Genomic DNA, 103,907 nt, shown 5'->3' with positions numbered 1-103,907 from the left:
CACGAAGGCTTGCCGGGTGTACGTGTAGCTTCCGGATCTTTAGGTCAGGGACTCTCTGTTGCCATTGGTGCTGCTCTTACCAAGAAACTTAACGGCGACAACTCACTTGTCTTTACCCTTCACGGGGATGGCGAGCTGCAGGAAGGCCAGATCTGGGAGGCAGCCATGTTTGCTCCTCACAATAAAGTAGACAACCTGATTGCCACCGTCGACTACAACGGTCAGCAGATTGACGGACCTACCGAGAAAGTCCTTTCTTTAGGAAACCTTCATGCTAAATGGGAAGCTTTTGGATGGGATGTAATGGAGATGAACGGCAACGATATGGAAGAAGTGGTTCGGGTTCTTGGAGAGGCTAAAGCCAGAGCGTTCAACGGAAAGCCGATCTGCATCCTGATGAAAACCAACATGGGACACGGAGTGGATTTCATGATGGGATCCCACAAATGGCATGGAGTGGCTCCTAACGACGAACAGCTACAACAGGCGCTGGACCAGTTGCACACAGAATTACAAGACTATTAGGCCGAACACAAATGAAAAAATATACTTTCACTGAAAAAAAAGATACCCGTTCTGGTTTTGGTGCCGGCCTGCTCGAAGCTGGTAAAAAGAACCCGAACGTGGTGGCACTATGTGCTGACCTGGTAGGTTCCCTGAAAATGGAAGCCTTCATCAAAGAATTCCCTGAGCGCTTTTTCCAGATCGGTATTGCCGAGGCAAACATGATGGGAATTGCTGCCGGTATGACCATTGGTGGTAAAGTTCCTTTCACCGGAACTTTTGCCAACTTCTCTACCGGAAGGGTATATGATCAGATCCGCCAGTCGATTGCCTACTCTGATAAAAACGTAAAGATCTGTGCTTCTCACGCAGGATTAACCCTGGGAGAAGATGGTGCTACTCACCAGATCCTGGAGGATATTGGTATGATGAAAATGCTTCCGGGAATGACCGTGATTAACCCTTGCGACTACAACCAGACCAAGGCTGCTACCATGGCTATTGCCGAGCATCATGGTCCGGTGTACCTGCGTTTTGGTCGTCCGGTAGTGCCTATCTTCACTGATCCTGATCAGAAGTTCGAGATCGGTAAAGCCTGGATGGTGAACGAAGGGAAAGATGTCAGCATCTTCGCTACCGGTCACCTGGTATGGGAAGCTATCCTTGCCGGAGAAAAACTGGCTGAGATGGGTATCGATGCCGAGATCATCAACATCCACACCATTAAGCCGCTGGATGAAGAAGCAGTATTGAAATCAGTAGCTAAAACAGGCTGTGTGGTAACTGCTGAAGAGCACAATCGTTTAGGCGGACTGGGTGACAGCATCGCCCAGCTACTTGCTCAACACAACCCTACTCCTCAAGAGTATATTGCTGTAAACGATTCATTTGGCGAAAGCGGTAAACCTGCCGAGCTGATGACTAAATACGGACTGGACAGCGAGAACATCATCAAAGCTGTGCAAAAAGTAATAGCAAGAAAGAAATAAAGAGGTTCAAAAAGTTTATAGGCTAAAGGCATCTGCAGGAATATGCAGATGCCTTTTTTCGTTAACGAGCCTCCCCTAAAGGTGATTTGAAAAACTGAAGTTCTAAGCTAAACCTGATGGAAGCGGCAGCTTTTTGCCCGACAAGGACCCGCGCAAAGCCAGGGCAAAAACTACAGCGGACAGCAGGACCACAGGTATTTGAAATACAAAAGCTGGTTTCCCTAAAAACGAAAAACCGCGCTCTTTGGGAAAGAGGCGGCTTTTCACTTATATAACCAATTTATGAGGAAGGCTATTATGAGCGAATGTTAGCTCAAGTGCTGCATTCGCGAAATTTATTTTTTTACCCGTGTCTCAGGTGGGCCCAAATACGAAGGTTTAAGACCGCCAGCATCTATTACGATCTTTTGCAACACTACAGCCTGGTCAACACGCCAAAATTTCACCACGTGTTTTCCTGCTGATTTTATTGTATGCTTCGTTGTTAGCATCTTAATATTATCCGCCACCGACTTTTCCCAGGCTCTTTCAGAGTTATCGGCATGAAGGTTAACCAACTGCGGCTTCTCGTCATCTACAGACACAGCATAACGAAGGCCGCCGGAGTTAGCAAAATCGATAGTGGGCGAGATGTACGCATGCAACTTTATTTCCCCGGGTTCTTGTAGGTACACATCGTACTGAAGGTGAGCTGAACCTTCATTCGGAAGCTGTGCAGGGGCCGTCACAGGGAAGGTGGTTACGGCAGAAGCAACGCGGCCATAGTCAGGAAGCACTACCCAGCTGATAGAATCTTTATTCACCGCTCTTGAATAATTGGCCGGTTCAATGGATACATATCCGTCCACTTCTGCAAATCCAGAGAGTTTTGCAGGCCGAGGACTTGCCGGATTATTGATACTGGCGTAGGCAATGATATTGGAGTTTCCTGATGTTACCGTAACAGGGATCTTATGCATTCCTGTGGGTGCTTTTTTCCAGTCGACACTTACCCAAATGCGTTGTTGATCAGCTACTGTTCCTCCCCTGGAAGAAAGCGTTAACCAGGGAGCACCGCTTTGTACCGTAAATTGGGTTGCTGTGGTACCGCGACTAAAAATCTCAATGTAATGTTGTTGCGGGAGATAAGGGCTAAACTCTGGCAGCACAGCTTCTTGCTTGGCCAGCGGCCACCAATCATCCGAACCCTCGGTTGCAAGGCCGATACCAGCAGTTGGAGGAAGCGTTACTTCTTTGACTTCAGGCATCACATCTTTTTCGGGCTGTTGCCAGTAGGTGTACCCAATGTGGGTCTGGTCCATCATGTGATTCCACTTCCCACCAGCGATCACCTTGTTGTAATGGTTGGAAATCTCTTTGTCTCGCGCAAACAGCTCCCTTGCTTTTGCGGCCATGGTATTTGTAAGAACACGTCCCTGCTTTGCATAAAGACGGTTTAAAGCAACCGTGTAATAAAGTTCATTTAGATTAGCACTCGCCTTTACAGGATGCAGCACCAGTTGGAAGTAGGCGTCGCGGTACTGTGCAGGAAGCTGACTGTTAACTTTCTCAGCCCTGACCAACAGGTCATTAAAATCTTGAACGACCCTTTCGAACTCCCTATAATTTGAAAGACTATAGGTATCAGCGTCAAGCAGTTCAGGCTTTCTCCTGCCGTTGTACTTGGTGTATTTTGAAATAAGATCTGCTATTTCCATTGCATACTTCCCGGGGAACTGCTTAGCGGCCCAAAGCTCGGTATACTCCTGCAAACGATCCGCAGTCCACTTTTCAGGATTCCAGGCATAGTCGAGGAAAAATTCGGTCGGGAACTCCATTGGCTTGATATCGCCTACGTTTACCAGCCACAGTCTGTCTGCTCCGTATCGCCGCGCAAGGTGCATCTGCTCCCACACTTTTGTTATGGGATTGGTATTGATCCATTTATAGTTCCTGGGCCCACCTACATAGTCGAAGTGGTAATAAATCCCATAGCCGCCGCTTCTGGGCTTTTCATCCAGTTTAGGCAGTTTGCGGATATTTCCCCAGTTGTCGTCGGCCAAAAGCAAAGTAACGTCGTCAGGAACCCGCATGCCTTTATCATAGTAATCCTGTACTTCTTTGTACAAGGCCCAGATTTGCGGAGTTTCGGAGGCCGGTTTGCCTGTCACTTCCGCAATAATTTCCCGCTGGTCTTTCACGATCTTTTCGAGAAGGGCGATGTTACTTCCTTCCGACATTGGTTCGTCACCGTCACCACGCATTCCGATGGTTACGATGCTTTCGTTGTTACCCATCCTTTTAATACTTTCGCGCCAAAAGTCTCTAAGGACCTCGTCGTTAGTATTGTAGTTCCATGCACCCTTTCCGAAGCGTCGCCACTCGTCGTGAGCCCTCATCAAAGGTTCGTGATGCGATGTACCTATAACTACCCCCATTTGATTTGCCAGAACGGGATTTTTTGGATCGTCGTCGTAAAAGGCGCTTCCCCACATAGCCGGCCACAGGTAGTTGCCTTTAAGACGCAGGATTAGTTCAAAAACATGCTCGTAAAACTTGCTGTTAAAGCCTCCGAATTTCTCACGTGACCAGCCCGATAAAGCAGGAGCTTCATCGTTGATAAAAATCCCCCTATATTTTACAGCTGGAGCTCGGGTAATTACTCCTGCGTGTACGTATAAGTTCTTTTGTTCCTTCACGGGCACATCCGCCCACCAGTACCATGGAGAAACTCCTATCTGAGCAGAAAGGTCATAAATCCCGTAGATAGTACCGCGGCGGTCGCTACCTACGATGATGAGGGCCTTATCCACTCCGGGCATCGGCTTATCTACTACCTGCGTAAGAGAGGCTTCCCATTTGCCGCGGATAGCCGAAACATCTATTTTACTTTGCCTTATTAGTTGATCGATGAGCGGATTTTTGCCTATTGTCCCGATAAGGACAATTTCTTTTTCTGAAACTGGCTTGTCTATTCCTACAGTGGGCTTTGCCTTTGTTACCCTTTGAAGATCTGATTGAAGATCACTTACGGCCCGTATAACACCTGGATCTTCTGAGCTTCCGCGAACAATTGGAGCGGGTTTTCCATTTGTGGCAAGACTAAAGGCGCCCTTTAATTTCTTTGTTGAAATATAGGTTTGATCATCATTGGCGGAAGCAGTAGTAGCAGTCAGTATCAATAAACCTATGCATGCAATGAAAGATCTAAAATTGTAGTTCATAGTGCTATTTCTTAAAATTTACCACCTCCCAATATGCTTTTTTACGCTCAAGCTTGGTATCGAACAGCAAAGGGTAGTTTTTGCGCCCGGAGACGGGGTAGGTATCCAGCCAGGTATATCGGTCGGATACATTCCAGAAAGTGACACTGGTAATATGCTTCCGGTATTCACGGAAGATGTCAAACACCATTTTGTACTGAGCAATTTGCTTTTGCTCAAGCTCTGGAGTGAGTTGATCGTTCTCACCTGATCTCTTCGCCCTGCGCTCTTTTTCCCATGGATAAACAGACATATCCACTTCTGTGAAATGAATTTGAAGTCCCAGAGACGAATATTTCTCAATCGCCTCTCTCAACTCTTTCTCTGTCGGTTCGAAGATGGACCAATGCGCTTGCAATCCAACTCCGTGGATCGGCACTTTCGCATCCACCAACTGTTTCAACAGCGTATAGATTCGGTCCCTTTTTTCAGGCCTTTCAGTATTGTAGTCATTATAAAAAAGCAGGGCATCAGGATCGGCTTCGTGGGCGAATTGAAAGGCTTTGGCGATAAAGTCTTCGCCGATAATTTCGAGCCACTTTGTTTTTCTCAGAAAATCATCCGGATTATCATCGATCGCTTCATTTACAACATCCCATGCGTAAATTTTCCCTTTATAGCGTTTTACTACGGTGTAAATATGGTCTTTAAGACGTGCTAAGAGTACATCCCGACTTACCTGATTTCCCTGGCTGTCTTTAAACATCCATTCTGGGGCTTGCTCATGCCATAGGAGGTTGTGTCCCCGCACCCTTAAGCCGTGCTTTTGAGCAAAATTCACAATAGAGTCGGCATCTCTCCAGAAGTACTCGTTTTCCCTGGGATGGATAGGGCCCATCTTCATGGCATTTTCAGCAGTGATGCTATTGAATTCTCTAAGTAAAAGTTCCGCTTCGTCGCCCTTTAAAGTTTGAGGGCCTACTGCTACCCCGATAGGAAAGTAATCTTTGTAGTAGTCTTTCAGGCCTTTGGTTATTAACCTATCTGCCTGGTATTGCTGTTTGACCGAGCAACCCGCCAGTGCAGCAATAAGAAGAAAATTAGCAATTAATAGGATAGAACTTCTTTTCATGTGTGTTTTCTTATGTTCTTATGATTGAGGCTGGCTTAGTGCATTTCGGATATTTTGAGTTTAGAGTAGATGGTTTAGTGTTAATTGCATCTCGCTCTTCGAACTTATGCAGGTCTATTGTGTAATAATCTACTGGCTGCCCAACGATTGGACAGCCAGTAGATTATTATTTTCCAGAATGGCTTATTGATAGCCTGGATTTTGGTAAGCAGCTTTTTCTTCTGGAGTTGCCTGCATGGCATCTATCTGTCCCCTAGGAATAGGACGAAGATAGTGCTGTGGCTGGATGGTACGTGTTACAGTTTGAGGCGTATGGTCCTGGAAATTCACCCCACCGATCCGGTAAGTTGAAGCAAATTCGTTCCACTTTTGGGTGCGGATCAAGTCCAGCCAACGGTAACCTTCACCAAAGTATTCCCGTGAGCGTTCCTGTAAGATATAGTCCACGGTTATAATTGCTGGAGTTGCAGCCATCATAGCAACGCTATTGTCTTCAACTTTTGTAGTGTTTTGAGCATTACTCCAACGCCATTTTCCTGCCCTGCCACGAATAACGTTGATTAAATCTCTTGCACTTTTTCCAGATTTAACAGTTGCACCTTTCACAGCTGCTTCTGCCGCTATAAAGTAAAATTCGGAGAATTTGGCAATATAGAAAGGACGAGTGCTTCCTGCGTTAGGGTTTCCGAAACCTGTTCCGTTATCTGTACGATATGGACCTAACTTCCACAAACCTGGATACATCCGACGATTAATACCGAGAGGCGAGACTACATAATCAGCGCGACCAGGTAATTCTCCTGCACCTACGTTGCTTCTGCCTGCACCATTAGGGTAAGTGATAGGCGTCGCAGGTTCTGAATTCAGGAAAGTAAGTATCGGTTCTCCTGGACTTACTGGTAAAAGATTTGCGTTGTAAACAACAGTTGTAGAGGCATTATTAGGATTCTTATTCCAGTTACCACGATACACTGTGGTAAACGTTCCGTCGTAACGAGAATCAAGGGTTTTATCGGCGAACGTATTTACAAATATGTCTATTGGGGGAGTCATTCGGAACCATGGACGACCTAGAGGTTGTACTGCTTCACGCTGGACGGTGTTAATTTGCGTAGCAGTTGCTGACGCAGCAGTGTTGCTTCTAAGCTCCGTATAATTCCAGGTATAAAACCAACCTGCAAAGTTGTCCGGAGCGGATCCACTAGCAAAGCCATTAATATCGCCACCGTTATATAAAGAGCTCTTTTCTGTATGGTCTGCATAGAGAAGATGTTCTTTGTTCCGATCGTTTGTAGCACGGTTCACGTCGTAATAGGTTTCAACCAACCCATAAGGGCCAGGATTGTCAATTGCAGTGGTCGCAACGTCATACGCTTGCTGAAAATAATACTGCGCCGTTTGTCCGTTAGGATCAGTTCTGTTAGCCTGTGGGTAAGTTGGAATATTGTTCGGGTTTTGCAACCACCATCCGTACGTGAGATAAGCTTTCGATAAAAACAGCCTTGCAACTGTTTTGGTAACTGCACCTGTTAAACGTGGGGCATCGGGCAGCTCGTTAACAGCTTGCAGAAGATCAGGAAAAACAGCTTTAGTATATACTTCAGGCACTGTGTTTCTAGCAGAAGTTCGCTTCGGGTTAGTATTGAACTTCAGTTCTCCAGATCCTAAGTCTAATGGAACGCCTCCAAAAGTCTGAACCAGCTGAAAATAATAAAATGCGCGAAAAAACCTTGCTTCTGCAATAAGGGCAGTTGAAGCTCCAGCCCCGGCTCCATTTTCTATGATTCCACTAGCTGTATTAATGGCCGGAAAAGCCTCGTTCCAAAGCACATCAGAACGGCTTGAAGTAGAGTTAAGTTCACCCTGATTTGAATAATCGAGTACTTTAAAGTTAGCATCTGCTCCTTGTCCCCAGGTAGCTTCATCTGTACCTGTTTGAACCGCGTTCAGGTAGTAACCATTTCCATATATATTTCTTAAACTGGAATAAAGCGCTGATATTCCTCCTTGAACGCCCGTTGGAGTGGAGAAAAAACTAGGTTCATGAAGACTGCGAGGTTGTTCTTCCAGTATATCAGAGCACCCTACAGACAACACCGAAAGTAGCGCTGCTCCTACAACAGTTTTAATATTTATACTTTTCATGTTTATCGTCGTTAAAATGTGAGATTAAGACCTAATAAATAGGTGCGGGTAGATGGCGAGTTGGTACCAATGGTTAACAGACGTGACGGACCTACGTTATTTGTTGCAACATTCTCATTTGCGTACGAGTTCGTTTCAGGGTCCATACCTGACTCTTTGTAGTAAGGAGAGAACAACACAAACGGATTTTGAGCTGTAACATAAACGCGCAATCTGTCAATACCCGCTCTTTTCACCCACCCAGCATTTTGCAGGTTATAACCAAGAGAAAGTGTACGAATCTTTAAGTATGAGGCATCAAAATAACCCAGCGTACTACCGTAGTTTGGATTGTCTGAGCTAATTAAACTACCTGGTCTTGGATATTTAGCATCTCTGTTTTCAGGTGTCCAATAGTCTACTTTCACGTTATTCCTACGTCCGGTATTCATATTCAAGTAACCAGCAGATGAATAAAGTGTACTTACGAGGATACCACCGCTTCTAAATGCACCAACAGCTGATAAATCGAATCCTTTGTAAGATATCCTGGTATTCAAACCTCCCTGAAAATCAGGATCAGCGTCAATAATTTGCCTATCTGCCGGACCTATTGCCCTTACAGGAACACCATTAGCATCATAGTCTCCAGTATACTTTACTTTTATAGAACCTAGAACCTGTGCTGGATTGCCTGGTTGTAAAATGCTCATATGAGGATCGCCTTCCTGCCAGAGACCGATTTTCTCATAGTCATAAATCACATTTAGCGGATGACCTACAAACCACCAATTAGCCTCATCCCTGGTAGAGCCGGAAGTAAGTGACAGAATTCTATTTTCGTTAGTATAGAAGTTCACCCCAGCTTCCCATCTCCATCCTTTTGCATTTTCCAGAATCACACCGTTCAGAGAAAGTTCAAAACCTTTATTAGAGGTTGAAGCTACGTTCCTTGTAATACCCGACGTTACACCTGAAGTACGAGGAAGAGGCTCTCCCAATAAGATATCTTCAGTTTTCGTGGTATAGTACTCAATTGTACCACTTAGGCGGTTGTTAATGATTCCGAAATCCAACCCATAATTCCAGGTTTTGGAAAACTCCCAGCCCAAGCTCGGATTAGGTAGATTTTCTACATAATAACCAGTAGAGAAGGTATCGCCAAAGTTATAATTCCTAGGTCTTAAGAGCCCTAGTGTAGAGTAAGGCGCAACTGCTTGGTTGGATGTCTGACCGAATCCAACGCGGAGTTTGAGATTATCTACAAAAGTGACGTTTTTCATAAAGGCCTCCCGCCCGATGCTCCATCCTGCCGATATTGCTGGATAGGTGTGCCACTTATGTCCTGGCGCTAGTCTCGAAGATCCGTCAGAACGCAAGGTAGCCGAGAGCATATAGCGATTGTCGTATGAATACATTACACGACCCATCCACGAAAGAAGGCCCGACTCATTATAAATTTGGTCATTATTTGGAAAGGTAACCTCGCCTAAAGCTGACCCAAAGTTGTAATATTGAAAAGCTTCGTTAGGAAGATTTTGAGCGGTGGCGCGGTTTTGTGTGTACCGGTTTTCAGCGGCAGAATATAGGGCGATCGCGTTTACTTCATGTTTTTCTGCAAAAGTCCGGTCGTAAGAAAGGATATTTTCGATCGTCCAATCAAGAGTGTTAGCGCTACGTACGCTAGCATTTGAAACAGCAGTGGGGTTAACATTATTAATTCCCTGTCCTGTGAAAGTACCACCGTTACTAGACCGGTAGTTAAGACCAAGATTAGCGCGATACTTCAAACCATCTACACCCGGAATTTTAACTTCTCCGTAGAGCGTATTATAAGTTCCGAACGCTCTGGTCTCATCCAACCATTTATCACTTAGGTCTTCTACCACATCTTTAGTATAAATCCAGTATTCGTCTCCACCAGCCCTAAATGTTCTTTTTAAAGTTCCATCGGAATTGTAAGGATTTGCAATAGGAGAAGCTGCAAGAATATTATAAAGGCCGACGTTGTTTCCCTGCGATGTGTTGAAGTTGTTATTCGTCACAAAGCCCAGTCGTATGTGCTTGCCCACGCCCTGGTCAAGTGAACCGCGAACGGAGTACCTGTTATATTGCTGGGTAGGGATGACTCCTTCATCCTCAAAATAACCCATACTGAAGTTATAACTTCCTTGCTCAGTTCCTCCTGAAACACCAACGTCATGACTTTGAGTCATACCGGTCTGGTAAAGCATGTCTTGCCAGTCCGTGTTTACGTCATCTGCTTCGTCCAGCGAATTAGTGAACATATTTGCCGCTTTACGGAAAGCGACGAATTCTGGACCGTTCATCATCGGATATTTCGAGAAGATAGTTTTAGGACCTACAAAGCTATTGTAGCTCACCTGTGCCTTTTGACCTACCTGACCTCTATTTGTAGTTACTAAAATAACCCCATTAGCCCCTCGCGAACCATAGATTGCAGTGGCTGAGGCATCTTTCAAGATATCGATGCTCCTGATATCGTTAGGGTTGATATCACCAATATTACCGGCGAACGGAATACCATCCAGCACCACAAGCGGGTCATTTTGACCGGCACCGGGACCAGCTGTGATAGAACGAGTTCCACGAATACGAATTTGCATCGCTGCTCCCGGACGGCTTGAACTTTGAGACATCTCCACCCCAGGTAAGCGTCCCTGCAAAGCTTGGGAGATATTAGCGGAAGGTACTTCCCGGAGCGCTTCTCCACGAATGGAGGCAACTGAACCTGTCACCGCTTCTGCGCGCTGGGTTCCGTACCCGATCACCACGACCTCGTTCAGGCTTTGAGACTCAGGACTTAAACTGATGGTGATATTTGTTTTATTACCCGCGATCGAAACCCGCTTCTGCTGGTAGCCAATGAAGGTGGCTACTACCGCAGTCTCACTTGCCGGCACCGACAAGCGAAAAGCACCACTAACGTCGGTGGAAGTGCTTACGTTAGATGCTACCCCCTTCACACTGCTTCCAGGAAGTGGCTCTCCCTTCTCATCCACTACCCTACCTGTAACAACTACGTTCTGCGCAAACGTAAGTAAGGGAAGAACAAGCAAGAGCAGCATCCCTCCCGTTAATTTCAATAGTCTAATTCTTTTCATAATGAGTTAAAGGTTTGTAATCTGTTTAGTTAGTAGGTTTAATTTTCATGCAACATTCGATTAGGACTCGAGGACTTAACCGGTACTGAAAGAGATTTTGCATATGATTTCTGTTTTATTGGTTTTGATAGCTGTTCCCTTTTTATGCCAACGTTTGCATTGCTAAGCGGTGACTGAAAGAGGTTCTCTTTTTACTGATTGTTAGTTAGCTTGTATTGGTTAATTAGTTGGTTAAAGCAAAAATAGTAATTCCCTAAAAAATTGCAACCGATTGCATAACTTTTTTCTGAAAAATTTATTTTTACGGTTTAGTGTATAAAATACACTAAAAAAATGATGCGATCGATTGTGATCTTTCGTGTAATATTTGTACAATGTGAAGGTGTCTAGGTAGCGGCATCGAAGAACCTCTATTACTTAATCGATAACAATAGTTTATGAAAATGGAAGAAACAATGAGATGGTACGGGCCAAACGACCCTGTAAGTCTTTCTGATATTAAACAGGCTGGATGTACTGGGGTGGTAACAGCCTTACACCAGATTCCGGTAGGCGAAGTATGGCCTGTTGAAGAAATACAAAAGCGCAAGGAAATTATCGAAGCTGCGGGACTGAGCTGGACAGTTATAGAGAGTCTTCCTGTGCATGAAGATATCAAAAAGCAAAAAGGGGACTATAAAAAATTCATTGAAAACTACAAAATTAGTTTGAGGAACGTAGCGAAGTGCGGACTGAAGGTAGTCACGTACAATTTTATGCCAATCCTCGATTGGATGCGCACTGATCTTTCTTATACTATGCCCGATGGTAGTAAAGCACTCCGATTTGAGAAAGCGGCATTTATTGCTTTTGACCTGTTCCTTCTTCAGCGGCCCAACGCGGAAAAGGACTATACAAAAGAAGAAGTGGCAAAGGCAAAACAGCGCTTTGAAGCCATGTCAGCCGAAGATAAAGAGAGCCTTTACCAAACCTGCCTGCAAGGCTTGCCGGGAAGCGATGAACGTTTCACCGAGCAGGAAGTGCACGCAGCCTTAAAGACCTATGAAGACATAGATCGTGGGAAACTAAAAAACCACCTGTTCTATTTCTTGCAACAAATAGTGCCGGTTGCTGAAGAAGAGGGAATAAAACTGGCTATACATCCGGACGACCCTCCCTACCCTATTCTAGGCTTGCCCAGGATTGTAAGCACCGAGCAGGACGCAAAGGAACTTTTGGAAGCGGCTCCCTCTCCAGCTAATGGACTTTGTTTTTGCACAGGTTCCTATGGAGCGCGACCTGATAACGATTTACCAGGAATGGTCCGCAGATTAGGCGACCACATCCATTTCCTTCACTTAAGAAGCACACAGCGTGATGAGGAAGGGAACTTCTTTGAGGCAAACCATCTGGAGGGGAATGCGGATATGTACCAGGTAGTAAAAGAAGTTGTTTTATTGATGCGAAGAAAAAATCAAGGAATCCCGATGCGGCCGGATCACGGACATCAAATGCTGGACGACCTTCAAAAAACAACTTATCCTGGCTACTCCGCCATTGGAAGATTGCGGGGACTCGCCGAGCTACGAGGGTTGGAGCTAGGTATCGCTAGGTCTATATAATACTTAAAAAGAAGAGGCGCTTTTGAAGCGCCTCTTTTCGATTCAATAAATCTACTGAATAATGATAGTTTTCGAACTGCTAAAAGAATTCAGGTTCACCCTTACGTAATACACCCCTGCAGGAAGTCCTTGCATCTGCAAATCTTTAACAAATGCCCCCTCTTTTTTATCACTTACAGACTTCACCAAAACTCCGCTGGCATTGAAAACCGAAATATTAACATTTCCATTTTCGGAACTTCCAAGCTGAACCTTGAAGTTACCGGCTGAGGGGTTTGGATAGATCATTACATCCTCTAGGGCGCGATTAACAAAAAAGTCAGATGCTGAACTTGCAGTCATCCATTTTTCACCTGCTTTTCCGTTGCCTACCTGAACTGCATTGCTACTAATCGACAAGTTGCCGGCTTCATCCATTGCCTTAATTGTGAACTCATAAACATTCCTGCCAATAGGTCTTTCAGCTAAGTAGCTCGTTCCTGTTACGGGAGAGGAACTGAGTTGCTCGCCGTTCCGATAAACAATGTAACTGGATACTCCTACATTATCCGTTGCCGCAATCCAGTTCAACTCCACTTTGTGCTTATTTGTCTTATTTTCCGTCAGCATCGAAGGAGCAGTAGGTGCCTGGGTATCGGGGGTGGTAATTGATAAAATAGCTGCTTCCGATACATTTCCTGCCTTATCAAAAGCACTTACCCTGAATTCGTACCTCTGAGAAGCACTCAGACCAGCAATTTTCAGGGAGTTGCTGGATTCTGGTAAAACATACGCTTCTGTGCCGTCTTGCAATATTTTGTAACCCAGGACTTTTATATTATCGTTAGATGCACTCCAGGTTAAAGTAACTGTAGAATCTGTTGCTATTCCAGCCAGATTTGTTGGAACCGAAGGTGGAATGGTATCAGCAACTACAACAAGAATATGACTAACAGAAGGAGCAGCACCGTATACATCATTCCCCGGTTGGCTAGCTGTAATTGTAGTAACACCCTTTTTCAGCAACTGAACCAGACCATTGGTCACAGTCGCTACGGTTGAATCAGAACTATGAAACACTACAGGAAGCCCAGAGCTTGCTGTTGCTGAAATTTGGAAATCCGGCTCTCCTAAAGTTTTTTCACCAATACTGCTAAAGGTGATCGTCTGATTCTTCTTCTCTACGATCAAGGTCTGGCTTACCGGCTTAGCAGCATGGTAAGAACCGTCACCTGCTTGAGAGGCTGTGATAACCGAGGTGCCAGCAGCAATAATCCGGATCTTATCCCCGGCGATGGTGGCCACAGTTGTATCCGAGCTAGTGTAAGTTACCGGAAGACCGGAACTCGCTGTAGCACCAGGAGCGAAGTCAGCATCATCGACCTGCTTGGCCGGTAAAGAAGCGAAGTTGATCGTTTGCGTATTTTTCACTGAGGCCAGTGCCGTGATCTCTGCAGCAGACAGCACTTTGTTATAAATTCTTATCTCATCGAGCATACCCTTATAGGGAGCAGGCTTGTTGGTTGTTGCGAGGAATTCAAGCTCACCAATGTTCCCAAGAATTAAGGCACTTGCCTCTCCAATACCCGCATTTGATCTTGTTATATTACTGGTGGCATATAAAGCACCATTCATATAAATCCTTAGTCTTTTCGCTTCTACATCCCGAATTGCCACTACGTGCACCCAGTTCCCTGTAAAAAAGGGAGCACCGTTCGCTTGTAGTTCGTCTTTACCTCCACCATTGGCATCGTTATCGTCGTCGAGGGCAAAGCGGATCTGCTTATTTTTAAATTCGATATCAAAGCGCTTCCCGGTAGCTCCAGTGTTAGCGTTTCGCGTAATGGATCCTTTGCACAGCAGGTACGAACTGGAATTGTTATCTGGCGGCAGTAAAGAAGGATTTGCTTTCATCCAGAACGATAAAGAGAATGAGTTTTTATCCAGGTGAAGCTGATCCTCGTTAGGGATTTTCACCACATACATATCCGTACTTGCAGTGGCGAAATCAAGGCCATTCTTCAGCTTACCTTTAATCCGGATACCCTCATCGTCGGCATCTAAGCCAAGAATACCGTGATTTTCATAAAGGCTTGAGTCAATAACGGCCGTTTCATTTTCGATAGACTCGTCGAAAGCCCAATGTCCTACCAAACCGACTGGAATAACCGGAGAAGTCCTGAATGTCCAAACAGGCCCGGTTGCAATTCCCTTATTGTTCAAAGCGTCCACTCTCCAAAAATACCGGGTACTATCATTGACCGCGAGCTGGAAAGAAGGACTAGCAGTGTATGCCACATCCGCCTGCTTCACCATGTTAGCAGTGTCAGTACCTGCATAAACAGTGTAGGTGATAGTGTTTGTACTTCCAGACCATCTCAAAGTTACCTTCCCTGCAGTTGGGGTGGCGTATTGCTCGCCATTTGCAGGAGTCGGTTTCGAAGCCGGCGCCGGAGCTGTTGGTATGGGAGGAGTTGTTATTGAAACCGCAGCACTATAAGCGGAAGAATTAGTCCCATTTATAGACTTTAATCGATAGTAATACATCCTGTTCGGTTGCAGGCTAACGCTATCTGTGTACGAAGTTGCATTGGCTGCAGGATGAGCGATATCTGTATAAGTTGTTCCGTCGGCGGATCTTTCTAGAATAAAATACTCCTCGTCTGCTGAATTATCCTTCCAGCTTATAACCACCTTGCTTGCAGGTGAAGGCAACTCTCGAGAGCTTGCAGCTAAGGTGACATTTGATGGAGGCTTGATAAATGCAGGAGGCGGAGTATCAATCAAAGAATTAATATAGACTTCTATATTGAGATAGTCAGGACTAACAGCACTGAAAGCAGTAGCGTCGGCTTTATCATTCTTATTTAAGCCATTGGCGTCTTCCCATGCATCCGGCATTCCGTCTTTATCTGTATCCAGCGGTGCCGGGCCTCCAAAAACATCGCCTAAACCTCCATTAGAGAGTGGTAAATCAGTTTCCCGATATACATAATGTCCTTTTGTCCCCCTCGATTCTACTTCATCCACTAAAAAGGCATCCACCTGATCCCGCCGGGGGTAATTTGCGCCGACGTGGTTAATTACGTATTGATAGGCCTGAGCAGCTGACATACCCGGATTTGCAGCTGGATATGCAAAAGGTTGATTTTTGAAGGCGCTGCCTGAAATGCCCGGATATCCTATAGAGTCAAAAGGAACCTCCGCACCGTCCAGTACTCCATTTTTATTATTATCATAGAAATTACCCGAGCCGTGGATGTTGAAAGTTCCCGTTCCACGTGAGAAAGGTGTGGTTTTATTTGGAGGCGTAAGTGGTCCGCCAACAAAATAGTTGTTTATGACATTTACCTCTGAAACCCCTGAAGAGCCTCCCATAATATAGGCGTCGCCCTGCCATCCATAATTGAGGTTATCGCCTAATCGGTTACCGTTACCCCAGTTGTAAACGACGTTGTTCACAAACTCGTTAACTCCTTTCACCTTAGGGTTACGAGTTTTGTTACTGATATATAAGTTTTGCAATAAACTTACTTTACCACCATCAGGAGTTTGAATCAGACCACCCGCAGAGTGGTTCTCCCGATGGAGCCCCTGCCCGATGATAGAATTCTGGATAGTGATATTATCAGGAGAGGTGCCTTTGCTATCCCAGTTAATAGAGAATACTTCATCCATCGCCCAGGTAAAAGACATATGGTCAAAAATCATATTTGCACCATTAGCGAGGCCAGAGGCGTCCTTCCCGGAGTTATTTGTGGCGCCCAGCCGAATGCGGAGATAACGACAAATGACATCATTAGCACCAGTGAACGTAACTCTTTTATTGAAAAAGACGATTCCGTCGCCGGGTGCTGTTTGCCCTGCAATAGTCACGTTTGGAGAAACAACAACATCTGAAGAAAGATTTACAATTCCGCCAACAGCGAAAACTACAAATCTTCCCGGCTTGCTTACCGCATCGCGGAAAGATCCTGTACCGCTATCATTCAAATTCGTCACAATATAGACTTCCCTCGTTGTTGCCCCCCGGGCGCCTTTTGCATAGCGACCGAAGCCTTGTGCTCCTGGAAATGCCAAGGTTTGACTGCTGGTTTTTTCTAGAGACAAACCTAGTAAGGCGACAAGGCAGAGCCACAGTTTTGGTTTAAAGATGGACGTAGAAACTTTCATATGTCTAGATTTGGTTAATCAAGGATTTCAGGTGCCTTGCGGGCAATAGGTATAATTGGTAATTACGAACCTAGCTTTTCGCTTTTAAATCAGCAACCTGCACCGTCCTACTAACAGCAACAAATATTGCCTTGTCACTAGATTATTACAGAATCAAAGCGAGGAGGCTTATAAAGCTTTGCGCTTTGGTTTGGTATGTTTAGGGCGATCACATAGCAGATACAAAAAAAGCCCCCATACGGAGGCTTCTGGTTTTAAAAAAACTTGAAGTATTTAAAAGATAAATTTAGTACTCAGGAAGTTGGAATCTTGGTTAGCAACAATCTCGTTAAGCAAGTTCTTGTTATTCTCATTAAGCTTTGTAGCCACAAGCGACCTGATGGAAAAGGAACGTAAAGCATCCACTACAGAAAGCGTTCCTTCTGCGCTGTCTTTTCTTCCCGTAAAAGGAAAAGTATCGGGACCACGCTGACATTGGCAGTTTATGTTTACCCGACTCACCTGGTTAACCAGGGGATCGATCAACGACGCGAGTTCATCCGGGTCATTGCTGAAAATGCTTACCTGTTGTCCATGGGTCGACTCAATCAAATACTCAATAGGCTCTTCCAAGTCTGAGAAAGGAACTACCGGAATTACAGGCCCAAACTGCTCCTCCCTATAGATCTTCATCTTTTCATTTACCGGATAAAGCACGGCAGGATAAACAAATGACTCGAAAGATTGCCCCCCGTTTTCGTTTACAACTTTTGCTCCGTGAGCAATAGCATCATCGATCACCTCTTTTAGGTAGGCTGGCTTGTGAGGCTCAGGCAGGGGGGTTAATGCAACTCCTTTCTCCCAGGGCATCCCGTATTTTAACTTCGCTACTTCCTCAGAAAGGAGCTGCAGGAATTGATCAACGACGTTCCTGTGAACGAAGATAATTTTCAAGGCGGTACAACGCTGACCGTTAAAGGAAAGCGAGCCAAGTACAGTCTCGCTTACCGCTAATTTTAAATCAGCCTTGTCTGATATAATAGCAGCATTTTTAGCGTCAAGACCTAAAATTGCCCTAAGCCGGTTTACTTTCGGATGTAGCTTTTTAAGCTGATCGGCTACCTTACTTGAGCCAATCAGAGTGAGTACATTGATCTTACCAGACTGCATCAATGCCGGAACTATATTATGTCCCCGGCCATAAATCGTATTCACTACACCGGCAGGAAAGCATTCTCTAAATGCGCTCAATAAAGGATAGTGCAATAAAGTGCCATGCTTAGGCGGTTTAAATAACAGAGTATTGCCCATTATTAGCGCAGGAATCAGGGTAGTGAAGGTTTCATTCAAGGGGTAATTGAAAGGTCCCATACAAAGCACTACTCCCAGGGGCGAACGGCGGATTTGAGCTACGATACCTTGCTCTATCTCGAAGCGCGACGACTGCCGGTCTACATCTTTTAACGCGTCAATTGTTGCGTAAATATATTCTACAGTCCTGTCAAACTCTTTTACTGAATCGGCATACGACTTACCAATTTCCCACATGATCAGCTTCACCACGATGTCTTTTTGCTCAAGCATCTTTTTAGTGAAGGCCTCCACACAGCTAATCCTATCTTGCACACTCATCGTAGGCCATTTACCCCGACCGTTGTCATAGGCAGTAACCGCAGCATCTAAAGCTTCCATAGCCTCCGCTTGGGTACAGATAGGATAGGTTCCTATTAGCTTCCGTTTATATCCATCAGCAGTTTTTACACATACCGGCGAGTAAACAGGATGGGTCTCACCATCCCACTTTTTCATTTCACCATTGCTTAGATACTCTTTCTGGTGAACTTCCTCAAGGAGAAATTCTGTGGGAATCTGACTTTCTTCTACGAAAATCGATTGCAGGTCTAGCATTGTTTCCAATTCAAAAAATTTAGTGTTAGGTAATGCGTCAACAAAGTGCTCCATAACATCTTTGTGACATTAATACTTCACAAACTTACACTTTTGAGCCAAAGGCAAAAGTTGTTTCGATCATGTGAGCGTCAATTATTAAGCCCGGTTCTAATGAAAAAAGGGACGGTTACCCGTCCCTTTTTTCAAATCTTAATCTTGCAATTAGAGCTCGATCGGTTCATATTTCGGAACCAGTGATTTCATCACAAACCATGCAATCAAATAGGCGACAGCACAGATGGAGAAAACGATAAAGTAACCTGCTTCTTTACCCTGGAAACCCATAAACTGCATTTGTGTAACATCAGCATGGGTGAACAGCACGCCAGAACCTTTATTGATAAGGAACGATCCTACACCACCTGCCATACCGCCAATACCGGTTACGGTTGCGATGGCTTGCTTAGGAAACATATCACCTACCGTGGAGAAAATATTAGCTGACCATGATTGGTGAGCTGCACCAGCAATACCGATGATAAGTACTGGCAGCCAGAAGGTTGTTTGCCCCAAAGGCTGAGCCAATAGCGCAAGCAAAGGAAAAAATGCGAAAATCAACATCGCCCGCATCCGGCCGGCATACGGATTCATGTTCTTCTTATCTACGAAATATGTTGGCAGCCAACCTCCAATAATCGACAGCAGGGTGATCATGTACAACACAAATAGAGGCAAAGCACTTTCTGTAGAGTCCATGTCGTAAATATCTGCAAGGTAGGCAGGCGTCCAGAACAGGAAGAACCACCACACGCCATCGGTCATAAACTTACCAAAAGCGAAAGCCCAGGTTTGTTTGTACTTCAAGCAATCGGCAAAGGATAATTTTCTACCAGGTGTTGCAGCAGTTACAGGCTCAGAGATTTGTCCGTGTACAGCGACGTCCTGCTGAATGTAAGCCAGCTCTGCCTTGTTAACTTTCGGATGTACTTCTGGCTTGTTATAAACAAAGATCCAGAATCCCATCCACACAAAACCAAGGGCCCCGATGATAATAAAAGCCATCTCCCAACCATACGCAGCTGCAATGAATGGAATGGTAACGGGTGCTGCAAGCGCTCCTACTGTTGCACCAGCATTAAAGATACTGGTTGCCAAAGCACGGTCTTTCTTTGGAAAGTACTCTGCAGTTGCTTTAATAGCAGCCGGGAAGTTTCCAGCCTCCCCAAGTGCAAGAACAAAACGGGCAATTATAAAGAGTGTAACACTTGTGGAAAGAACCATACCCACGTTATCGACTGTTTCCAGTGATTCTTTTGCGCCTTCAAAGCCTACAAGCCAGTTTCCCGTAAGAATTCCGGATGTAGCAATACCGCAATAAGCATGCATACAGGCACCCAGAGACCAGACACCTATCGCCCACAAGAACCCTTTCTTCGTGTCCAGCCAGTCTACGAACCTACCGGCAATCAGCATCGATCCTGCATAGAAAATCGAAAACAGCGCGGTAATCGTTCCATAGTCACTGTCTGTCCAGTGGAACTCGGGAACGAGGTAGTCCTTCCACGTCAGTGAAAGCACCTGTCTGTCCAGGTAATTAATAGTAGTAGCAAAAAACAATAGACCGCAGATGGTCCACCTGTAATTGCTTGGTTTGTTTGTTTCCATTTCGATTAATTATAGGTTTATAATCCTGTTATTTACAGGATTTGATTACTTCCATAACTTTTACAGTATTCTCTGTTAGTAAATCATACTGCTTGTTTTCCATTATGTCTTTAGTAACCAGGTTGCTTCCCATTCCAACGGCGCAAACACCAGCCTTGAACCAGCCTGAAATATTTTCTTTAGTTGTATCTACACCGCCAGTAGGCATGAAAAGAAGGTTCGGGAACAGCGCCTTGATTCCTGACAGGAAGCTTGGACCTAAAATGTTTCCAGGGAAAAGTTTAACGAATTTTGCTCCCAGCTTCTCAGCTTTAATAATCTCTGAAGGAGTCATACAGCCAGGAACCCAAAGGATTTCTCTTGCTTCAGCCCATTCTGCAACATCCTCTACCAGTCCGGGACTGATAATATAATCTGCACCAGCGTTAACAAAAGCTTCAGCAGAAGCAGCGTCTTTGATTGTACCAACACCAAGATACATACCTGGCATTTCTGCATCGATCACTTCACGCATTTTAGCAAAGTTTGCCAGAGCAGCCTCCCCACGATTCGTATATTCTACACTTCTGATACCAGCTTTGTACAGAGCCTTTAACAAATCCACACTTGTTTGGGCATCTTTATTGAAGTACAATGGAAGTATTCCCTGTTCAGTAATAACTTTTAAAACTTCTGCTTTTTTGCTCATACTATTTTTAATGAAAATTTTAGATGATTTACAATTTGGGACTAATGTAGAAATTTTATGATAAAATCACCGCGCTTTCCCCTTAAACGTAATCACAATCACCTTAGAAGTATTAAAAAATTTACGCAAACGTTCCCGGTATTTTTTTTATTTGAGATACACTATCTCTCTAACTTTAATGTACTTTTGCCCAGTTCTTATAATAGAATTTTTAATTAAACCTCTTTTAAAATTAAATAAGTCTATAAACAATGTCTAAAAAAGTAGTAACCCTTGGAGAAATCATGTTGAGATTATCAACTCCAGGATTCGAGCGTTTTGTACAGGCCGATAGTTTTGATGTAACTTACGGTGGTGGAGAAGCAAACGTAGCTGCCGCTGTAACCAATTATGGTTTACAGGGTGTATTCGTTTCTAAAGTTCCTGATAATGCAATTGGACAATCAGCTATCAACCACCTTCGTCGCTATGGAGTAGATACTCAGTATGTGGCAAGAGGCGGAAAAAGATTAGGTATATACTTCCTTGAAACTGGTGCGTCTGCAAGAGCTTCTCAGGTTATTTATGACCGTGCTGATGCTGCTATCGCTGAAGTTGATGCTTCTGAATTTAACTGGGATGCTATTTTCGAGGGTGCTGATTGGTTCCATACAACTGGTATCACTCCTGCTCTTAGCGACAAGGCTGCTGCTCTTACATTAGAAGCGTTAAAAGCTGCTAAAGCAAAAGGCATTACTACTAGTATCGACTTGAACTACCGCAAAAAGCTTTGGAGCAAAGAAAAAGCGCGTCAGGTAATGACAGAACTTTGCCAGTATGTTGACGTGTGTATCGGTAACGAAGAAGACGCTGAAACTACTTTAGGTTTCAAGAGTGAAGGTACTGATATCACTAAAGGCGAATTGAACCTTGATGGATACAAATCAGTATTCAAACAAATGAAAGAGAAATTTGGATTCAAATACATCGCTTCTACATTGCGCGAGAGCCACAGTGCATCTGATAACGGATGGTCTGCATTGGTATACGATGGAAATGAGTTCTACCACACTAAGCAGTACGAAGTTCGTATCGTTGATCGTGTAGGTTCTGGTGACTCATTCGCTTCTGGTTTCATCTATGGATTAGCAACCAACATGTCAATGGGTGATGCTGCTGAATTTGGTGTTGCTGCTTCTGCATTGAAACACACCATCCCAGGTGACTTAAATCATGCAACTAAAGCCGAAGTTGAAACTTTGATGAAAGGTGATGCTTCAGGTCGTGTACAACGCTAATTAACCGAACCTCGGATGTCCGAATTCGGAAAAATATAAACAGGAATCCGTTCCGGGAATAATCCCGGAACGGATTTTTTCATTATAAACCTCTTAAACTTAAAATAATGATTATTGATTCCTTAGAGAATGCTGAGAAATACTACGGCGTTCACCCGCTGTTCAAGCAAGCCTTTGAGTGGTTAAAAAGCCAGGACTTGTCGACGATAGAAGTTGGGAAATACGAAATAGCAGAAGGTCTCAAAGCTGCTGTTTCAGAGAAAGAAGGATACACCGCTGAAGCTGCGAAGTTCGAGTGCCATAACGAATGGATGGATATTCAAGTAGCTTTGTCCCCAAGAGAAACAATGGGCTGGTCATCCCGCAAAAATGTAACAAGCCCTGTTGCAGAATATAACGCTGAAAAAGATGTTATTTTCTGGAATGACAAACCAGGTATGTACTTCGACCTTCAATTCGGCGAATTTGCAGTCTACTTCCCTGAAGACGTTCACGCGCCACAAATAGGTGAGGGAATGATCAAGAAATTGGTAGTAAAAATTAAGAAATAGTGTTAACAGACCTATAGAGCACTATTTCTATAGGTCTTGCATTTGCATTATCGAACAGGGTAGGGTCTGACTATTGTAGTTCTCCTTTTAGCGTCCCCCTCTCTTGTCTTCTTCTTACCCGCTTATAGTCTTCTTTAAACTGAAGGTCGTCTACCAGGCCCTTTACTAAATCATCCAATATTTCAACACTCTCTCTACACAGCCCGAAAACACTTTGAAGATAAACTGGCGCAAGTGGCGTTTGAGTACTGCTCTGTTCATGCTGCGCATTTCGCTCTAAAATCTGTAAAGCTGTTTTAAATTCAGTGTAAGATTCTTGTACAGGTTCCAGATGTCTCCAACTTGACTCCGAACTATTGAATACACTAGCGATAGCCCGGAACATCTTTAGGTGGTTTTGCTGCCGTTTGTTCATATTGCTTAAAGGTTTCAGTAAGGTTATTAGAGTAAAAATAACAATCGTTTGAAGTTAAACGAAAAATATTTTCACGATTCCTACAGTTTGAACTTCAATCCTAAGGGCAATCCTGTAAAAACGTTCACGGACTTCTTCTCCTCATTATTAACCAACCCAAAATACGCCCTGTTGGTGACTAAAAGTGGCGAAAATCGCAAGTACAGCCTATCACCCATTCGTACATCCAGAGAAATACTAACATTTAAGGCAGCCCCAAAGTAGTTGTTGTGATTATCCCAATAGGCATGTACGGCACCAGCACCTATTCCAGTCTCCAACTGTAGTTGCTGCTTTACCAGAGGTTTAACGAAATAGTAATTGAAGCTGAGCATGCTGAGATTGGTAGGAATATCAACTTCGCGGTGTAAGCCCCAAGCGCCTAAATGACGTGAGTGATCATAGGAGATGCCGAACCGCCGCTTAGCGGAGCTATTTTTTTGATACTCAAAAAAGGTACGTACACCAATCGAATTGTAACTGTCGGCCAAGAAGCCGGTCTCAAACTGAATGTACCGGTCCTTTTCTGCGTTAACTTCCGTGGACTGACAAAAAGCCGCAAAAGACATACTAACACAAATAAGAACAGTCGTTGAAATAGAAAGAAAGGTAAGACTTTTCATATATAGTGATAAGGATTTGAAATAAAAGCACGAATTGCAGACAATCTACGAACCTAGGCTCGTTGTATTTTCCCTGTCCGTCCAATCACAAAATACAGCAGCGCTCCCAGCACGGGCATTAGCAATACAATCAAGGCCCAAACAACCTTCGTTGCCGAGTCCTTAAAGCTCGAACGCACAATATCTACGAAGGCTATCACCATGAGCGTTAAAGGTAGAACTCCCAGGAAAAGGATCAACACGAGCTCTGGAGTTCCAAGGTTCAGGAAAAGGAGTGATTTCATTCTGGATAATTTCTTAAAAATACACTTTCTGGGAGAAAAACCAGCAAGCCAAAAAACAAAAAAGGAGCATCATTGCTGATACTCCTCCATTATTATGAACTTAAAAAAATTACAGGGTTACGCCAGTTTTGAAGATAGCAATCTCGCGGAAGCCGTTCTTCTCGTGATGTGCTTTCTCACCATTGGCAATGCTGATAATCTTATTGGCAAACTCTTTCAACGCTTCGTCAAAAGTCTTATCCTCAGCAAGAGGTCCAGCATTATAGTCGATCCAGTGAGGCTTCTTAGTAGCCAACTCATTGTTCGTTGATATTTTCAGGGTTGGGATAAAGCTTCCGAATGGAGTACCACGCCCTGTAGTAAACAATACCAAATGACAGCCAGAAGCGCCTAGAGCTGTAGTAGCAACTAAGTCGTTACCGGGTGCTGAAAGTAAGTTTAAACCTTTCGTTTTCACCCGCTCGCCATACTTAAGAACGTCCACTACGTTTGCAATACCACCTTTTTGGGTACAGCCCAGCGACTTATCCTCAAGGGTAGTAATACCACCCGCTTTATTACCCGGGGAAGGGTTTTCGTAAATAGGCTGTTTCTGATCAATGAAGTACTGTTTAAAGTCGTTGATCAGGTGAACCGTCTTGTCAAAAACTTCTTCGTTCACACAGCGGCTCATTAAGATAGTCTCTGCTCCAAACATCTCCGGAACCTCAGTCAGGATGGTAGTTCCTCCCTGGCTAATCAACCAGTCGGAGAAATAACCTAACAGCGGATTCGCGGTAATACCAGACAAACCATCAGAACCACCACACTTTAAACCAACTTTAAGTTCGGCAACAGGAATCGGTTCACGTTTGTCCTGACGAACTACTTCGTAAATCTCTTTTAGCAATGCTTTCGCATCTTCTACCTCATCTGAGGTACTCTGACTTGATAAGAACTTGATACGGCTTCTATCGTAGTTACCTAAAGAGGCTTCAAACTCGTCAATTTTGTTATTCTCGCAACCTAGGCCAAGGATTAAAACACCTCCGGCATTTGGATGCAGTGCAATATCTCCCAGAATCTGACGAGTGTTCTCGTGGTCATCTCCCAACTGAGAGCAACCATAGCTGTGCTTAAACACCTCGATTCCTTCGATATCAGTTGGGTTTTCTTCAGCTTTAAACTCACGGATGATTTGTTCAGCGATACCATTCACACAACCTACTGTAGGAACAATCCAAATCTCGTTGCGGATACCTACTTCTCCGTTCGCACGGCGGTAGCCATTGAACGTGCGGTTTTCGAATGCGTGAGGAAGTTCGCTAAGTAATTGAGGTTCGTAAGAGTAATCAAAAACATCTTTCAAATTAGTCTTAACGTTCTGAACGTGTACGTGCTCTCCCATCTTGATGTCTGCAATAGCATGACCGATAGGGTAACCATACTTAATAATATCCGATCCGCTGGCAATATCCTCAGTAGCAATCTTGTGTCCGCGTTCAACGTCGCTAATAACGATAATGCGTTTCCCTTCAACTTCAATCACATCGCCTACACTGAAGCTTTTCAGTGCAATAATTACATTATCCTTCGAATGTATTTTAATAAACTCTTTCATGTATATCTCAATTCCTTCAACAGAAAACCTGTACCTCTAACGTACAAATTTACCTAAAAGATACAGGTCTTCTGTCTGTATAGTGTTAATAATTAAACAGTTTCGATTGCTTTCTGCATTCCATTGTTTACAATGCTTGCAAGATGCTTTGTTACTGCAGCAGACAAACCTTCTACTTTAGTAAGGTCCATCTTCCAATTTTTCTCAAACGACAGAACGGTAGATACAACTGATTCCAGCGACTCATCTGTACCGTCGTATTGTGCCCAGGCTGTTTTCAAAAGCTCTAACAATGGAGCATCGTCATTTAAAGCAATAGCTTCCTCGCCACGTTTACCTCTGTAGAAAGCAATAGTCGCAGCTAATGAGAAGCTTAATTTTTGTGGAACGCTGCCTTTTCTCTTGATGTACTCAGTAATCGAAGGCAATACGCGGGTTTCGAACTTAGACCATGAGTTCAGAGAAATGCTCATCAGCAAGTGCTTAATATAAGGGTTACGGAACCGCTCGATCACATCGTTCGCAAACTGCTCCAGCTCCTCTTTTGGTAAGTCTAAAGTCGGGATGATCTCTTCGAAGATGGCGTCTTTGATGAACTTACCAACCACCGGATGCTCTACCGATTCTCTCACTGTATCCAATCCATACAAATAAGCGACCGGAACCAGTGTAGTGTGAGCACCGTTCAGAATTCTAACCTTCCGCGTACGGTAAGGGCTCATATCCGGAACGTATTTCACGTCCAAGCCCAGAGAAGGGAAAGGTAGCTCCTGTTGTAACGACTCAGAGGCCTCAATTACCCACAGGTGGAAAGGCTCTGCCTCAACTACTTGTTTATCCTCATAGCCCAGCTCTTCAGTAATTTCAGCGATACGCTCACGTGGATAACCAGGAACGATACGGTCAACCAGCGTATTACTGAAGGTACAAGCCGTATTCAACCAGTTTACAAAGCCTTCCTCCAACTGCCATTTCTCTGCCAGTTGAAGCAAAATCCTTTTCAGGTTATCTGCATTTTTATCAATCAGCTCACAAGGGATAATATGAACTCCCTTTGCCGCATCTCCACTGAAAGTTTTGTACCGGTGATTCAACCAAACTGCAAGTTTCGCAGGATATGAGTTCGGAGGAGTCATAGTCGGTTCATCGTTCTCATCATACGCAATACCAGCTTCGGTAGTATTCGAAATTACGTAACGCATCTCCGGATTTTCAGCTGTCTCCAAATAGGCAGCAAAATCAGTGTATGGGTTGATACCACGGCTGATTACGTCCATCGTTTCATGCGTACTTTCCGCCTTTCCATCCTTCAATCCGCGCAGGTAAAGGGTATAAAGACCATCCTGATCGTTCAGCATGTTCACCATACCGTTTGCAATTGGCTGTACAGCCACTACCGATCCGTCAAACTTTCCGCTTTTATTCAGCTCCTGGAAAAACCAGTCTACAAATGCACGGAGGAAGTTTCCTTCGCCAAACTGAAGGATTTTTTCAGGACGGTTTTTGTATCCTGTGTAGGTTGTTTTATTTAATAGCATCGTATTTTATGTAAAAAGTTAATACTCAATATTTTTATTTGGGCGTGCCCCTCCTTAGGTCGGGTCGGGCTTTTCGCTGCAAGTCCTCGCCGGATCGTTCCTCCCGGCTGTGGGCTTTCCGCTTCAATCCCTCACGCAAGCACTAATCACCGGTACTGCATCCCCCTACACATTATCCGACCGCAACTTTGTAACGGTAAACACATCCTGATCGGTGGCGTCGCCCTGCTCCTGTAGCTTCCCAAAAGCAGCCGCTGTAGCATAATCAACTACATCCTGTGGATTATGCTTGTTATAAAATCCGTAGATCAAGCCTGCCATAAAGCAATCACCACTACCCGAGCGATCAATCACTCCGGTAGTTCTGAACTCTTTCGAATTGTACTGTTCTCCGCCGGTGAATAAGCTGGTATAATACAACAAATTCTGACTATCACTATCAAACCTGAAGGTATTGGCCACCGACTTGCACCTAGGGAACTTGTCCACGATCTCCAGCGATGTCGCTCTAGCATGCTCCAGATAAGCCTCCCTGGTTCCCGTCTCGTGAATCTTTTCATCAACAGAAGTACCTAAAAGACTGTTCGCCGACCAGATATTTCCCATTACCAAATCGCAATGCTGCACCAAAGACGGCATCACTTCTATCGGTTCTTTTCCGTACTTCCACAAACGGGAGCGGTAGTTCAAATCGATGGAAGTAGTAATATTTTTCCTGCTTGCTGCTTCCAGAGCTTCCAGGCAAACGTCGGCTACATTGGCATTTAACGCAGGACTTATCGCCGTAAGGTTAAACCAGGAAACATCGCGAAAGACCTTATCCCAATCGATCATCCCTCTTTTTAATTCTGAAAAAGAAGAACGGTCGCGGTCGTAGATCACACTGCTTTTCAAGTCTGCGCCACGATCGAGGTAATACACGCCGACACGGTCTCCTGAAAGAAGTATAGAAGACGTGTAAATTCCTCTATACTCCAGGTAATCAATGATATATTCAGACATGAAGTTATCAGGTAGAACGCTGCAATACTTTACAGGAACGTTCCATCCTGCCAAAGCGGTAGCCGTATTAGCCTCCGCCCCTCCCATGTATAGCAGGAACGGATTTTTCTCGGATACCTCAATGGGTGCAGGAGAAACACGCAGAAGCAGCTCTCCGAAGCACAAAACTTTACTTATCACTGTCCGATATAATTTTTAGCGTTATAGTAACAAATATCCTTCACCACTTTTCCTACCCACTCGATATCGTTAGGAATTTCTCCGTTCTCGATATCGTCTCCAAACAGATTACAAAGGATCCGTCTGAAGTACTCGTGACGAGGATAAGACAAGAAGCTTCTTGAATCGGTAAGCATACCAATAAAGCGACTTAAAAGTCCCATGTTCGAAAGGGCATTCATTTGTTTGATCATGCCGTCTTTTTGATCAAGGAACCACCATCCTGAACCAAACTGAACTTTGCCAGCAACTGAACCATCATTGAAGTTACCGACCATGGTAGCCATCAACTCATTATCTGCCGGGTTCAGGTTGTAAAGGATTGTCTTCGCCAATTTATCTTCTGTATCCAGCTTATTCAGGAACTTAGAGATCTGACGAGCCTGGCTAAAGTCACCTATAGAATCCCAACCTGTATCAGGACCCAGGATAGTAAGCATCCGAGTATTGTTGTTGCGCAAAGCCCCAAGGTGAAACTGCTGCACCCATCCTTTTTCATGATCCCAAACAGCAAAGTAAATTAACATTGCTGATTTGAATTTCAATACTTCTTCTTGAGTTAAAGCCTGATTAGCACGGATCTTTCCGAAGATCGCTTTGATTTCTGCATCCGTATAATCTTCTGCATATATCTGCTCCAATCCATGGTCAGAGATTCTCGCTCCGTTTTCATGGAAGAAATCATGGCGTTGCTTTAATGCCGACAGGTACGTATCAAAATCAGAAATGCTAAGATTAGTTACAGATTCTAATTTATCAATGTACGCATTTAAACCTGCTACATCCTCCGCTGCCATCGCTTTATCAGGACGGAAAGTTGGACGAGCTGTAATACCAAAGTTATCGTTATTAATAACCTTATGCCATTCTAATGAATCAGTCGGATCATCTGTGGTTCCTACCAATTCAACTTTCTGCATCTTCAGTAAGTTCCTAACCGAATACTCCTTTGTTTGAAGCTTTGAAGTACATTCATCATAGATCTTTCTTGCCGACTTACCGTCAAGGATATCGGTAACCCCAAAATAGCGCTGAAGCTCCAGATGCGTCCAGTGGTAAAGCGGGTTGCGAAGGGTGTAAGGCACCGTCTCAGCCCACTTTTCAAATTTTTCAAAATCACTTTTGTTGCCGGTGATGTAACTCTCATCCACACCGTTGGTGCGCATTGCACGCCATTTATAGTGGTCGCCGTAAAGCCACACTTGCGTTAAGTTTTCAAACGTTATGTCTTTTGCAATTTGCTCCGGAATCAAATGGTTATGGTAGTCAATAATCGGCATGTCCTTCGCAAACTCGTGATAAAGCTGCTGGGCCGTTTTGGTATTTAATAAGAAATTCTCGTCTAAAAACTTTTTCATTTCCCTCGTTAAATATTTGTCTGTTTATAAATCTTCCTATAATGAAACCCCACGTTTCCAGGGGATAAAATCATCCTGCTCTAACCGAACTGCGTTCACTTCCACTTCGCCGCTTGCCACCCTGATCACGTAATCAAGAATACGCTCTCCAGCCTGTTCAATCGTTTCCTCACCCTCGATAATCGTTCCTGTGTTCAGATCGATGATATCATGCATCCGCTGATACAGGGTAGTGTTACTTGCGACCTTGACTACCGGAGCAATTGGGTTACCGGTTGGCGTTCCCAGACCTGTGGTAAACAGCACCACTGTCGCTCCCGCCGCTACTTCCGCTGTAGTAGATTCAACGTCGTTTCCGGGAGTGCACAACAGATTTAAACCGGGTTTAGTCACCTTATCGGGATAACCAAGCACATCCATAACCGGAGAAGTGCCGCCTTTTTTAGCCGCGCCAGCTGATTTTATTGCGTCTGTAATCAACCCATCTTTAATGTTTCCGGGAGAAGGATTCATATCAAATCCAGAACCTACTGCCTCCGCTTGCTCACTATACACTTTCATAAGATAAGAAAAGCGTTCGGCTGTGGCAGTATCAATACATCGATCGCTGATATTTTGTTCTACTCCGCACAACTCAGGAAATTCGGCAAGGATTACCGATCCGCCCAGCGCTACTAACAAATCAGAAGTATAACCAATTGCCGGGTTAGCAGAGATTCCAGAGAAGCCGTCAGATCCTCCACACTCCAGTCCGATGCAAAGCTTACTTAATGGAGCCGGTTCACGCTTGCATTGATCAGCCTGAATAAGGCCAGCAAAGGTTTGTTTTATTGCGAGCGAGATCAGTTCAGGCTCGGTCCCAATCTTCTGTTGCTCCAGCACATAAAGCGGCTTATCAAAATGAGGACTGCGTTTTCGGATCTCCTCTTCCAGAATACGCACTTGCGCATGCTGACAGCCGAGGCTTAAAACGGTAGCGCCGGCAACATTCGGATGCGTGATGTAACCTGCAAGAAGAGCGCATAAAGCGATGGCATCCTGCTGAGTTCCACCGCAGCCCCCACTGTGCGTTAGAAATTTAACACCGTCGACGTTCTTGAATAAACGCTTACTCTCCTGCTGGATTTCAGCAATGGAAAGGTCTGCACTTAGAATCGTATTAACATCTGCTCCAGACCTGTACAGATCAATAAGTTGCTTTGCCTGCTTGGCGTAGCCTTTTTCTTTCCGATAACCCAGTTGGTCAACCAGGGCATCTTCCAGAACTTCCAGGTTGCGGTTTTCGCAAAAAACCATCGGGATCACTAACCAATAATTGGCAGTACCAACGCTTCCATCAGACCGGTGGTAACCATAAAAAACTTTAGACTCGAATTTGCTGACATCAGGCGGAGTCCAGGAGGTTTTTCTCTCACCAATAGTGAAACTGCTTGCAGCGTGCTTCAAATTAGCCGTAGAGAGCCATGCACCTTTTGCAACATCGCTTTGTGTTTTTCCAACTAATACCCCATACATAATCACCTCAGAGCCCTGCGGCAGATCAACCTGTGCGAACTTATGCTTGGCCGGGATGTTTTCCTTCAGCTCGTATTGCTCCCCGTTAAATGCCACAAGTTCCCCCTGTTGCAGATCTGTTAAAGCAACTAAGACGTTATCATCCGGGTGAACCTTTAATACTTTTTGCTTCATTTAATGGAGTAGAATTGACTGTTTAGGATAAATAACTGCTATCTAACCTTGCAAACTTATATAATCTCTTAATAAAAACACTGCGCTAACTATCATGCAGTGTTATGTTTAATATTACCTGGCAGGAACCTGATTTACCAGCCAGTAAACCAAGTCTGTCGCTGCCTTGAAATTCTCGTACTGCGCCGGCAACTTCCGTCCGTCTACATACTCATTGTAAAACCATGGATCTCCCACTGCGAAAACAGTCCCTTTGCCCACTTGTGCACTGGCCATGATTACGTTTTTACCTGAAGTAAAAGCTGGTTTAGCTGGTGAAGAAAGGTTTAAAGTGCTTATTTCTTTGATATACACTTTCTTTGCTGTCTGGAAAATCGGGTGCTTTTTGGGGATTGCGAATGCGCCGGTTTCATACTGATCGTTCTTCACGGCGTTAACCATATCCTCATTAAACCGAATACCAAAACGCTCTGACAAAGTATTAAACTTCTTCAGCTCGGCGTTGGTATGATCATTGGTCATCAGGACTAAAACACCTCCATTGTGCACCCATTTATACAGCTCATCAGCAGACTGAGCAGTCATGAAATTTGGAGCTGCTGTTTCTTTTTCTGTATCCGGATCAACAATGATATAGATATCCGAATTCTGAAGATTCGCAGCGGTTGGAGCTGCAGTCAAGCTGTTCAAGCTGGCACCAGCATTCTTAAAGATATTACCTAGTAAGGAAAACCCGCTGTTTGCATTGTCTTCCCATGTATAGTGATAGCGCGAGATAATTCCCGTTGGGTCCTTTTTGTATTCGTTGTTGAAGTAATAATCCAATGTGATGGTTTTCCCCAGACCTGGTTTTGGCATCGCTCTAAGGTCCATTTCATTAGCTGCCAGGATAAACGCACCTACGCCTTTTGGATCGTTGGTGATCACTTTCTCGCTTAAATAGTACTCATAGCTGCCGTCGCGATACGGACTTCCTCCAAGACCAGAAACGCTTACGGTTTTAGTCAGGTTCACCCTATCCGCATTCACCACCTCGATGAACTCTTTCTGCAAACCCTGATAGCCTTTTTCAACAACCGGAAGATAACTTTGAGGAAGATAACCTAAACGGATTCCTTTGGCGAGAGCATACACAAACATGCTGGAAGCAGAGGACTCCAGGTAATTTCCTTTACCAGTAGGCCTGTCAAGAATATCGTACCAAACTCCAGACTTAGCATCCTGCACTTTTTGTACTGCTGTTGCAAAACGGTTCAAAATAGCAATTACAGAATCCCTTTTAGGATGATTAGCAGGGAAATACTCAAGGGCATCTACCAATCCCATTCCGTACCAGCCCATCGCCCGTCCCCAGAAATGAGGAGAACGACCTGTTTCCTTATCTGCCCATTTTTGCTGTCTAGACTCATCGTAACCATGATACAATAATCCTGTTGCCGGATGAACGGAATGCTTTTCCATAAGGATAAACTGACGTGCAATGTCGTTGAAGGCTTCATGGTCATTCGTCATAGCAGCGTACTCTGCATAAAAGGGCTGACCCATGTATAGTCCGTCCAACCACATTTGGTAAGGATATACTTTCTTGTGCCAGAAGCCGCCTTCATTGGTACGTGGATGCGTGCTCAACTGCTGACGTAGCAACTGTGCTGCTTTTAGATACTTTTCCTGCCCCGTTACTTTGTACAGAACAAGAAGTGCACGACCGTTTTTAACGTTATCAATATTGTAGTCTGCAAGCTTATAAGTGCGGATACTTCCATCTGGCTGAATGAAAAGATCCATTCCTCTTTTAATGAAATCGAAGTACTTTCCATCTCCGGTTCTCTTCCATACAGCAGCAATTCCTTCCATCACCGTCCCCTGATCGTACGTCCATTTTGCCGGGCGTCCTGTCCACATGGAATCTCTCCAACGCTCCATGGCAGTAGCAGCCAGCCTTTCAGATACAGGCTTGGTAGTTTTTCCCTGGGCAGAAACGAATAAACCCTGGCAACTAAATGCCAGGATTAGAACAGCTATAACAGAAATTTTTTTCATGAATGGTAAATAGGTTATTTACTGATTTTTAGTGCTTTCTTTTTATTGACATCAGTGCCAAATTCAGCGGGCGTCTTTGCATCGGCAGTTTTGGTGTTAACAACGTTTATATTCGAAGAAGTTTCGCCTGTGATATTAAAGAGCACCTCTGCGCCTTGATTATACTTTAACCCGTCGAAGGTCAACGCTGAACTTCTTGCGATATTCACAACCGGTCTCGTGTCCTCGGCGATCACATGAATATTTTTAAAGTATAAATTTTTAGCCTCTTCGATCTCTACACCTTTTTTTGCTCTCAAGGTCATATTCTCAAGGAAAAGGCTGTGGATGTTCATTTCAGGAAGACCCCTCACAAAGATTGCTTTCTCTGCGCCATCTGCAACAACATTACTGATATAGATATTTTTGAATTGGGGTGTTTCTTCTGTTACCGGAAGTAAAACCACCTTCGGTGCATCACGTTTTTCTCCGGCTAAGGCAACCGGATCAATCGCTGCATAGTACATGTCGAAAAGAATTGCTTCACCTGGAATATCCTTCATATTGATGTTTTTGATGAAGATGTTTTCAACTACTCCACCGCGGCCGCGGGTTGTTTTGAAACGCAGGCCGATATCAGTTCCAATGAAGGTACAATCGGAAACATAAATATTTCTTGCTCCGCCAGACATTTCGCTACCAATAACGAAACCACCATGGGCTGAATACACGACGCAATTTCTGACGATCACGTTCTCGGTAGGCATCGCCCGTTTTCTTCCCTGCTCATCGCGACCTGACTTGATACAAATACCATCATCACCAACATCAAAAGAGCTGTTCTCCACCAGTACATTTTTACACGACTCCAGGTCGAGCCCATCTCCGTTTTGCCCATACCAGGGGTTGCGAACAGTTAAGTTTCTGATGGTGATATTTTGCGACATCAATGGGTGAAGATTCCAGGCCGGAGAGTTTTGGAACGTTACCCCTTCCAACAAAATCTTGTCACATTTTGTCAAGACTAACAGATTGGGACGCAAGAAATCCTTAATCTCTTCATAATCTTTCAGCGTTTTTCCTGGAGCGATTACACCTGCATTTTTAATCTTAGAAGCTTTTAACGCCGCTTCGCTTGGGTACCAGGATTTTTTATCCTCACTCACCACGCCGCCTGAAGCAAGTAGCTTCTTCCACTGGCTATCTGTTTGCTTGTCCCTTTTCACCATTCTCCAAGCTTGTCCGTTACCATCAATTATACCCTTTCCGGTGATAGCAACGTTAACCAAATTGGTTCCCGAAATGGGAGATTGATTTCTGACAGCGGCTAAACCTTCCCAGTTAGTTTCCACCAGCTTGTACTGACTTTTGTCGGCAGTAAAAGTTAAAAGGGCATCAGATTTCAGGTGCAAGTTCACATTGCTCTTTAGCTCGATTGGACCTGTCAACCAGGTACCACGAGGAATCACCACAACGCCGCCACCCTTGTTACTGCATTCTTCAATTGCTTTATTAATACTGTTGGTGTTCAGAGTAATTCCATCGCTTATGGCTCCAAACTGAACGATGCTTATGGTATCTTTCTCAAATACCGGAACTTCAACTGTTGGTAAGGTAGTAGGCCAGGGTTGCGGCTTAAGCTGCTGGGCAAACGCATCCCCCATCATTACCTGTGCCACTGTTGCCAGGAATGCAGTTACTTTAAGTGTGTGTGTCATTTCGTTTATTAGATTTCGTTTAAAAACGGTTTTTCCCCGCAATATTAATATGCTCGCTGTCGTAGTAACAGGGCATCACTCATTTGTTACAATCTCATTTCCTGCAAATTAATATCGGGAAAATTGACAAAGAGATTAGTTCGAAGCAATTGTAATGAGTTTTGTGAAGAATACGAACACTTTACACGAGAATATTTGTGCAATCGTTTCCGGGAACGATCTCATGAAAGGTCTTCGCTGTGTCAGATTTGAGCACCAGATCACAACACATCAATTCTATCGGCCATTTTCCTATATTTGCACTTCATTTAGGGGTGCCTAAGTTGTCCTCGACAACATCATTTCAGGCTGAGAATATACCCATGGAGAGATCTTACAAAAAGATCTTTTCCGGAACCTGATCCGGGTAATGCCGGCGTAGGGAGGTAAGTTAAATGCATAAGCCCCTGTTATGCATCAGTTTTAACTAAAAAAACAAGAAAGTTGAAAAAGATTTACGTGCTGGCCTTCATGGCTCTGCTAATGCCTTTCATTGCTTTAGCTCAAATTTCCATCAGCGGTACTGTTACCGACAAAACAAACAACCAACCCTTGCCTGGTGCAACTGTTCGTGTAGGCGACAGGTCTGCACAGACGAACGAACAAGGAAGTTTTACCCTAACTAACCTCAACAGAGGAGCCCACACCCTAGTGGTGACATATCTGGGTTATGGCGCCTATTCCAGACCGGTTCAGCTTGATGGGCCACAGAACATTCGAATAGGACTGACGCCTACCAGCCTCCTGGCAGACCAGGTTATTGTAACTGCAACGAGAGCTGGCGAAAAGACTCCTACGACGTTTAGGAATGTAAGCAGAGAAGAACTTGAGAGGAACAATTTAGGTCAGGACTTGCCCTACTTACTAAATCAAACCCCATCTGTAGTAGTTAGCTCGGACGCCGGAGCGGGAATTGGTTATACCGGCATTCGAATCCGCGGAAGCGACCCAACCCGGGTAAATGTTACGATCAACGGTATCCCTTACAATGACCCGGAAAGCCAGGGAACCTTTTGGGTGAACCTGCCCGACTTTGCCTCGTCTGTAGAAAATATCCAGATTCAGCGCGGCGTGGGAACTTCAACGAATGGAGCGGGTGCTTTCGGTGGAAGCTTGAACATCCAGACAACTACCAGAAAGGATTCTGCTTACGCCGAGTTGAATAATTCAATAGGGTCATTTGAAACGATTAAAAATACTGTTTTAGTGGGAACAGGCCTTATCGATAATAAATTCACTTTTGACGGAAGGTTATCCAGGATTAAATCGGACGGCTACATTCAACCCGGCTTTTCGAATCTGAAGTCCTATTTCTTGAGTGGTGCATATTACGGAAAGAAAGACGTTTTGCGTGCTAACGTTTTCTCAGGAAATGAAAGAACTTACCAAGCCTGGAACGGCGTACCAGAAGCGATGCTTCCCTCAAACAGGCGATACAACGGCTTCAACTATGAAGACCAGACCGACAACTATACACAGGACCACTACCAACTTCTGTATACGCATACCTTTTCACCGCGGTTAAATTCGAATGTCGGGCTACATTACACCTACGGTCGCGGTTACTATGAGGAATTTAAAGAAGATCAAGAACTGGCAGACTATGGCTTGGATCCGGTAACAGTAGGCAGCGAGCTGATTGAAAATACAAATCTAGTTCGGCGCAGATGGTTGGATAATGATTTCTACGGAGTCACCTATTCATTGAATTACAAACCTTCCGACTTGTTTGACTTAACCCTCGGCGGGGGATACAACGAATACGATGGCGGTCATTTTGGAGAAGTTATCTGGGCACAATTTGCGTCGAACAGCAGAAACCAAGACCGGTACTATCAGGGCTACGGCTTCAAAACGGATTTTAACATCTATGGAAGAGCCAACTACCAGATCAATAACTTCAACCTCTTCGGTGATCTGCAATACCGCGGTGTCAACTACGACATTAGCGGCCTGGATAAAAACCGGGCAGCAATAGATCAAAACGACCGCCTGCATTTTTTCAATCCTAAAATTGGATTAAGCTATTTGTTAGGTAAGAGTACGTTCTACGGTTCGTTTGCAATAGCTAACAAGGAGCCCAACCGCGACGACTATGTCAATTCAACTCCAGCTACCCGTCCTTCTCATGAAAATCTTAAAAATGTGGAGTTAGGATTTCGCACGTCTCGGGCAGGATTTGCAGCTGGTATCAATGGATATGGAATGTTTTATAAGAATCAATTGGTGTTGACCGGAAGGGTAAACGAAAGTGGGGAGTATATCCGTGAAAACGTCCGCGATAGCTATCGGATAGGTTTAGAAGGAGATATGCGTCTGCGGGTGAACAACAGTCTAAATTGGAATGCCACTGCAAGCATTTCACAAAACAAGGTAGACAGATATGTGGAGTTTGTAGACGACTACGATAATGAGACTCAACAGCAGTATACGCATTACGACACGGATATCGCCTTTTCTCCACGCTTTATCGCTTCTAATGAATTTGCCTATCGTCCGTTCCGAAAAACGGAGATTGCTCTTCTTTCTAAATACGTGAGCAAGCAGTACCTGGACAATACATCCAATGAGGATAGAAAGATATCCGGTTTTTTTGTCAACGATTTGCGCTTGAGTTACAACACGCCCCTCAAGCAGATTAAAAACTTAGGCGTAACGCTTCTTATCAATAACTTGTTTAATGAGTTATACGAATCTAACGGTTATACCTTCAGTTACTTTTCTGGCGGTTTCACCACAGAAAACTATTACTATCCCCAGGCTGAACGCAACTTCCTTCTGCAATTAAGCTTGAAATTTTAATAAAAAAGGCCGGAGCAAAACGCCCCGGCCTCTACTTTACTCCCCTCAAAATAAGCCTTACTTCAAACACCCCTGCAGCGTAACATTTACGCCGTTAGCAATCACAAAAAATTCTGTTCTTCGATTAAGTCGTTGTATATCTTCGGCACTTTCATCTCCCTCTACTGCCAACCGGCTTTTGCCGTAATACTCCGCTTTAATCCGCTTTGCCTCAATTCCGTGCGCTATGAGATAATCTCTCACCGCATTCGACCTTCTTAAAGATAACTTGATATTGTACTCCTCATTAGCACGGCTGTCACAATGACTTGCTGCAACCACTGAGATACCGGGATTCTCTTTTAAAAGCCTTACTACGTGATCCAGGGCTGGAACCGCATCCGGGCGGATTAAAGACTTGTCTACGTCGTAATAAATATTGTGTACTTCGAAAGCCTTGCGAATGGAGTCACAATTAACAATCACCTGCTTCCGCACGGGAGGAACAAGATCAAGGTTGTAGCTTACGCGGATTACCGAATCTTTGCGTATCCCCTTAGTTGTTAATTTTGATTGTGCACTCAAGTAACCTTCCTTTTTCACGTCTGCCTGGTAATCAACTTCTTTATCAAGAGTGATACTGAATTGGCCGTTCCCATCCGTTGACACACTATCCTTTAAATTGAACCCGCTCAAAATGACCCTGCTGTTGGCGATTGCCTTACCGGTCTTTGAATCGCTTACCTTACCCTTTAAAGTTATTGAAAAAGGATTCGATGAGAAACTGTAAATGTCGTCATTCCCTCTGCGGTTGGAGCTAAAATATCCGGTACGACCGTCTTCATTGATGATTGCTGCAAAATCATCTACGGACGAATTCACTGGTGAGCCGAAGTTAACCGGCACTCCTTTGGGCTTAATCCCATCAAGGTTGATATAAAAAAGATCCAAGCCACCAAGTCCAAAGTGGCCGGTGGAGGAAAAGATTAACCCTCCTTTGTTGTCGATAAATGGAAATAGTTCGTTACCCTCGGTGTTAATGATCCCGCCCATGTTAATAGGCTTACTCCAGCTGTTGTCCACTGATTGACGTGTGCAGTAGTAGAGGTCTGATCCTCCGTAGCCCGCTGGCATGTCCGAAGCAAAAATCAGAATCTTTCCATCTTTACTGATGGCAGGGTGTCCTACAGAATATTCGTCGCTATTGAATTCAAAAGGCAGCACCTCGTCAAAATTTTCGCCCGAAGCCGTGAATATCTTAAGCTTGTTGATCCCCTCCTTACTCGAGCCTGCCTTCCGTTTATAGTAGTTGTTCCTTGTAAAAAACAGACTTCCGTTACTGTAGACCGCTGCCGCCTCATGGTACTCTGAATTTACTTTAGATGGCAGCATTTCTACTTTTACCTGTTCGGCTAATACTTTACCAAGCGTATCCTTCACCACCATTGCCGCAAAATGCCCCAGCGTTCTACTGTCGTTACTTGTGGCTTCTGTATCGTCGTCATTAAATTTGTACAACTGCTTCTTATAAGCTTCAGGCCTCTTCTTAACGTCCTGCAGCACGCTATCGGGATTAATCCCTTTTAGCGATTTTATATCGCTCACGGTAAAAAGGTTACTGTAAGGCGTCCCATCCCAGGCGAATACTTTCCGTTTAATTCCCTTGGTTTCACGGTTACTGCTGAAGATCAACCCGCCTTTATAGAATGTTGGAGCGTATTCTGCGGCCGCTGTATTGATGTTAAGATAGGATACGGTATAGCCGTTTGTATTTTTTTTAAGCTGGCCAAGGCTGGGGAAGGCTTTTACAAAGTTGTTAGCCGCAGATTTGTTGTACGTGGACTGCTGATATTTTCTATACCACTGTTCTGCCTTTTCGTATTGCTCCTTCGTCAAAAGCGCTTCAGCATAATTCAAAAGTAGCTGAGGCTTCAACCCCGACTCCTGGCTCAATCGCTCGTACCAATACAAGGCTTGGTCATAATTTTTCAGGTTGCGATAACTGTTCGCCAGCATCTCCTTGGCCTCTTTGTTTTGAGGCTCTGCTTTAACCACTTTCCTCAGCAACGGAACTGCCGCCACATATCTCATTGCATTATACTCTTTCGCAGCTTTTTTAAATACTGCCGATTTACTGCTCTGTGCCTGAGGAAACAGCTCCGCAGAAGCAGTCAACAACACAAATAGTATTAAAAATATCTTTCTCAAAATCGTAAACCTAAACATTAGAAATACCTTGGTGATAGCACTTTTCCTTTTTCAAACCCAAACTCGTAGCGAAGCATAATTTCGTGACTTCCTCCGCTATAACTCTTCAGACTGGTAGTAGTATAATCGTACGCGTACCCCAGTCGCACTTGCGGCGTCACTTGCAGCTCCAGCAGGCCTGCAAACGCTGCGTTCGTTCTATATTGAGCACCGAAAGCGATTGTATTCCTGATCCACAACGTACCATTAAAATCGGCGGCCAATGGCGCACCGCGGACCCCCTTCAAAAGGAAAGAGGGCTTAAAGCTAAAATCCTCTCCTAGCGGCATCACGTATCCCGAAGCAAGGAAAAAGTGAGCCTGTTTCCCTGCGAAAGAATTATCGCCCTCCACCTTCAAGCCCGAAAATTTATTATTCAGCAATTGAGGGGCAGAAAGGCCTATATAAAACCTGTCAGAATTGTAATAGACACCGGTACCAAAATTGGGCATTAGCTTGTTCGTATTTTCCTGAAAAGCCGCGTCATTAGAGCCCCCTTCGTAGTTAAGAGAAACAGATGAGAAATCAGCCCTATACTGGCTCACTCCCGCTTGCAAGCCGAAAGACAAGGACGCCTTGTCCATTCTGATCCGGTAGGCATAACTTGCAAAAGCGCCCGTAGTGCTGGTAATCCCGATTTTATCACTAAATATCTGCACTCCAACCCCCATCCGTTTGTCTTCAATGGGAGCATCGATTGTGAAAGTAGTTGTCCTGGGCGCTCCATCGATACCCGTCCACTGACTACGCAATAAGCCAGTTGCTGAAATCAAATTGCGGCTTCCCGCGTAGGCGGGATTAACAGCCAGGGTATTAAACATGTACTGCGAGTACATCGCTTCTTGCTGCGCCTGGGTAGTGTTCCCTAATCCCGTTAAGAAGACTATGGTTAAAATAAATAGCTTTCTCATCTTATCTTTTTATAGTGATGTATCCCACTTGTTTTCCTACAGTTTCTATGTTCACAATGTAATAGTAGGTGCCGTCAGGAACATATTCTCCCAGTCGAACCCCTTCCGTACACCTTCCGTCCCAGTCGTTTTTATAATCGCTGCTTCTGTATACCCGGTTACCCCAACGGTTAAATATCTCAAGTGAAATCCGATTATTGCCGGTGTTTTCAATCACGAAATTGTCATTAGTTCCGTCACCGTTTGGAGAGAAGCCAGCTGGAATAAACTGTTTCGGTTTCTCAACTACAATCTCTGTTGATATAGCTGAAGTTACGTCTCCTGGCGAAGTGACATCCGGTTTAGTTCCATCTGTTGATTGGTCTTTGGTAATGATACCATTTCTAGACGACTGACCAGTGGCGAAAGCACTATTTTGGAAAGTTGCCTTCTCCTCGTTCTCCATCTTAATATTCACTACCAACTCTACAGTTGCGGTACTATTTCCCGCCAAGGTACTGGTCGGGTTGAGCATTTCGATCGTAGTTTTTCCATCGTAGTTCGTGTTTGCTACCAGTCCGCCCGAAGTAGTCACACTCTTTACAGCAAAGGTTGAACCTGCCAGTGCGCTTGCCAGATCATCGGTTAAACTTACCTTTTCAAGTTGATCAGAACCGAAATTCACAAGTGTAAACAAGAATTTCGCATCGTAGCTGCCATTAACCGCTTTGTTTAAAGACGCTAACTTTTTCGCTAATCCCAATTTTGTAGGAGGGTGAACGGTGATATCAGCACGTGCCTCGTTGGAAGCAGCTACATCCAGGTCCTTCACCGTATATCGGAAAAAGTCGGGGCCATGATATCCGGCATTAGGGGTGTAGTACACACTTCCATCAGGATCGACTCTTAAAGTTCCATGCAGCGGCTGGGTAATAACTATCACACTTGTTAATTCAAGAGGTCCCTCCTTGTCAGTATCATTATCAAGAATACGGATAGTTACCGGCCGGTTAAACTCAGTACTAATAAGATCATTATTAGCAATAGGAAGCGCATTTACCCTTAGCGTAACAGTCGATATATTTGATTCTGCCCCGTCAGCATCCTTTATAGTATACGAAAATGTTTCTGAACCTGAAAAGCCCGGATCAGGAGTGAACCTTACTTTGCCATTATTTACGACTACAGTTCCGTTAGCCGGCTTTACAGGAAATATGGAAGCTCCTGTTAAGGTAGCAGCATCAGAATCAAAGTCGTTCTGTAAAACATCTATGTCGATTGCAGAACCGGCATTCAGCCTAATTAGGCCGTCATCTTTAGTAACCGGAGGGCCGTTAACACGAATGCTAACAGTAGCCACATTCGACTCTGCCCCGTCATTATCTTTCACGCTGTACTTTAGCGTGGCATTGCCATACCATCCTGGTTGAGGCCTATATGTTACCGCCCCTGTGGTTGGATTCACCCCAACAAAAGAAGCATTGGTAGCATCCTTTACAGCTACTGATCCACGGTTAATTCCACTGTTGTCTAAATCCCTTGTAAAAGGAATTACATCGATCACCACCTCAGAACCTGAGTTTACCTTTATAGAGGTAATGTCATCGGCAATAGGAGGAGCATTGATGGTAATATGTACAGTAGCTGGAATGGACTCATAGCCATACGTATCTTTAATTGTGTAGGTAAATCTGTCCGGTCCGGAATAACCGGGGGTTGGAGTGAAGCGAACTTTGCCACTGGTATTGTCAATTAAGACAGCATTACCGTGTGCTGGTGGCGTTTTTATAGTGATGGTTGCAAGGTCGATTGTTCCGTCTACAGCAAAGTCGTTTGCCTTAACAAAAATCTCTGTCGACGCTCCTGGATTTACTTTATTGTTGAAGTCGTCAACTGCAATAGGTGCAGGAACAACCTTAACTTTTACCGTAGCGACGTTTGAACGTGCCCCTTCCTGATCTTTCACAGTATAGGTAAAAGTATCATTTCCGAATTGACCAGGATAAGGCTGATACTTAACAGTTCCATCGGGATTAACGCTCGTGGTTCCGATAGTACCGTTAGTCGCCTGGATTGTTGTACGATCCAGGGCATGGTTATCAGTATCGTTATCCAAAACTGGAATGGTAATCTCTGTATCTCTCTTCAAGAAATACCCTTCATCATTTCTGGCGACAGGGGCAGGATTGAAAGTAAGATTTACAGTTGCAACGTTCGATACTGCACCTTCGTTATCCTTAACAGTATAGGTAAAACTATCAGGGCCCTGATAGCCTGACTTAGGAGTGTATCGTACGCTGCCATCAGTATTTAGAGTTAAAGTACCATTTGCAGGTGTACTAAATGTGACACTGGCTACGTCAAGGCGGCCGGTTAAAGTTGGATCATTATCATTATTTAAAATAAAAAGCTCATTAGGACCTGCTGCCGTATATTTAAATGCGTCGTCTCTTGCTACTGGTAAAGCATTTATCAGGATAGTTACTATTCCAGAATTTGATTCAAAACCCTCCGCATCCTTAATGGTATAAGTAAACGTTTCTTCCCCGTGATAGCCATGTTTAGGTTTGTATTCTACGGTTCCGTCTGCTTTTACACCAACTTCTCCCAGGTTTGAAATGTTACTTACCACAATACTTGCAAGGTTCAATGCATTTTCCGGATCGCTGTCATTGGCGGCCAGGTTGATGATCACCGGAGCGGAATTTTCATTAACATTCTTGTAATCTCTGGCAGCAAACGGCCTGCCGTTCACCGTGATACTGACACGGGCTGAATTAGAAAGAATGCCGTCATTATCTTTGATAGAATAATTAAATCCATCAAGTCCGAAGTATCCGGTGTTGGGCTGATACTTGAAAGTGCCATCACCATTGGAGGTAAGGGTGCCATGCGTCAAACCTGTGGTAACTATACTACTTAAATCGGGGGTACCATCAATGTCGGCAAAGGTGGAAATTAAATTAATTGTAAGCGCTGTATTCTCATTCGTCTTCAAATTCTGATTAGCTACCGTTGGAGCATCATTTGCCGGAGTAACCGTCACTGTGATATTTTCAATGTTACTCACCGCACCCTCGTTATCCTTGACGGTGTATTTAACCGGTCCGACTGTCCCTGTGAAATTCAACACAGGAGTAAACGTGATTTTACCGTCAGGTTTCGCTTCAAAGGTACCTTTCCCTGCTACCGTGAAAGTTTTTTCTTCCGCTACTGTTGAGGGATCGAGATCGATAGTACTTAGATTAACGGTTCCATCCGCATCAAGTGCTAAAGGTAAGCCAAAGGTTACGGGGGTGTCTTCAGCAGTAGTCTCGTTAATGAAGGTAATTACCGGCGCATCATTTACCGAATTTACCGTTACATTAATTGCTGTTGGCTTACTAACCACACCAGTATTGTCTTTTACCGTATAATTGGTCGTATTTACAATCCCCTTGAAGTTAGTTAAAGGAGTGAAGGTGACATTCCCCAGGTTATCAACTGTATAAGTTCCTTCATTAACCACATAAAAAGTCTTCTCTTCTTCAGGTGTAGCTGGATTCAAATCCACCGTGGACGGCACTATAGTTCCGTCTCCATTGGTATCATTTGCAAGAATGTTAAAAGTAACTGGAGTGTCCTCATCCGTACTTTTACTGTCGGGGGCTGTTACCGGGGGCTGGTATAGTGCTGTAACTTTCGTAGTGATAGTTGCTGCATTACTCACCGCACCGAAAGCATCTTTAATGGTATAAGTTATCGGAGTAGCATTTCCGTAAAAACCAGCGAGCGGAGTAAATGTAACCGTCCCGTCATTGTTAGCCTGATAAGTTCCTTCGTTCGCTACTACTTTTGTTTTATCCTCTGCAAGAGTTGACGGATCAAGATCAATACTGGCAGGGTTTATTGCATCTGATTCCGGATCCGTGTCGTTTGCCGTTACACTGAATGTACTAGACGTCCCCTGCAGGAAAGCTGCTACATTATCGTCAACAGCCGTTGGACTTCGATTTATTAAAACAGTAATCGAAGCTTGCGTTGGTGACGTTTGGCTGTACAGGTCGTTGATAGAATATTTAACAGAAACAGACCCTGTGACAGTAGCATCGACCGGTATAAAGGTTACGTTCCCTTCTGAATCGGCTTTAAATGTTCCCCTTCCTGGCACCAAGAGACTTGATTGAATACCTGGCGTGGTAGCATCAAAGTCTATACTCGCTTTATCAATTGCTCCACTTGGATCACCAGGTTCGTCATTAGCTGTAGCAGCAAGCTTGACCGTTCCGGATAGATCTCCCTGACCTACAGTGAAACTATCGTCCTTCGGCGTAGGCGGAGGCACGTTAGCGTCACCGGGAAGGTTAATGGAGAGATTTCGTATCTCGTGGTAATTATTGGTACCTCCGGTAGAGGAGCCAAAACCAAATTTCAGGAATGGAGGAGCCGGAGTAGTGTACTCAAAATTGTCGATAACGGTAGCAGTGTTGATTACTCCTCCGCTGTTGTAACGAATTTTAACGGTTACAAAATAACCGCCGCCCGGTCTGGGTTGGAGTTCGAAAATTGCTTTACGGTATCCGTTGATGTTTTCATTAACAGCCTCCCGGTTAGCTCCATTAAGATGGAAAGGCGTAGGGAGGTCGACTGTTTTCCGGGAAGTCAGATAAGGATAATTGTTAACCGTGTCCTTTCCGTCTCCTGCTCCGCGAATCACTACCTGGTGTTCCGTCTTATACGATAAGCCTCCAACTTTTCCCTCAAAAGCTTTTGCATAGTTACCCCATTCGTCCAAACCTACACCTATGTACCCTTTACTTACACCGGGAAGATGTACAACCGGCTTGCCAGGTTCTGCCAGATAACGCTGAGCGTACCCTAAAGCGCCTCCAAATGCACCAATATTAAAGGGATTCGCCGTAGCATCAAACATAAAAAAGCAGATACCGTCTGCACCCGGGTAATAAATATCGTTGTTTCCGTGCGTGAAATACTCAAATTCTACACTAAAACCTTTGGTAGACGGAAAGACGGCGTTACACACCACATAACCCGTTTGATTATTGTCTTTGTTAGTGAGCCGTAAATAGCCCTGTCCGTCGGGATCATTGATTCCGGAAGTCAGGTAAGCTGTCGGCTCGCCACCAAAAACCAAATTCTTGGCCGTTGGCCCCATGAAGGATTCATAAAACGGAAACTGCGCGAGCAAATCGCCGGCGTATATAAAAAAAGCGAAAAATAGTACTGCGCGTAAATATTTTGCCATAAGCCTGAAGTAATAAATCTAATCAAGACAGCCTAGAGAGCGTAGCTGCCAACTCATCTTCTACAAAAGTACCCCCCGCTTTACGTTTTTTTTGTAGTAATAGTTCGACAAGCGAAAAGATTTTTCGCGGCAAAAAATATGATAGCGTGGAATCAACTGAAAGTCTTCAGTCAGGAAAAAAGATAGGATTATAGGGATTTATACAGTTTGAACTTCTCGATCAAGTCCGCTAGGTTACTGATTCGTAATTTTTCGAAAACCCTGTTTTTGTAGGTACTCACGGTAGATGTTTGGAGGTTGAGCGATTTTGATATCTCTATAACTCCCAAACCTTGTACAAGCAGCATGGCCACTTCAAGCTCTCTATTGGATAAAAGACTGAGGAGGTTGCCATTCTCGCCACCTACAGAACTACTTTTCACCTCTTCACTGATGTATGTCCGGCCGCTAAGTACCGTGCGGATCGCGTTTTTGATATCAGAAGGGGAAGCATTTTTACTAAGATAACCACTTGCCCCTAGTGCGATGCAGCGCTCACTGTACAGCAGTTCATCATATCCTGAAAACATGAGCACTTTGGTGGACGGAAATACCGTCTTGACATGCTCAATCATTTCTACGTTATTGCCGCCCGGTATATTAATATCAAGGATCAATAGATCAACAGCGTTTGCCGTTAACGCCCTAACCGCGGCGGTAAAGCTGTCCGCTTCGTACACCATCGCTTGCGGAAGAATGTCCTTTACAACTAATGTAATCCCATGCCTGACAATGGCATGATCGTCTGCAATCAAAATCGTCATCGATTGAAAAGCCGTACTGATTAAAACAATAACTGTATAAATTACGTCAATTTAGCTAACAAATGGAACACGAGCATCAAATTTAACACAAGTTTTAAATTACAATCCTGAACTTTGCGCCATTGCTTTAGATTCCTAATGAGACTTTTTAACACATCAATCATCATTTCTTTGTTTTTTACTTCTGCTGTCATTGCGCAGCAAAAGCCTCAGTCTACCCTTCCCAGACCCAAGCTTGTGGTAGGTATTGTGGTAGATCAGATGCGCTGGGATTTTTTATACCGCTACAATGATCGCTATGGCGATGGCGGTTTCAAACGCCTGTTAAAACAGGGCTTTACCTGCGAAAACGCGAACATACCCTATATCCCAACTTTCACCGCCTGCGGCCATGCAAGCATTTATACGGGAAGCGTTCCGGCGATAAACGGCATTGCTGGTAACGACTGGTACAATCAGGAAACGGGAAAGCGGGTGTATTGCACGGAAGATTATCTGTCACGAACAGTTGGAAGCACTTCAACTGCGGGTGAAATGTCGCCAAGAAACCTGCTTTCAAGTACGGTTGGTGATGAATTGAAACTTGCAACTAACTTCAAATCGAAGGTATTGGGAATTGCGCTAAAAGACCGGGGAGGAATTCTTCCTGCAGGACATTCGGCGGATGCAGCCTACTGGTTTGACGACGCTACGGGAGGCTGGATCAGCAGTACCTACTATATGAATCAACTGCCACAATGGGTACAGCAGTTCAACAACCAGAAGCAGGTAGAAAAGTATATCCGCCAAGGCTGGAACACACTCTATCCGGTCACAACGTATGTGCAAAGCACCGCAGACAATAATCACTACGAGGGGAAATTTCAAGGAGAAACAAGCACTTCGTTTCCACATACGCTGACGGGCGGGAAAGGCCTCGGAGTAATCCGCTATACCCCTTTCGCCAATACGTTGACCGTGGATTTTGCAAAAGCCGCCATCCGCAGCGAGGCTTTAGGAAAAGATGAGGCGACCGATTTGCTTGCAGTCAGCTTCTCTTCTACCGACTACATCGGACACCAGTTCGGGCCAAATTCCATCGAAGTGGAAGATACCTATTTACGTTTGGACAAGGACCTGGAGGGCTTCTTCAATTACCTGGATACTGAAGTGGGTAAAGGGCAGTATGTGGTTTTCCTTTCGGCAGATCATGGGGCAGCTCATAACCCCACCTATTTGAAGGATCGCAAAATGCCAGCAGGCTACTGGGACGGCGATCAGGTAAAAAAGGACCTCAATTCGAAGCTGAAAGACAAGTTTGGTGCGGCTGATCTGGTGCTTGCCAATTTCAACTACCAGATACATTTCAACAACCGTCTGATTGAACACAATAAGTTAAATAAGGATGAGATCATTAAGGAGAGCACCAATTTCCTCTCCAAACTAGATGCCGTAGCTTTCGCTATACCAATGAAAGAACTTTCAGCAAGCACTTTACCTGAAATTCTGAAAGAACGGATCGGAAGCGGCTACAATCCTAAAAGAAGCGGTGATATTCAAATAATGCTAAACCCCGCCTGGTTCCAGGGCTACGGCACTACGGGTACCACACATGGAACCTGGAATCCCTACGATGCTCACATTCCACTTGTTTTTATGGGCTGGGGAATTAAACCCGGCAGTACTAACAGACCGGTTAAAATGTCCGACATCGCTTCTACTCTTTCTGCCCTGCTTCACATTCAGGAGCCAAACGGCAACATTGGACAACCTATAACAGAAGTTCTTGAGTAACGTGAAAAAATATATATCCCGCTTTCATTACCTCACGCAGGATCTACCCCAGAGAACCCATATCGAACAGGTTCAGATAGCCTGCGAGGCTGGGGCTAACTGGGTTCAGTACAGATGCCTTACAAAATCTGATGAGGAACTTCTAGCCGACCTGCATGCTATAGCAGCAATCTGTGACGATTGGGGAGCGACACTTATCGTAACTGATCATGTTCATCTGTTGGACAAGGCGGATATCCAGGGGGTACACATTGAAGATATGCAGGCTGACTTTAAGGCGGTGAGGGCCACAATTGGCCCCGACAAAACCCTTGGAGCTTCTGCTAACACCTTCGAAGACATACAACGAATTGCAGAAAGCCAGGCGGTAGATTATATTGGTTGTGGTCCCTTGGCCACTACTCAGACCAAGCCCAACAACTATCCTTTATTAGGAATAGAGGGTTATCGTAATATCGCCTTGAGGATGGCTGAGGAGAAAATTGAGATTCCGTTGCTTGCCGTAGGCGGCGTTACTGCTGATGTAATGGACGAATTGATAGCAGCCGGAGTCTACGGTGTAGCCGTTTCGGCTGCAGTAAACGGAGCGGACCATCCGACCAGGGCTTTAAAGGAGCTATACCACAAGACTGTCGAGCTTCGCTAATAACGAGTTTCTCAACTGTCCGCAAGAAGTGTTAAACTTGTTCGTTAAAGTTACGTTGTTTTAACACTTAAATTTGTCGTATGTCGTCTCATCATATAGTTCGCGAAAAACAGGAACCGGCACTTCTGATCATGGATCTTGAGGGATTCAACTATGAAAATCTGGGACAGTTGCTCGAGTGGAGCCCCACCGTGGTCGTCGACGAAAAAGTGTACGAAAACGTAGACTCCTTGGGCATAAAAGTAGATGCTATCATTAGCAAAGAACTAAGCCCGGATCTACAGGACAATACCCTGGTAATCCATACCGTAGACGCTCCCTTACAGGATGCGCTGAAATTTTTAGTAGGTGAGCAGTATCCAGCTGTAAACATCATTACTTCTGAATTCACACCGAAAGATTATCTATTGTTTGTAGGTCGGATTAATCTCGTTGTCCTAACGCCAGAGAAAAAAGTTTTCCCGGTGGCCTCTGGTTTTAGCAAATGGCAAGCGGCAGCAGAACGGCTGGAAGTCCTTCGGGAGGCGCAAAACTTGCAAACAACAGGGTTAAGAAAAATTAGCGATGGCGTCTTTGAGACTGAAAAAGACGGCTTTTATACGCTTACTTTCGATAATGAATTCACATTTATCTCAGAGAGTTTATAAATGCTAATTCGTCTCGCTTCCATAGGTGATATTCCCTCAATCCATCATCTTGCACACCAGATATGGTGGGCGACATATGCGGAAATTTTGTCGGCCGAGCAGATTGAATTCATGCTCCACGACATGTATTCATCTGAAGCACTGCAAAATCAAATGACAGGTGGGATTCAGTTTATTGTTGCAGAAAAAACTGAGCCGCTTGGCTTTGCTGGATACAGCCCTGCAACTGAAGGATCGGCCACTAAAATTCATAAACTTTATATTTCTCCTGCCCAGCAGGGAAAAGGCGTGGGGTCAGCGCTCATCAGATATATTCTGGAAGAAACTAAGAAAATTGAAGGATCTTCTCTTGAGCTGAATGTTAACCGCAACAATCCGGCTCTTCAATTTTACCTAAAAAAGGGATTTCAAATAAAAGAAGAAGTAGACATCCCCTACTACCAATTTACCCTCAACGACTATGTCCTGGAATACACAATTCCTCCAAGCGGATCTAGTTTTTAACAGGAGGTATTCGGGTGGGTGTATCGCTGCCATTCACTATCGTTCTTGCACTTAGTGCGATGGCTTTGATGGTTGCCTGAATATTGCTAATGTCGAGAGTTGAAAGCTCATCATCAACCGTGTGGTAATATTCATCCTTATCGATCTGAACGGTGGAGATAGTGTGTGCCGGCACTCCTAAAGACGCCAGGGTTGCATTATCGCTTCGATAAAACAACTGTTGCTGCGGGTAAGGATCCGGGTGGAATTTAAAGTCTGTAGCTTCCAGGTTCTTTTGCAGGATTTTGCCAAAGTCCGAACGTTCAAACCCGGTAATAAAAGCAGTATTTTTACCAAACATAGATTGCTTCCCGATCATTTCAATATTGAACATAGCCGCCACGTCTTCCGGCGTAAGTTTCTCCGAAAAATATTTTGAACCCACTAATCCAACTTCCTCAGCCGTAAAAGCGACAAAAACAAGCGTCCGCTCCTGATCGTCCTGTTGTTTAAAATGCTTTGCCAGGGAAATTACTGCGGTCACTCCAGAGGCGTCATCATCTGCACCATTGGCAATTGAATCACCAGCTACTGGATCAATCACACCGATGTGATCATAATGCCCGGAAAAAATTACCATTTCCTTTTCTCTTGATTTCCCCGGAAGGACTCCGACGATATTGGACATCGAAGAGGACTCGATCTGATTTCGAAAACTAACGCTAAAGGTTGCCGGAGAATCGTTATCTGTTAAAATATAAACAGTAGACGGCCGTTGATCAGAAGGATCAAATACACGGTCTCGCATGTGGTGATCTCGCAGCCGTTTGAATGCGTCAAAAAAGGACTCATCAACAAAAACTACCGCCGGTTTATTCAATGCAGTGATAGCCCGATAGCGGCTCGCGAACGACTCCCCTGCTTTAACGTAATGAACGGGAATATTGTCTTTCTCAGACCAGTTCACTGAACTTTCGTCACTTATCACGAGGGCATGCTGGGCTGAAATAACTTCACCAGCAACAGTTACATCGGTTGCCAAGGGCCTCGCTGTTCGCACTATGATTTCCTGACGGTAGCTCTTCAATCCGGGCAGCGGCTGCAATCCGATCGATTTAAACTCCGACTCTATAAATTGAGCTGCTTTTTCAATGCCTGGACTGAAAACTTCCCGTCCCTGCATTTCATCTGATGATAATGTTCGAATGAGCCGTTCAACATCATCTTGCCGGACGAACACCTGTTCTGATTTTTTGATTGCACATGAACCGAGCAGCGTTGCCACCACAAGGGTAAAAAAAGCGTTTCTCATTAATTGCCAGTGATTATTCCCATGAATAATTTTCAAGCTCACGTGCCGACCGCCCCTTTATTATTCGTTTTTGTTTATCAATTTCTGTTTCAATTCTCGTATCCTGAACCCCGTCAGTAACTGCTATGTCGTAGTCTTTATGCTTGTATGACCCGTAAACGGCCGATTCTTCTACATTTTGAAGTGCATAATCGTACGGTCCCTTCGGGCTCATAAGTTTGACAAACACGGGCAAACACTCAAACAGGATAAAAAGCAGGCCTATAAAAGTTATTGCCAAATAAGTTCCCAGGTCGCGGCTGCCATCAGCATTGAAACTTAGCTGGCCTAATGCCCAGTTGCGGTCTGCGAATCCCGCCACGTTCGCCAAACTGTCCAACTGCTGGCTGTTAAACATCCGCTCGCTCGCTAAACCGTCCAGATCTTTACGCCGGTTCAGGAAATCTTCCATCTTTGCCATCTCACCGCGAACCGCCTCCAGACGCTCAACCTTTTGATTCAAAACAGCCTCCTTCTGCTTAGCGTAAGTCCCATATCCCACCTGGCCAGAAGTCTGATTCGTCTTATCGCCAAAAATCTCCTGATTCAGCAAATACCTTGATCGGTTAATATCCTGTTGCAGCGAATCCCGTTCTGCTTTTAGGTCCTCTATCTTAGCTAATTCAGCGCCGTATTTACTGGCAAAAGTGCGGTTCAGGGTATCAATTTTTGAGCGCTGGCCGTTCAGATAGCTTGTCTTGAGCTTTTGCCGTATCTCTTTATCGAAAATCTTTAACTCTAGTGGTCTTGAAATTACAATTCCTATCATTATCGCTAGCAAAATCCGCGGAGTTGCCTGTAATATCTGCCGGTTGGAAGAACCGCTTTTGCTAATGCTGGCTACAATATAACGATCCATATTGAAAATCGCGAGGCCCCAAAGCAGACCGAAAATAAAAGCCCAAATAATTGCAGCCGGACTTCCGGAGAACACGAAATACATTGCATAACCGCCGGAAAGTGCTGCAAACAAGGCGGTAAAAAATATGGTGGCTCCTATACCAACGTATTTATTATGCTCTGTGGGAAAACGTTTTAATGTGTCAACATGGGCTCCTGAACAAAACCAGAAGAAATTTGTAATTTTTTTCATTAATTCCCTAGCGAATAATAATTTATAAAACGGCCAGGAGGCCTTGTTGTTACAGCTTAAAGTAAAATATTTTTTTGCTGAGACAACGCTGCTTTGGCATATTGTATTAACACTATCTTTGAGATATCAAATTCATCAGAAATGAAAGAAATAACAGTTGAAGAATTGAAGCAAAAAATAGATAACGGTGAAGAATTTCAATTAATTGACGTTCGTGAGCCGTTTGAGTATGAAGTATCCAATCTTGGTGGTGAAAATATCCCTTTGGCAGGAGTGTTAATTGAGTCGGATAAGATCGCTACTGACAAGCCTGTAATTGTACAATGCCGTAGTGGGAAGCGAAGCGCAGCTGCCATTATGCAACTGGAGCAGCAGCTAGGTTACGACAACCTGTATAATCTGGAAGGTGGCATTTTAGCCTGGAAAGAGAAGTTCGATCCATCTATGCCGGTTTATTAGACATGATAAAGAATGTTCTGCTAAATGTATTATACAACATTGGCATCCTGATCCTCGGACTGGCTGTATTTTACGGGTTTAAGGGAGAACAGTATCCGCTGGCGATAGCGAGCCTGTTCGGCCTGGCCCTGGTAGTGTATTTAAAATACCGGCTTATAAAAGAAGTTAGAACAACAGCAAAAAAGCGTCCCTAGAGGCGCTTTTTCATTTCAAGGGCATCTTCAATTTAAAAGTAGAGCCTTTACCAATTTCGCTTTCGACCCAAATCTTTCCGTTATGCCTTTGTACAATCTCAGAAGATATGTACAAACCAATCCCCAGCCCTGAATAGGTAGGTGCAAGCCCTTCTACCCGATAGAAACGGGAGAAAATCTGAGCAGTCTGATCTGCGGGAATTCCGATTCCAAAATCCTGAATACTTACACACATCTCGTGTTCGTCCATTTCGGTACTTACGATCACCTGTTTTCCGTGTGGGGAATATTTAATAGCATTAGTAAGCAAATTGACAATCACCTGCTCAATGCGCTGACGGTCGGCTAATACCGCACCTGTAATTTTGCTTTCGTACTGAATTGTATGCGTTGTTGTCGGCTGTATGCTCTCCACACATTCCTCTACCAACTCAGCGAGGTCGAAATAGGTCTTATTCAACTGCAGCTTACCCTCTTGTATTCTTGTTACGTCCAATAACTCAGAAACAAGAGCCGTCAGCTTATTTACATGCCTAAGAGTTTTAGTTACAAAGCCTTTGAATGCACTTTCCTGTAGTTTTCGCTGAAGCAGTTGAAGATTTGCATTAATACTGGTTAATGGGGTTTTAAGCTCGTGACTTGCCATCCCAATAAATTCATCTTTATAGTGATTCAGTTTCTCGAGTCTTTTAGTATACAGTTCCCTATCTTCTCTCACCTTAACCTGCTCAGATATATCCCGGGCAATTTTAGAAGCACCAATAATCTCACCCGATCTGTTTTTGACAGGAGAAACCGTTATAGAAAGGGAAAGTTCTCTACCGTCTTTTGCCACCCGTACAGTTTCGAAGTGATCAACTTTTTCGCCCTTTTTTATTTTATTAATAATTCCTTGTTCTTCATGGTGGCGATTTCTAGGGATAATGGTGTAAATCGATTTCCCTATGATTTCTGATTCGTGGTAACCAAAAAGTCTTTCAGCTCCAAAGTTCCAACTGGTGATGATTCCTTCGAGCGTCTTACTTACAATAGCATCATCAGAGGAGCTAACGATGGCGGCCAGAATTCCCTGTTTTTCTTCTGCCAGGCGGTGCTGACTAACATCGCGTGCTATTTTCGATGCACCAATAATTTCACCGGCCCGGTTTTTTATCGGCGAAACGGTAACGGAGAGTTGCAGCAGTTTTCCACTTTTGGCCACTCGAAGGGTTTTAAAATGTTCTACTTTCTCACCTCTCTTTATTCTCGAGATGATCATTGCTTCTTCTTCCCAAAGTTTTTCGGGAATAAGCGTATGAACATGCCGGCCAATAATCTCGTGAGCAGAATATTCAAACAGTCTCTCGGCGCTTCTATTCCAGCTGGTAATTATCCCGAAGAGGTTTTTGCTTACAATAGCGTCATCAGATGAATCGATAATGGCAGCTAACATCCCCTGCTTTTCTTCTGCGATCCGTTGTATGTCCCGACCAATTGCCGATAATCCTACGATCTCACCCAGCTGATTGGTTACAGGTGAAAAACCAATTGCCACGTGTATCAACTTTCCTGCCTTAGTGGCACGAAAAGTCTCAAACTGGCCAATTTTTTCACCCTGCTTCACCCGTTCCAAAAGTTCGTTTTCTTCCCCACGCAAATGTTCCGGAACTATCAGACTGGCGCTCTTTCCCAACACATCATCTTCACTATAACCAAAAGCTAAACTCGCGGCCCGATTCCAAGATATTATACACCCATCAAGATCTTGAACGATGATAATATCTTCTGATGCGTTAATAATACCCGCGAGTATGCCTTGCTGAATATTCAATTTACTTTCCAATAATCGTCTGTCAAATAAAGTTATTCCGAAATTCCCCTTTTCCTATACAGATTGTAACAGAAGTTACTATTAAACGAAAATATAAAGATAATGTTTCCGGGTCAGATGCTACCCATTGCCATCATCTGCTCGAGGGTGGGGGCTATACTTCCCCCGCGAGGCTCTAAAGTCACGGCAAAAGCCTGAGCTTCGTTAACAGCCTTCATCCTAATCATTCCGGTAGTATCTGTTTTCGTGTCAAATACTCCAAGATCCACTGGTTTTCCATCTACCAGAGCCCATAACTGATACTGGTGCTGTTGGTCTGTAGCAGGCATTTTAAGTGAGGCCAGATCAATCATCACCTCCTTTTCAGCAGGATTAAACGCAACCACCATGCTGGCCTCCGGCGCTTTAGGAGTGCCTACCAACCGTACTTTCTTAAAAGCCGGGTTCTGATAAATTTCCAGAGCTTCCGTCACTGAGCTTAACGAGTTCTCGATGTGATTAACTCTGCTTGAAAACTTCTGGTTAGAAAGCTCGAGAGAGGCAATACGCTGATTGGACTCCTGGAGCTGGCTCCTCAGGTTGATTATCACTATAATGCTGAGCAGCAATAGCGCCACTGATGCTGCAAAACCGTACTTATAGAAGTTGGATTGCTTGATAACCGGCTCCCTTGTTTCCTCCTCGAAAACACGCGGTTCATCAGCCAATACAAGCGAATCTATAACGCGGTCCCTCAATTTTTCAGCAGGGGCTATGGCATGTTTTTCCGCGTACAGGTCTAAGGCTTTCTCAATCTCAGTTAATTCAGCTTTCAACTCAGGATGTCTGGCAAGCATCAATTCCACCTCCTGCCTTTCGCTTTGCGTGAGATCACCCAAAACATAGAGCTCTAACACTCCACTTTCGATATATGCCTTTAAATCTTTCAATTAAATAACTTTCTAAGCGTACTGATAGCGATTCTGATACGAGTTTTCACTGTTCCCAAAGGCAACCCCAGCTCTTCAGCGGCCTCTACATGCGTATACCCTTTAAAATATACAAGATCTAGCACAGCTTTAGATTCGGGCTTCAGATTTTCAACCATGTCCTTTACTCCAAGTGTCTCGGGGTTCAAAGTGGTATTTCTTTCCGCATCAACTAAATTTACGGAATTTTCTATGTCCTGGTTCCGGGCTGTGTTACGATAATCTTTCGAACGAGTTTTATCAATAGCAACATTACGTGCGATATTTATCATCCATGTGAACAGCCTCCCCTTTGTCTCATCAAACTGACTGAACGAATTCCAAATCTTAACGAAAGTTTCCTGCAATAAGTCTTCAGCTAACTCTTCGTCCTGGATGGTACGATAAATAACTCCGTAAAGAGAAGAAGAGTACATATCGTACAACGCCTCGGCCCCCAATTTTTCACGGTCTCGGATTGCCTTGATGAGTTCCGGCTCGGCTAGTGATATTTTATTTCTTCTGCTCAAAAGTTAAAACCTGCCCAACGAATGTCGGATTAATTTTTCAGGAAATTAAACGAGATTTTTATGTCTTGCCGAAATCCGCCCTTTCTGTTTGCCCGTAAGTTGAAGAAACGAAACCCTTTAATTCAACTTGTATGGAAAATTTCAAACATCAAGAAGGCCTGATTTCATTGGAAGGATCAGATCGACTACTAACCAAAAAGGTAGAGCGCCGTTCGTTCTTAAAGTATGCAGGCGCCAGTGCTGCTGGTATTGCGCTATTAGCCGCGGGCTGTAAAAAAGATAATAACGGCAACGACGACTTTATCTCTCTCGGCGAGGGAGACGTCAAAGTTTTAAACTTCGCTTATGCATTGGAGCAGCTCGAAGCAGCCTTTTACACCAAAGTAATTGAGACACCGAATAATGGACTGTCTGCTGCTGAAGCAAGTTTACTAACCGACATCAGAGATCATGAAATAGCTCATCGCGAGTTCTTCAAAACGGTGTTGAGCGGGATGGGAATGGCTATCAAAGATCTTGAAGTAGACTTCAGCTCGATCAACTTTACCAGTCGCGATAGCATACTGGGGACAGCAAAAGCATTTGAAGACCTTGGCGTTTCAGCGTATAACGGAGCAGGGCAATTGCTCGAAAATCCTACCTACTTGCTACTTGCGGGTAAAATCGTATCCGTCGAAGCTAGACATGCTGCGCTTATCCGTGACTTGATTTCAAATGGCTCCTTCGCCGACAGCTCGGTTGTTGATGCACAAGGTCTTGATATTTCGCGCACTCCGCAAGAGGTGCTTGCCATTGCCCAACCTTACCTGAAAACTCAAATTGTTCTATAACCACTCTTAAATCTAATAATATGAACTTCTATAATATTCTTAACGAGATTGAAAAAATAGATGGCGATGTTTACGAACGTTTAAGCCCCCGACGAAGAGCAATCAAAGCACTTACTGGCTTTGGAGGAAAAGTTGCACTTTCTGCTCTTCCCTTCGCCTTAGGAACGATGTTTAAAAAGGCCTACGGACAGACGAACGCTAATGCTCAGATCATCGATGTGTTGAACTTCGCTTTAACCCTGGAATATCTCGAAGCCGAATTCTATACGACAGGACTAAGCAGAGCCACACTAGTGATTCCTTCTACAGAAGCGCGAAACGCACTGACTACCATCAGGGACCATGAAACTGCACACGTTAATTTTCTAAAAACTGCTATCCAATCGATGAACGGAACCCCTGTGAACAAACCAAATTTCGACTTCACTGCCAAAGGAAACTTTCCGACCGTCTTCACTAACTACGATACGTTCCTCGCTGTTTCGCAAGCGTTTGAAGATACCGGGGTACGTGCGTACAAAGGGCAGGCTGGCAACTTGATGCCGTCCGATGCGGTGCTTACTGCTGCTCTAAAAATCCATTCTGTGGAAGCAAGACACGCGGCGCATGTGAGAAGAATGCGGGCTGCAAGGGGTGCGCAGGTGAAACCATGGATCACATTGAACCAAAGCGGTATTGCTTCAAATGCTGTTCAGCCAATTTACAACGGAGAAGAGGTTGTAACGCAGGCAAATGTGGCAATCACCGGTATCAATGGCACCAGCGTATCTGCAAATGCTGCTTCTGAGGCATTTGACGAGCCACTAACTAAAGAGCAAGTATTAGCCATCGTGACACCTTTTTTAGCATAAAATTATCTTATAGCCGCTCACACTCAAGGCAATCAGAAATTCTGGTTGCCTTTTTGTTTAATCTTACCGACTTAAATATTCTGTTTGAATAAATCCTATCTTTGCGCATGATCAAATCCATGACAGGTTTCGGCTTGGCAACAACAGATTACGCCAACGCCAAATACACCGTAGAGATCAAATCCCTCAACAGCAAGTTCCTCGAGCTTTCGCTGAAACTGCCTAAAGCCTTTTCCGATAAGGAATTAATTATCCGCAACGAGTGCAGCAAGCAAATAGAGCGCGGAAAAGTAAACATTTCGTTCACTATAGAATATCCCGAGCAGGAGCGAAAAGGAGCATCTGTAAATACTGCCCTTTTAAAGTCTTATTACAAGCAGTTACAGGCTGCTGCCGAGGAACTGAATGACACCAGTTCTAATCTACTTCAAATGGCACTTACCTTTCCAGAGGTGGTTCAGTACGAAGAAGATGTGGTGTCAGACGAAGAGTGGAAACAACTGCAGGTTACATTCAATGAAGCACTGCTGAACTTTCAGGGCTTCCGAAATGATGAGGGTTCGATTCTACAGCAGGACCTGTCGATGAGGATCAACAAAATCTTGGAGCTTCAGAAACAAGTAGAAGAGCTCGAACCCCGGAGAATTCCTGGTATCCGCGAAAGAATTTCCCAACTGCTTAACGAGTACGTAGGAAAGGAAAATGTAGATGAGAACAGGTTTGAGCAGGAGCTGATATTTTACATCGATAAACTGGATATCACTGAGGAAAAGATCAGGTTGAAGAGTCACTGTGATTACTTTCTGGAAACCCTTAAATCCCCGGACGCAAACGGAAAAAAGCTAGGCTTCATCTCCCAGGAAATCGGTCGCGAAATCAATACTATGGGCTCGAAAGCGAATGATGCAGGGATTCAGCAGCTGGTAGTCGGCATGAAAGAAGAGCTGGAGAAAATCAAAGAACAATTATTAAACGTATTATAAAAAGTCGCAGTAGAGCAGCTGTGCTTGTCCCGACTTCATCATTACAAAATGACGCAAGGTAAACTCGTAATATTTTCAGCTCCATCGGGAGCAGGTAAAACCACCATCGTTCACTACTTACTGTCCAGGATTCCCGAACTGGAGTTTTCGATCTCCGCGACGACCCGGGAGTGCCGTGGAAATGAAGTGAACAATAAAGATTACTACTTCATCACCAAAGAGGAGTTTTTACATAAGGTGGCTAAGCACGAGTTTGTGGAATTTGAAGAAGTGTATTCGGGCACGTTTTACGGCACGCTGAAAAGTGAGATTCAGCGGATTTGGAATGAAGGGAAGCACGTTGTTTTTGATATTGATGTAGAAGGAGGTCTTCGGCTTAAAAAGAAATACGGGGAAAACGCGCTGGCTATTTTTGTGCAACCCCCATCACTGGAAGTTCTTATTGAGCGTCTTTCGGGCAGGGGTACCGACAGTCCTGAGAAATTGAAGGAGCGCATTCAGAAAGCGGGGAAAGAACTTTCCTATGCTGATAAGTTCGACATCATCCTTCCCAATAACGACCTTAAAACAGCTTGCGAGGAAGCAGAGCAACTGGTAAGACATTTTTTATTCGGAGAGGCATAGTAAGTACACTTCAAAAGAAGCGATGAAAATAGGTCTTTTTTTCGGCTCCTTTAATCCGATCCATATCGGCCATTTGATCATTGCCAATTACATGGCTGAGTTCACGGACTTAGATCGTGTTTGGTTTGTGGTATCCCCGCATAACCCACTGAAAAATAAAAGTAGCCTTGTGAATATGTACGACAGGCTGGAGATGACCCGACTGGCTATTGAAAATTCAGAGAAGCTTGAAGCAAGCGACATTGAGTTCCGCCTTCCACAGCCATCCTATACCATCGACTCGCTTACCTTTTTGCGCGAGCGCTATCCTCAGCATCAGTTCACACTCATCATGGGGGCCGACAATCTTGCATCGTTGAAAAAATGGAAAAACTACGAGCTGATTCTCAGAGACTATAAGATTGCTGTTTATCCCCGGCCAGGTTTTGAGAATATCCAATTGGCGTCTCATCCTTCCGTCACCTTAACCGACACCCCGTTAATGGAAATCTCTTCTACCTTTATCCGAAAGAGTTTAAAAGAAGGAAAAAACGTTCAGTTCTTTGTACCCGATCCCGTCTTGAAATTCATAGATGCTAAAAACCTGTACAGCTAAGCAGAAAGCCTTACCTTTGTACCGTGAGCACAGAAAAAACCATTCTTAAACTGAAACTTCCTACAGACCCACGCTGGGTAAAGAATGTAGTGGAAAGCAATATCGAGGAAATTCTAACAGATCACGCCTTTTGTGAGCAGAAAGCTGCAAGTAACGCCATCACGCTGATCGTTCAAAATCCTAATCTTTCTGATCTGGTGCAGGAAATGGCCTTACTTGTACAGGAAGAAATGGACCATTTTAAACGGGTCCACGACATCATCCTGGAAAGAGGCTTTATACTGGGTCGGGAGCGCAAGGATGATTACGTGAACGAATTGGCTAAATTCATGATCAAAGGGGGAACAAGACAACAACAACTTATTGATCGCCTACTGTTTTCCGCAATGATTGAGGCCCGTAGCTGTGAGCGCTTTAAGGTACTGAACGAGAATATAAATGACGAACAGCTCGCGGCGTTTTACTATGAGCTGATGGTGAGTGAAGCTACCCATTACACGACATTCATTAAGCTGGCGAAAAAATATGGCGAAGGAATTGATGTGGATAAACGCTGGGAAGAGTTTCTCGAGTACGAAGCTAAGGTAATCCAGAACTACGGCAAAAAAGAGACCATTCACGGATAGATCGATAAACGGGAATTCCGTTGAACGATCCTCGCTAACTTTTCCAGCCTACGGTATCTTTCAGGTAAGTCTCGATTAGCTCTATTACTACCGCATCGTTTATGTATCCGATATACAGGTCAGGGCGAACAATCACCGCTTTTTTCTGCCTTTCTCCTACTTCGAACAAGTCAAATACATGTTGGTTTTTTTCTGAATGTGGCAGGTAGTAGAAGTTTAAATTGAAAGGGAAAGTCTGCGTGATCCACTTTGCTAGTAACATCAAATCCCTGGAATTTAACCATCCTATAACCAGGAGTGTGAAGCCTGGCTTTGCGCACCATTGGTGCAGGTCAGTCTCTCGCTTTAGCTTTTCGTCAAAAAGTTTAATATAAGGAAGTCGGTCTCCCGCCTGAACCCTCCTGCTCTGGCTATGATGGACGGAGATAGGGCCGGTACGATATTGGACACCGGTTTGAGAGATAAGAGGGAAAAAACTTTTTGCAAAGTTGTCCCGTCGGTCAGAAAAGCGCAATAAACGGGGAAGGACAAATTTTCGCAGCTTCCGCACCAGCCAGTTTTGAGAGACTCCAATACTGAAAATCCGATCGGTAGTAGCAAGTAGTTTTTTAGCCACTTCCATTCGTTCCTCTGCGTACGTTTCCAGAATTTGCTCATCAAAACTTCCTTTTATTACGCCCGAGAGCTTCCAAGCCAGGTTGTAAGCGTCTTGCAAGCCGGTATTCATCCCCTGTCCCCCGGCGGGGGAATGTACATGAGCAGCATCTCCAATTAGAAAACACCGTTGAACTTTGAACTTCTCTGCCACCCGCTGATGCAGTTTATAGACCGAGAACCAACGACACCGGCTGTCCGGAATTGCTGAACCGAGTGTATAGGTAAGATAGGGCTTCAAATCGCTAAAGGCAATATCGGGCCTTCCTTTTAGCGTTTGCGGCAAGTTCCCGATAAACCGTACAGTTTCACCCTGCATAGGGAAATACCCCGCAAACCCTTCATCCTTCACAAATATCCCTATTGCCTCTTCCGCTCTGCTTTCCCGCATATCGACGTCGGCGAGGTAGAACTGGTCCTCATAGGTTTTCCCCCGGAAGGGAATATTTAGCAGTTGCCTTACCTTACTTGACGCCCCGTCTGCAGCTACCACCCAGTCGCAGTAGATCTCATGCACTTGCCCCTCTCTATCTACCGTTGCTTTTACACCTTCATCGCTACTGCTAATGGCTGTCAGGCTGCTATTCCAATAAAGGGAACAAGCATTGTTAGTGAGATAATCCAGCAAGAGCCTTTCTGTCTTACTCTGTTCCAGGATAAGAACAAAAGGGAATTCCGTCTCGTCTTTCCCCAGGGATGTCAAGTCGAATTTACTGACCTCGCCCCGGTGCCCCTGGATTTCAAAATTCCTAACAATATTCCCATGCTGCAAAAATAGATCGTGTAGGCCCATCTGACGAATAATTTCGAGCGAGCGCGATTGGATAGCGAGTGCTTTAGAATGCGGAGTCAGGGAAGTTTTGCTGTCGATAATAACCGGATGAATACCATTTCTCAGTAATTGTGCAGCCATCATCAAACCTGAGGGTCCTGCTCCAACAATCAACACGGAGGTATGGGAAGGGAAGGTGGTCATTTAAATAATAGAAAAATTGCGGGCTTTTTGTGAAAATCAACCTTCAATTTCCTCCATTGTTCAACAGGCTGTGAGATGATTTGTTCGTCTTCACCAGTTAAATTAACAGCTACACAAAGCTTTGTCCTGCTACTGCAAGTGCGCAGTAATTCCTCCAGCATTTGGTTGTTCCGAAACGGTGTTTCAATAAATATCTGCGTTTGCTTCTGCCGTTCGGATTGCGCCTCTAACTCTTTAATTCGCTTACTGCGCTGCCCCTTGTCGATCGGCAGGTAGCCATGAAAGGTAAAGCTTTGCCCATTGAACCCAGAGCCCATAAGTGCAAGCAAGATGGAGCTGGGACCTACATTTGGCACCACTTTTATCCCCCGGCGATGGGCTTCGGCAACGACATCAGAACCGGGATCAGCAACGGCGGGACAACCAGCTTCGCTCATTAAACCTACGTCCTGACCAGCCTCAAGTTCCTTAAAATAGGAAGCTATGTCGACTTTTTCAGAATGCTTACCGTACACGTGAATATTCAGCTCGCTCTGCGGAACCTGCAACTTCATGTTTTTAAGCCAGTAACGCGCAGTTTTTTCGTTCTCAACGATGTAGGTACGGATGTTGTTTATCAATTCTTGCTGGTAGATGGTCAGCACCTTTTCAGCTGAATTTTCAGCTAACGGCACTGGAATTAGAAAAAGTGTCCCTTTAGGCATTGTGCAAATTTATCATTAAATTAGGATTACCAGGGCTGGCGCCGTCTTGGCCTGCAGTAATTAATATTAGAATTGGAGGAACAATTATGAAGTCATTAAGTGTAAACTGGTTTATTGAAGGATCTGTAGATTTTGAACATAAAAAGTATCAGCTTTTGGCCTACCTCCAGCAGATAAATCAGCACTTTCATAAAACAAAGCTTTATCCCGACCTGAACGATCTTATTTTTCATTATAACAATCTGATGCGCTTCAAGGAGAACAAGTCCGCCTTGCAAAGAGCTTTCCCTGAGCGCCTCACCAGGGCAGATATAGAAGCGGTGGAACTGACTTATGAAAAGATGGTAAAAGATGATTCGCTGATGCTTGAGATTGAAAACATCATCAGCTACTCGCTAAGAAAGATCGATCCAGCTATTAAGGAAGGCAAAGAAATCTATGAGTTTGTAGAAAGCCGCCTTCGCATAGAGCCGGTGGGAGTAATTCCTTTGTACCCCTATCACGGCTATCTCCTACTTAGGAATGGAGACGAGAAAGCAACGAATGTTTATGAATATCAGGTAACGATCTTTGAAAGCCACGAGGAAAAATATCGCGGGATAAACACCTCGTACGTGGCAAGTTTTGAGCGTAATTTTATCTACACTCCTGAAGGTATCCGTAAGGAATTAATTCATCAACGCCGGGAAGTTCCCAATCCGGCCGTTTATCATGTAGAGACGGATATCACCTTCCCTCTGGAACAGACACTTCTGCCACTGGCTAAGAGGAGTTTGGTTAAACATATCTCAACCGCAGCATAAAAAAGGGGCGATTCGCATCGCCCCTTGGTATTTTATTTCGATAAGTACATCGATTTCTCTTTGTATAACTTCACGAAGTATGGATCGTGCAGATCTTTGATGAATCTGATGGCTTCGCCTGTTGATTTCATCTCCGGACCTAATTGCTTATCAACTTCGGGGAATTTATCGAACGAGAACACCGGTTCTTTAATTGCATACCCCTGTAGCTTTCTTTCAATTGTGAAGTCTTTCAGCTTGTTCACCTCCAGCATCACTTTTGCAGCGATATTGATATAAGGAACATCATAGGCTTTCGCGATGAATGGTACAGTCCGGGAAGCACGTGGGTTCGCCTCGATCACGTATACCTTTTCATCTTTGATAGCAAACTGGATGTTCAGAAGTCCCCGTACATTCAATGCTTTAGCCAGCTTCACAGTGTACTCTTCCATCTGACGAATTACATTCTCAGAAAGATTGAACGGAGGAAGGACAGCACTTGAATCACCAGAGTGAATACCGGCAGGCTCAATGTGCTCCATCAAACCAACGATGTGAACGTCTTCTCCGTCGCAGATTGAATCTGATTCAGCTTCTTCTGCGCGGTCAAGGAAATGATCGATCAACACTCTGTTGCCTGGAAGATCACCAAGAAGCTTAACTACAGCTTTTTCCAGATCTTCATCGTTGATGACAATGCTCATTCCTTGTCCACCTAATACGTAGCTAGGACGAACAAGAACCGGGTAACCTACATGATGAGCTACCTCGAGAGCCTCCTCAGCACTTTCAGCCACTCCGTATTTCGGATACGGGATTCCTAAATCTTTAAGAAGATCCGAGAAGCGACCGCGGTCTTCAGCAATGTCCATATTATCGAAAGAGGTTCCGATAATTTTGATACCGTGCTGATGCAGCTTTTCTGCCATTTTAAGAGCAGTTTGACCACCCAGCTGAACGATTACGCCCTCTGGTTTTTCCAGATCAATAATTTCACGCACATGCTCCCAGAACACCGGCTCGAAGTACAGCTTATCCGCCATGTTGAAGTCGGTAGAAACAGTCTCAGGGTTGCAGTTAATCATAATCGACTCGAAGCCCGCCTCTTTGGCTGCTAGTAAACCGTGAACGCAAGAGTAATCAAACTCGATACCCTGACCAATTCGGTTTGGACCAGAACCTAATACGATGATTTTCCTCCTATCCGTTACTACAGATTCGTTCTCATCCTCGAAGGTAGAGTAGTAGTAAGGCGTTTGTGCAGGGAATTCAGCCGCACAAGTATCTACCATCTTGTAAACCCGCCTAATACCCAGCTCTTTCCGGCGATTGTAGACGTCATCCTCTGTAACGTTTCCTAACAACCATGCGATCTGAACATCAGAGAAGCCTTTTTGCTTCAAGGTGTAGAAAAAGTCTTTCGGAATGTTATTTAGTGAGTAACGTTTTAGTTCCTGCTCAAGCGATACAAGCTCCTGAATTTGCACAAGGAACCATTTGTCAATTTTCGTTGCTTTGCGGATCGACTCAATTGGCACACCCATATTCATCGCATCTTTTATTAAGAAAATGCGATTCCAGCTTGGATGCTCCAGTCCGTGCATGATCTCTTCAAGAACACGGTTTTGGCGACCATCAGCACCTAAACCAGCACGGCCGATTTCAAGCGATTGACAGGCCTTTTGAAGTGCCTCAATAAAGGTACGGCCGATGCCCATTACTTCACCTACCGCTTTCATCTGAAGTCCCAATTCCGGGTTAGCTCCCTTGAACTTGTCGAAGTTCCAGCGAGGGATCTTAACGATTACGTAGTCAAGGGTAGGCTCAAAATATGCTGATGTTGTTTTGGTAATTTGATTTTCAATCTCATCAAGATTGTACCCGATAGCTAACTTAGCAGCAATCTTCGCAATTGGATAACCTGTTGCTTTAGATGCCAGTGCTGATGAACGGGACACACGAGGGTTAATCTCGATGGCGATAATATTTTCAGTGGCCGGGTCTACAGAGAACTGAACGTTACACCCTCCGGCGAAATTACCGATGGCACGCATCATCTTAATAGCCTGATTCCGCATCTCCTGGTAACAACGATCACTTAGCGTCATTGCTGGAGCAACGGTGATCGAGTCGCCGGTGTGAATACCCATCGGGTCGAAGTTCTCGATAGAACAGATGATGATAACGTTATCCTTACTATCGCGAAGAAGCTCCAACTCGTATTCTTTCCAGCCTAAAACCGCTTTTTCTACAAGTACTTCGTGCGTAGGCGAGGCCTGCAATCCACGACTTAAAGCTGCGTCGAATTCTTCTTTTTTGTGAACAAAACCACCTCCCGTTCCACCGAGCGTATAAGAAGGTCGGATTACCAGCGGAAAGCCAATTTGCTGAGCTGCCTCTTTTCCTTCAAGGAACGAATTAGCGATTTTAGAAGGAGCAACACCTACCCCGATATCTACCATCAGTTGGCGGAACTCTTCACGGTTTTCCGTTTTCTCAATGGCTGCAACATCTACTCCAATAATACGGACACCGTATTTTCCCCAGATGCCGCGTTCTTCGGCTTCTTTACACAGGTTAAGCGCCGTTTGACCTCCCATGGTAGGCAATACAGCGTCAATCTTACGCTCCTGTAAAATTTGCTCGATACTCTCGCAGGTAAGCGGCCACAGATAAACATGGTCGCCAATCACCTTATCCGTCATGATGGTTGCCGGATTAGAATTGATGATGGATACTTCGATCCCTTCATCTTTCAGCGATAAAGCAGCTTGTGAACCTGAATAATCGAACTCAACGGCCTGACCGATGATGATGGGTCCTGAACCGATAATCAGGACTGATTTAATAGAGGTGTCTCTTGGCATTAGGGCTAAATAATTTTAAAATTTTTAGTCGTATGACTTGATAATCAAGAGGGAACTCTCTCTTTTTTTGGAAGGAATCCCGACTTGATTGTCGGGATGCAAAGGTAATAAAATCTTGAGCTTTTTATAGTTAGAAATGTAAAAACTTAACGGCTTAAATTCAGCCTGATGGGGAGTGTATATTGAACCCGGACCGGAACCCCATGCTGTTTTCCCGGAATCCAGGAGGGCGAGTTTTTTACTACCCGAAGAGCTTCCTCCCCTGTTCCCATACCCAGGTCTCGCAAAGTTTTAAGATCGGTTAGACTCCCATCTTTTTCGACCACGAAAGAAACAATGACCGTACCTGAAACTCCTTTTTTGCGAGCTTCTGCCGGGTACTTGTAGTTTCTTCCGATATATTGATAGAATTGCATGATCCCCCCAGGGTACTCCGGCTGGATCTCCTGCTGGTTGTAAACAAATTTCTGTCCATCCGAAACTGACTCACCCGAAACAAACTTACCCTTATCAAATTTTTCAATGTAAGAAAAATCGGATTTTGAACTCACTCCTGTCCATATGCTATCCTTAACTCCATCTGAATACCTGCCTTTTTCTGTGAAAGCATCGGTTTTCACTATTGCAAACCCATTGCCGTCTTTAACTTGCTGATTCCCGAGAGAGTCGAAATAAGCCACCATTTTCACATGTACCTCAGATGATCCATGAGGATTCATAGGATTAGGCGCGTGATAGTGCTCAACCACCTCCCGCAACTGTCCATTCTTGTAGTAGAACTTCGCCTCTCCCTCGTACTTGTTATCCTTGTAATTTATCTCGCTAGCAAGGCCTCCTTTTTTATCAAATCTTCGAACAAGGTCTTCGAAGTGCAACCTGGGTTTATACTCGCTCACTGTGCCTTCCAGCTGAAGTAGTCCCTGGTGATTATATTCCCTTACCTGGTAGAGTTCGGTTGATCCCGGAACTGGAGTTATTTTTTGAATTATATCTGCACTACCTACCTCCTCAACCTGTCTCCCATTTTTATCCCAGTAAAAGACAAGGGTATCTTGGGCGGCGGAGATCCCGGGCAAAAAGGATAGAATAACGATAAGGCTGAAAAAGGTCTTCATATCTTCATTGACTAGAATGGGTACGAACTAATCTGTCCCAAATAAAACAAAAACTGTTTAAATATTCTCCCTGTTATGAGCGAAACTTCAGGTACTTATTAAAAGTTCTTGTACTACCCCCTTTCCAGATTCAAGGCAATGGGAAGCGTGTACTTCACCCTGACAGGGATCCCTCTAATTCTACCCGCTGTCCACTTCGGCGACTTTCTCAACAATGCGAAGCCGGCCTGTCCTGTCCCCATACCCGGGTCGCTCAGTAGCGTTATATTACTAAGGCTGCCATCCGGCTCTATCCAAAACTCGTATAGTAATCTACCAGACACACCTTGCTGCAGTGCTTCACGGGGATACCTGAAATTACGACCCACCCATTGATAGAAATTCTCCATGCCTCCGTTGAAACTGGGTTGCTGTTGCAACTTTATATATTCATGCACCTGCCCCATACTATCTTTTGAAGTTCCTGAAATCAGCACACCCTTATCATACTTCTCTTCAAACTCGAAACGCGGCTTCTCGCTCTTTCCCTTCCAGGTCCCGTTTTTCATCCCGTCAAGGTATTCGCCCTCTTCCCAAACTTCAACGTCCTCATCAAAGTCGGTTATGCGGCCACTTCCGTTCACTACTAACATGTGCCCTGTGGAATCTGCATAGCTCAGCAATCTTTTAATAGTGCTTTTCTTCTTTTTTAAACTATCCTCGACCAGTACGTTCATCACGAGTTTTTGTAAAGCACCACTTCGATAATAAAATTTTGACACGCCGGAAGGAAAGCCTTTCAGAAAAACTTCCGTACTTCTTAATTCCCCTGTTTGAAAATATGTCTTGACCTCTCCTGTGTAGGTCAGCGGCTCATAGCGGGAAGCTTCCCCAACTCTTCGCACTTGCCCGGTTTTGTAAAATTCCCGAATGGAATACACTTTTTTGGACTTAGCAGAATCGGTGATCTCGCGGATGTATTCGGCCTCCTCTTTTGTTTTAACCCGCATCCCACTTTTATCTACAAAATGAGTGAAGGTTCGTTGGGCAAAAGAAAGGTTTACTGATAGTAAAATAAGAAGTAAGGTACAGGTGAATTGTAACATCGGCTTAGCTTGTTTCGGACTAAGTTAAGGAAAAACCTTTCCCTTCAAAAAATGTTACAGAAGGAAATTTGCACACATGAAAAAGCTACTTATCGGATTTATTGCAGTTGCAACCCTGGCAGCATGCAGCACTATCCAGTCTATAATTCGATCTACACTGCCGTATACAGCTACTTTAATTATTCCAGCCTCTACTAATACCGGCAGGACGCATTCTGCTGTTAGTCAGGCCAGCTCAGTAGATCAACTATTCGGAAACCGGACAAACGCAAACATAAAAGAAGTACGGATATCTTCGGCCAGGCTAGAAGCAAGTAATCCCAACAACCAGAACCTCGGGGTCTTCAGCAGCATCCGCCTCTACCTGGCCAAAAGTGATGGCTCTGGTGAATTACTTGTTGCTTCAAGAGGTGATATTGGCACTTCTGTAGGAAGCAGCGTCGTGCTGGATATCGATAATTCAAAATTTTTGGATGAAATCGTGAGAAGTAATTCTGCAAGGGTACGAATGGAATATGTGCTTCGAGAGCAGTTACCAGTAGACGTAAGCGTCAGGGCAACGCTTAACTTTACCTCGACACCTGCCACTGCCCAATAATCATTTTCATCATAATTAGTGGTCAATAATGAAGGCTACCTCAAAAGGGTGGCCTCTTTTTATTTTGAAAAACAGTAGTTTTTTGTCAAGGCATAGAAACAAAGGGCTCAACAGCGGTAGTTTTTAAGCCTAGGATCCAGATCAGATGTTCCTTCTTCCTCTGAATATGGACGAGCTAAATTGCCGAGAACCATACGGTAGGGATTGTGAGCAAAGTGATTAATAAGATCGACATCAAGCCGATCAACCGTAAGTATGAAAGAGGTGTGCTCAAGCAATTATCGGCCTTTCCTAAAAGACCAAACGAGAAGCTGAACTACGCAAAAAAGAACCTGTCGGCTAACCTGGATCCTACCGTCAAAAACAGCCATGCGAAAAGGTTGATTTAGGAGCTTAAGTCAAGAAGAAGAGCAGCAAGGAAGCCCCAACCACCTATATTGATCTGAGTGTAAGAATAGCGACAAGGCAGCGAATAGAAAATAAGTGCAGGTTTTTCCAGCAAAACCTGCATTTAAGGTGCATTCAACCTGCACTCACCGTGCACTCAAAAGCAATGAAAAGAGCACAAAAGCAGTGCTAATACATTAGATCAGCACTGCTGCTTCTTCTAATTTTTGTACCATTCTTCACCGTACTAACAGACCGGAGAACCCTTCAGCAACCATAATTAGGAACCTTCCTTCTTTAGAAAAAACAGGCCATTACTAACAAGCAAGCTGGGGCAAGCCAAAAACTTGTTAATGTTGAACCCGTCTTCGGAAATATCAAAAGCAATCACAGCCTAATGTGCTCTGCTGCACAGGACAACTAAGCCCAAGGTCGAGATTGGCTGACTTTCGATCGTCCACAACATAAGAAAATGGAAGGCTAAGCCTTTCCGTCGTAGTGGCTGTTAAAGGTAATATCCTATTCAAAAAGCCTTCTCCTGAAAACAAAAGTCCCTTTGCCTTCAAATGATCTCAAGCTCCGCAACGAGCAGAAAAAAGAGAAATCAGCTCACAATTCGCTTTTTAGACGACCTCTTTTTGTTTTGCTACCTTCAAAACCGCGATTCCTTTTCATTCTCATGTTACCATTTACACAATTACCCCTATTTTTGAACGTGATATTGTGTCAAACATCTTTCTGGGCTCTTTTCCTTGAGCAGCTTAAAAACACATCCGCGCTTGAGTGGACAGGAACAGTAACAGGTTTTCTTTGTGTTTATCTCGCAGCCAGGCAACATATTCTAAACTGGCCGGTATCCATTATTAGCGTTATTTCCTATCTAGTCCTCTTTTACAACTATAAACTTTATGGCGATGCCGCGCTTCAACTTTACTTTCTGGGCACGGCCGGGTATGGCTGGTATTATTGGTTAAAACGGAAAGAAGAGCATAAAAAGCCGATCGTTTCGCTAAGTAGCAGGGAGTATGTTCTTGTAATTGCAGCTATCGCCGCCTTCTCTATTGGCCTCGGCGCCTTTTTAGACAACTTTACGGATACCGATGTCCCCTATATTGACGGAACTTGCACCGCCATCAGCTTTGTTGCTCAGTTCCTCATGACGAGAAAAATACTGCAAAACTGGATTCTTTGGATCGTAGTAGACATCTGCTATGTTCCTCTCTATATTTACAAGGATTTGGCGCTAACTGCAGTGTTGTATACCTTGTTTCTTGTGCTTGCCGCGATGGGATATCTCGATTGGAAAAAAACATGGAAAGCAGAGGCGGCATAAAAAAAATAGCAATTGTGGGACCGGAATCTACCGGAAAGTCAACAGTATCTGAAGCACTGGCGAGGCATTACAAGACTGTATGGGTACCGGAGTATGCCCGCGAGTATTGTGAAAAGCTTAAGGAGCCCTGTACATGGCAAGACGAGATTAACATGTTCAGGGGGCAGCTGGAACTTGAGAAACATTTGCTTCCAAAGGCAAATAAGATTCTAATCTGTGATACAACGTTTATAACGGTAAAAATCTGGAGTGATCACATGTTCGGCAAAGCCCCGCAGGAGGTGCTGGACGAACTCCCCAAACACCCGTATGACCTTTACCTTCTCATGGATATCGACCTCCCCTGGCAGGAAGATCCGCTAAGAGACTTCCCTCATCTTCGAGAGCACTTTATGGCAGTATGGCATGCCGAGCTGCAGGCGCTTAATGCTAATTATCAAACCATCTCGGGCAGTGGAGCGCAACGCATTGAAAACGCCATTATTACTATTAATCAATACCTTAACACTATTTAACACTTCCCGATCAGCTTTTAACCTAGATTTATATAAAAATTGAAAAAGATGCAACGTCGGGAAAAACGGGGCGTCTTTTACTTGAAGCTAAATAAGTTGGAAGCTGTTTATGTAGACCAGCATTACAGCCTGGTGGTTGAGTGCAAAAAAGGAAATCGGAAGGCACATTTTGAGTTGTACAAGCTTTATTCAAAAGCAATGTACAATGTTGCCGTGCGCATTCTCAATGATGAAGATGAAGCAGCAGATGTCCTTCAGGAGTCTTTCCTCGATGCCTTCACCCGCATCGGTGAATTTCGCCAGGAGTCTACCTTCGGCCTTTGGATAAAGCAAATAGTAATCAACAAGTCGATTTCGCAACTACGAAAAAGGCGCTTTGAGTTTATCAACGTTGATGAGGCAAATCTCGAAGAACTGGCAGAAGAAGATTGCGTTGATGAAGCGGAATTACAACTGCAGGTGGAGCAGATACGAAAGGCGATACAACTGCTGCCGGATGGTTACCGAATCGTTTTATCGCTGTATCTACTCGAAGGGTATGATCATGAGGAGATTTCGCACATCCTTAAAATCAGCGAAAACACTTCCAGAACTCAGCTTCTGCGAGCAAAAAGAAAACTAATAGAATCGTTAAAAAAAGAAAGATCTTATATTAATTAAAGAGGATTGGAATGGGAGAAAGACTGGAAAAATTTATAAAGAACAATCGAAAGGAATTTGACGCATTAGAAGTCCCGGAACTTCTCTGGGAGAATCTTGAGAAAGAACTGAATCGCGCTGAGAAAGCAAGACCGATCCAGGATAGAGTCATAAAGCTAAAAGTACTTTTCAGGATAGCCGCCGGGATCGCTATTGTTCTGGCCGCCGGTATTTGCTTTTTAAGCTATCAAAAGAAAAAGGGCCTCGAAATCAGCAACATAAATCCCGAGCTTGCCCGGCAACAGGTTCATTACGCTTCCATCATCAAGGAAAGACGGAATGAATTAAAGGAAATAAAAAAAGAAGAACCGCAGCTTTATCAGGAGTTTTCCTCGGAAATCAAAAAGCTGGATGCAAATTATCAGAAATTAAAGAAGGACCTCGAGACCAGTCCTAATCAGGAAGAAACGTTGAAGGCAATGATCAGGAATTTAAAGGTTCAGGCGCAAGTGCTCCATCAACAGCTTGAAATATTCGAGCAGGTAGAGCAATTAAAAAAGGACGAGTACAATGAAAATAAAGATATCTAGCTGTCTTCTTTTTATATACTTCCTAATCTCGTTGCAAAGCCTGGGCCAGGAAAAATACGCTCCGAACGTGGAGGAAGAGGTAAAAAGAGCGCTGAAAACGTTGCGGAAGGAAAAGCCGGAATTAGATGAACACAAGATTGTGCTACTCCAGCGGGAGGCATTAATTGCTTCCTTGCCTCCGAGCGCTCCAAGACCAGCGGAAGCTCCTCATCCTCCCCAGCCGAATCTAAAAGGCGAACCTTCGTCGGCAGCAGAAAAAACAAAGGTGATCATCAAGACTTACTCTGTCAGTTCTGATGACAAGCTGAAACTGCATAATCAATACGGTAACATTTCCGTAAGCACATGGTCTAAACCAGAAATCAGGGTGCAAGTGGAAATCAAAGCTTTTGAAAGCTCGGAGGGCAGAGCCGAAGAACTACTGGGAAGTGTGTCCATAAACGACTCTCGGGTCGGCAACCAGATCAGCTTCGTTACCAGCATTAACCGAGACAACTCCGGCGGAAGCTGGTGGGGGATAAGGCGAAGAAACGGGCAGGAAGAACGGCGTGGTGTACAAATCAACTATACTGTTTTTATGCCTGCTAAGCTGGGTTTAGACGTAACTAACAAATATGGGGCGATCACTCTCCCCAACTATTCGGGGCCCCTTTCCATCAATTCTTCCTATGGAAGTTTAAATGCAGAGGCTTTGGCCAATCCTTCAAATACGGTCAAGGTTGCCTACGGCTCGGCAAAAATTGAAAGCCTCAACGCTGGCAGCCTTGATATTTCTTACGGAAGTCTGGAGCTGGGAAGAGCTGAAAAGATTGACGCGAGCGTAAGATATTCCTCCGCAGAGATAAAACGAATTTCAGGCGACTGCGACTTGAACCTGAAATATTGCAGCGGATTTAAAATTGCTGAAGTAGATCAGAGAGTGAAGAACTTAAACGTAAACGCCGCCTACTCCTCGGTTAAATTAGGCTTTGATCCAGCGGCAAACTTTGCCTTTGATGTTACGGTGAGTTACAGCGGCTTTAAATATGATGACAGAATAAGCGCAGTGTTAACCACTCCTACTAATTCCATGGGCTTTCAGCCCACAAAAAACTACAAAGGCCAGGTTGGGAAAAGATCAGATGCGAAGGTGGTAGTGAATTCCCGTTACGGCTCAGTCCAATTTCTTTAGGCTTATCCAACTAAGCATACGTTCTTTTTAAATTAATGATTAAAACCTTCCGGCCATCGGAAGGTTTTTTTGTTTTATAACTGTTTTTATTATTCGACGCTTAAACAACTATGGAACTTCTTTCAAATCCGGAAATTTGGATTTCCCTTATCACCCTTACGGTACTTGAAATTGTATTAGGTATCGACAACATTATCTTTATCTCTATTCTCTCTAGCAAGCTGCCTGAAAATCAACAGAAAAAAGCGAGGCAGGTAGGACTGGCTCTGGCCATGATCACCCGTGTCCTTCTATTGCTATCCTTAAGCTGGATCATGAGGCTAACTACTCCGCTCTTTAATATAGGCGATTGGTTCGGCGTGCAAAATGAAGGACTGCTTGAGAAGATGGCTATCTCAGGTCGTGACTTAATACTCCTGATAGGCGGTCTGTTCCTGATCTATAAAAGCACTAGTGAGATTCACGAAAAGCTGGAGGGAGAAGATCATCAACAGGAGGCAAAAAAAGTATACTCCTTTTCGGGCGTGATTACGCAGATACTAATTCTAGACATTGTGTTTTCCCTTGATTCCGTCATTACCGCTGTGGGTATGGCCGACGAAGTACTGGTAATGATTGCTGCCGTTGTGATTGCGGTAGGGGTGATGATGGTATCTGCAGGAGGAATCAGCTCTTTTGTAAACAAGCATCCCACAGTGAAAATGCTGGCACTTTCCTTTTTGTTGCTAATCGGAGTTTCGCTTCTTGCGGAAGCCTTCGAACAACATATTCCGAAAGGCTACATCTACTTCGCTATGGCTTTTTCAGTTCTAGTCGAGATGCTAAACCTGAAGATGAGATCTACCGCAGAAAAGCCGGTCAACTTGCGGAACTTTCCGCAGGAACCGGAAGATCTGAAATAAGTGTCTTAGCGATCAGGCGCTTGTTTGCCTGATCGCACTATTTCTTGCTAAACTACCCGGCAAAGCAGCCCTTTCAGGTATTCGCCTTCAGGAAATGAAGCCCTGACGGGGTGATCTTGCGGCTGACTGAACTGATAAATGAACTGAACTTCTTTACCTGCATCCAGCGCTGCCCAGGCGATAATTTGCTTAAAATGGGCAATATCAACCGCTCCGGAGCAGGAGAAGGTGGCCAGCAGCCCTCCACTAGTTAATAGTCCCATCCCAATTCTGTTTAGGTCTTTGTAAGCTCTCGAAGCCTTATCCAGCGTAGATCGCGAGGGAGCATACTTAGGAGGATCCAGAACAATGATATCAAACTTTTCACCGCTTTCGCGGAAAGCTCGCAACTGCTTATTTACATCAGATTGGATGGACTGATGAGGGATACGGCCAAAGCCATTCAATTTTATATTCTGATTAAGTGTCTCTATTGCCAGAGCAGAGCTATCAACACTTATAACTTCCGCAGCCCCAAGATTTAAAGCATTCAGGGTAAATCCACCGGAATAGCAAAAGCAATCTAATACTCGTCTGCCAGCAGCATGCTCGGCTACAATCCGACGGTTGTCACGCTGATCGCAAAAGAAACCAGACTTCTGACCCTCTGCGATGTTGATCAGGTACTTAATATCATTCTCTTTCACCTCTACAAACTCAGGAGGAGCTTCGCCACTTAAAGTCCCGTGAGACGCCTCTAGACCCTCATGCGCCCTGGCAGAAGCATCGCTACGATCAAAGACACCTTTGGGCTGCAGGAGTGAGTTTAGTTCGTCTAGCAGCACTGATTTAATGTTTTCTATCCCCGAGGTAAGAATTTGAACGGAGAGATAATCCGCATATTTATCAACAATCAATCCCGGCAGAAAGTCGGCTTCGCTGAAAACCAACCTGCAAGTATTGGTGTGAAGAGATGATAAGATCGGCTCGCGCGCCTTAATTGCTTTCCTAAGCCTCAACCTCCACCATTCTTCGTTAACCTCCGTATTCGGATCCCACTCGAGCACTCTCACAGCAACACGTGAATTGCTGTTGTAAAAACCATACCCCAGAAAATCACCTCCGTTATCCAGAAGCGTAACGAGGTCGCCATTTCTAGGTTTTCCTTTAATCGATTCGATGGCCCCCGAGAAAACCCAGGGATGGAGCTGACGAACTGCTTTATCTTTTCCTTTTTTGAGACGTATTTCAGGCATGTGGCAAAGATAGGGGATTGCAGCGACTATTACCGAGAACCCGACGTAATCCATTGTTAGGCTTAGAGGGATAGGACGATTTCAAATATTTCGCGATATTTCTGCATTCCCCTTACTTTTACCCCATGCAAGAAATTACATGGAGCGACTTTGAAAAAGTCGAGTTAAGAGTAGGAACCGTACTCGAAGTTCTTGACTTTCCTGAAGCAAGGAAACCAGCGTACAAACTCAAAGTTGACTTTGGAGAATTTGGAATACGATGGAGTAGTGCGCAGATCACCAAACACTACACAAAAGAGGAGCTACCTGGAAGGCAGATTATTGGAGTAGTGAACTTTCCGAAAAAACAAATCGCAAACTTTATGTCAGAATTTCTGGTTACAGGTTTTGCAGACGAAAACGGGGACATTGTACTGGCAGCGATAGAACGAAAAGTACCTAACGGAGCCAAACTAATTTAACGGTTAATGAGATACGTAAGCTTTACAGACGAACCGGCAATAGCTCCCGACGAATTTTTCATGAACGAGGCGCTTAAGGAAGCTCGTTTAGCACTAGAAAAAGATGAAGTTCCAATAGGCGCAGTAGTAGTGTGTGGGGGTAAAATTATCGGCCGCGGCCATAATCTTACTGAGCAACTTAACGACGTAACAGCTCATGCTGAAATGCAGGCCTTTACCGCCGCAGCTAACACCCTTGGTGGAAAATATCTGAGAGACTGTACCCTGTACGTAACTATCGAACCTTGTGTCATGTGTGCCGGAGCCTCCTACTGGACACAGATCAGCAGGATAGTTTACGGCGCCAACGATCTCAAATTGGGATTTAGGAGGATTAACCAACGACTAACCCATCCTAAAACGGAAATCGTGGGAGGAATTAAAGAAAATGAGTGTGCTGTGCTAGTGAAGGATTTCTTCCTGCGAAAAAGAAATAAAACTTGACATCTTGCTGAACAATTTTTTTAAGCATAAGTTATCTTTGTGCTGCTTTAATTGTTAACCCAACTTAAAAAATAAAACTATGGCTTTTGAACTACCTGCGTTACCATACGCGTCTGATGCCCTTGAACCACATATTGACAAGGCTACTATGGAAATCCACCATGGCAAACACCACAATGCTTATGTTACTAACCTTAACAACGCCATTGCTGGTACCGAGAATGAAAATAAGAGCCTTGAGGAGCTGATGGCTTCTATTTCGAGCCTTCCCCCTGCAGTAAGAAATAATGGCGGTGGCCACTACAATCACTCTTTGTTTTGGGAAGTAATTGGCCCTAACGCTAGTGGCGCTCCAACAGGAGAACTTGCAGAAGCAATCAACGCAACCTTTGGTTCGTTCGAAGATTTCAAAAAGAAATTCAGCGAGGCGGGTGCTACTCGTTTCGGTTCTGGATGGGCTTGGCTTTCTGTTGCTGCTGACGGTAGTCTTCAGGTTTCCTCTACTCCTAACCAGGATAATCCATTAATGGATGTAGCTGATGTAAAAGGTACCCCAATCCTTGGATTAGATGTTTGGGAGCACGCCTATTACCTGAATTACCAAAACCGTCGTCCTGATTACATTGCTGCATTTTGGAATGTAGTAAACTGGGATGCGGTTGCTCAGCGTTATGCAGCTGCTAAAAAGTAATTTGGAATAAAAACTTTTTCTTAAAAAGTAGTGTATTTAATGGTACACTACTTTCTTTATTTTATACCTATGGCAAATAAATCAATATTACTCACCGCGCTATTTGCAGTAACGCTACTCTCCGGCTGTGAACTTATAGGAGACATATTCCAGGCTGGAATTTATGTAGGAATATTTTTAATAATAGTTGTTGTCGTCCTGGTGTACTGGGTATTCAGCTTTTTCAGAAGGCGCTTTTAAAACGTCTCCATTACCGACTTTTTCTGTGAAGTTTGCATTTCTGAAGGAACAACGGCGAGAATCTCATTCTTCAATGAATTGATGATGCCTCTTTTAAGAAAGTTCCTGTGAGTCACCAAACTGATCTCCCTGGCAGGAACAGGATCCTCAAAGTACCTTACTTTATTCATCTGCTCAGCAGAAAAATCTGCCAGGCTTAATTCGGGCAAAATGGTGATCCCGGCATTGAGGTCCACCATTCTTTTCAAAGTTTCGACACTCCCTGTGTTATACTCAAAAAGTCTACTATTACCGGCAGCGGTTTTTTGCCTGCAAATGTTTAGCACCTGATTGCGCATGCAGTGCCCTTCATTCAGGATCCAGGTCTCATCAATACTGATATCCTCTGCACCGACTTTCTTCTTCTTACTTAAGTTACTTGAAGAGGACGTGTAGACCACAAAATTTTCATAAAACAAAGGAATCTCATGCAAGCCTTTCTCCTCCAAAGGCGTTGAAAGAATTCCGCAATCGAGCAACCCGATTTTGAGATTGTGGATGATCTGCTCTGTGGTGTACTCCCATATTAATAATTGAACTTTGGGATACTTCGTGGTAAAATTCATAATTATCTTGGGAAGCAGATAAGGTGCGATGGTTGGTATAACACCGATTTTCAACTCGCCCGCCAGTTCGTTTTTGTGCGCCGAGATTAGCTCATTCAGCTTCGCCGCTTCTCCTAGAACCACTCTCGCCTGTTCGATGACTTGCTGCCCTATATCTGTGGGAATAACTGGCTGTTTGCTCCGATCAAATAATTTAACACCTAGCGTGTCTTCCAATTTCTGGATCTGCATACTTAATGTGGGCTGCGTCACAAAGCATTTTTCGGCAGCCGTAACAAAATTCCTGTAGGTGTCTACAGCCACAATGTATTCAAGTTGAACTAAAGTCATATAGTAGTTAACTATACAAATATAAAGATTATTGATTTTTATGATACATTTTTTATTCAGATGTTTACAACATCTGAATAAAGGGAATGCAGAATACAACCAGCTTGAGGTATTTTATGCCGAGCACGAGACTCTAAGTAGTCTAAGTAAAATATGAAGGTTCGGCGCTAAATTCCATTAATTAACATAGGTAAATTAAAACACAATGAAAATTCAGACGATCATTTTGCCCACGTTCAGCAAGCTGCATTTGCTCTTGCTCATCTGGTAGAGAGCAAAGGTTATTCTTCAGACAAAATGCTGCAGAGAAGGATTCTTTTGAAAAAATACGATCGCGAATATAGCGGGGGCGATGATTGAAATCAGTGGCATAAGAAGGGAGGAAACTATCATCATTTAGCTATACCTCTGCTTCACAACCGATTTAAACTTAGGAATTGGAATCGAAGGATTAAATGTTGATCTGGAAGATGCAATGCAACACGTGCCGAGAGGCTAATTGTAAAAGATAGATCCGGGGGGACTATTTAGCTACAGAGCTTAGGTAATTAAAAGCAACAATTACGACTGTTTAAAAATGAGAAGAGGTAGATCCGGGGGGACTACCTCTTTCTTATTTTCAATGTCTCTTTTTCCTTACTCTACTGTTACCGATTTTGCCAAGTTACGCGGCTGATCTACGTTGCATCCTCGCATTACTGCAATATGGTAAGACAGCAATTGTAACGGAATTGATGCTAAAAGCGGCAGATATGCCTCATTGGCATCAGGTATTTCGATTACATAATCAGCCATTTTTTTCACTTCCTTATCCCCTTCAGTTACGATAGCGACAACAATACCTTTTCTGGCTTTCACCTCCTGAATATTGCTGATCACTTTTTCGTAAGAAGAATTCCTGGTTGCGATGAAAACAACAGGCATATCTTCATCGATAAGAGCAATCGGACCGTGCTTCATTTCCGCAGCAGGATACCCCTCGGCGTGGATGTACGAAATTTCCTTTAGCTTCAATGCTCCTTCCAGAGCAACTGGAAAACCACTGCCTCTTCCAAGGAATAAGCAATTCGTGGAATCCTTCAACTTTTCAGAAATTTCCAATACCTTATCATTGACCTGCAAACATCTTTCAACCAACTCCGGAATATCTTCCAACTCGGTAAGCATCTGCACTAACTGACTTTGATTTACTGTCCCGCGCAACTGGGCCATATATAAGGCCATTAGTGTTAACACGGTAACCTGTGCAGTGAAGGCCTTAGTTGATGCAACACCAATTTCAGGACCAGCGTGGGTATAAACGCCGGCATGGGTTATACGCGGAATAGAGGAACCAACTACGTTACAAATACCGAAAATAGTAGCGCCCTTTTCTTTAGCCAACTCAATGGCAGCCATCGTATCGGCGGTTTCACCTGACTGAGAGATAGCGATAACAATATCTTTCTCTGAGATGATAGGGTTTCTATATCTAAATTCGGAAGCGTATTCCACTTCTACAGGGATACGGGCATATTCTTCGATCAGATACTCACCTACCAGGCCTGCATGCCATGAAGTACCGCAAGCAACAATGACAATGCGATCTACATTCTTCAGCTTCTCCGCATACTCTTTAATACCTCCCAGTTGAATTTTGCCCTGATTCGGGTAGATCCGGCCCCTCATACAATCCTTTATTGAGCGAGGTTGCTCGTAAATCTCCTTCAACATAAAGTGATCGAAGCCACCTTTTTCAAGCATTTCGAGCTTAAGCTCCAACTCCTGGATGTACGGGGTTTGGATTCTGTTGTCGATGGTTTTAATCACCAGTTCATCTCTCTTGACATACGCCACCTGGCTATCTTTCAAGTAGATTACATTCTTTGTATACTCCACAATAGGAGAAGCATCGGAAGCAATAAAGTACTCGTCCTGTCCTACTCCGATGACCATCGGACTTCCTTTTCTAGCAGCAATAAGCAGATCTGGTTCATCTTTACTCATTACCACAATCGCGTAAGCACCCACAACTTCGTTCAATGCTACACGAACTGCCTCGAATAGGTCCAGATTGTCGGCTTTTTGAATTTCTTCAATAAGATGAATAAGAACCTCCGTGTCTGTATCACTTACAAACGCGTGTCCTTTCGCCTCCAAAGCTTCCTTTAAAATCGCGTAATTCTCTATAATTCCATTGTGAATGATAGATAACCTGCCATTGCCGGAAGCATGAGGGTGAGAATTTCGATCACAAGGCGCGCCGTGAGTAGCCCATCTGGTATGGCCCATACCCACAGATCCGGCTTTGTCCAGATCTTTGGCAAAAGCCTCCAGGTCACTTACTTTCCCAGCTTTTTTGTACGTCTTTAAATCTCCGTCCATTAAAGCAACTCCCGCGCTGTCATAGCCACGGTACTCTAAACGATGGAGTCCCTTTATAATAATATCCCAGGCATTACGATTCCCGATATATCCTACTATTCCACACATAAGTAAAATTTAAGGCGACTAATCTACGATTTTATAGCAATGAAATAAAAAAAGCCGGAAGGTTATTCCGGCTTCGTATAATAGATGTTTAGTTTTATTTTATAGTTGGGATGAGCAGTACCTCCCAATACTGACCGCTGTGCTGTAGCGGCATCACCAAAACGGAAATTAGCTATATTCTCTGCAGCGCTAGGATCAATTGCTGCAATAAATAAATCGTATTGTTTCAGGCTTCCGTTTAGCACCTGCTGCACATAATTACTCACATTAAATATGTACCTTTTTGTGTTGGCGTTATGGCCAACACCAACAACACTCGCCCCATAGTCCGGTAGCATCTGCCGTTGTCCAGCAATATCAGTTCTATACATTACCAATCGGCGGGCAGGTCTGAATTGAGTTGTCCCATCAACTACAGAAACCACTAGCTCTGCCTTGTTAATCGCAAAGTTGCCCTTCTCCCGAATTTTCTCTAAATAAGGAAACTTCACTTTAGTTCTTAATCCACCCATCGGCTGGACGTAAACTTCCTGCGAAACCACTCCCAATTTGTTTTGAATCGCAGCAGGATAGTCATGGGAAATACTCGCCGCAGCCGTACTTATACCGAAGCTTGCCATCAAAGTATCACGGGTATTATTTGAATTGGTATTCTTATAATAAACTTCCAGGCGGCTTACTGTCGTATTATATGGATTCAAAAAGATAATGCCTCCAGTGCCGTTAACCTGAGCTGTCAAATACAACCCTTTTAGATAACTTTTAAGCGCCGCAGTATTCACGAAGTTAGCCGAGTTGGCATTTAGAAGCGTGTTAGTAGCGAAGTTATTATCTATCGGAATACGCAGGTGAGGTTCTATTTTCCTAAGTGTATCTGGAGCTCCCTTTATTATTTGCCTGATCCGCAGTGAATCATTCCATGCGAAACGATTAACCGTCTTGCCTCCAATAACCGCCCCACTGTTATAACCCCAAATTTTGTTATTATAATAGGTTGTTCCGCTAACAAAGCCCTCCGTTAATTGGTGCACTTTAATATTATAGGTAGTGTTTAGCGAATCTCCGTAAAATTCATCACCGTATCTCAACACTAAAACAGCTGAATCTAGGGTAGGATTGGTTCCGAAGCTGAAGTTATCTGACGGAACAGAAAGATCAAGCGCCAAATCTGAACGCGTTATGCCTAAAACCGGGTCATTAAAATAGCCCAGAGGAGATTGAGCTAAACTAGAGGTTGCGACAGTATCTTCTCTCACAGTAGATGTCCAAACTGTTGCTGTATCGGTAAGATCACTGATAATAGCATTGTCAGGATCCAGATCCAGACCTACTGTGTCTGACTTCTGACAGCTGCTAAAAATAAAAAGACTTATCAACAGGGTTAATAAGTCTTGCCTTAAATATTTCATATATTATCTACTTCTTTATTAAGCAAGAGAAACGAGTTCCTCGTTCGCAATTTCTTCGTAAAGGTTATAATAATTTTCGAAATCAGAAGTATTTTCGTATCCCAGGACTGGTTTATTGCTGTTTTTAACAAACTTTAACACTCCCTCGCTCACCTCTGCACAGCCGTAAACAACAGCATCAGAGTAGGAAATAGCACCGATATTTAAAGCATCACAATCAGCATTTTTGAATGCCTCGGTATGATCAGCTACCATCCCGTTCATAATCGCTTTTCTCGCGAACTCAGGATTTAATTTCTCGGTAAAGCCATCTTCATATACAGAGTAAACTACTTTTGCACTTTTAAAGGTAGGATCGTCTTTATAGGTGGTTTTTAAATATACAGGCACCAAAGAAGTCATCCAGCCATGGCAATGCACCACATCCGGTGACCATCCTAGTTTTTTAACTGTTTCGAGTGCTCCTTTACAAAAAAATATGGTACGCTCGTCATTATCCTCAAAGAACTTATTACTATTATCCCTGAAAACGTGCTTACGCTGAAAATATTCTTCATTGTCAAGGAAATAGACCTGCATTCTGGCTGCAGGAATAGACGCGACTTTAATGATCAGCGGGTTATCGTTCTCATCGATGATGATGTTCATTCCTGATAGACGTATCACTTCGTGAAGGCGGTTCCGACGCTCGTTGATATTTCCGAATCGAGGCATCAAAATCCGGATTTCAAATCCTTTGTCTTGCATTGCCTGTGGAAGCTGCCGGGTTATTTCAGAAATTTTTGTTAACTCGAGGAAAGGCGACATCTCGTGGGTAATAAACAATAGCTTCGTTTTTGCCATCTCCAAATGTTAAAGATTAAAAATTAGAATAGAATTTGGGACTGCAAATATAATCATTATTTTAGGACATATCAACGATTTACGCAAACCCCTTTGATATTTTTTTAGTTATGAGCACCTTTGCGCTTATCTAAGAGGGTACTTTGAGAATATTCACATCTAAAACGGAACTATCTTTCTTTCTTTCCGAGTTAAAGAATCAAAATAAGACAATAGGGTTTGTGCCTACAATGGGAGCTTTACATCAAGGCCATTTATCCCTGATTGAAATTGCGCAGGCACAGGTGGATATTGTTGTTTGCAGTATTTTTGTAAATCCAACCCAGTTTAACGATCCCAAAGACCTTGAAAAGTACCCCCGGCCGATTGAAACAGATATTAAAAAGCTGGAAGAAACTCGATGCGACGTGCTTTTTATACCCTCAGTGGAAGAAATGTACAGCGCCGGAGAAAGCTGGGATCTCGACCTGGGGTATCTTGAGAAGGTTTTGGAAGGTAAGTTCAGGCCCGGCCACTACAAGGGAGTGACCCAAATTGTTAAGAAGCTATTTGACGTGGTTAAACCAGATGTTAGTTTCTTCGGACAGAAAGATTTTCAGCAGGTGAAGGTGATCGAGGCAATGGTGCAAACCTTTCAGCTCCCTGTCACTGTCGTAACTTGTCCCATTTTAAGAGAGCCCGACGGCTTAGCCATGAGCTCCAGGAATGTGCATTTGTCGGTAGTAGAAAGAGCACAGGCTTTGGCCCTATCGAAAACGTTGCATCAAACGGTTGCCGCCTTTCCTGAAAGCTCTATAGCCGACCTAAAGCAGCAGGCAGAAAACTTCTTAAACAACAGCGATGGAGTTAAACTGGAATATTTTGAGATCTGTAACGCAGAAACGCTGCGGCCCGCGGAGTCGAAAGAGGAAAAAAGCCTCATCGCACTTTTAGCTGCTACAGTGGGCAACACCCGTTTGATTGACAATATCATTCTAAAGTAATCTCGATTGCCTTAACATGGCTATTACACTTGCTAATTAAACTTTTGCTACTTTTGTGACCATGATTATCCAGGTTTTGAAGTCGAAGATACACCGGGTGAAGGTAACGCAGGCGGAGTTGAATTATGTAGGAAGTATCACTATCGACGAAGATCTAATCGAAGCCGCCAACATCATCCCGAATGAAAAGGTTCAAGTTGTAAATAACAACAATGGTGCCCGGTTCGAAACTTACGTCATTAAGGGAGAAAGAGGATCGGGAGTTATTTGTTTGAATGGCTCTTGTGCCCGATTAGCGCAAGTTGGAGATATTATTATCATTATGTCCTACGGGCAGTTACCTATGGAGGAGGCAAGGAAATACGAGCCAATCCTGGTATTTCCAGATGAAAACAACCGGTTAATAAAATAAAATGAACAAGCTGCAGATCGCCGAAAACAAAATAATGTCTTTGGATCAGATATTACGAATGGTAAATATCTGGCGATTGAAGGATCAGAAAATTGTTTTCACGAACGGCTGCTTTGATTTGCTGCATCTTGGCCATGTTGACTACTTGGCGAAGGCCGCCGATCTGGGAACCAAATTAATTGTGGGCCTAAATACGGATGAATCGACTTCAAGATTAAAAGGGCCTCATCGCCCTATCACAGATCAAAACTCAAGAAGTAAAATTCTTTCATCCTTCTTTTTTATAGATGCAGTCGTCCTTTTTAATGAGCCTACCCCCCTTGAGCTTATAACTGCAATTAAGCCCGATATTCTTGTAAAGGGAGCGGACTATACCATTGATAGGATTGTGGGTGCCGACTTTGTACTTGCTAACGGAGGCGAAGTGCAAACCATCAGCTATATTGACGGATATTCAACCTCCGCTATCGAAAGCAAAATCAAAAACAGTTAGAAAGCTTCCCGGTTACCATTTTAAGGCTGACATGTATGAGGAAAACTGTCTTACTACTTGCAATATTTTTTGCCGCTATTATTTTTTCACCAGGATGCAGTAAATCTGAAGGCGGCCTCAAATCAGGAACATGGAGAGCAACGCTACAAACCCAATCTAAAGCAGAAATACCCTTCAACTTTATTCTTTCCGACTCTTCCGGCCAACATCTAATTCATATTATCAACGCAGATGAAAGACTTCGGGTAGAAGATATTACAGTCAAAGATGATTCGATATTCATCAAACTCCCTTTATTCGACTCCGAGATCCGGGCACAGATTCGAAAAAACACTTTGGTGGGTCGATGGATAAAACACCTACCGGAGAAAACTACCACTATGCCTTTTCGGGCAGAAGCAGCCACAGAATGGCGCTTCTTCAATGCTAGTGGTAAACCAGGCACTCGGGTAAGCGGTCGGTGGTCGGTAATTTTCTATGATGAGACCCAAAAAGATACTACCCTTGCCATCGGCGAATTCAGACAGCAGCAAAGAAAGGTGACAGGTTCATTTTTAACATCTACCGGAGACTACCGCTTTCTGGAAGGAATTTTGTCTGGAAACAAGCTTTACCTTTCCACGTTTGACGGCTCTCATGCGTACCTGCTTACAGGAACTTTAAATAAAGACAATACTATTTCAGACGGACTATTTTATGCTGGATACTCAACTATTAGAAACTGGACAGCAAGAAAAGACGCGAACGCTATGTTGCCAGACGCCTATGCCTTAACTTCATTGAAGAGCGGCGAGGATCGCCTGAACTTTCAGTTCCCGGACCTGCAAGGAAATCAGGTATCACTAAGCGACAAGAAATTTACAGGAAAAGTTGTAATCGTTCAGTTTCTCGGTTCCTGGTGTCCAAATTGTATGGATGAAACTGCATACTTGTCCTCGTTTTATAATCAATATAGAGGCAAAGGAGTTGAAGTAATTGGTCTGGCTTACGAACGAACCAACGACATAGAGAAATCAAAAAAGAGCGTTGAGCAGTTACAAAAGAGATTCAGTGTAGCTTACCCATTACTTATTACCGGTTACACCAACAAAGAGGTCCTGAAGAGTATGCCTTCCTTAAACGACTTCAAAGCATTTCCAACCACCGCCCTAATCGACAAAAAAGGCAAGGTGAGAAAAATCCATACAGGATTCAGTGGTCCGGGAACAGGGGAGCACTATGAGCAATTCAAACAGGAGTTTGAACAACAGGTTAAAAACTTATTGGCAGAAAATTAACGATGATTCTACTTTTTAAAAGATACTCTCCTCTTATCCTTCTTGTTTTTTCTTTTTCTTGCTCCACCCAAAAGGTAACGCTTGATCCCATCACGATAAATGCAAATGCGCTTGGCGCTAACATCTATCGAGGCAGCTACCCAAGAACCGTCGACATCCTTCATACGAAGTTGGACCTAAGACTGAACTGGGACAGCTCTGCAATACAGGGCAAAGCACTCATTGATGCGAAGCCTTATTTCTATGCAGTTAATCAACTTGTTCTTGATGCAAAAGGGTTCAAAATAAACGCGGTTGAGCTTGCGAGGGGGTACGACCGTCAGCCCCTGAAATACAGCTATGACGGAAAAAAAATTCAGATCGCTTTGGACAAATCCTACACCAGGGATCAGAAATTCAGCATTTCTATAGATTATTTTGCAGAGCCTGCGAAGTTGAAAGTTGGTGAGGATATAGCGAGTCCTGGCGACCGTGGATTCTACTTCATCAACCCGGATGGAAAGGATAAAGAAAAACCGCAGCAGTTCTGGACGCAAGGTGAAACAGAGAGCAATTCTACCTGGTTCCCTACTGTAGAAGATCCGCAGGAGAAGATGACTCAGGAAATCAGCATCACCCTCCCAAAAAAGTTCACTACTCTTTCTAACGGGTATCTCGACTTTTCGAGTGATAACGGAGACGGCACAAGAACTGACAGTTGGCGGCAAGATCAGCCGCACTCGGTATACCTTGCAATGGTTGCTGGCGGCGATTTTGTGATTGTTAAAGATAAGTGGGAAGACAAAGAGGTGAACTACTACATGGAACCGGCATATGCTAAAAATGCAAAACTGATCTTTGGTAAAACTCCGGAAATGATCGATTTCTTTTCAACAAAGCTGGGAGTAGAATATCCATGGGAGAAATATTCACAGATAGTAGTAAGAGATTTTCATGGAGGCGCCATGGAAAACACCACAGCCACTACCTTTTTTGAAGGCATGAACCTCACTGAGGGCGAATATCAGGACGAGAACTACGAAGACATCATCTCACACGAACTTTTTCATCATTGGTTTGGCGACCTCGTCACAGCCGAGTCATGGGCCAATCTGCCCTTAAATGAAGCTTTCGCAACATACGGCGAGTACCTTTGGAATGAATTCAAGTACGGCAGGGACCATGCGGACTATCACTTGAACAACGACCTAAGGACGTATTTGTCTAATGGGAAATCTTCAGAAAAAGATGTGATTCGTTTTGATTATGCCCACCGGGACGACATGTTTGATGACGTAAGCTATCAAAAAGGAGGCAGGATTTTGCACATGCTCCGCAAAACGGTTGGAGACGAGGCTTTCTTCAAAGCACTAAACCTTTACCTAAAGAAGCATGCCTACAAATCAGCAGAGATTCATGATCTAAGGTTAACCTTTGAAGAGGTGACAGGGCTGGATCTAAACTGGTTTTTTAATCAATGGTTCTTATCGTCCGGGCATCCAATACTGGATATCGACACGCGCTATGAGGCCGCCTCAAAAACAGTGGAGGTTAATATCAAACAACAACTCGTCAAGACCCAAAATGCCGCCTACCGACTTCCTATTGCAATCGACATTTACAGTAATGGGACGAGGCAAAGAAAAGAAGTTACCCTAGCTAAAGCCGAAGAAACCTTTTCATTTCAGGTGGATACAGAGCCGGAATTGGTAAATGTGGATGCAGAAAAATATCTGCTGGCTGAGAAAAGAGAAAGGAAATCTGTCGCCCAATACGTTTTTCAATATGAAAACGCGCCCCTTTTTATGGATAGACTAGAAGCACTGCAAGGTTTACAAAAATCAGTTAGCGACAAAAGTGCGAGGGAAACTTTTATCAGGGCTTTAAAAGACAAAAGCTGGTCGCTGAGATTGATGGCTGTAAAATTTGTTCCACAACTTCTACCGGATGAACAAAACCAAGTATTCGAGCAAATCGCAAGCATGGCAACTGCTGATCCCCGGTCTTATGTGCGAGCTGCTGCTATCTCAGCGCTTGGCACTACCTACAAAAACAGGTCGATTGATCCCATCATTACGAAAGCACTGTCAGATACAGCGCCTAGCGTGATGAAAGCACTTGAAGGACTTCGGTAGCTAGCTAAACTTTTTGGCGATGCCGAAGATAATTTTGATAACGGCAAGTAAAGCAGCCAATAAAACCGGAGCTGTAAAGCCCGAAGTATTGAAGCTTGTCATAAAGTAGTCGACTAATAATACCATCAGTACGGAGATTACAAAAGACATTAGGCCGAGGGTCATCAAGTTTAAGGGAAAAGTAAAAAGTCTGAGGATAGCGCCGATCGTGGCATTCGCGAATGAAATAAGTACGCCCGCAATAACAGCGCTAACAAACCCGTCTACCTCAATTCCGGGAATATACTTAGGCGACAGCAATACAGCTAGCCCGATTAACAAGAATTCAATTATAAAACGCATCATTAATTTTAGGCTTTAACCCTTTTAAAAACACTCAAAGCTCCTACAAATATCCGAGAAATAAAAATACTACAGGAAGTGTAGTTAATACCCGTTGCAGACTTTAAATGGGAGGTTAAACTTAAAACCTTTTGTAAATCAATTTCTTGCTTGTGTCAAAATATTTTTATATTTGCAACATTCGAAAAGAGGGGACAATGCGTCCCCTCTTTTCTTTTACAGGAAAATTATGAACATAGAGCAGAAGGTAACAGAATTGGTAGAGCAGAAAATTGCTGATCGCCCTGACCTATTTCTGGTAGATGTGAAGATGCATTCCAATGGAAAACTTATCATTTTGATGGATGGCGATGAGGGAATAGGTGTTGCAGACTGTGCAGCAATAAGCCGCCATGTTGGTCATCACCTGGAGGAAGAGAATGTTATTGATCACGCCTACCATCTTGAGGTTTCTTCGCCGGGTATTGACACTCCCCTGAAACTGCAAAGACAGTACGAAAAAAACATCGGGAGACGAATATCAGTCAAGCTGGAAGACGCTCAAAAACGGGAAGGCAAATTGCTTCAGGTGTCCGAAGAAGGGATAACAATAGAAGAACAAAAGAAAGAAAAAGGAAAGAAAGCAGAATTGATAGAAAGCTTTATTCCATATAATCAGATAGCAGAAACAAAGGTGTTAATTTCATTTAAATAGAATGAGCAATATTAATTTGATTGACTCCTTCCAGGAGTTCAAAGATTTTAAAAACATCGACCGTCCTACGGTAATTAGTGTATTGGAGGAAGTGTTCCGTAGTATGATCCGTAAAAAATACGGCACCGATGAAAATTGCGACGTAATTGTGAATCCTGACAACGGAGATTTGGAGATTTGGCGTACAAGGACGGTAATGGAAGATGGATTTTCTGAAGATGACGATTTGGAAATTGAATTAGCCGACGCCCGCAAAGTGGATCCGGACCTGGAAGTAGGAGATGATTTTATTGAACAGATCACATTGGAGAGCTTTGGCCGTCGTGCCATCCTTGCGGCTCGTCAAACGCTTGTTTCAAAAATCCTCGAGCTGGAAAAAGATGAGATCTTTAAGAAATATAAAGATAGAGTAGGTGAGATTGTAACTGGAGAGGTGTATCAGGTTTGGAAAAAAGAGACTTTGGTACTGGATGATGAAGGAAACGAGCTTATTCTACCAAAAACAGAACAGATCCCAGCGGATTATTACAAGAAGGGAGACTCTGTAAGAGCGGTAATCTTGAAGGTAGATATGATGAATAGCAATCCTAAGATCATCATCTCCCGAACTGCGCCAGAATTCCTGCAACGACTGTTTGAGCTCGAGGTTCCTGAAATTTTTGATGGCTTAATTACCATTAAGAAAATTGTGCGCGAGCCCGGAGAGCGTGCTAAGGTTGCGGTTGAATCATACGACGATCGTATTGATCCGGTAGGAGCATGCGTAGGTATGAAAGGATCTCGTATTCATGGTATTGTTCGTGAATTAAAAAATGAGAATATCGATGTAATTAACTTCACAAATAATAGTTCTTTATACATCCAACGTGCTTTAAGTCCTGCCAAAATCACTACCATCAAATTAGACGAGGAAGACAAGCGAGCAGCAGTTTATTTAAAACCCGATCAGGTGTCATTAGCGATCGGACGAGGCGGTCACAATATCAAATTAGCCGGAAAACTTACAGGTTATGAGATTGACGTATACCGTGAGTCTGATGAAGATGATGAGGATGTGGATTTAGAAGAATTTGCAGACGAAATAGATGGCTGGATTATTGATGAGTTCAAACGAATTGGTTTAGATACTGCAAAATCAGTACTTGAACTATCTGTTGACGAACTTGTTAAACGTACAGATTTAGAGGAAAGCACAATCAGAGAAGTGATGGCGATATTAAGAGCAGAATTTGAATAAGTAAAATACTGATTTAGGTTCCGCTATTAATAAACGAGATAAAAAACGTATTTTTGTTTAAATTTTTAGCGAAGAGGTAATTTTTTTAGATGTCAGAAGGTAAAAGCATAAATTTACTAAAAGCTGCAAAAGAGCTGAATATTGGCTTAGCAACCGCGGTAGAGTCGTTAAGTAAAAAAGGCTATCAGGTTGAACCGAAGCCTACCACCAAACTCACCGAGGAAATGTACAATGCTCTTTTAAAGGAGTATCAAGGTGATAAGATTGTGCGGGAAGAAGCCCGCCAGATTGTTATTGGCAAAATCCGCCGTGACGATACGCCTCCTCCTGCGTCTGAAAGACAGGAAGTTCCTCGCCGCTCAAAAGATTTTGAACAAGAAGAAATTCTTATTAAAAATGCAGGTTCTTTCAGCCCTCCGCCTGTTGAAAAGCCAAAGCCACAAGCAGAAGACGATCAGGCCAAAGAGCAGGATGATTCTTCTTTGCCAGGTGTAAAAGTAGTAGGTAAAATAGATTTGGATGCGCTCAACAAGAAGCCGAAACCGGAAAATAAGCCGGAAGAAAGCCAGCCGAAAGTAGAAGCACCTAGCGTTCAGCCTGTGGTTGAAGCGAAGCCAGAACCAGTGCAAGAGGAAGCTCCCGCTCCGGTAAAAGCCGAGCCGGAGCCCGAGCCAGAACCAGCTCCTGTTACACCTGAGGTTCCACCGGCACCGCCGGTTGAAGCACCGAAGGAAGAGCCCGCACCTATCCCCGTTCCTGAGGAAAAACCTGTTGCACCTGTAGCAGAAGCTCCAAAGCCGGCTCAAGAAGAGCCTAAAGCTGAAGAACCAGCAGAAGATGAAGTTATCAGAGCTAAAGCTCAGCGTTTGAGTGGTCCAAATGTTATCGGCAAAATTGATCTTTCTGCTCAACAACCCCGCAGGAAGGATCAGCCTGTAGCTTCTTCCTCAAATGTGAATAATGATCATAAACGGAAGCGTAAGCGCAAAGACCTGCCGCCAGGACAAGGACAGGGCCAAAATCAACAACAAGCTACTGGTGGTGGTCAAAACCAGCAACGCCCTCCTCACGCCGGTGGACAAGGCAACCGTCCGGGCTTTACAGGGCCTGGCGCCAATCGTCCAAGCCAGACTCCGGGACGTCCCGACTTCAGAAATCGGGTAGCACCAGGAGCCAGAGGTGATGGAGGTTCTAAAGAAGAACCATCAGAAAAAGAAATACAAGATCAGATTAAGGCAACACTTGCTCGTTTGAGCGGTGCCGGAAAATCTGGAAAATTTGCTCAGAGAGCGAAACTTCGCAGACAAAAACGTGATGACGTTGCAATGTCGGCAGAAGAAGCAGCAATGGAGCAGGAACTGCAGTCTAAAGTTCTGAAGGTAACGGAATTCGTTACCGCAAACGAGCTGGCAAGTATGATGGATGTTCCGGTAACGCAGGTAATCTCTACCTGTATGAGCCTTGGGATGTTCGTATCTATTAACCAGCGACTGGATGCGGAAACTCTTACCATCGTCGCTGACGAATTCGGTTATGCAGTAGAATTTGTTAAACCGGAGGACGAAGAAGCAAGTCTGGAAGAAGAAGACAGACCAGAAGATCTGATTCCGCGAGCTCCGATAGTTACGGTAATGGGTCACGTTGACCACGGTAAAACATCATTACTTGACTTTGTTCGTAAAACCAACGTGATTGCGGGCGAAGCGGGTGGTATTACCCAACATATTGGTGCTTATGAAGTGCAATTAGAGGACGGTCGAAAAATCACCTTCCTGGATACACCAGGTCACGAGGCGTTTACCGCGATGCGTGCTCGTGGTGCTAAAGTAACTGATATTGCAATTATTGTAATAGCGGCAGATGATAGTGTAATGCCTCAAACTAAAGAGGCGATAAATCACGCCCAGGCTGCAGGAATTCCTATCGTGTTTGCTTTCAGTAAAATAGACAAGCCGGGCGCTAACACTGACAGAATTCGGGAGCAGCTTTCGCAGATGAACATTTTAGTGGAAGACTGGGGTGGTAAATATCAATCGCAGGAAATCTCTGCTAAAACAGGTTTGAATGTAGACCTGCTTCTAGAGAAGGTATTGCTTGAGGCGGAGTTACTTGACCTGAAGGCTAACCCAAATAAGCGTGCAACAGGAACCGTAATTGAGGCTGCCTTAGACAAAGGACGTGGTATTGTAACGACGGTGCTTATTCAGGCTGGTACACTCAGGGTTGGAGATCCTATCCTTGCTGGTAGCCATAGCGGTAAGGTAAAAGCGCTTACTAACGAGCGTGGACAAAAAGTTGACAAAGCTGGACCATCAACGCCGGTTCAGGTGTTGGGTATGTCTGGTGCTCCGACCGCCGGCGATAAGTTTAATGCTATGGAAAGCGAAGTGGAAGCACGTGAGATTGCAAACAAACGTCTTCAACTACAGCGCGAGCAAGGACTTCGTACGCAAAAACATATTACACTTGATGAGATCGGCCGCCGCTTAGCAATCGGAAACTTTAAAGAACTTAATATCATCGTTAAAGGTGATGTGGACGGTTCTATCGAAGCATTATCCGACTCGTTGCTGAAACTTTCAACGGAAGAAATTCAGGTTAATATTATCCATAAATCAGTAGGTCAAATTTCCGAATCGGACGTATTGTTAGCTTCGGCTTCAGACGCGATCATTATTGGATTCCAGGTACGTCCATCTCAAGGTGCTCGTAAACTTGCCGAGCAGGAGGAAATCGACATCCGTCTGTACTCCATCATTTACGATGCCATCAATGAAGTTAAGGCTGCGATGGAAGGAATGCTTGCTCCTGAGTTTGAAGAGCAGATTACGGCGAACGTGGAAATCCGCGAGACCTTCAAGATCAGCAAAGTGGGTACTATCGCCGGATGCATGGTTCTTGACGGAAAGATCAACAGAAACAGCAAAATCAGAATTATCCGCGATGGTGTAGTAGTTTACACTGGAGAACTGGCTTCATTGAAACGTTTCAAAGACGACGTTAAAGAGGTGTCAAAGGGTTACGAGTGTGGTCTAAATATTCAGAACTTCAATGATATCAAGGTAGGTGACATTGTGGAAGCTTACGAGAACGTAGAAGTGAAACGCAAGTTGTAGTAACTGTTTTTAAGTGAAAATATAAGAGAGGCAGATCCTAATGATCATGCCTCTTTTTTTTTACGCTTGACAGAAGAGACATTTAAGCTAAGCTGTTGTTAAACAGCTCTTCGAGCTGAGCAACCGACCTGTCCCAACTGAAATTATTTACAATATTTGCATGCCCTTTCTGCGCGATTCGTATTCTTAGGTCATTGTCCCCGATCAAACTTATTATCGCTGCAGCAAGCTTCTGAACATTTTTTGTAGGAACTAAAATAGCAGTCTCCTGATCGATCGCATAATCCTGATGTCCGCCGATGTCTGTGCAAATAACAGCGCAACCACATGCCATCGCCTCGGCAGGAGGTAGTGCCCACCCTTCACTGAGGCTTGGAGAGATGAATATTTGAGCGCTATTATATAACGCAGGAAGATTTTGGGGGCTTTGTACATATCTCATCCAGGCTGGCAGGTCTGCAGGGGCGGGAGAGGTGCCAAATAGTGTTACGGAAAGCTGCGGGAACTGCTCTTTCACCATATTCAAAGCGCCCAATCCGTATTTAGAACCCTTGACTTGTTCTCTTGAATACAACATAAGTATACTGCCCTCCCTTCTCTCTTTCTGCGGTACGCTAAGCTTAAATCGATCCAGGTCTATCGCATTAGGCAAAAGAACCGGCGACCGCCCCGAAATATCTGTAATCAACTGCTGAAGATACCTAGCTATTACGAGGTGATTTATCGCAAGCGTATATGACTCGCGAACCTTACTTTCGAATCCACGCCAAACTTCATAGCCTTGAATCAAATTAAATTTTATGCCTTTACTGGCTGGCAATTCCTCAAGTCTGAAAGCTAGCTCCCACCACGTGGAGATGACAACATCAGCATCAGGCAGATACTTAGCTGTGACATCCGGAATAATATAAACGCCCACGTTTTCGCTGAAATTAAACCATTTAGGAATATAGCTACCTCTAACTTTATGGGAAAAGTATTTGAACCAAACGGGCGTTTTCATGGGCCGGAAAGGTCGGCGCACGGTGTGATAGATCTGAACCTGATGCCCCCGAAGTGCGAGCCTGTTAGCGTATTCGTACATAATCTTTGTACCACCGCCCGGTTTGCTGGCAACATCGGGAAGAATAAAATTAATCCGAAGGGACCTCACACTTTTTCTACTCTAGGACTAAAAGTAATAGACTCAACCGAAGCAAGAAAATTAGCCTTAATGAACGTCCACTTATCTCCTTCCCGTTGCCTGTATATCCTAAAGGGTATTACAAACAGCCGTTTTAACAGCTTCGACAGGAACTTTTTATTACCATAAAAGTGTTTGAACAAGAAAAGCTCATTCCTTATTCCATACCTATACTTCCACAGATTCTTAATGGAATCTGTATAGATATCCGCCATGTAATTTACCGGGGTTTTATGATTCACCACACTGGTCGATGAATAAAAACCGTAGAAACCAGCCCTCGTTATCCTATAAGTATACTCAGCATCATCCGCCCAGATAAAAAACTCTTTAAAAGGTAAGCCTACCGCCTTTATTGCAGCTCTGTTAATTAATAAAGACACAAAAGAAGTTGATTGAATACTAATTAGACCTTCAGCGTCAAAAGTGTTAAAAGCGAATCCTTTAGGATAAAATGTGTGTACAGATGGCAGGTTCATGTAGTGCGGGCGGCTATCTTTCCAAATTGCCTTCGAACCAATAAACCCCGTATCGATTCCCGGCTGATTAGACAAGAACGCTGATTGTGCTTTAAGTTTTTCGAAGGCATCCGGATCAGGTATTGTATCATCATCCATCACCCATATCCAGTCGTATCCCTTTAAATAGCCTGCTTTTAGCCCTGTATAAAATCCCCAGGAGCCGCCTTGGTTCTCCTGGGTGATTAGAGTAATATCAGTCTGAGTGTTAAGCCATTCCGTTGTTCCGTCAGTTGAATTATTATTTACTACCAGAATCTCGTCTACCTTACTTGTTTGATCTCTTATTGCCTGTATGCATTCCTTTAATAATTCAAATCTGTTATATGTTACGATAACGGCTATAAACTTCATCTACCAAGCTCTCTTCTTACTTTTACAAGTGCAGAACCTATGACCTGATGCATGTCATAATACTTATATTCTGCTAATCTTCCACCGAAGATAACGTTTGTTTCAGCTTTCGCAAGCTCAAGATATCTTTTTACAAGCTCCGAATTCTTTTCATCATTTACAGGGTAATACGGTTCTGATCCTTTCGCTGCCGTTAACGGATACTCCCGGGTAATCACTGTCTTAGGCTGCGTTCCAAATTCAAAGTGTTTATGCTCAATGATTCTGGTATAGGCAGGCTCTGAGTCGGTATAATTGACAACAGCATTTCCCTGATAGTTTTCTCGGTCTAATACCTCTGTTTCAAACCGCAAACCGCGGTATTCGAGCTCTCCGAATTGAAAGTTATAGAACTCGTCAATCTTACCCGTGAAAACAATTTTGTCTGCTAATGCGGAGAGTTCATCCCGCTGTTCAAAGAAGTCGCATTCCAATCGTACTTCTATCCCCTCAAGTAAGCCATCAATAATTTTGTTATAGCCGCCAATAGGGATACCCTGATATTTATCGTTAAAATAATTATTATCGTAGGTAAACCGAACCGGAAGACGCTTAATAATGAATGCTGGTAGCTCGGTAGCTTTTCTACCCCACTGTTTTTCGGTGTAATGCTTAATAAGCTTTTCGTAAATATCTTTACCGACTAGCTTCAATGCCTGTTCTTCCAAATTTTTTGGTTCAGTAATATTTAAACCTGCAATTTGTTCTTCGATCTTCTTCTTAGCTTCGTCCGGCGTCTTAGTTTTCCATAAAGCATAGAAGGTGTTCATGTTGAACGGCAGGTTATACAACTCTCCTCTAAAGTTTGCTATCGGAGAATTAGTGTACCGGTTGAACTCTGCAAACTGGTTTACGTAATCCCAGATCTCTTTATCGTTCGTATGGAAGATATGAGCTCCGTACTCGTGCACATTAATTCCTTCAACCTCCCTACAATAAACATTACCTCCTGCATGCTTACGTTTGTCAATAACCAAGCATGTCTTTCCAGCTTTTTTAGCTTCGTGTGCGAAAACAGCTCCAAAAAGTCCGGAGCCAACTATTAGGTAGTCGTATTTTTGAATAGCCATTAATTATTAATTCTGATTTCTTGCTTTTAAACTAAACTTTGGGAATTTAGTTTGGAGTACCCGTTATTTAATCATTAAAGGTCTGCATCTCCACAAGTTTCTTATACAGGCCATTACGACGCATCAATTCCAAATGTGTCCCTTCCTCAACAATTTTTCCCGCATCCAATACGATAATGCGGTCGGCATTTTGAATAGTGCTTAAACGGTGAGCGATAATAAGAGATGTACGGTTCTGCATCAACTTAGTAAGCGCATCCTGCACGAGTTTTTCCGACTCGGTATCTAAAGCAGAAGTAGCTTCATCTAAAAGCATAATGGGAGGGTTAGCTAAGACCGCTCTTGCGATGCTAATACGTTGTTTTTGACCTCCCGAAAGCTTCATACCCCTATCGCCGATATTTGTCTGGTATCCTTCTGCAGTTTTCAGTATAAAATCGTGTGCATTCGCGATCCTGGCCGCAGCTTCTACTTCCTCGATACTGGCACTTGGCTTTCCGAATGCTATATTATTATAAATAGTGTCGTTAAATAAAATAGACTCCTGGTTCACGATGCCCATTTTTGACCTCAAAGAAGACATTTTAATCTTTCTGATATCCTTGTCATCAATTAGTATTCGACCCGACTGGCATTCATTAAATCGTGGGATCAAATCCATTAAGGTAGATTTACCACCCCCTGATGGGCCTACCAGTGCAACCGTTTGCCCCTTTCGTATGACCATCGAGATACTGTCGAGTACCGGTTTTGTATCATATGCAAACGTAACGTTGTCAAATTGAATTGAATGCTGAAAGTCGCCTAATACGACTGCGTCTTTTGCATCGTTGATCTCTGACTTCGTATCTATTAGTTCAAGGACACGCTCACCTGCCGCTATTCCCGAGTGGATATTGCTAAACGCGTCCGTCATTGCTTTCGCGGGTCGCAGAACCTGAGAGAATAGCGCCAGATAAGCAATAAATGCCGGGGCCTCCAGCTCGGATGTTCCGCTAAGAATCAAAGAACCACCATACAGCAAAATAACCGCAACCATAGATACACCGAGGAACTCAGACACAGGCGACCCTAATTGTTGCCGGCGTGCCATCGATTTTATAATCCGCGTATACCTTTGATTCTCTTGATTGAACCGATTTTTCACAAATTCAGTTGCGTTGAATGCTTTTATAATTTTCATCCCTGTTAACGCTTCATCCAACAAGCTGAGCATAATTCCAAGCGACTGGTGGGAGCTGGTAGCCTGAGCCTTCAGCCTTTTTACAATAAGTGCAATAATCCATCCAGAAACAGGAATAACTAAGAGTGAGTACAATGTAAGCTTTACTGATATTAAGAAAAGAAATACCACGTAGGCTATTAATTGAACTGGCTCCTTAAAAACAACCTGGAGGGTACTGGTAACTGAGAACTGCACCACTTGCACATCTGACGATACCTTCGAGATAATATCTCCTTTCCTCTCGTTGGTGAAGAAGCCGATGTGTAGGTCCATCACATTATCAAATACTGACTTTCGAAGATTAAGGAGCGTGTGTGCTCGCAGGTCTTCCATTATTTTTTGAGAAAAATACTTGAAGACGTTAGCTAACAGATTCGCCACAACAAGCGTTCCGCACACTAATTTCAATGCTGTCCATGAACCGTACTCAGAAGTAAAGTAATGAACATAGTATTTGAAAGTCGCCATTACATCCCACATATCCGGCTTCTCTGTAACTAGGTCGGCTTGTTTAGCCGGCAAGAAGAGCGCTTCTAGAAGAGGTGCAAGCAGGGCAAAATTCAGCGTATTAAAGAAGATAAACAGAAGGGTCGTTAAGATATAAGGGATTGCAAATTTCTCTATTGGCTTTGCGAAGGATAATAAACGGAAGTATGTTTTCATCTAAATTGATGCAAAGGTAGTGATTTAGCCCGCTTAGCCTCACTTAATTATCGTCGAAAAAAACTAGCTCCTTCGGTTGCTATCTTACCTTTTATCGCATTCACCACTTCAACCAATGAAATTGCCTTCGGGACGGATAATTCAAAACGAGCTTTCGATTGTCTTACTTTCCGGAGATTTGAAAGAAACGAAAGATATCCCTTCAAAAAATCAGTTCTCATCATTATAGCCCGGAACAGCACTTCAAATGTGGTTTGAACCAACCAGCCCAATAGCGACAAACCCTCCAAGTGGAGGTAATGAAAATAAAACTTGTTTCGATTATAAATTTCGGAGATATAGCGCTTTCTAGCCTTACTCTTAATCGACGTAGATGTCTTGTGTCTGCATACTGCGTTGTGCTCGTAGTAACAATTCCAACCACTCCTCCATGCTCGCACAGATAACTCTACGTCTTCTATATAAAAGGGTGCAAAAAGTTCATCAAATCCGCCGAGAAACTGCAGCCTATCTCTTCGGGCAAGAGTATTAGCTCCTGACAGGTAAAAGGAAGGCAAACTTCCTCCCTTTTCGGGAAGGCAATTGAGAGAAGTTTTATACTTGAACCCCTGCTGCTCCGGATACTTTGCCCCGTCCTGAATATCTTCATCGTCCCAGCCTATTATTCTTCCCATCACACCAAAGGTCGCCTCGTCTTCAAAATATTTAAAAAGCGGTAAGAAATAATCCTCTGTAACCTTGACATCGCTATTTAAAAGGAAAACCAATTCTTTCGTTGCAGCAAAGATACCCCGATTAATCGTTGGCGAAAACCCTCTATTTTCTGCATTTTTAATTACCCTTACTTGAGGATAATTATCTGAGAGGAAGGATACTGAGTTATCCGATGAGCAATCATCCACAACCAGCACTTCATAATCGCAGCTTGCCCTTTCAAGCGCTTTAAACAAAGCAGGAAGTGTGTCCACAAAAAGACTAGCACCATTATAATTGGGGATAATTACTGAGATACCGGGATTTTCCAAAGCAGGAACAAAGATAGGCGATCTTTTAACTATTCATCAGGTCTTCAATTTCCTCTAACTCGACAGGGATGTCTTCCATGAGATCGATATTGCCACCTTCAGTGATTAATATGTCGTTCTCTAACCGAATACCTAATCCTTCCTCTCTGATATAGATTCCTGGCTCGCAAGTGAGTACGTTTCCAACCTCAAAAGGTTGATATCTGCTGGCGAAATCGTGTACATCAAGGCCCAGGTGATGCGAAGTGCCATGCATAAAGTACTTCTTGTATAGCGGCATAGCAGGGTTTTGCTTTGCCACATCATGTTTATCTAATAAACCTAACCCAATAAGCTCGGACTCCATTATCTTTCCTACCTCCTCATGATACTCGTTCCAAACAGTTCCCGCTACTAACATTGCTTTCGCCTGCTTCATTACCCGCAATACTGCATTGTAAACGTCTCGTTGTCGCCCGGTAAACTTTCCGTTCACAGGAATGGAGCGACTTAAGTCAGCGTTATAGTTGGCGTATTCTGCAGCAAAATCGAAAAGAATGACGTCCCCGTCTCTACAAACTTGATTATTGTCGTTATAGTGAAGGATGTTTGCGTTTTTACCGGACGCAATTATTGGGTTGTAAGCATGACCTGTCGCTCCCTGACGAATAAATTCGTGAATAATCTCCGCTTCAATTTCGTATTCCTTCACTCCTGGCTTCACAAATTTCAAAACCCGTACAAATGCATCTTTAGTTATGTCGCACGCTTTTTTTATTAGCTGAACTTCAATATCTGACTTCCGAGACCGAAGGTCGCGAAGGATAGGAGCTGAGCGTTCATATCGGTGAAGAGGATATCGACCTTGGATGTCCCTTATAAACCGCAGGTCGCGATAAGGTACCTCGAGCGCTGCCCGATCGTTCTCATTGGTATTTAGGTAGATGTTATCTGCATAATGCACAACCGCGGAAAAGATGCTCCAAAAATCCTCCAACCACAAAACCGTTGAGATTCCCGAAGTCGCGACAGCCTGCTCCTTGCTATATTTATATCCTTCCCATACGGCAATATGGTCATTTGTTTGTCGAATAAACAGGACTTCACGATAATTGGGATTTGGACATTGAGGAAAAAGAAGCAAAATTGTTTGTTCCTGGTCTATTCCTGTAAGATAAAACAGGTCACTATTCTGCTTAAATGAAAAATTTTGATCACCACTTCTCGGAAATTCATCATTGGCATTGAAGACGGCTATCGAGTTGTCTTTCAGTTTGTTTATATAGTTGAGGCGATTGTTTTCAAAGAGCTGGCTATTGATAGAATCGTATTTCATAAGGTACAAATTTAAATTATTCTCAAACCTTTGCAGAGGTACCGTGTTTAATGCTGAAGAAAATAGACCGGTATTTGGTTGATTTTGCTAAATCAAACTTATATTTATTTTTGTAAAAAATTACACAATTAAAAATTGTTTAACCTTAAAAAAAACAAAGCATGAATTATTCTACGTTAAAGAAAGTTTTTGCGGCGTCAGCTTTAGCAGTAGCAGGTATCTCTGCCGCTTCTGCTCAAGACACAACCGCAACTACTTCTAGCTCTACTGCCACGGTGTTTGGCGGGAGAGGTCAGTACAGAACCTGGTCAATCGGTGTTAACGCTGGCGTTTTAACTCCAATTATCCCTTTCGGAACTAATGATTACAACGAGTGGGATGCTCAATTTGGTGCAGGCCTGTTTATCAAAAAACAATTAGCTCCTTCATTTGCCTTAAAGCTAGACGGACACCTTGGAACAGTTGCTGGTGAATACGCCACAAACGATGGAAGAACTCCTCTTCCTGCAGGTGTAGCTCCTTCTTTTAAAACGGAAATCAACTATGCGGTATCATTGAAAGGTGTTATCAATGTTGGAACTGTGTCTTTCTTGAACAGAACTAAAAACGTTGGTTTCTTTGTACAAGGTGGTGCTGGATTAGTTAATTACGAACCAGATGCAAACAACAGAAATGAGCTGTTTATTCCTGTGGGTGTAGGTGCTAACTTCAAACTAGGTGAAGTTGTTGCCTTAAACCTTGGTTATGATGCGAACTTCCTTGATGCTGACAACTTAGATGGATCTTGGAGAAATGGTGCTTCTAACAAAGACAAATGGTCTTATGCTTATGCAGGACTTGAGTTCGCGTTAGGAAACAGAGCAAAGCCAAGCTTACAGTGGTCCAATCCAGTAGCGTTAATGTATGATGAATTAAAAGATCCTACATTACGTCAGGAAGTTGAAGCT

84 protein-coding genes and 1 riboswitch (1 of these 85 cut by a window edge) are annotated in these 103,907 nt (G+C 43.9%); of the genes, 40 read left to right on the top strand and 44 right to left on the bottom strand.

The window, feature by feature from the left end:
* Nucleotides 1-525: transketolase (locus tag J4N23_RS15385; protein WP_242689251.1), on the top strand; the 525-nt coding region annotated here is incomplete at its 5' end.
* An 11-nt stretch (nucleotides 526-536) separates the two neighbouring features.
* On the top strand, nucleotides 537-1,493 hold the full coding sequence (locus J4N23_RS15380; protein ID WP_207428553.1) for a transketolase family protein: 957 nt from the start codon (nucleotides 537-539) through the stop codon (nucleotides 1,491-1,493).
* Nucleotides 1,494-1,828: 335 nt separating this feature from the next.
* Here the strand turns inward: J4N23_RS15380 and J4N23_RS15375 are convergent, their stop codons facing one another.
* From J4N23_RS15375 to J4N23_RS15360, 4 genes are all read right to left on the bottom strand, one after another.
* Nucleotides 1,829-4,696: a glycosyl hydrolase 115 family protein gene (locus tag J4N23_RS15375; RefSeq protein WP_207428551.1), complete on the bottom strand. Its 2,868-nt coding sequence runs from the start codon at nucleotides 4,694-4,696 to the stop codon at nucleotides 1,829-1,831.
* Between the two features lie 4 nt (nucleotides 4,697-4,700).
* The gene (locus J4N23_RS15370) at nucleotides 4,701-5,807 is read right to left on the bottom strand and encodes an endo-1,4-beta-xylanase (protein ID WP_207428550.1); all 1,107 of its coding nucleotides are present in this window, start codon (nucleotides 5,805-5,807) and stop codon (nucleotides 4,701-4,703) included.
* Nucleotides 5,808-5,990: 183 nt separating this feature from the next.
* Nucleotides 5,991-7,952: a RagB/SusD family nutrient uptake outer membrane protein gene (locus J4N23_RS15365; protein ID WP_207428549.1), complete on the bottom strand. Its 1,962-nt coding sequence runs from the start codon at nucleotides 7,950-7,952 to the stop codon at nucleotides 5,991-5,993.
* A gap of 11 nt (nucleotides 7,953-7,963) precedes the next feature.
* Nucleotides 7,964-11,056, bottom strand: a complete 3,093-nt coding sequence (locus J4N23_RS15360; protein WP_207428548.1) for a TonB-dependent receptor — start codon at nucleotides 11,054-11,056, stop codon at nucleotides 7,964-7,966.
* Between the two features lie 443 nt (nucleotides 11,057-11,499).
* On the opposite strand from J4N23_RS15360, the gene uxuA reads away from it, so the two are divergent.
* The gene (gene uxuA, locus J4N23_RS15355; protein ID WP_370527286.1) at nucleotides 11,500-12,657 is read left to right on the top strand and encodes a mannonate dehydratase; all 1,158 of its coding nucleotides are present in this window, start codon (nucleotides 11,500-11,502) and stop codon (nucleotides 12,655-12,657) included.
* Nucleotides 12,658-12,708: 51 nt separating this feature from the next.
* Here uxuA and J4N23_RS15350 read toward each other — a convergent pair whose 3' ends face one another.
* From J4N23_RS15350 to J4N23_RS15335, 4 genes are all read right to left on the bottom strand, one after another.
* A complete protein-coding gene (locus J4N23_RS15350) occupies nucleotides 12,709-16,809 on the bottom strand; it encodes a LamG-like jellyroll fold domain-containing protein (RefSeq protein ID WP_207428546.1) in 4,101 nt (1,366 codons plus the stop codon).
* Nucleotides 16,810-17,082: 273 nt separating this feature from the next.
* The gene (locus J4N23_RS15345) at nucleotides 17,083-18,696 is read right to left on the bottom strand and encodes an NADP-dependent glyceraldehyde-3-phosphate dehydrogenase (protein WP_207428545.1); all 1,614 of its coding nucleotides are present in this window, start codon (nucleotides 18,694-18,696) and stop codon (nucleotides 17,083-17,085) included.
* A gap of 204 nt (nucleotides 18,697-18,900) precedes the next feature.
* Nucleotides 18,901-20,343: an MFS transporter gene (locus J4N23_RS15340; RefSeq protein WP_207428543.1), complete on the bottom strand. Its 1,443-nt coding sequence runs from the start codon at nucleotides 20,341-20,343 to the stop codon at nucleotides 18,901-18,903.
* Nucleotides 20,344-20,371: 28 nt separating this feature from the next.
* Entirely contained in the window at nucleotides 20,372-21,031 is a 660-nt protein-coding gene (locus tag J4N23_RS15335) for a bifunctional 4-hydroxy-2-oxoglutarate aldolase/2-dehydro-3-deoxy-phosphogluconate aldolase (protein WP_207428542.1), read from the bottom strand.
* Between the two features lie 251 nt (nucleotides 21,032-21,282).
* Between J4N23_RS15335 and J4N23_RS15330 the strand changes: the two genes are divergently transcribed.
* Nucleotides 21,283-22,308 (top strand): sugar kinase, encoded by a 1,026-nt coding sequence (locus tag J4N23_RS15330; RefSeq protein WP_207428541.1) that lies wholly within the window; start codon nucleotides 21,283-21,285, stop codon nucleotides 22,306-22,308.
* Between the two features lie 107 nt (nucleotides 22,309-22,415).
* Entirely contained in the window at nucleotides 22,416-22,859 is a 444-nt protein-coding gene (locus tag J4N23_RS15325) for a YhcH/YjgK/YiaL family protein (RefSeq protein ID WP_207428540.1), read from the top strand.
* Nucleotides 22,860-22,929: 70 nt separating this feature from the next.
* Here the strand turns inward: J4N23_RS15325 and J4N23_RS15320 are convergent, their stop codons facing one another.
* The 10 genes from J4N23_RS15320 to J4N23_RS15275 all read right to left on the bottom strand — a co-directional run bounded on the left by J4N23_RS15320 (nucleotide 22,930) and on the right by J4N23_RS15275 (nucleotide 35,363).
* A complete protein-coding gene (locus J4N23_RS15320; protein WP_207428539.1) occupies nucleotides 22,930-23,274 on the bottom strand; it encodes a hypothetical protein in 345 nt (114 codons plus the stop codon).
* Between the two features lie 80 nt (nucleotides 23,275-23,354).
* On the bottom strand, nucleotides 23,355-23,936 hold the full coding sequence (locus tag J4N23_RS15315) for a hypothetical protein (protein ID WP_207428538.1): 582 nt from the start codon (nucleotides 23,934-23,936) through the stop codon (nucleotides 23,355-23,357).
* Between the two features lie 53 nt (nucleotides 23,937-23,989).
* Complete coding sequence (locus J4N23_RS15310; RefSeq protein WP_207428537.1) at nucleotides 23,990-24,220, bottom strand: PLD nuclease N-terminal domain-containing protein; 231 nt, start codon at nucleotides 24,218-24,220, stop codon at nucleotides 23,990-23,992.
* A 109-nt stretch (nucleotides 24,221-24,329) separates the two neighbouring features.
* Entirely contained in the window at nucleotides 24,330-25,820 is a 1,491-nt protein-coding gene (locus J4N23_RS15305; protein ID WP_207428536.1) for a UxaA family hydrolase, read from the bottom strand.
* A gap of 92 nt (nucleotides 25,821-25,912) precedes the next feature.
* Nucleotides 25,913-27,358, bottom strand: a complete 1,446-nt coding sequence (locus tag J4N23_RS15300) for a tagaturonate reductase (RefSeq protein ID WP_207428535.1) — start codon at nucleotides 27,356-27,358, stop codon at nucleotides 25,913-25,915.
* Nucleotides 27,359-27,523: 165 nt separating this feature from the next.
* A complete protein-coding gene (locus J4N23_RS15295) occupies nucleotides 27,524-28,540 on the bottom strand; it encodes a sugar kinase (protein WP_370527285.1) in 1,017 nt (338 codons plus the stop codon).
* The gene (gene uxaC / locus J4N23_RS15290; protein ID WP_207428533.1) at nucleotides 28,537-29,937 is read right to left on the bottom strand and encodes a glucuronate isomerase; all 1,401 of its coding nucleotides are present in this window, start codon (nucleotides 29,935-29,937) and stop codon (nucleotides 28,537-28,539) included. Before uxaC ends, J4N23_RS15295 begins: the two co-directional genes overlap by 4 nt.
* Nucleotides 29,938-29,973: 36 nt before the next feature.
* Nucleotides 29,974-31,626 (bottom strand): UxaA family hydrolase, encoded by a 1,653-nt coding sequence (locus J4N23_RS15285; RefSeq protein ID WP_207428532.1) that lies wholly within the window; start codon nucleotides 31,624-31,626, stop codon nucleotides 29,974-29,976.
* 114 nt (nucleotides 31,627-31,740) lie between these two features.
* Nucleotides 31,741-33,666: a glycoside hydrolase family 88 protein gene (locus J4N23_RS15280; protein ID WP_207428531.1), complete on the bottom strand. Its 1,926-nt coding sequence runs from the start codon at nucleotides 33,664-33,666 to the stop codon at nucleotides 31,741-31,743.
* Nucleotides 33,667-33,680: 14 nt separating this feature from the next.
* The gene (locus J4N23_RS15275) at nucleotides 33,681-35,363 is read right to left on the bottom strand and encodes a glycoside hydrolase family 28 protein (protein WP_370527284.1); all 1,683 of its coding nucleotides are present in this window, start codon (nucleotides 35,361-35,363) and stop codon (nucleotides 33,681-33,683) included.
* Nucleotides 35,364-35,663: 300 nt separating this feature from the next.
* Nucleotides 35,664-35,805: riboswitch (TPP riboswitch) on the top strand.
* A gap of 41 nt (nucleotides 35,806-35,846) precedes the next feature.
* On the opposite strand from J4N23_RS15275, the gene J4N23_RS15270 reads away from it, so the two are divergent.
* Nucleotides 35,847-38,204, top strand: a complete 2,358-nt coding sequence (locus tag J4N23_RS15270; RefSeq protein WP_370527283.1) for a TonB-dependent receptor — start codon at nucleotides 35,847-35,849, stop codon at nucleotides 38,202-38,204.
* Between the two features lie 57 nt (nucleotides 38,205-38,261).
* On the opposite strand, the gene J4N23_RS15265 is transcribed toward J4N23_RS15270, so the two are convergent.
* The 4 genes from J4N23_RS15265 to J4N23_RS15250 all read right to left on the bottom strand — a co-directional run bounded on the left by J4N23_RS15265 (nucleotide 38,262) and on the right by J4N23_RS15250 (nucleotide 47,368).
* Nucleotides 38,262-40,391, bottom strand: a complete 2,130-nt coding sequence (locus tag J4N23_RS15265) for an OmpA family protein (RefSeq protein ID WP_207428530.1) — start codon at nucleotides 40,389-40,391, stop codon at nucleotides 38,262-38,264.
* Nucleotides 40,392-40,408: 17 nt separating this feature from the next.
* Nucleotides 40,409-41,341 (bottom strand): type IX secretion system membrane protein PorP/SprF, encoded by a 933-nt coding sequence (locus J4N23_RS15260; RefSeq protein WP_207428528.1) that lies wholly within the window; start codon nucleotides 41,339-41,341, stop codon nucleotides 40,409-40,411.
* A gap of 1 nt (nucleotide 41,342) precedes the next feature.
* Nucleotides 41,343-46,565 carry an Ig-like domain-containing protein gene (locus J4N23_RS15255; protein ID WP_207428526.1) on the bottom strand — a complete coding sequence of 1,741 codons (5,223 nt, stop codon included), beginning with the start codon at nucleotides 46,563-46,565 and terminating at the stop codon, nucleotides 41,343-41,345.
* Nucleotides 46,566-46,753: 188 nt separating this feature from the next.
* The gene (locus tag J4N23_RS15250) at nucleotides 46,754-47,368 is read right to left on the bottom strand and encodes a response regulator transcription factor (protein ID WP_207428524.1); all 615 of its coding nucleotides are present in this window, start codon (nucleotides 47,366-47,368) and stop codon (nucleotides 46,754-46,756) included.
* Nucleotides 47,369-47,506: 138 nt separating this feature from the next.
* Here J4N23_RS15250 and pafA point away from each other — a divergent pair, with 138 nt between their 5' ends.
* The 4 genes from pafA (at nucleotide 47,507) to J4N23_RS15230 (ending at nucleotide 50,938) form a co-directional block, all read left to right on the top strand.
* On the top strand, nucleotides 47,507-49,141 hold the full coding sequence (pafA, locus tag J4N23_RS15245; RefSeq protein ID WP_207428523.1) for an alkaline phosphatase PafA: 1,635 nt from the start codon (nucleotides 47,507-47,509) through the stop codon (nucleotides 49,139-49,141).
* Nucleotide 49,142: 1 nt separating this feature from the next.
* Nucleotides 49,143-49,787: a thiamine phosphate synthase gene (locus J4N23_RS15240; RefSeq protein WP_207428522.1), complete on the top strand. Its 645-nt coding sequence runs from the start codon at nucleotides 49,143-49,145 to the stop codon at nucleotides 49,785-49,787.
* Nucleotides 49,788-49,867: 80 nt separating this feature from the next.
* Complete coding sequence (locus J4N23_RS15235) at nucleotides 49,868-50,434, top strand: thiamine pyrophosphokinase (protein ID WP_207428521.1); 567 nt, start codon at nucleotides 49,868-49,870, stop codon at nucleotides 50,432-50,434.
* Nucleotides 50,435-50,938, top strand: coding sequence for a GNAT family N-acetyltransferase (locus J4N23_RS15230; protein WP_207428520.1), 504 nt, complete (start codon nucleotides 50,435-50,437; stop codon nucleotides 50,936-50,938).
* Here the strand turns inward: J4N23_RS15230 and J4N23_RS15225 are convergent.
* Nucleotides 50,928-52,229: a M28 family metallopeptidase gene (locus J4N23_RS15225; RefSeq protein WP_207428519.1), complete on the bottom strand. Its 1,302-nt coding sequence runs from the start codon at nucleotides 52,227-52,229 to the stop codon at nucleotides 50,928-50,930. The two genes, J4N23_RS15230 and J4N23_RS15225, sit on opposite strands and share 11 nt — an antisense overlap.
* Before the next feature lie 13 nt (nucleotides 52,230-52,242).
* On the bottom strand, nucleotides 52,243-53,361 hold the full coding sequence (locus tag J4N23_RS15220) for a DUF4407 domain-containing protein (RefSeq protein ID WP_207428518.1): 1,119 nt from the start codon (nucleotides 53,359-53,361) through the stop codon (nucleotides 52,243-52,245).
* Nucleotides 53,362-53,502: 141 nt separating this feature from the next.
* Between J4N23_RS15220 and J4N23_RS15215 the strand changes: the two genes are divergently transcribed.
* Both J4N23_RS15215 and J4N23_RS15210 read left to right on the top strand, forming a co-directional pair.
* Nucleotides 53,503-53,820, top strand: a complete 318-nt coding sequence (locus J4N23_RS15215; protein ID WP_207428516.1) for a rhodanese-like domain-containing protein — start codon at nucleotides 53,503-53,505, stop codon at nucleotides 53,818-53,820.
* 2 nt (nucleotides 53,821-53,822) lie between these two features.
* Complete coding sequence (locus J4N23_RS15210; protein ID WP_207428514.1) at nucleotides 53,823-54,014, top strand: DUF6358 family protein; 192 nt, start codon at nucleotides 53,823-53,825, stop codon at nucleotides 54,012-54,014.
* Nucleotides 54,015-54,024: 10 nt separating this feature from the next.
* Here J4N23_RS15210 and J4N23_RS15205 read toward each other — a convergent pair whose 3' ends face one another.
* The 3 genes from J4N23_RS15205 to J4N23_RS15195 form a co-directional block, all read right to left on the bottom strand.
* Entirely contained in the window at nucleotides 54,025-55,836 is a 1,812-nt protein-coding gene (locus J4N23_RS15205; RefSeq protein WP_207428512.1) for a PAS domain S-box protein, read from the bottom strand.
* A 101-nt stretch (nucleotides 55,837-55,937) separates the two neighbouring features.
* Complete coding sequence (locus J4N23_RS15200; protein WP_207428511.1) at nucleotides 55,938-56,753, bottom strand: anti-sigma factor domain-containing protein; 816 nt, start codon at nucleotides 56,751-56,753, stop codon at nucleotides 55,938-55,940.
* Nucleotides 56,750-57,301 (bottom strand): RNA polymerase sigma factor, encoded by a 552-nt coding sequence (locus tag J4N23_RS15195; protein ID WP_207428510.1) that lies wholly within the window; start codon nucleotides 57,299-57,301, stop codon nucleotides 56,750-56,752. Before J4N23_RS15195 ends, J4N23_RS15200 begins: the two co-directional genes overlap by 4 nt.
* Before the next feature lie 131 nt (nucleotides 57,302-57,432).
* Here J4N23_RS15195 and J4N23_RS15190 point away from each other — a divergent pair, with 131 nt between their 5' ends.
* The 6 genes from J4N23_RS15190 (at nucleotide 57,433) to J4N23_RS15165 (ending at nucleotide 61,810) form a co-directional block, all read left to right on the top strand.
* A complete protein-coding gene (locus J4N23_RS15190; protein ID WP_207428509.1) occupies nucleotides 57,433-58,131 on the top strand; it encodes a ferritin-like domain-containing protein in 699 nt (232 codons plus the stop codon).
* Nucleotides 58,132-58,151: 20 nt separating this feature from the next.
* Complete coding sequence (locus tag J4N23_RS15185; protein WP_207428508.1) at nucleotides 58,152-58,982, top strand: ferritin-like domain-containing protein; 831 nt, start codon at nucleotides 58,152-58,154, stop codon at nucleotides 58,980-58,982.
* A gap of 107 nt (nucleotides 58,983-59,089) precedes the next feature.
* Complete coding sequence (locus J4N23_RS15180; RefSeq protein WP_242689250.1) at nucleotides 59,090-59,965, top strand: YicC/YloC family endoribonuclease; 876 nt, start codon at nucleotides 59,090-59,092, stop codon at nucleotides 59,963-59,965.
* 48 nt (nucleotides 59,966-60,013) lie between these two features.
* A complete protein-coding gene (gmk, locus tag J4N23_RS15175) occupies nucleotides 60,014-60,589 on the top strand; it encodes a guanylate kinase (RefSeq protein ID WP_207428507.1) in 576 nt (191 codons plus the stop codon).
* Between the two features lie 22 nt (nucleotides 60,590-60,611).
* Entirely contained in the window at nucleotides 60,612-61,184 is a 573-nt protein-coding gene (nadD, locus tag J4N23_RS15170) for a nicotinate (nicotinamide) nucleotide adenylyltransferase (RefSeq protein ID WP_207428506.1), read from the top strand.
* 23 nt (nucleotides 61,185-61,207) lie between these two features.
* Nucleotides 61,208-61,810 carry a tRNA-(ms[2]io[6]A)-hydroxylase gene (locus tag J4N23_RS15165; protein WP_370527282.1) on the top strand — a complete coding sequence of 201 codons (603 nt, stop codon included), beginning with the start codon at nucleotides 61,208-61,210 and terminating at the stop codon, nucleotides 61,808-61,810.
* 34 nt (nucleotides 61,811-61,844) lie between these two features.
* Here J4N23_RS15165 and J4N23_RS15160 read toward each other — a convergent pair whose 3' ends face one another.
* Entirely contained in the window at nucleotides 61,845-63,440 is a 1,596-nt protein-coding gene (locus tag J4N23_RS15160) for an NAD(P)/FAD-dependent oxidoreductase (RefSeq protein WP_207428505.1), read from the bottom strand.
* The gene (locus J4N23_RS15155) at nucleotides 63,437-64,144 is read right to left on the bottom strand and encodes an SAM-dependent methyltransferase (protein WP_207428503.1); all 708 of its coding nucleotides are present in this window, start codon (nucleotides 64,142-64,144) and stop codon (nucleotides 63,437-63,439) included. The genes J4N23_RS15160 and J4N23_RS15155 overlap by 4 nt, the downstream gene beginning before the upstream one ends.
* 86 nt (nucleotides 64,145-64,230) lie before the next feature.
* Here J4N23_RS15155 and J4N23_RS15150 point away from each other — a divergent pair, with 86 nt between their 5' ends.
* Entirely contained in the window at nucleotides 64,231-64,947 is a 717-nt protein-coding gene (locus J4N23_RS15150; protein WP_207428501.1) for a hypothetical protein, read from the top strand.
* Between the two features lie 32 nt (nucleotides 64,948-64,979).
* Here the strand turns inward: J4N23_RS15150 and carB are convergent, their stop codons facing one another.
* The 3 genes from carB to J4N23_RS15135 all read right to left on the bottom strand — a co-directional run bounded on the left by carB (nucleotide 64,980) and on the right by J4N23_RS15135 (nucleotide 69,996).
* On the bottom strand, nucleotides 64,980-67,796 hold the full coding sequence (carB, locus tag J4N23_RS15145; RefSeq protein WP_207428499.1) for a carbamoyl-phosphate synthase large subunit: 2,817 nt from the start codon (nucleotides 67,794-67,796) through the stop codon (nucleotides 64,980-64,982).
* Between the two features lie 146 nt (nucleotides 67,797-67,942).
* The gene (locus J4N23_RS21025; protein ID WP_242689249.1) at nucleotides 67,943-68,911 is read right to left on the bottom strand and encodes an energy transducer TonB; all 969 of its coding nucleotides are present in this window, start codon (nucleotides 68,909-68,911) and stop codon (nucleotides 67,943-67,945) included.
* Between the two features lie 113 nt (nucleotides 68,912-69,024).
* Nucleotides 69,025-69,996, bottom strand: a complete 972-nt coding sequence (locus J4N23_RS15135; protein ID WP_207428497.1) for an energy transducer TonB — start codon at nucleotides 69,994-69,996, stop codon at nucleotides 69,025-69,027.
* Between the two features lie 76 nt (nucleotides 69,997-70,072).
* Here J4N23_RS15135 and J4N23_RS15130 point away from each other — a divergent pair, with 76 nt between their 5' ends.
* From J4N23_RS15130 to J4N23_RS15095, 8 genes are all read left to right on the top strand, one after another.
* Nucleotides 70,073-70,594: a hypothetical protein gene (locus tag J4N23_RS15130; protein WP_207428496.1), complete on the top strand. Its 522-nt coding sequence runs from the start codon at nucleotides 70,073-70,075 to the stop codon at nucleotides 70,592-70,594.
* Nucleotides 70,595-70,800: 206 nt separating this feature from the next.
* Nucleotides 70,801-70,983, top strand: a complete 183-nt coding sequence (locus tag J4N23_RS15125; RefSeq protein ID WP_207428495.1) for a hypothetical protein — start codon at nucleotides 70,801-70,803, stop codon at nucleotides 70,981-70,983.
* 677 nt (nucleotides 70,984-71,660) lie between these two features.
* The gene (gene pnuC, locus J4N23_RS15120; RefSeq protein ID WP_207428494.1) at nucleotides 71,661-72,314 is read left to right on the top strand and encodes a nicotinamide riboside transporter PnuC; all 654 of its coding nucleotides are present in this window, start codon (nucleotides 71,661-71,663) and stop codon (nucleotides 72,312-72,314) included.
* Nucleotides 72,293-72,829: an AAA family ATPase gene (locus J4N23_RS15115; RefSeq protein WP_207428493.1), complete on the top strand. Its 537-nt coding sequence runs from the start codon at nucleotides 72,293-72,295 to the stop codon at nucleotides 72,827-72,829. The genes pnuC and J4N23_RS15115 overlap by 22 nt, the downstream gene beginning before the upstream one ends.
* A gap of 48 nt (nucleotides 72,830-72,877) precedes the next feature.
* Nucleotides 72,878-73,489, top strand: a complete 612-nt coding sequence (locus J4N23_RS15110; protein ID WP_207428492.1) for an RNA polymerase sigma factor — start codon at nucleotides 72,878-72,880, stop codon at nucleotides 73,487-73,489.
* An 11-nt stretch (nucleotides 73,490-73,500) separates the two neighbouring features.
* Nucleotides 73,501-74,058, top strand: a complete 558-nt coding sequence (locus J4N23_RS15105; RefSeq protein WP_207428491.1) for a hypothetical protein — start codon at nucleotides 73,501-73,503, stop codon at nucleotides 74,056-74,058.
* Nucleotides 74,039-75,229, top strand: coding sequence for a hypothetical protein (locus J4N23_RS15100; RefSeq protein ID WP_207428490.1), 1,191 nt, complete (start codon nucleotides 74,039-74,041; stop codon nucleotides 75,227-75,229). The genes J4N23_RS15105 and J4N23_RS15100 overlap by 20 nt, the downstream gene beginning before the upstream one ends.
* 110 nt (nucleotides 75,230-75,339) lie before the next feature.
* The gene (locus J4N23_RS15095; protein WP_207428489.1) at nucleotides 75,340-76,131 is read left to right on the top strand and encodes a TerC family protein; all 792 of its coding nucleotides are present in this window, start codon (nucleotides 75,340-75,342) and stop codon (nucleotides 76,129-76,131) included.
* Between the two features lie 47 nt (nucleotides 76,132-76,178).
* Here the strand turns inward: J4N23_RS15095 and J4N23_RS15090 are convergent, their stop codons facing one another.
* Nucleotides 76,179-77,366: a class I SAM-dependent rRNA methyltransferase gene (locus J4N23_RS15090; RefSeq protein ID WP_207428561.1), complete on the bottom strand. Its 1,188-nt coding sequence runs from the start codon at nucleotides 77,364-77,366 to the stop codon at nucleotides 76,179-76,181.
* Nucleotides 77,367-77,491: 125 nt separating this feature from the next.
* Here J4N23_RS15090 and J4N23_RS15085 point away from each other — a divergent pair, with 125 nt between their 5' ends.
* The 3 genes from J4N23_RS15085 to J4N23_RS15075 all read left to right on the top strand — a co-directional run bounded on the left by J4N23_RS15085 (nucleotide 77,492) and on the right by J4N23_RS15075 (nucleotide 79,001).
* A complete protein-coding gene (locus tag J4N23_RS15085) occupies nucleotides 77,492-77,827 on the top strand; it encodes a tRNA-binding protein (protein ID WP_207428488.1) in 336 nt (111 codons plus the stop codon).
* 6 nt (nucleotides 77,828-77,833) lie between these two features.
* Nucleotides 77,834-78,310, top strand: a complete 477-nt coding sequence (locus J4N23_RS15080; RefSeq protein ID WP_207428487.1) for a nucleoside deaminase — start codon at nucleotides 77,834-77,836, stop codon at nucleotides 78,308-78,310.
* A 79-nt stretch (nucleotides 78,311-78,389) separates the two neighbouring features.
* The gene (locus J4N23_RS15075) at nucleotides 78,390-79,001 is read left to right on the top strand and encodes a superoxide dismutase (RefSeq protein ID WP_207428486.1); all 612 of its coding nucleotides are present in this window, start codon (nucleotides 78,390-78,392) and stop codon (nucleotides 78,999-79,001) included.
* A gap of 236 nt (nucleotides 79,002-79,237) precedes the next feature.
* Here the strand turns inward: J4N23_RS15075 and J4N23_RS15070 are convergent, their stop codons facing one another.
* On the bottom strand, nucleotides 79,238-80,176 hold the full coding sequence (locus J4N23_RS15070) for a LysR substrate-binding domain-containing protein (RefSeq protein ID WP_207428485.1): 939 nt from the start codon (nucleotides 80,174-80,176) through the stop codon (nucleotides 79,238-79,240).
* A 171-nt stretch (nucleotides 80,177-80,347) separates the two neighbouring features.
* On the opposite strand from J4N23_RS15070, the gene J4N23_RS15065 reads away from it, so the two are divergent.
* Nucleotides 80,348-80,536 carry a catalase gene (locus J4N23_RS15065; protein WP_207428559.1) on the top strand — a complete coding sequence of 63 codons (189 nt, stop codon included), beginning with the start codon at nucleotides 80,348-80,350 and terminating at the stop codon, nucleotides 80,534-80,536.
* 276 nt (nucleotides 80,537-80,812) lie between these two features.
* Here the strand turns inward: J4N23_RS15065 and glmS are convergent, their stop codons facing one another.
* From glmS to J4N23_RS15050, 3 genes are all read right to left on the bottom strand, one after another.
* The gene (glmS, locus tag J4N23_RS15060) at nucleotides 80,813-82,648 is read right to left on the bottom strand and encodes a glutamine--fructose-6-phosphate transaminase (isomerizing) (protein ID WP_207428484.1); all 1,836 of its coding nucleotides are present in this window, start codon (nucleotides 82,646-82,648) and stop codon (nucleotides 80,813-80,815) included.
* Nucleotides 82,649-82,710: 62 nt separating this feature from the next.
* Entirely contained in the window at nucleotides 82,711-84,057 is a 1,347-nt protein-coding gene (locus J4N23_RS15055; RefSeq protein ID WP_207428483.1) for a DUF4270 family protein, read from the bottom strand.
* Between the two features lie 18 nt (nucleotides 84,058-84,075).
* Complete coding sequence (locus tag J4N23_RS15050; protein ID WP_207428481.1) at nucleotides 84,076-84,900, bottom strand: glycogen/starch synthase; 825 nt, start codon at nucleotides 84,898-84,900, stop codon at nucleotides 84,076-84,078.
* 143 nt (nucleotides 84,901-85,043) lie between these two features.
* Between J4N23_RS15050 and panC the strand changes: the two genes are divergently transcribed.
* The 5 genes from panC (at nucleotide 85,044) to J4N23_RS15025 (ending at nucleotide 90,179) form a co-directional block, all read left to right on the top strand.
* Nucleotides 85,044-85,883: a pantoate--beta-alanine ligase gene (gene panC / locus J4N23_RS15045; RefSeq protein ID WP_207428479.1), complete on the top strand. Its 840-nt coding sequence runs from the start codon at nucleotides 85,044-85,046 to the stop codon at nucleotides 85,881-85,883.
* Nucleotides 85,884-85,944: 61 nt separating this feature from the next.
* Nucleotides 85,945-86,295, top strand: coding sequence for an aspartate 1-decarboxylase (panD, locus tag J4N23_RS15040; RefSeq protein WP_207428477.1), 351 nt, complete (start codon nucleotides 85,945-85,947; stop codon nucleotides 86,293-86,295).
* 1 nt (nucleotide 86,296) lies between these two features.
* A complete protein-coding gene (gene rfaE2, locus J4N23_RS15035; RefSeq protein WP_207428475.1) occupies nucleotides 86,297-86,788 on the top strand; it encodes a D-glycero-beta-D-manno-heptose 1-phosphate adenylyltransferase in 492 nt (163 codons plus the stop codon).
* A gap of 35 nt (nucleotides 86,789-86,823) precedes the next feature.
* On the top strand, nucleotides 86,824-88,065 hold the full coding sequence (locus J4N23_RS15030; protein WP_207428473.1) for a redoxin family protein: 1,242 nt from the start codon (nucleotides 86,824-86,826) through the stop codon (nucleotides 88,063-88,065).
* A gap of 2 nt (nucleotides 88,066-88,067) precedes the next feature.
* The gene (locus J4N23_RS15025) at nucleotides 88,068-90,179 is read left to right on the top strand and encodes a M1 family metallopeptidase (RefSeq protein ID WP_207428471.1); all 2,112 of its coding nucleotides are present in this window, start codon (nucleotides 88,068-88,070) and stop codon (nucleotides 90,177-90,179) included.
* Here J4N23_RS15025 and J4N23_RS15020 read toward each other — a convergent pair whose 3' ends face one another.
* Nucleotides 90,180-90,524, bottom strand: a complete 345-nt coding sequence (locus J4N23_RS15020; protein ID WP_370527281.1) for a phage holin family protein — start codon at nucleotides 90,522-90,524, stop codon at nucleotides 90,180-90,182.
* Nucleotides 90,525-90,750: 226 nt separating this feature from the next.
* On the opposite strand from J4N23_RS15020, the gene rimP reads away from it, so the two are divergent.
* The 3 genes from rimP (at nucleotide 90,751) to infB (ending at nucleotide 95,568) form a co-directional block, all read left to right on the top strand.
* Complete coding sequence (gene rimP, locus J4N23_RS15015) at nucleotides 90,751-91,215, top strand: ribosome assembly cofactor RimP (RefSeq protein ID WP_207428470.1); 465 nt, start codon at nucleotides 90,751-90,753, stop codon at nucleotides 91,213-91,215.
* Nucleotide 91,216: 1 nt separating this feature from the next.
* On the top strand, nucleotides 91,217-92,452 hold the full coding sequence (gene nusA / locus J4N23_RS15010) for a transcription termination factor NusA (protein ID WP_207428469.1): 1,236 nt from the start codon (nucleotides 91,217-91,219) through the stop codon (nucleotides 92,450-92,452).
* Nucleotides 92,453-92,541: 89 nt separating this feature from the next.
* On the top strand, nucleotides 92,542-95,568 hold the full coding sequence (infB, locus tag J4N23_RS15005) for a translation initiation factor IF-2 (RefSeq protein WP_207428468.1): 3,027 nt from the start codon (nucleotides 92,542-92,544) through the stop codon (nucleotides 95,566-95,568).
* An 82-nt stretch (nucleotides 95,569-95,650) separates the two neighbouring features.
* Here the strand turns inward: infB and J4N23_RS21285 are convergent, their stop codons facing one another.
* The 6 genes from J4N23_RS21285 to J4N23_RS14975 all read right to left on the bottom strand — a co-directional run bounded on the left by J4N23_RS21285 (nucleotide 95,651) and on the right by J4N23_RS14975 (nucleotide 102,960).
* On the bottom strand, nucleotides 95,651-96,721 hold the full coding sequence (locus J4N23_RS21285; protein WP_207428467.1) for a glycosyltransferase family 4 protein: 1,071 nt from the start codon (nucleotides 96,719-96,721) through the stop codon (nucleotides 95,651-95,653).
* A complete protein-coding gene (locus J4N23_RS14995) occupies nucleotides 96,718-97,623 on the bottom strand; it encodes a glycosyltransferase family 2 protein (protein ID WP_207428465.1) in 906 nt (301 codons plus the stop codon). Before J4N23_RS14995 ends, J4N23_RS21285 begins: the two co-directional genes overlap by 4 nt.
* Entirely contained in the window at nucleotides 97,620-98,732 is a 1,113-nt protein-coding gene (gene glf, locus J4N23_RS14990; protein WP_242689248.1) for a UDP-galactopyranose mutase, read from the bottom strand. Before glf ends, J4N23_RS14995 begins: the two co-directional genes overlap by 4 nt.
* Nucleotides 98,733-98,799: 67 nt before the next feature.
* On the bottom strand, nucleotides 98,800-100,620 hold the full coding sequence (locus J4N23_RS14985) for an ABC transporter ATP-binding protein (RefSeq protein WP_207428463.1): 1,821 nt from the start codon (nucleotides 100,618-100,620) through the stop codon (nucleotides 98,800-98,802).
* Between the two features lie 47 nt (nucleotides 100,621-100,667).
* On the bottom strand, nucleotides 100,668-101,645 hold the full coding sequence (locus tag J4N23_RS14980) for a glycosyltransferase family 2 protein (RefSeq protein ID WP_207428461.1): 978 nt from the start codon (nucleotides 101,643-101,645) through the stop codon (nucleotides 100,668-100,670).
* A 25-nt stretch (nucleotides 101,646-101,670) separates the two neighbouring features.
* Nucleotides 101,671-102,960: an aminopeptidase P family protein gene (locus J4N23_RS14975; protein ID WP_207428459.1), complete on the bottom strand. Its 1,290-nt coding sequence runs from the start codon at nucleotides 102,958-102,960 to the stop codon at nucleotides 101,671-101,673.
* Between the two features lie 161 nt (nucleotides 102,961-103,121).
* Between J4N23_RS14975 and J4N23_RS14970 the strand changes: the two genes are divergently transcribed.
* On the top strand, nucleotides 103,122-103,907 hold the 5' portion of the coding sequence (locus J4N23_RS14970; RefSeq protein WP_207428458.1) for an OmpA family protein. The gene runs 501 nt beyond the window's last position; 786 of the gene's 1,287 nt are visible here — the first part of the coding sequence; it begins with the start codon at nucleotides 103,122-103,124; its stop codon lies beyond the right edge, outside the window.

The sequence above is a fragment of the Pedobacter sp. SYSU D00535 genome (assembly GCF_017355855.1).
GTDB lineage: Bacteria > Bacteroidota > Bacteroidia > Sphingobacteriales > Sphingobacteriaceae > Desertivirga.
The sequence above is the reverse complement of the archived record's forward strand: the minus strand, read 5'-3'. Positions and strand labels throughout refer to the sequence as shown.

Excerpts from the sequence above, each read along its gene's own strand:
- glmS (WP_207428484.1), bottom strand. The coding sequence starts at position 82,648 with ATGTGTGGAATAGTAGGATATATCGGGAATCGTAATGCCTGGGATATT.
- nusA (WP_207428469.1), top strand. The coding sequence starts at position 91,217 with ATGAGCAATATTAATTTGATTGACTCCTTCCAGGAGTTCAAAGATTTT.
- J4N23_RS15210 (WP_207428514.1), top strand. The coding sequence starts at position 53,823 with ATGATAAAGAATGTTCTGCTAAATGTATTATACAACATTGGCATCCTG.
- J4N23_RS15300 (WP_207428535.1), bottom strand. The coding sequence starts at position 27,358 with ATGCTATTAAATAAAACAACCTACACAGGATACAAAAACCGTCCTGAA.
- J4N23_RS15370 (WP_207428550.1), bottom strand. The coding sequence starts at position 5,807 with ATGAAAAGAAGTTCTATCCTATTAATTGCTAATTTTCTTCTTATTGCT.
- J4N23_RS15100 (WP_207428490.1), top strand. The coding sequence starts at position 74,039 with ATGAAAATAAAGATATCTAGCTGTCTTCTTTTTATATACTTCCTAATC.
- J4N23_RS15050 (WP_207428481.1), bottom strand. The coding sequence starts at position 84,900 with ATGGCAAAAACGAAGCTATTGTTTATTACCCACGAGATGTCGCCTTTC.
- J4N23_RS15160 (WP_207428505.1), bottom strand. The coding sequence starts at position 63,440 with ATGACCACCTTCCCTTCCCATACCTCCGTGTTGATTGTTGGAGCAGGA.
- J4N23_RS15375 (WP_207428551.1), bottom strand. The coding sequence starts at position 4,696 with ATGAACTACAATTTTAGATCTTTCATTGCATGCATAGGTTTATTGATA.
- J4N23_RS15095 (WP_207428489.1), top strand. The coding sequence starts at position 75,340 with ATGGAACTTCTTTCAAATCCGGAAATTTGGATTTCCCTTATCACCCTT.
- uxuA (WP_370527286.1), top strand. The coding sequence starts at position 11,500 with ATGGAAGAAACAATGAGATGGTACGGGCCAAACGACCCTGTAAGTCTT.
- J4N23_RS15075 (WP_207428486.1), top strand. The coding sequence starts at position 78,390 with ATGGCTTTTGAACTACCTGCGTTACCATACGCGTCTGATGCCCTTGAA.
- J4N23_RS21025 (WP_242689249.1), bottom strand. The coding sequence starts at position 68,911 with ATGAAGACCTTTTTCAGCCTTATCGTTATTCTATCCTTTTTGCCCGGG.
- J4N23_RS15345 (WP_207428545.1), bottom strand. The coding sequence starts at position 18,696 with ATGCTAGACCTGCAATCGATTTTCGTAGAAGAAAGTCAGATTCCCACA.
- J4N23_RS15230 (WP_207428520.1), top strand. The coding sequence starts at position 50,435 with ATGCTAATTCGTCTCGCTTCCATAGGTGATATTCCCTCAATCCATCAT.
- J4N23_RS15085 (WP_207428488.1), top strand. The coding sequence starts at position 77,492 with ATGCAAGAAATTACATGGAGCGACTTTGAAAAAGTCGAGTTAAGAGTA.
- panD (WP_207428477.1), top strand. The coding sequence starts at position 85,945 with ATGATTATCCAGGTTTTGAAGTCGAAGATACACCGGGTGAAGGTAACG.
- uxaC (WP_207428533.1), bottom strand. The coding sequence starts at position 29,937 with ATGAAAAAGTTTTTAGACGAGAATTTCTTATTAAATACCAAAACGGCC.
- rfaE2 (WP_207428475.1), top strand. The coding sequence starts at position 86,297 with ATGAACAAGCTGCAGATCGCCGAAAACAAAATAATGTCTTTGGATCAG.
- J4N23_RS15350 (WP_207428546.1), bottom strand. The coding sequence starts at position 16,809 with ATGAAAGTTTCTACGTCCATCTTTAAACCAAAACTGTGGCTCTGCCTT.
- J4N23_RS15255 (WP_207428526.1), bottom strand. The coding sequence starts at position 46,565 with ATGGCAAAATATTTACGCGCAGTACTATTTTTCGCTTTTTTTATATAC.
- J4N23_RS15285 (WP_207428532.1), bottom strand. The coding sequence starts at position 31,626 with ATGAAGCAAAAAGTATTAAAGGTTCACCCGGATGATAACGTCTTAGTT.
- J4N23_RS15250 (WP_207428524.1), bottom strand. The coding sequence starts at position 47,368 with ATGACGATTTTGATTGCAGACGATCATGCCATTGTCAGGCATGGGATT.
- J4N23_RS15130 (WP_207428496.1), top strand. The coding sequence starts at position 70,073 with ATGAAAAAGCTACTTATCGGATTTATTGCAGTTGCAACCCTGGCAGCA.
- J4N23_RS15185 (WP_207428508.1), top strand. The coding sequence starts at position 58,152 with ATGAACTTCTATAATATTCTTAACGAGATTGAAAAAATAGATGGCGAT.
- J4N23_RS15070 (WP_207428485.1), bottom strand. The coding sequence starts at position 80,176 with ATGACTTTAGTTCAACTTGAATACATTGTGGCTGTAGACACCTACAGG.
- J4N23_RS15315 (WP_207428538.1), bottom strand. The coding sequence starts at position 23,936 with ATGAAAAGTCTTACCTTTCTTTCTATTTCAACGACTGTTCTTATTTGT.
- J4N23_RS15215 (WP_207428516.1), top strand. The coding sequence starts at position 53,503 with ATGAAAGAAATAACAGTTGAAGAATTGAAGCAAAAAATAGATAACGGT.
- J4N23_RS15030 (WP_207428473.1), top strand. The coding sequence starts at position 86,824 with ATGAGGAAAACTGTCTTACTACTTGCAATATTTTTTGCCGCTATTATT.
- J4N23_RS15080 (WP_207428487.1), top strand. The coding sequence starts at position 77,834 with ATGAGATACGTAAGCTTTACAGACGAACCGGCAATAGCTCCCGACGAA.
- J4N23_RS15135 (WP_207428497.1), bottom strand. The coding sequence starts at position 69,996 with ATGTTACAATTCACCTGTACCTTACTTCTTATTTTACTATCAGTAAAC.
- J4N23_RS15155 (WP_207428503.1), bottom strand. The coding sequence starts at position 64,144 with ATGCCTAAAGGGACACTTTTTCTAATTCCAGTGCCGTTAGCTGAAAAT.
- J4N23_RS15360 (WP_207428548.1), bottom strand. The coding sequence starts at position 11,056 with ATGAAAAGAATTAGACTATTGAAATTAACGGGAGGGATGCTGCTCTTG.
- J4N23_RS15220 (WP_207428518.1), bottom strand. The coding sequence starts at position 53,361 with ATGAAAAAAATTACAAATTTCTTCTGGTTTTGTTCAGGAGCCCATGTT.
- J4N23_RS15105 (WP_207428491.1), top strand. The coding sequence starts at position 73,501 with ATGGGAGAAAGACTGGAAAAATTTATAAAGAACAATCGAAAGGAATTT.
- J4N23_RS15380 (WP_207428553.1), top strand. The coding sequence starts at position 537 with ATGAAAAAATATACTTTCACTGAAAAAAAAGATACCCGTTCTGGTTTT.
- J4N23_RS15325 (WP_207428540.1), top strand. The coding sequence starts at position 22,416 with ATGATTATTGATTCCTTAGAGAATGCTGAGAAATACTACGGCGTTCAC.
- pafA (WP_207428523.1), top strand. The coding sequence starts at position 47,507 with ATGAGACTTTTTAACACATCAATCATCATTTCTTTGTTTTTTACTTCT.
- J4N23_RS15280 (WP_207428531.1), bottom strand. The coding sequence starts at position 33,666 with ATGAAAAAAATTTCTGTTATAGCTGTTCTAATCCTGGCATTTAGTTGC.
- J4N23_RS15115 (WP_207428493.1), top strand. The coding sequence starts at position 72,293 with ATGGAAAGCAGAGGCGGCATAAAAAAAATAGCAATTGTGGGACCGGAA.
- J4N23_RS15225 (WP_207428519.1), bottom strand. The coding sequence starts at position 52,229 with ATGAGAAACGCTTTTTTTACCCTTGTGGTGGCAACGCTGCTCGGTTCA.
- infB (WP_207428468.1), top strand. The coding sequence starts at position 92,542 with ATGTCAGAAGGTAAAAGCATAAATTTACTAAAAGCTGCAAAAGAGCTG.
- glf (WP_242689248.1), bottom strand. The coding sequence starts at position 98,732 with ATGGCTATTCAAAAATACGACTACCTAATAGTTGGCTCCGGACTTTTT.
- carB (WP_207428499.1), bottom strand. The coding sequence starts at position 67,796 with ATGCCAAGAGACACCTCTATTAAATCAGTCCTGATTATCGGTTCAGGA.
- nadD (WP_207428506.1), top strand. The coding sequence starts at position 60,612 with ATGAAAATAGGTCTTTTTTTCGGCTCCTTTAATCCGATCCATATCGGC.
- J4N23_RS15340 (WP_207428543.1), bottom strand. The coding sequence starts at position 20,343 with ATGGAAACAAACAAACCAAGCAATTACAGGTGGACCATCTGCGGTCTA.
- pnuC (WP_207428494.1), top strand. The coding sequence starts at position 71,661 with ATGTTACCATTTACACAATTACCCCTATTTTTGAACGTGATATTGTGT.
- J4N23_RS14985 (WP_207428463.1), bottom strand. The coding sequence starts at position 100,620 with ATGAAAACATACTTCCGTTTATTATCCTTCGCAAAGCCAATAGAGAAA.
- J4N23_RS15110 (WP_207428492.1), top strand. The coding sequence starts at position 72,878 with ATGCAACGTCGGGAAAAACGGGGCGTCTTTTACTTGAAGCTAAATAAG.
- J4N23_RS14975 (WP_207428459.1), bottom strand. The coding sequence starts at position 102,960 with ATGAAATACGATTCTATCAATAGCCAGCTCTTTGAAAACAATCGCCTC.
- J4N23_RS15090 (WP_207428561.1), bottom strand. The coding sequence starts at position 77,366 with ATGCCTGAAATACGTCTCAAAAAAGGAAAAGATAAAGCAGTTCGTCAG.
- J4N23_RS14995 (WP_207428465.1), bottom strand. The coding sequence starts at position 97,623 with ATGAAGTTTATAGCCGTTATCGTAACATATAACAGATTTGAATTATTA.
- J4N23_RS15330 (WP_207428541.1), top strand. The coding sequence starts at position 21,283 with ATGTCTAAAAAAGTAGTAACCCTTGGAGAAATCATGTTGAGATTATCA.
- J4N23_RS15365 (WP_207428549.1), bottom strand. The coding sequence starts at position 7,952 with ATGAAAAGTATAAATATTAAAACTGTTGTAGGAGCAGCGCTACTTTCG.
- J4N23_RS15260 (WP_207428528.1), bottom strand. The coding sequence starts at position 41,341 with ATGAGAAAGCTATTTATTTTAACCATAGTCTTCTTAACGGGATTAGGG.
- J4N23_RS15150 (WP_207428501.1), top strand. The coding sequence starts at position 64,231 with ATGAAGTCATTAAGTGTAAACTGGTTTATTGAAGGATCTGTAGATTTT.
- J4N23_RS15320 (WP_207428539.1), bottom strand. The coding sequence starts at position 23,274 with ATGAACAAACGGCAGCAAAACCACCTAAAGATGTTCCGGGCTATCGCT.
- rimP (WP_207428470.1), top strand. The coding sequence starts at position 90,751 with ATGAACATAGAGCAGAAGGTAACAGAATTGGTAGAGCAGAAAATTGCT.
- J4N23_RS15275 (WP_370527284.1), bottom strand. The coding sequence starts at position 35,363 with ATGACACACACACTTAAAGTAACTGCATTCCTGGCAACAGTGGCACAG.
- J4N23_RS15305 (WP_207428536.1), bottom strand. The coding sequence starts at position 25,820 with ATGAAAGAGTTTATTAAAATACATTCGAAGGATAATGTAATTATTGCA.
- J4N23_RS15055 (WP_207428483.1), bottom strand. The coding sequence starts at position 84,057 with ATGAAATATTTAAGGCAAGACTTATTAACCCTGTTGATAAGTCTTTTT.
- J4N23_RS15190 (WP_207428509.1), top strand. The coding sequence starts at position 57,433 with ATGGAAAATTTCAAACATCAAGAAGGCCTGATTTCATTGGAAGGATCA.
- J4N23_RS15025 (WP_207428471.1), top strand. The coding sequence starts at position 88,068 with ATGATTCTACTTTTTAAAAGATACTCTCCTCTTATCCTTCTTGTTTTT.
- J4N23_RS15235 (WP_207428521.1), top strand. The coding sequence starts at position 49,868 with ATGTCGTCTCATCATATAGTTCGCGAAAAACAGGAACCGGCACTTCTG.
- J4N23_RS15020 (WP_370527281.1), bottom strand. The coding sequence starts at position 90,524 with ATGATGCGTTTTATAATTGAATTCTTGTTAATCGGGCTAGCTGTATTG.
- J4N23_RS15310 (WP_207428537.1), bottom strand. The coding sequence starts at position 24,220 with ATGAAATCACTCCTTTTCCTGAACCTTGGAACTCCAGAGCTCGTGTTG.
- J4N23_RS15335 (WP_207428542.1), bottom strand. The coding sequence starts at position 21,031 with ATGAGCAAAAAAGCAGAAGTTTTAAAAGTTATTACTGAACAGGGAATA.
- J4N23_RS15180 (WP_242689250.1), top strand. The coding sequence starts at position 59,090 with ATGATCAAATCCATGACAGGTTTCGGCTTGGCAACAACAGATTACGCC.
- gmk (WP_207428507.1), top strand. The coding sequence starts at position 60,014 with ATGACGCAAGGTAAACTCGTAATATTTTCAGCTCCATCGGGAGCAGGT.